The sequence below is a fragment of the Allorhizobium sonneratiae genome (assembly GCF_023700755.1).
GTDB classification, from domain to species: domain Bacteria; phylum Pseudomonadota; class Alphaproteobacteria; order Rhizobiales; family Rhizobiaceae; genus Allorhizobium; species Allorhizobium sonneratiae.
Map to the genome: position 1 here is coordinate 515,098 of NZ_JAMKOJ010000001.1, position 113,928 is coordinate 629,025.

106 protein-coding genes (1 of these 106 only partly in view) are annotated in these 113,928 nt (G+C 57.5%); 46 read left to right on the forward strand and 60 right to left on the reverse strand.

Annotated features, from left to right (window positions below):
* The first annotated feature begins 51 nt into the window (after positions 1-51).
* The gene (gene bglA, locus NAC44_RS02280) at positions 52-1,704 is read left to right on the forward strand and encodes a beta-galactosidase BglA (RefSeq protein WP_250937615.1); all 1,653 of its coding nucleotides are present in this window, start codon (positions 52-54) and stop codon (positions 1,702-1,704) included.
* A 192-nt stretch (positions 1,705-1,896) separates the two neighbouring features.
* Complete coding sequence (locus tag NAC44_RS02285; RefSeq protein ID WP_250937382.1) at positions 1,897-3,777, forward strand: M23 family metallopeptidase; 1,881 nt, start codon at positions 1,897-1,899, stop codon at positions 3,775-3,777.
* Here NAC44_RS02285 and ade read toward each other — a convergent pair.
* Both ade and NAC44_RS02295 read right to left on the reverse strand, forming a co-directional pair.
* Positions 3,756-5,450 (reverse strand): adenine deaminase, encoded by a 1,695-nt coding sequence (gene ade / locus NAC44_RS02290; protein WP_250937384.1) that lies wholly within the window; start codon positions 5,448-5,450, stop codon positions 3,756-3,758. The two genes, NAC44_RS02285 and ade, sit on opposite strands and share 22 nt — an antisense overlap.
* A 4-nt stretch (positions 5,451-5,454) precedes the next feature.
* Positions 5,455-6,321, reverse strand: coding sequence for an aldose 1-epimerase family protein (locus NAC44_RS02295; RefSeq protein WP_274706745.1), 867 nt, complete (start codon positions 6,319-6,321; stop codon positions 5,455-5,457).
* Positions 6,322-6,640: 319 nt separating this feature from the next.
* Between NAC44_RS02295 and NAC44_RS02300 the strand changes: the two genes are divergently transcribed.
* The 4 genes from NAC44_RS02300 (at position 6,641) to NAC44_RS02315 (ending at position 11,054) form a co-directional block, all read left to right on the forward strand.
* Positions 6,641-7,579 carry a choline ABC transporter substrate-binding protein gene (locus tag NAC44_RS02300; protein ID WP_250937624.1) on the forward strand — a complete coding sequence of 313 codons (939 nt, stop codon included), beginning with the start codon at positions 6,641-6,643 and terminating at the stop codon, positions 7,577-7,579.
* A 456-nt stretch (positions 7,580-8,035) separates the two neighbouring features.
* Positions 8,036-8,881: a choline ABC transporter permease subunit gene (gene choW, locus NAC44_RS02305; protein ID WP_250937386.1), complete on the forward strand. Its 846-nt coding sequence runs from the start codon at positions 8,036-8,038 to the stop codon at positions 8,879-8,881.
* The gene (gene choV / locus NAC44_RS02310) at positions 8,878-9,918 is read left to right on the forward strand and encodes a choline ABC transporter ATP-binding protein (protein WP_250937388.1); all 1,041 of its coding nucleotides are present in this window, start codon (positions 8,878-8,880) and stop codon (positions 9,916-9,918) included. Before choW ends, choV begins: the two co-directional genes overlap by 4 nt.
* Positions 9,919-10,736: 818 nt before the next feature.
* Complete coding sequence (locus NAC44_RS02315; RefSeq protein WP_250937389.1) at positions 10,737-11,054, forward strand: ArsR/SmtB family transcription factor; 318 nt, start codon at positions 10,737-10,739, stop codon at positions 11,052-11,054.
* Between the two features lie 491 nt (positions 11,055-11,545).
* Here NAC44_RS02315 and NAC44_RS02320 read toward each other — a convergent pair whose 3' ends face one another.
* The gene (locus NAC44_RS02320) at positions 11,546-12,262 is read right to left on the reverse strand and encodes a helix-turn-helix transcriptional regulator (RefSeq protein ID WP_250937390.1); all 717 of its coding nucleotides are present in this window, start codon (positions 12,260-12,262) and stop codon (positions 11,546-11,548) included.
* A 601-nt stretch (positions 12,263-12,863) separates the two neighbouring features.
* Between NAC44_RS02320 and NAC44_RS02325 the strand changes: the two genes are divergently transcribed.
* Entirely contained in the window at positions 12,864-14,534 is a 1,671-nt protein-coding gene (locus NAC44_RS02325; RefSeq protein WP_250937391.1) for a formate--tetrahydrofolate ligase, read from the forward strand.
* Here NAC44_RS02325 and NAC44_RS02330 read toward each other — a convergent pair.
* Positions 14,495-15,388 carry an extensin-like domain-containing protein gene (locus NAC44_RS02330; protein ID WP_250937392.1) on the reverse strand — a complete coding sequence of 298 codons (894 nt, stop codon included), beginning with the start codon at positions 15,386-15,388 and terminating at the stop codon, positions 14,495-14,497. The two genes, NAC44_RS02325 and NAC44_RS02330, sit on opposite strands and share 40 nt — an antisense overlap.
* A 276-nt stretch (positions 15,389-15,664) precedes the next feature.
* Here NAC44_RS02330 and NAC44_RS02335 point away from each other — a divergent pair, with 276 nt between their 5' ends.
* The 4 genes from NAC44_RS02335 to queF all read left to right on the forward strand — a co-directional run bounded on the left by NAC44_RS02335 (position 15,665) and on the right by queF (position 20,107).
* On the forward strand, positions 15,665-17,851 hold the full coding sequence (locus tag NAC44_RS02335; RefSeq protein WP_250937393.1) for an anthranilate synthase: 2,187 nt from the start codon (positions 15,665-15,667) through the stop codon (positions 17,849-17,851).
* A complete protein-coding gene (locus NAC44_RS02340) occupies positions 17,848-18,351 on the forward strand; it encodes a GNAT family N-acetyltransferase (protein WP_250937394.1) in 504 nt (167 codons plus the stop codon). The genes NAC44_RS02335 and NAC44_RS02340 overlap by 4 nt, the downstream gene beginning before the upstream one ends.
* A 380-nt stretch (positions 18,352-18,731) precedes the next feature.
* Positions 18,732-19,646, forward strand: coding sequence for a cation diffusion facilitator family transporter (locus NAC44_RS02345; RefSeq protein ID WP_250937395.1), 915 nt, complete (start codon positions 18,732-18,734; stop codon positions 19,644-19,646).
* Positions 19,643-20,107: a preQ(1) synthase gene (queF, locus tag NAC44_RS02350; RefSeq protein WP_250937397.1), complete on the forward strand. Its 465-nt coding sequence runs from the start codon at positions 19,643-19,645 to the stop codon at positions 20,105-20,107. Before NAC44_RS02345 ends, queF begins: the two co-directional genes overlap by 4 nt.
* On the opposite strand, the gene pdxR is transcribed toward queF, so the two are convergent.
* Positions 20,104-21,600, reverse strand: coding sequence for a MocR-like pyridoxine biosynthesis transcription factor PdxR (gene pdxR, locus NAC44_RS02355; protein ID WP_250937399.1), 1,497 nt, complete (start codon positions 21,598-21,600; stop codon positions 20,104-20,106). The genes queF and pdxR overlap by 4 nt on opposite strands.
* A gap of 127 nt (positions 21,601-21,727) precedes the next feature.
* Here pdxR and NAC44_RS02360 point away from each other — a divergent pair, with 127 nt between their 5' ends.
* Together NAC44_RS02360 and NAC44_RS02365 are read left to right on the forward strand one after the other, a co-directional pair.
* On the forward strand, positions 21,728-22,804 hold the full coding sequence (locus NAC44_RS02360; protein WP_250937401.1) for a D-alanine--D-alanine ligase family protein: 1,077 nt from the start codon (positions 21,728-21,730) through the stop codon (positions 22,802-22,804).
* Between the two features lie 4 nt (positions 22,805-22,808).
* Positions 22,809-23,675: a DMT family transporter gene (locus tag NAC44_RS02365; RefSeq protein ID WP_250937403.1), complete on the forward strand. Its 867-nt coding sequence runs from the start codon at positions 22,809-22,811 to the stop codon at positions 23,673-23,675.
* Between the two features lie 72 nt (positions 23,676-23,747).
* Here NAC44_RS02365 and NAC44_RS02370 read toward each other — a convergent pair whose 3' ends face one another.
* On the reverse strand, positions 23,748-24,542 hold the full coding sequence (locus NAC44_RS02370; protein WP_250937405.1) for a DUF2076 domain-containing protein: 795 nt from the start codon (positions 24,540-24,542) through the stop codon (positions 23,748-23,750).
* Positions 24,543-24,793: 251 nt separating this feature from the next.
* On the reverse strand, positions 24,794-25,366 hold the full coding sequence (locus NAC44_RS02375) for a HupE/UreJ family protein (RefSeq protein WP_250937407.1): 573 nt from the start codon (positions 25,364-25,366) through the stop codon (positions 24,794-24,796).
* A 196-nt stretch (positions 25,367-25,562) separates the two neighbouring features.
* Here NAC44_RS02375 and NAC44_RS02380 point away from each other — a divergent pair, with 196 nt between their 5' ends.
* Positions 25,563-27,017, forward strand: a complete 1,455-nt coding sequence (locus NAC44_RS02380; protein WP_250937409.1) for a protein adenylyltransferase SelO — start codon at positions 25,563-25,565, stop codon at positions 27,015-27,017.
* Positions 27,018-27,386: 369 nt separating this feature from the next.
* The gene (locus tag NAC44_RS02385; RefSeq protein WP_250937411.1) at positions 27,387-28,748 is read left to right on the forward strand and encodes a methyl-accepting chemotaxis protein; all 1,362 of its coding nucleotides are present in this window, start codon (positions 27,387-27,389) and stop codon (positions 28,746-28,748) included.
* Between the two features lie 203 nt (positions 28,749-28,951).
* Here the strand turns inward: NAC44_RS02385 and NAC44_RS02390 are convergent, their stop codons facing one another.
* From NAC44_RS02390 to NAC44_RS02425, 8 genes are all read right to left on the reverse strand, one after another.
* Positions 28,952-30,421, reverse strand: coding sequence for a GxGYxYP domain-containing protein (locus NAC44_RS02390; protein ID WP_250937413.1), 1,470 nt, complete (start codon positions 30,419-30,421; stop codon positions 28,952-28,954).
* Positions 30,422-30,819: 398 nt separating this feature from the next.
* Complete coding sequence (locus NAC44_RS02395; protein ID WP_250937415.1) at positions 30,820-31,296, reverse strand: hypothetical protein; 477 nt, start codon at positions 31,294-31,296, stop codon at positions 30,820-30,822.
* Positions 31,297-31,775: 479 nt separating this feature from the next.
* A complete protein-coding gene (leuA, locus tag NAC44_RS02400; RefSeq protein ID WP_250937417.1) occupies positions 31,776-33,488 on the reverse strand; it encodes a 2-isopropylmalate synthase in 1,713 nt (570 codons plus the stop codon).
* 324 nt (positions 33,489-33,812) lie between these two features.
* Positions 33,813-34,262, reverse strand: a complete 450-nt coding sequence (locus NAC44_RS02405) for a DoxX family protein (protein ID WP_250937419.1) — start codon at positions 34,260-34,262, stop codon at positions 33,813-33,815.
* 12 nt (positions 34,263-34,274) lie between these two features.
* Complete coding sequence (locus NAC44_RS02410; RefSeq protein ID WP_250937420.1) at positions 34,275-35,030, reverse strand: HvfC/BufC N-terminal domain-containing protein; 756 nt, start codon at positions 35,028-35,030, stop codon at positions 34,275-34,277.
* Positions 35,031-35,038: 8 nt separating this feature from the next.
* Positions 35,039-35,908, reverse strand: coding sequence for an MNIO family bufferin maturase (bufB, locus tag NAC44_RS02415; protein ID WP_250937422.1), 870 nt, complete (start codon positions 35,906-35,908; stop codon positions 35,039-35,041).
* 243 nt (positions 35,909-36,151) lie between these two features.
* Complete coding sequence (locus tag NAC44_RS02420) at positions 36,152-36,433, reverse strand: BufA1 family periplasmic bufferin-type metallophore (RefSeq protein ID WP_250937424.1); 282 nt, start codon at positions 36,431-36,433, stop codon at positions 36,152-36,154.
* Positions 36,434-36,453: 20 nt separating this feature from the next.
* Complete coding sequence (locus tag NAC44_RS02425; RefSeq protein WP_250937425.1) at positions 36,454-36,726, reverse strand: BufA1 family periplasmic bufferin-type metallophore; 273 nt, start codon at positions 36,724-36,726, stop codon at positions 36,454-36,456.
* A 189-nt stretch (positions 36,727-36,915) separates the two neighbouring features.
* Between NAC44_RS02425 and NAC44_RS02430 the strand changes: the two genes are divergently transcribed.
* Both NAC44_RS02430 and NAC44_RS02435 read left to right on the forward strand, forming a co-directional pair.
* Positions 36,916-37,482: a sigma-70 family RNA polymerase sigma factor gene (locus tag NAC44_RS02430; RefSeq protein ID WP_250937427.1), complete on the forward strand. Its 567-nt coding sequence runs from the start codon at positions 36,916-36,918 to the stop codon at positions 37,480-37,482.
* Positions 37,469-38,104, forward strand: coding sequence for an NrsF family protein (locus tag NAC44_RS02435; RefSeq protein ID WP_250937429.1), 636 nt, complete (start codon positions 37,469-37,471; stop codon positions 38,102-38,104). Before NAC44_RS02430 ends, NAC44_RS02435 begins: the two co-directional genes overlap by 14 nt.
* A gap of 57 nt (positions 38,105-38,161) precedes the next feature.
* Here NAC44_RS02435 and NAC44_RS02440 read toward each other — a convergent pair whose 3' ends face one another.
* Entirely contained in the window at positions 38,162-38,743 is a 582-nt protein-coding gene (locus tag NAC44_RS02440; protein WP_250937430.1) for an ATP-dependent Clp protease proteolytic subunit, read from the reverse strand.
* Positions 38,744-38,933: 190 nt separating this feature from the next.
* Between NAC44_RS02440 and NAC44_RS02445 the strand changes: the two genes are divergently transcribed.
* A complete protein-coding gene (locus tag NAC44_RS02445; RefSeq protein WP_250937432.1) occupies positions 38,934-40,280 on the forward strand; it encodes an HD-GYP domain-containing protein in 1,347 nt (448 codons plus the stop codon).
* Between the two features lies 1 nt (position 40,281).
* Here NAC44_RS02445 and NAC44_RS02450 read toward each other — a convergent pair whose 3' ends face one another.
* Positions 40,282-41,187 (reverse strand): metallophosphoesterase family protein, encoded by a 906-nt coding sequence (locus NAC44_RS02450; protein ID WP_250937434.1) that lies wholly within the window; start codon positions 41,185-41,187, stop codon positions 40,282-40,284.
* Between the two features lie 21 nt (positions 41,188-41,208).
* Here NAC44_RS02450 and NAC44_RS02455 point away from each other — a divergent pair, with 21 nt between their 5' ends.
* Complete coding sequence (locus tag NAC44_RS02455) at positions 41,209-41,733, forward strand: NUDIX domain-containing protein (RefSeq protein WP_420839839.1); 525 nt, start codon at positions 41,209-41,211, stop codon at positions 41,731-41,733.
* Here NAC44_RS02455 and NAC44_RS02460 read toward each other — a convergent pair.
* Positions 41,715-42,713, reverse strand: coding sequence for a glutathione S-transferase family protein (locus tag NAC44_RS02460; RefSeq protein ID WP_250937435.1), 999 nt, complete (start codon positions 42,711-42,713; stop codon positions 41,715-41,717). The two genes, NAC44_RS02455 and NAC44_RS02460, sit on opposite strands and share 19 nt — an antisense overlap.
* A 278-nt stretch (positions 42,714-42,991) precedes the next feature.
* Between NAC44_RS02460 and NAC44_RS02465 the strand changes: the two genes are divergently transcribed.
* The gene (locus NAC44_RS02465; protein ID WP_338022052.1) at positions 42,992-43,570 is read left to right on the forward strand and encodes a GNAT family N-acetyltransferase; all 579 of its coding nucleotides are present in this window, start codon (positions 42,992-42,994) and stop codon (positions 43,568-43,570) included.
* Here NAC44_RS02465 and NAC44_RS02470 read toward each other — a convergent pair.
* The 5 genes from NAC44_RS02470 to NAC44_RS02490 are packed head-to-tail and all read right to left on the reverse strand — an operon-like array spanning position 43,560 to position 51,342.
* Positions 43,560-44,426, reverse strand: a complete 867-nt coding sequence (locus tag NAC44_RS02470) for an MBL fold metallo-hydrolase (RefSeq protein WP_250937438.1) — start codon at positions 44,424-44,426, stop codon at positions 43,560-43,562. The genes NAC44_RS02465 and NAC44_RS02470 overlap by 11 nt on opposite strands.
* A gap of 60 nt (positions 44,427-44,486) precedes the next feature.
* Entirely contained in the window at positions 44,487-46,565 is a 2,079-nt protein-coding gene (locus NAC44_RS02475) for a hypothetical protein (RefSeq protein ID WP_250937440.1), read from the reverse strand.
* The gene (locus tag NAC44_RS02480; protein ID WP_250937441.1) at positions 46,566-49,382 is read right to left on the reverse strand and encodes a DUF4159 domain-containing protein; all 2,817 of its coding nucleotides are present in this window, start codon (positions 49,380-49,382) and stop codon (positions 46,566-46,568) included.
* Positions 49,382-50,311 (reverse strand): DUF58 domain-containing protein, encoded by a 930-nt coding sequence (locus NAC44_RS02485; RefSeq protein ID WP_250937443.1) that lies wholly within the window; start codon positions 50,309-50,311, stop codon positions 49,382-49,384. The genes NAC44_RS02480 and NAC44_RS02485 overlap by 1 nt, the downstream gene beginning before the upstream one ends.
* A gap of 17 nt (positions 50,312-50,328) precedes the next feature.
* On the reverse strand, positions 50,329-51,342 hold the full coding sequence (locus NAC44_RS02490; RefSeq protein WP_250937445.1) for an AAA family ATPase: 1,014 nt from the start codon (positions 51,340-51,342) through the stop codon (positions 50,329-50,331).
* A 160-nt stretch (positions 51,343-51,502) separates the two neighbouring features.
* On the opposite strand from NAC44_RS02490, the gene NAC44_RS02495 reads away from it, so the two are divergent.
* The 3 genes from NAC44_RS02495 to NAC44_RS02505 are packed head-to-tail and all read left to right on the forward strand — an operon-like array spanning position 51,503 to position 54,017.
* Positions 51,503-52,126, forward strand: coding sequence for a DUF1285 domain-containing protein (locus tag NAC44_RS02495; RefSeq protein WP_250937447.1), 624 nt, complete (start codon positions 51,503-51,505; stop codon positions 52,124-52,126).
* Positions 52,123-52,764 carry a CoA pyrophosphatase gene (locus NAC44_RS02500; RefSeq protein WP_250937449.1) on the forward strand — a complete coding sequence of 214 codons (642 nt, stop codon included), beginning with the start codon at positions 52,123-52,125 and terminating at the stop codon, positions 52,762-52,764. Before NAC44_RS02495 ends, NAC44_RS02500 begins: the two co-directional genes overlap by 4 nt.
* Positions 52,761-54,017 carry a CCA tRNA nucleotidyltransferase gene (locus NAC44_RS02505; RefSeq protein WP_250937451.1) on the forward strand — a complete coding sequence of 419 codons (1,257 nt, stop codon included), beginning with the start codon at positions 52,761-52,763 and terminating at the stop codon, positions 54,015-54,017. Before NAC44_RS02500 ends, NAC44_RS02505 begins: the two co-directional genes overlap by 4 nt.
* Positions 54,018-54,042: 25 nt before the next feature.
* On the opposite strand, the gene NAC44_RS02510 is transcribed toward NAC44_RS02505, so the two are convergent.
* The 3 genes from NAC44_RS02510 to hemF form a co-directional block, all read right to left on the reverse strand.
* Entirely contained in the window at positions 54,043-54,234 is a 192-nt protein-coding gene (locus NAC44_RS02510; protein ID WP_250937453.1) for a DUF1059 domain-containing protein, read from the reverse strand.
* A gap of 329 nt (positions 54,235-54,563) precedes the next feature.
* A complete protein-coding gene (locus tag NAC44_RS02515) occupies positions 54,564-54,836 on the reverse strand; it encodes a hypothetical protein (RefSeq protein ID WP_250937455.1) in 273 nt (90 codons plus the stop codon).
* Positions 54,837-55,060: 224 nt separating this feature from the next.
* A complete protein-coding gene (hemF, locus tag NAC44_RS02520; protein WP_250937456.1) occupies positions 55,061-55,975 on the reverse strand; it encodes an oxygen-dependent coproporphyrinogen oxidase in 915 nt (304 codons plus the stop codon).
* Positions 55,976-56,104: 129 nt separating this feature from the next.
* Here hemF and NAC44_RS02525 point away from each other — a divergent pair, with 129 nt between their 5' ends.
* Positions 56,105-56,365 (forward strand): hypothetical protein, encoded by a 261-nt coding sequence (locus NAC44_RS02525; protein WP_250937457.1) that lies wholly within the window; start codon positions 56,105-56,107, stop codon positions 56,363-56,365.
* Between the two features lie 261 nt (positions 56,366-56,626).
* Positions 56,627-57,589, forward strand: a complete 963-nt coding sequence (locus NAC44_RS02530; RefSeq protein WP_250937458.1) for a flagellin N-terminal helical domain-containing protein — start codon at positions 56,627-56,629, stop codon at positions 57,587-57,589.
* A gap of 120 nt (positions 57,590-57,709) precedes the next feature.
* On the opposite strand, the gene NAC44_RS02535 is transcribed toward NAC44_RS02530, so the two are convergent.
* Complete coding sequence (locus tag NAC44_RS02535) at positions 57,710-59,086, reverse strand: cell envelope biogenesis protein OmpA (protein ID WP_250937459.1); 1,377 nt, start codon at positions 59,084-59,086, stop codon at positions 57,710-57,712.
* Between the two features lie 204 nt (positions 59,087-59,290).
* Positions 59,291-59,752 carry a tRNA (cytidine(34)-2'-O)-methyltransferase gene (locus NAC44_RS02540; RefSeq protein WP_250937461.1) on the reverse strand — a complete coding sequence of 154 codons (462 nt, stop codon included), beginning with the start codon at positions 59,750-59,752 and terminating at the stop codon, positions 59,291-59,293.
* A gap of 404 nt (positions 59,753-60,156) precedes the next feature.
* Here NAC44_RS02540 and NAC44_RS02545 point away from each other — a divergent pair, with 404 nt between their 5' ends.
* The 6 genes from NAC44_RS02545 to NAC44_RS02570 all read left to right on the forward strand — a co-directional run bounded on the left by NAC44_RS02545 (position 60,157) and on the right by NAC44_RS02570 (position 68,204).
* Positions 60,157-62,013, forward strand: coding sequence for an ABC transporter ATP-binding protein (locus NAC44_RS02545; RefSeq protein ID WP_250937463.1), 1,857 nt, complete (start codon positions 60,157-60,159; stop codon positions 62,011-62,013).
* A 248-nt stretch (positions 62,014-62,261) separates the two neighbouring features.
* A complete protein-coding gene (locus tag NAC44_RS02550) occupies positions 62,262-64,139 on the forward strand; it encodes an ABC transporter ATP-binding protein (protein ID WP_250937465.1) in 1,878 nt (625 codons plus the stop codon).
* 532 nt (positions 64,140-64,671) lie between these two features.
* A complete protein-coding gene (gene petA / locus NAC44_RS02555; RefSeq protein WP_338022048.1) occupies positions 64,672-65,265 on the forward strand; it encodes a ubiquinol-cytochrome c reductase iron-sulfur subunit in 594 nt (197 codons plus the stop codon).
* Between the two features lie 11 nt (positions 65,266-65,276).
* Entirely contained in the window at positions 65,277-66,548 is a 1,272-nt protein-coding gene (locus tag NAC44_RS02560) for a cytochrome b (RefSeq protein ID WP_250937467.1), read from the forward strand.
* A 23-nt stretch (positions 66,549-66,571) separates the two neighbouring features.
* The gene (locus NAC44_RS02565) at positions 66,572-67,432 is read left to right on the forward strand and encodes a cytochrome c1 (RefSeq protein WP_250937469.1); all 861 of its coding nucleotides are present in this window, start codon (positions 66,572-66,574) and stop codon (positions 67,430-67,432) included.
* Between the two features lie 229 nt (positions 67,433-67,661).
* Positions 67,662-68,204, forward strand: a complete 543-nt coding sequence (locus NAC44_RS02570) for an adenine phosphoribosyltransferase (RefSeq protein ID WP_250937471.1) — start codon at positions 67,662-67,664, stop codon at positions 68,202-68,204.
* A 31-nt stretch (positions 68,205-68,235) separates the two neighbouring features.
* Here the strand turns inward: NAC44_RS02570 and NAC44_RS02575 are convergent, their stop codons facing one another.
* The 7 genes from NAC44_RS02575 to ychF form a co-directional block, all read right to left on the reverse strand.
* Positions 68,236-68,799: a LysE family translocator gene (locus NAC44_RS02575; RefSeq protein ID WP_250937472.1), complete on the reverse strand. Its 564-nt coding sequence runs from the start codon at positions 68,797-68,799 to the stop codon at positions 68,236-68,238.
* Positions 68,800-69,014: 215 nt separating this feature from the next.
* On the reverse strand, positions 69,015-71,885 hold the full coding sequence (locus tag NAC44_RS02580; protein WP_420839840.1) for a methyl-accepting chemotaxis protein: 2,871 nt from the start codon (positions 71,883-71,885) through the stop codon (positions 69,015-69,017).
* A gap of 376 nt (positions 71,886-72,261) precedes the next feature.
* Positions 72,262-73,080 (reverse strand): AraC family transcriptional regulator, encoded by an 819-nt coding sequence (locus tag NAC44_RS02590; RefSeq protein WP_250937474.1) that lies wholly within the window; start codon positions 73,078-73,080, stop codon positions 72,262-72,264.
* A 5-nt stretch (positions 73,081-73,085) separates the two neighbouring features.
* A complete protein-coding gene (locus tag NAC44_RS02595) occupies positions 73,086-73,565 on the reverse strand; it encodes a glutathione peroxidase (RefSeq protein WP_250937476.1) in 480 nt (159 codons plus the stop codon).
* Entirely contained in the window at positions 73,552-74,037 is a 486-nt protein-coding gene (locus NAC44_RS02600) for a MaoC family dehydratase (RefSeq protein ID WP_250937477.1), read from the reverse strand. The genes NAC44_RS02595 and NAC44_RS02600 overlap by 14 nt, the downstream gene beginning before the upstream one ends.
* A complete protein-coding gene (locus tag NAC44_RS02605; protein ID WP_250937479.1) occupies positions 74,034-74,501 on the reverse strand; it encodes a MaoC family dehydratase in 468 nt (155 codons plus the stop codon). The genes NAC44_RS02600 and NAC44_RS02605 overlap by 4 nt, the downstream gene beginning before the upstream one ends.
* A 115-nt stretch (positions 74,502-74,616) precedes the next feature.
* Entirely contained in the window at positions 74,617-75,720 is a 1,104-nt protein-coding gene (gene ychF / locus NAC44_RS02610) for a redox-regulated ATPase YchF (protein WP_250937481.1), read from the reverse strand.
* Between the two features lie 137 nt (positions 75,721-75,857).
* Between ychF and clpS the strand changes: the two genes are divergently transcribed.
* Positions 75,858-76,169, forward strand: a complete 312-nt coding sequence (gene clpS, locus NAC44_RS02615) for an ATP-dependent Clp protease adapter ClpS (protein ID WP_250937483.1) — start codon at positions 75,858-75,860, stop codon at positions 76,167-76,169.
* Positions 76,170-76,176: 7 nt separating this feature from the next.
* On the opposite strand, the gene NAC44_RS02620 is transcribed toward clpS, so the two are convergent.
* From NAC44_RS02620 to NAC44_RS02640, 5 genes are all read right to left on the reverse strand, one after another.
* Entirely contained in the window at positions 76,177-76,539 is a 363-nt protein-coding gene (locus tag NAC44_RS02620; RefSeq protein WP_338022050.1) for a GNAT family N-acetyltransferase, read from the reverse strand.
* A 210-nt stretch (positions 76,540-76,749) separates the two neighbouring features.
* A complete protein-coding gene (gene pth / locus NAC44_RS02625; RefSeq protein WP_250937484.1) occupies positions 76,750-77,463 on the reverse strand; it encodes an aminoacyl-tRNA hydrolase in 714 nt (237 codons plus the stop codon).
* Positions 77,464-77,609: 146 nt separating this feature from the next.
* Positions 77,610-78,398 (reverse strand): substrate-binding periplasmic protein, encoded by a 789-nt coding sequence (locus NAC44_RS02630; RefSeq protein WP_338022051.1) that lies wholly within the window; start codon positions 78,396-78,398, stop codon positions 77,610-77,612.
* A 36-nt stretch (positions 78,399-78,434) separates the two neighbouring features.
* A complete protein-coding gene (locus NAC44_RS02635) occupies positions 78,435-80,822 on the reverse strand; it encodes an EAL domain-containing protein (RefSeq protein WP_250937485.1) in 2,388 nt (795 codons plus the stop codon).
* A gap of 368 nt (positions 80,823-81,190) precedes the next feature.
* A complete protein-coding gene (locus tag NAC44_RS02640) occupies positions 81,191-81,790 on the reverse strand; it encodes a 50S ribosomal protein L25/general stress protein Ctc (protein ID WP_250937486.1) in 600 nt (199 codons plus the stop codon).
* 328 nt (positions 81,791-82,118) lie between these two features.
* Here NAC44_RS02640 and NAC44_RS02645 point away from each other — a divergent pair, with 328 nt between their 5' ends.
* The 3 genes from NAC44_RS02645 (at position 82,119) to NAC44_RS02655 (ending at position 85,442) form a co-directional block, all read left to right on the forward strand.
* Positions 82,119-83,072 (forward strand): helix-turn-helix domain-containing protein, encoded by a 954-nt coding sequence (locus NAC44_RS02645; protein WP_250937487.1) that lies wholly within the window; start codon positions 82,119-82,121, stop codon positions 83,070-83,072.
* Positions 83,073-83,227: 155 nt separating this feature from the next.
* Positions 83,228-84,742, forward strand: coding sequence for an aldehyde dehydrogenase (adh, locus tag NAC44_RS02650; protein WP_250937488.1), 1,515 nt, complete (start codon positions 83,228-83,230; stop codon positions 84,740-84,742).
* A 334-nt stretch (positions 84,743-85,076) separates the two neighbouring features.
* On the forward strand, positions 85,077-85,442 hold the full coding sequence (locus NAC44_RS02655) for a DUF779 domain-containing protein (RefSeq protein WP_250937632.1): 366 nt from the start codon (positions 85,077-85,079) through the stop codon (positions 85,440-85,442).
* Positions 85,443-85,457: 15 nt separating this feature from the next.
* On the opposite strand, the gene NAC44_RS02660 is transcribed toward NAC44_RS02655, so the two are convergent.
* Positions 85,458-86,390 (reverse strand): ribose-phosphate pyrophosphokinase, encoded by a 933-nt coding sequence (locus NAC44_RS02660; protein WP_250937489.1) that lies wholly within the window; start codon positions 86,388-86,390, stop codon positions 85,458-85,460.
* A 220-nt stretch (positions 86,391-86,610) separates the two neighbouring features.
* The gene (locus NAC44_RS02665; RefSeq protein ID WP_250937490.1) at positions 86,611-87,453 is read right to left on the reverse strand and encodes a hypothetical protein; all 843 of its coding nucleotides are present in this window, start codon (positions 87,451-87,453) and stop codon (positions 86,611-86,613) included.
* Between NAC44_RS02665 and NAC44_RS02670 the strand changes: the two genes are divergently transcribed.
* A complete protein-coding gene (locus tag NAC44_RS02670) occupies positions 87,440-87,709 on the forward strand; it encodes a hypothetical protein (RefSeq protein WP_250937491.1) in 270 nt (89 codons plus the stop codon). The genes NAC44_RS02665 and NAC44_RS02670 overlap by 14 nt on opposite strands.
* 12 nt (positions 87,710-87,721) lie before the next feature.
* Here the strand turns inward: NAC44_RS02670 and NAC44_RS02675 are convergent, their stop codons facing one another.
* The 4 genes from NAC44_RS02675 to lgt form a co-directional block, all read right to left on the reverse strand.
* Positions 87,722-88,876 carry a M24 family metallopeptidase gene (locus NAC44_RS02675; protein WP_250937633.1) on the reverse strand — a complete coding sequence of 385 codons (1,155 nt, stop codon included), beginning with the start codon at positions 88,874-88,876 and terminating at the stop codon, positions 87,722-87,724.
* 2 nt (positions 88,877-88,878) lie between these two features.
* Positions 88,879-89,688, reverse strand: a complete 810-nt coding sequence (gene pgeF, locus NAC44_RS02680; protein ID WP_420839841.1) for a peptidoglycan editing factor PgeF — start codon at positions 89,686-89,688, stop codon at positions 88,879-88,881.
* A gap of 76 nt (positions 89,689-89,764) precedes the next feature.
* Positions 89,765-90,862, reverse strand: a complete 1,098-nt coding sequence (locus NAC44_RS02685; protein WP_250937495.1) for a class I SAM-dependent methyltransferase — start codon at positions 90,860-90,862, stop codon at positions 89,765-89,767.
* Positions 90,863-90,878: 16 nt separating this feature from the next.
* The gene (gene lgt / locus NAC44_RS02690; RefSeq protein WP_420839854.1) at positions 90,879-91,748 is read right to left on the reverse strand and encodes a prolipoprotein diacylglyceryl transferase; all 870 of its coding nucleotides are present in this window, start codon (positions 91,746-91,748) and stop codon (positions 90,879-90,881) included.
* A 198-nt stretch (positions 91,749-91,946) separates the two neighbouring features.
* Between lgt and NAC44_RS02695 the strand changes: the two genes are divergently transcribed.
* From NAC44_RS02695 to NAC44_RS02710, 4 genes are all read left to right on the forward strand, one after another.
* The gene (locus tag NAC44_RS02695; RefSeq protein WP_250937499.1) at positions 91,947-92,207 is read left to right on the forward strand and encodes an accessory factor UbiK family protein; all 261 of its coding nucleotides are present in this window, start codon (positions 91,947-91,949) and stop codon (positions 92,205-92,207) included.
* A gap of 785 nt (positions 92,208-92,992) precedes the next feature.
* A complete protein-coding gene (locus NAC44_RS02700) occupies positions 92,993-93,493 on the forward strand; it encodes a type III secretion system chaperone family protein (protein ID WP_250937501.1) in 501 nt (166 codons plus the stop codon).
* A 2-nt stretch (positions 93,494-93,495) separates the two neighbouring features.
* Entirely contained in the window at positions 93,496-94,305 is an 810-nt protein-coding gene (proC, locus tag NAC44_RS02705; protein WP_250937503.1) for a pyrroline-5-carboxylate reductase, read from the forward strand.
* Complete coding sequence (locus tag NAC44_RS02710; protein WP_250937505.1) at positions 94,302-94,661, forward strand: tRNA-binding protein; 360 nt, start codon at positions 94,302-94,304, stop codon at positions 94,659-94,661. Before proC ends, NAC44_RS02710 begins: the two co-directional genes overlap by 4 nt.
* 8 nt (positions 94,662-94,669) lie before the next feature.
* On the opposite strand, the gene NAC44_RS02715 is transcribed toward NAC44_RS02710, so the two are convergent.
* From NAC44_RS02715 to NAC44_RS02725, 3 genes are all read right to left on the reverse strand, one after another.
* Entirely contained in the window at positions 94,670-96,055 is a 1,386-nt protein-coding gene (locus NAC44_RS02715; protein ID WP_250937507.1) for an ATP-binding protein, read from the reverse strand.
* Between the two features lie 121 nt (positions 96,056-96,176).
* On the reverse strand, positions 96,177-96,872 hold the full coding sequence (locus tag NAC44_RS02720; RefSeq protein WP_250937509.1) for a response regulator: 696 nt from the start codon (positions 96,870-96,872) through the stop codon (positions 96,177-96,179).
* Positions 96,869-97,303 carry a MarR family winged helix-turn-helix transcriptional regulator gene (locus NAC44_RS02725; protein ID WP_420839855.1) on the reverse strand — a complete coding sequence of 145 codons (435 nt, stop codon included), beginning with the start codon at positions 97,301-97,303 and terminating at the stop codon, positions 96,869-96,871. The genes NAC44_RS02720 and NAC44_RS02725 overlap by 4 nt, the downstream gene beginning before the upstream one ends.
* A gap of 523 nt (positions 97,304-97,826) precedes the next feature.
* Between NAC44_RS02725 and NAC44_RS02730 the strand changes: the two genes are divergently transcribed.
* Both NAC44_RS02730 and NAC44_RS02735 read left to right on the forward strand, forming a co-directional pair.
* Positions 97,827-98,018, forward strand: coding sequence for a hypothetical protein (locus tag NAC44_RS02730; protein ID WP_250937513.1), 192 nt, complete (start codon positions 97,827-97,829; stop codon positions 98,016-98,018).
* A gap of 115 nt (positions 98,019-98,133) precedes the next feature.
* Positions 98,134-98,781 carry an MBL fold metallo-hydrolase gene (locus NAC44_RS02735; protein WP_250937514.1) on the forward strand — a complete coding sequence of 216 codons (648 nt, stop codon included), beginning with the start codon at positions 98,134-98,136 and terminating at the stop codon, positions 98,779-98,781.
* 81 nt (positions 98,782-98,862) lie between these two features.
* Here the strand turns inward: NAC44_RS02735 and NAC44_RS02740 are convergent, their stop codons facing one another.
* From NAC44_RS02740 to NAC44_RS02750, 3 genes are all read right to left on the reverse strand, one after another.
* Positions 98,863-99,078: a cold-shock protein gene (locus NAC44_RS02740; protein ID WP_133314438.1), complete on the reverse strand. Its 216-nt coding sequence runs from the start codon at positions 99,076-99,078 to the stop codon at positions 98,863-98,865.
* A 448-nt stretch (positions 99,079-99,526) separates the two neighbouring features.
* Entirely contained in the window at positions 99,527-100,417 is an 891-nt protein-coding gene (locus NAC44_RS02745) for a DMT family transporter (RefSeq protein ID WP_250937516.1), read from the reverse strand.
* 231 nt (positions 100,418-100,648) lie between these two features.
* Positions 100,649-100,999 carry a hypothetical protein gene (locus NAC44_RS02750; protein WP_250937518.1) on the reverse strand — a complete coding sequence of 117 codons (351 nt, stop codon included), beginning with the start codon at positions 100,997-100,999 and terminating at the stop codon, positions 100,649-100,651.
* 428 nt (positions 101,000-101,427) lie between these two features.
* On the opposite strand from NAC44_RS02750, the gene NAC44_RS02755 reads away from it, so the two are divergent.
* On the forward strand, positions 101,428-102,630 hold the full coding sequence (locus tag NAC44_RS02755; protein WP_250937520.1) for a pyridoxal phosphate-dependent aminotransferase: 1,203 nt from the start codon (positions 101,428-101,430) through the stop codon (positions 102,628-102,630).
* A 165-nt stretch (positions 102,631-102,795) separates the two neighbouring features.
* Here NAC44_RS02755 and NAC44_RS02760 read toward each other — a convergent pair whose 3' ends face one another.
* Both NAC44_RS02760 and NAC44_RS02765 read right to left on the reverse strand, forming a co-directional pair.
* Positions 102,796-104,025 carry an OpgC family protein gene (locus NAC44_RS02760; protein WP_250937522.1) on the reverse strand — a complete coding sequence of 410 codons (1,230 nt, stop codon included), beginning with the start codon at positions 104,023-104,025 and terminating at the stop codon, positions 102,796-102,798.
* 325 nt (positions 104,026-104,350) lie between these two features.
* Complete coding sequence (locus tag NAC44_RS02765; RefSeq protein ID WP_250937524.1) at positions 104,351-105,439, reverse strand: calcium:cation antiporter; 1,089 nt, start codon at positions 105,437-105,439, stop codon at positions 104,351-104,353.
* A gap of 142 nt (positions 105,440-105,581) precedes the next feature.
* Here NAC44_RS02765 and NAC44_RS02770 point away from each other — a divergent pair, with 142 nt between their 5' ends.
* Positions 105,582-105,848 carry a DUF2188 domain-containing protein gene (locus NAC44_RS02770; protein WP_250937526.1) on the forward strand — a complete coding sequence of 89 codons (267 nt, stop codon included), beginning with the start codon at positions 105,582-105,584 and terminating at the stop codon, positions 105,846-105,848.
* 33 nt (positions 105,849-105,881) lie between these two features.
* Here the strand turns inward: NAC44_RS02770 and NAC44_RS02775 are convergent, their stop codons facing one another.
* Positions 105,882-106,802 carry a LysR family transcriptional regulator gene (locus tag NAC44_RS02775; protein ID WP_250937528.1) on the reverse strand — a complete coding sequence of 307 codons (921 nt, stop codon included), beginning with the start codon at positions 106,800-106,802 and terminating at the stop codon, positions 105,882-105,884.
* A 95-nt stretch (positions 106,803-106,897) separates the two neighbouring features.
* On the opposite strand from NAC44_RS02775, the gene NAC44_RS02780 reads away from it, so the two are divergent.
* Entirely contained in the window at positions 106,898-107,869 is a 972-nt protein-coding gene (locus NAC44_RS02780) for an NAD-dependent epimerase/dehydratase family protein (protein WP_250937530.1), read from the forward strand.
* A gap of 45 nt (positions 107,870-107,914) precedes the next feature.
* Here the strand turns inward: NAC44_RS02780 and NAC44_RS02785 are convergent, their stop codons facing one another.
* From NAC44_RS02785 to trxB, 5 genes are all read right to left on the reverse strand, one after another.
* Positions 107,915-109,027 (reverse strand): alkene reductase, encoded by a 1,113-nt coding sequence (locus NAC44_RS02785; protein ID WP_250937537.1) that lies wholly within the window; start codon positions 109,025-109,027, stop codon positions 107,915-107,917.
* 31 nt (positions 109,028-109,058) lie between these two features.
* A complete protein-coding gene (locus NAC44_RS02790) occupies positions 109,059-109,400 on the reverse strand; it encodes an ArsR/SmtB family transcription factor (protein ID WP_250937539.1) in 342 nt (113 codons plus the stop codon).
* 213 nt (positions 109,401-109,613) lie between these two features.
* On the reverse strand, positions 109,614-110,759 hold the full coding sequence (locus NAC44_RS02795; protein WP_250937540.1) for a 2OG-Fe(II) oxygenase family protein: 1,146 nt from the start codon (positions 110,757-110,759) through the stop codon (positions 109,614-109,616).
* Positions 110,760-111,553: 794 nt separating this feature from the next.
* The gene (locus NAC44_RS02800; protein WP_250937635.1) at positions 111,554-112,450 is read right to left on the reverse strand and encodes a LysR family transcriptional regulator VtlR; all 897 of its coding nucleotides are present in this window, start codon (positions 112,448-112,450) and stop codon (positions 111,554-111,556) included.
* A gap of 25 nt (positions 112,451-112,475) precedes the next feature.
* Complete coding sequence (gene trxB / locus NAC44_RS02805) at positions 112,476-113,450, reverse strand: thioredoxin-disulfide reductase (protein WP_250937542.1); 975 nt, start codon at positions 113,448-113,450, stop codon at positions 112,476-112,478.
* Positions 113,451-113,676: 226 nt separating this feature from the next.
* Between trxB and NAC44_RS02810 the strand changes: the two genes are divergently transcribed.
* Positions 113,677-113,928, forward strand: partial view of an Lrp/AsnC family transcriptional regulator gene (locus NAC44_RS02810; RefSeq protein WP_250937639.1) — the 5' portion only. It continues 216 nt past the right edge of the window; only the first 252 of its 468 coding nucleotides appear in the window; its start codon is at positions 113,677-113,679; its stop codon lies beyond the right edge, outside the window.

Sequence of the window (113,928 nt, forward strand, 5' to 3'; positions counted from 1 at the left end):
AGATTGCAAGTGAACACAGGCAGAAAGGACGTCACCATGGCGCAAACCGGAATGGGCAAAGGCAAAGGAAAGAACAGTGCCGCAGACTGGTGGCGTGGCGCGGTGATCTATCAGGTCTATCCGCGGTCGTTCCAGGACAGCAATGACGATGGCATCGGCGATCTGAAAGGCATTACCCGTCGTCTCGATTATATTGCCTCGCTCGGTGTCGATGCGATCTGGCTTTCACCCTTCTTCACCTCGCCCATGGCGGATATGGGCTATGATGTCTCCGATTACTGCGATGTCGATCCGATGTTCGGCACGCTTGCCGATTTCGACGCACTGGTGGAAAAAGCCCATGGGCTTGGATTGAAAGTCATCATCGATCAGGTGATTTCCCATACCTCCGACCGTCATCCCTGGTTTCGCGAAAGCCGCGCCAGCAAAGACAATCCCAAGGCGGACTGGTATGTCTGGGCCGATCCGAAGCCGGATGGCAGCGCGCCGACCAACTGGCTGTCGATCTTTGGTGGTCCGGCCTGGGAATGGGACGGTGTGAGACGGCAATATTACATGCATAATTTTCTGGCGAGCCAGCCGGATCTGAATTTTCACAATCCGGAGGTTCAGCAGGCGGTGCTGGAGGCGGCCCGCTTCTGGCTGGAGCGTGGTGTTGATGGTTTCCGCCTCGATACGGTGAATTATTACTTCCACGACAGGCAGTTGCGCGACAACCCGCCGCATACGGCCAATGATGGCGAGGGCGTTGGGCTGGATGCCTCCGATGTCAATCCTTACGGGATGCAGGATCATATCTACGACAAGACCCGGCCGGAAAATATCGGCTTCCTGCAAAAGCTGAGGCACCTGCTCGATGGCTATGGTGCGCGCACCACGGTGGGCGAGGTGGGTGACGGCGAACGGTCCCTGAAAACCGTGGCGGCCTATACCAGCGGCGGCGACAAGCTGCATATGTGCTATACATTCGATCTGTTGGGTCCGGAGTTTACGGCCTCCCATATCCGCGACTGCGTCACCTCGTTTCAGCAGGTGGTGCAGGATGGCTGGGTCTGCTGGGCCTTCTCCAATCACGATGTCATGCGCCATGTCAGCCGCTTCAGCCTGAGCGCCGAAGAGCAGCCTGCCGTGGCCAAGCTGGCCTTGACGGTTCTCTCCAGCCTCAAGGGGTCGATCTGCCTTTATCAGGGCGAGGAGCTTGGCCTGCCGGAGGCGGAGCTTGCTTTTGAAGACCTGCGCGATCCCTATGGAATCCGCTTCTGGCCAGCCTTCAAGGGGCGCGATGGATGCCGCACGCCGATGGTATGGAATGCGGCTGAGGACAATGCCGGCTTTTCCGGCGGCACGGCATGGCTTCCGGTGCCGCAGGCGCATACGGCACTCGCTGTCGATCAGCAGGAGAGCGATGCAGCTTCGGTGCTAAACCATTATCGGGCCACGCTACACTTGCGTAAATCCCATCCGGCGCTGGTCGATGGCGAGATTGAATTTCTGAGCCTGCCGGACAATCTTCTGGCCTTCATCCGCAAGGGCCATGGCGAAACACTGCTCTTTGTCTTCAATCTCGAAAGGGAGCGAAAAGAGGTGGAATTGCCCGCTTCGCTGAGGCTTGCCGAAGACCTTGCCTTACCGGGCATGCGGGCGAAGCGTGAAGGCCGGCTTCTGGTCTTGCAGGGGCTGGATGGCTTCTGCGCTCGCCTCTGAGTCGTTTTTTGTCGCAAAATCGGCCAATTTACAGCCTCCGCTTGCTTGCGGCGGCTTGGCCGTCTGTGGAAAAGTCGTAAAAAATTAATGTTTTATGCAGTGTCACAGGTAGACCACATTTCTGCCATGTGGCGGGATCATTTGAGCCGCAGCAAATGACGGCAATTGCAGATGGGGCATTTGGCAGCGCATATGGCAGAGATTGAAGTCAGAGATGCGTTCGGCTGTATTCATCCACGGCAAAGGGTTATCAGTTTTTCGCTGCGCAGCCATTGGCGGGCGATGACGGCAATTGTACTGCTGGCGATTTGCCCGGCCATGGTGTTCTGCATGTTTGCCGGGAGAAGCATTTCCAAGCTGCCTGTTCCTGTTGAAACGGCGACGTTAGCGAAAAAGCGCCGTCCGGTGACGACCCGCCGACAGGGGCGTGTGCCTATGCCGGCGCAAACGCTGACGCCGAAGCTGGCGCTGCTTGAACGACGCATGGATGGCTCGCTGGCGCGGAATGTCTATTTTCGCGCTTCCGTTGATCTGGCTCCCACGCCGGAGGCGCGCCCGGAAGAGCCCGCCCATGCTGCCGATGACCAGACAGTGGCCACCATGGCCGCCTATCAGGAAGGCGGCAATTCCGGCTTCAATCCTTTTTCGCTGATCATGCGCCCGGGTGGGCAGGCCCCGCCGGTGCTCAAGCCCGGTTCAAGGCTCAAACCGCTGCCGATCCGGGGCGAACCGATCAATGTCAGCGTGACCAAGGAAACCCCGCCGCCGCCGATGCGCCGCATCGTGGCCATGCCGGTCAAGAGCGAACCGATCCGCGCCATTGAGGGCGCGCTCGATATCGGCGAGGACGACTGGGCGGCTCTCAGCCATGCACTGGGCACGGCCAGTCTGCAGCCAGGCGAACGGCTGGAACTGATCATCGGCGATGTCACGCCGGGTACGAAAAGCCCGCACATTCTTCTGGCGCGCTTGACCCGTCCGCATGATCGTGACCGGGTCGTGGTGCGGATGGATGATGGAAAATTTGGCGATATGCCCAATCCGGCAGTTTACAAGCGCATGGTCGCCGAAGCCTTGGCCCATGGTGATGAACCGCGGGTTGGTCCGACTGTGTTGCGCCCATCGGAGAAAGAGGCGCTTGAAGCCGCGCGGCAGGATTTTCCCCGGCTGATGGCGCGATTGGCCGATAATGATGTGCCGCCGGAGGTTGGGCTGCAGGTGGTATCGCTGTTGCGCAAGAACGGCATTGAGCTGAATGACGATGGCGATCTGCCGCCGCATCTGGACATGGTGTTCCGGCGCACCTCGACCGGCCATGCCGATCTCGTCTTCCTCAACTGTCTTGTCGGCAATGAGGAAAAGCGGTTTTACCGCTATAAGCTGTCAGAAGATGGCGATGCCGAGTTTTTTGATGAACATGGCCGTTCGGTGTCGAAAATCCTGATGCACAATCCGGTGCCGGACAGCCGCCGCAATGATGGCTTCGGCTGGCGTATCCATCCCATTCTCAAGCGACCGGAATTCCATAACGGCGTCGATTTCGATGCGCCGATGGGCACGCCCATCCTTGCGGCGGGTGACGGGGTGGTGACGAAGATTTCCTGGGAATCCGGCTATGGAAAATATGTCCGGATCAAGCATGATTTCGGTTATACCACCACATACGCCCATATTTCGCGCGCCGCCAAGGATCTGAAGGTTGGCGATCGCGTGACCCAGGGCGAGGTGATCGCCTATATCGGCTCCACCGGGCTCTCTACCGGCCCGCATCTTTATTACGAATTGCGCGTCGGCGACAAATATGCCGATCCGACCAAGGCTCATATCGAAGCTGGAACCGTGCTGCACGGTCAGGAACTCGATGCCTTCCAGCAGCAGATCGACCATGTGCGCTCGATCACCAACACCATCACCAATTCGGTGCGCCTGGCGGCCAGTTCCGTCTATAATGCCGCCGACCAGTCGATCGATAATATCGAAGCCTTTGCCGGTCATCTGCGTCCCGATCTTCCGACCGGAGACGACAGGATGGCGCTGCCGCCCTCGGGACCTCAGTCGATGAGGGCAAACTGATCGACATCGACCATGCCACGGTCGGAAATTTTCAGATGCGGAATGACCGGCAGTGGCAGGAAGGCCACCTGCAGAAAGGGTTCCTGCAGCGTCGTTCCCAGTGCATAAGCCGCCTTGCGCAAATCTTTCAGTGTGTCGCGCACGCTTTCAAACGGCTCAAGGCTCATCAGCCCGGCAACGGGCAGGGCAATCTCGCCGGTAACCCTGCCACCTTCAACCACGACGAAACCGCCCTTGATCTCAGATAGCCGGTTGACGGCGACGGCCATGTCGTCGTCATCGACCCCGACCACGCAGATATTGTGGCTGTCATGGCCGACCGTTGAGGCGATCGCTCCCTTTTTCAGCCCGAAGCCCTGGACGAAGCCATTGGCGTGATTGCCGTTCTTGCCGTGACGCTCAATCACGGCAACCTTGATGATGTCGCGGTCGAGATCGACGCTGGTCTGGTTGCCGCTGGATGGCAGGCGGAAGCGACGATGTTCGGTGATGATCTTGCCGGGCAGCACGCCGATGACCGGTATCTGCTTTTCTGAAGCCGGAACGGCGAAATCTCCGGCTTTGACGGTTCTGGCCCGCACGCTGTCGAGCCCGACCGGGGCGACCGGCTGGCGTGCGGCAAACAATGCATCGCTGACGCGGCGACCGCCGGCAAGGACGATCTCCGCCTTGCAGTTTTCCAGGCTGTCGATGACCACGAGATCGGCTCGCCAGCCCGGGGCGACCAGTCCGCGATCCCTCAGGCCAAAAGCGCGCGCTGCCGAAATCGAGGCGGCGCGATACATGACCAGCGGCTCGACGCCATGGGCAATGGCGGTGCGGATCAGATAGTCGAGATGGCCTTCGTCGGCGATGTCGAGCGGATTGCGGTCGTCGGTGCAGAGCGCCAGATGTGGCGACAGCCGCTCGGTCAGGATCGGCAGCAGCGCATGCAGATCCTTGGAGACGGAGCCTTCGCGCACCAGAATATGCATGCCCTTGCGGATTTTTTCGAGCGCTTCCTCGGGGCTGGTGCATTCATGCTCGGTGCGGATTTGTGCGGCGAGATAGCCGTTCAGATCCTTGCCAGAGAGAAGCGGCGCATGGCCGTCGATATGGCCGCCCTGAAAGGCTTCGAGCTTGGCCATGGCCACCGGGTCCTTATGAATGACGCCGGGAAAATTCATGAATTCGGCAAGGCCGATCACTTTTTCATGGGTGCGGAACGGCAGAAGCCGTTCGATCGGAAGATCCGCGCCCGAGGTTTCCAGATGGGTGGCTGGCACACAGGAGGAGAGCTGCACACGAATATCCATCACGGTTTCGAGCGCAGAATCGAGAAAAAACTGGATGCCTTCGGTGCCCAGCACATTGGCAATTTCATGCGGATCGCAAATGGCGGTCGTCACGCCATGGGGGGCGACGCAGCGGTCGAATTCATGCGGGGTGACCAGCGAGGATTCAATATGCAGATGGGTGTCGATGAAGCCGGGCACGACGATTCGGCCGGTGATGTCGATGACCTCCAGCCCGTCATAGCTGTCGCCTGTGCCGACGATCATGTCGCCGCACAGCGCAATATCGCCCGCGACCAGTTCACCGGTGACGAGATCGAAAAACCGACCGCCGCGCAGCACGATATCGGCCGGTTCACGGCCCACCCCCTGATCGATGCGTCGTTCCAGTGTGCTCATGGCGTCATTCTCCCGCTTGGACATCGATGGTCAGACTAAAAGCATAATCTGTGGCAGCGCCAGCCGGAAGCTCTGAGGTATAGGGACGCGCAACAATATCCGCCCCTTTGCCCTGTTGTGCCGCCATGCCGTGCCAGGGCTCGATGCATAAAAAGGGCGCGCCGGGCTTTTGCCACAGGGCCAGATTGGGCAGGTTTTCAAAGCGGAAGGAAAGAGACGGCGCGCCGTCTGCAGCGTAGGTCAGGCTCTGTCCTGCACCATCGGGAAAGATCATCGCATCCTCCTCGAAAAGGGTGGGATCAATGGTCAGCGCGCCTTTCCTGAAGGGGGAGGGGCGCGGCGCGGTGCCGAGCAGGCCGCTCTCCAGCCGGTAAAGCGCCGGCTCTGCGCCAGTGTCCAGCGTGATCGTGTGGTCTTTTCCCTCGCCTCCAGGAAGCGGCAGGCGAAAGGCCGGATGAAAGCCGATGCCGTAGGGCATGGGGCGATCGCCGAGATTGCGCACGGTGGCTTTCACGGTCAGGCTGTTTTCAACCAGCCTGTGTTCGACGATGAGGGAAAAGTCGTAGGGGTAGACGGCCCTGGTTTCGGCATCGGCGCGCAGTTCATGGCGACAGGCATCACGTTTGTTTTCGAGACATGTGAAGATGCGGCGCCTTGCAAAACCATGCTGGGCCATGGGATAAGATCGACCGTCGATGGTAATATGGTCGTCAGGCGCTTTGCCGACGATGGGAAACAGGATGGGAGAACGGCCTGTCCACCAGGCGGGGTCGCCGTTCCATAACAGTGACTGGCCATTCGCAAGTGTCAGGCTTTGCATCTCGGCGCCCATGGCCGAGATCTCCAGGGTCATGTGATCGTTTTGGATCATGCTTGGGATATCTGACATTGTGCGAGCTCTCTGAAGGATTGCGGATCAAAATTGCGGTGTTTCAAAAGCGACAATATCGCCGTCTGTTGATCGCCGATACCGACGCATTTGGCTTTTCCCATAAAAAAGGGGTTTTCAAATGCGGCGCAACATGTTCTAAAAGCGACGTCGATTGAGACCCAACGTCGCAGAAAGGGCGGTTAAAGCGCGCAAATGCGCACTCACAGCCATGTTCTTATCCGCTATAGATGATGATGTTGGGAACTTAAAAAAACAGGGAGTACCTTATATGCGCCATGCCAGATTGAACGCCCTTGCCATGGGAACGGCCCTCGTTTCAAGTCTTTTTACCTCTTTTGTCGCTGTTACCCCGGCCCGGGCTGCCGATCCGGCCAGCTGTTCGCCGGTTCGCTTTTCCGATGTCGGTTGGACCGACATCACCTCCACAACGGCAACCGCGACCACGATCCTGAAGGCTCTGGGCTATGATACCACGACGACGGTTCTGTCGCTGCCGGTGACATACCAGTCGATGAAGAACAAGAACATTGATGTCTTTCTCGGCAACTGGATGCCCAGTCAGAAAAACGATGTCGAGCCCTTCATCAAGGACAAGTCCGTAGTTTCCATCGGCCCGAACTTGACGGGTGCGAAATATACGCTTGCCACCAATGGCAAGGGTGCTGAACTCGGCATCAAGGATTTTGCCGATATTGCCAAGCACAAGAAAGAGCTTGACGGCAAGATCTACGGGATTGAGCCGGGCAATGACGGCAATGCCCATGTTCTGCAGATGATCAAGACGGATGCCTTTGGCCTGAAAGGCTTTGAGCTGGTCGAATCCTCCGAGCAGGGCATGTTGGCCCAGGTGGCCCGCGCCAAGAAATCCGGCAAGCCGATCGTCTTCCTCGGTTGGGCACCGCATCCGATGAATGTCACCTACAACATGACCTATCTGACCGGTGGCGACAAGTTTTTCGGTCCCAATTTCGGCGGGGCTGAAGTCTTCACCAATCTGCGGGCCGGTTACACCACGGAATGCCCGAATGTCGGCAAGTTCATTACCAATCTGAAGTTTACGCTCGACATGGAAGACAAGATCATGGGCAAGATCCTTGACGATGGCAAGGATCCGTCCGTTGCCGCCAAGGAATGGCTGAAGGCCAATCCCAACGCGATCGAACCCTGGCTTGCCGGTGTGACGACCAAGGATGGTCAGCCGGGACTGCCGGCCGTGAAAAAGGCTCTGGGTCTTTAAGGCCAGATGAACAGGTCAGGGCGGAGGCGCGTGTCTCCGTCCGCCGGTTGTTGACGGGCGCATTTTGAAAAGGCGCCCGGTTTTGCCTGTTAAAGAGATGTGTGCCAGTATTCTCCACAATCGGGCAGGTTCTGATTTTTTGTCCGATTGTGGTATCAGGCCCATAGGGCGCGTTGCATCAGGTGCGCCGCGCAAGCTGGATCTTGCGCGGCAAAGGCCGGAAAGGCATTGTTAAAAGCTTTTTCAGTATGGGGTGTCGCAGCCTCTGGCAGCGGCATTCCGTTTGTTTCACTCGCGGCTTCTGGACGAACGGACTTGCAGCGGAAGCGTCAACTGGATGCGCAATATGCTGTAAACCGAGAGAGTTGCTGCATAATTTTCAACCATGCCGATGTGCGGTTTAAAATTATGCAGAAGCCCGTTTGCGAAGCTGCTCCATGAGCGGAAGACGAGAACGTGGATTGGCTGACGGATTACAGAATTCCCATTGGCTATTGGGCCAAAACTTTCGTGGACGGACTGACCGATCATGGTCAGTGGTTTTTTGACTATCTTTCCTTTTTGCTGTCGAAAGTGATCGACGCAATCCTGTTTGTCTTCGAGGCACCGCCACCGATCGTGGTGGTGCTGGCGATCACGGCGATTGCCTATCTGTTGCGGCGCTCGCTTCTGGTGGCATTCCTGACACTTGTGGGTCTGCTGGTGATCGTCAATCAGGGCTATTTCACCGAAACAGTCGAGACGCTGTCGCTGGTTCTGGCCTCCACTGCTGTGTGCATGGCCATTGGTGTGCCGTTCGGCATTGCGGCTGCGCGCCGTGCCTGGGTCTATACGATCATGCGGCCCATCCTCGATTTGATGCAGACGATTCCGACCTTCGTCTATCTCATTCCGGCGCTCATTCTGTTCGGTCTCGGCATGGTGCCGGGCCTGATCGCCACGGTGATCTTCTCCATTCCGGCACCCATCCGCCTGACCCGTCTTGGCATTATCTCGACGCCGCCCTCGCTGGTGGAGGCGGCAGAAGCCTTTGGCGCGACGCCGTCGCAGGTGCTGCTAAAAGTGGAGTTGCCCTTTGCTCTGCCGCAGATCATGGCTGGTTTGACCCAGACGATCATGCTGTCGCTTTCCATGGTGGTGATTGCCGCGCTGGTCGGGGCAAGCGGTCTGGGCGTGCCGGTTGTGCGGGCACTCAATACCGTCAATATCGCCAAGGGCTTCGAGGCGGGGCTTTGCATCGTCATTCTGGCGATCATTCTAGACCGGATGTTTCGTATTTCGGCCGCAGGAGAAGACAAATGAGCGATGCGGTTGTTTTCGATAAGGTCGACATCATTTTCGGTGATCGACCGCAAAAGGCGCTGGCGCTTGTGGATGCCGGCAGGACCCGTGATGAAATCAACAAGGAGACAGGCCATGTGCTGGGCGTGGCGGATGCCTCGCTGACCGTCAAGGAAGGCGAAATCCTGGTGCTGATGGGCTTGTCCGGTTCCGGCAAATCCACGCTCTTGCGCGCGGTGAACGGTCTGGCCCCGGTGGTACGTGGCAGCGTTTCTGTGAAAAGTGCCCATAACGGCATTGTCGATCCTTATCAGGCCAGCCCCAAGGTGCTTCGTCAGTTGCGGATGCAGAGTGTGTCGATGGTGTTCCAGCAGTTCGGCCTTTTGCCCTGGCGCACGGTGGCTGACAATGTCGGTTTCGGGCTGGAGCTTGCCGGTGTCTCCGAGCGCGAGCGTAAGGCCCGGGTGATGGAGCAACTGGAACTGGTCAATCTGAGCCAGTGGGCCGAGCGCAAGGTGGATGAACTATCCGGTGGGATGCAACAGCGTGTCGGTCTTGCGCGCGCCTTTGCAACCGGCGCACCGATCCTTCTGATGGATGAACCGTTTTCCGCTCTCGATCCGCTGATCCGCACGCGCTTGCAGGATGAGTTGCTGGAGTTCCAGCGGCGGCTGAAAAAGACGATCCTGTTCGTCAGCCATGATCTTGATGAAGCATTCAGGATCGGCAACCGGATTGCTATCATGGAAGGTGGACGGATTATCCAGTGCGGAACGCCGCAGGCGATTGTCGAGAACCCAGCCGATCAGTATGTCGCGGATTTCGTGCAGAACATGAATCCAATTTCCATGCTGTCGGCTCGTGATGTCATGAAAGATGGACCGGCTGCCGGTGAAATTTCCGCAACGGCCGGGCCGGACACACCGTTGTTAGACATTATGGAAGCTATGGCGCGTCAACCGGGTACGGTTGGTATTATTGACAAGGGCATCGTCATTGGCGCCATCACTGCGTCAGATGTGGTTGTCGCACTGACCCGACACCGTCAAAAGGTTTGAAACCACCGTTCAGCAAGTGCATTTGCAGTTGCTGGAATATCGGGACAGTACATCTCTGCCTGTTGCGGGAAATTTGTTCTTGTGTCGGGCAGAGATCATCGGTTGCGTGAGATATAAGCATCATTATTTTGAATGTGATTCTCATGTTTTCATTTCAGTTTCGTAAATTTGCGTATTGAAATTCATTTCTAAATTCTAATATCAAGTATATATTTCTGTTATTGGTTTGTATTTTTGGCTTATGTGTTTTTTATTTTTATTTTATCATAATATTTATTTGTGAAATATATATTTCCTGTCCAATCTTCGAAAGATATTTCGTTCATGTTTGTCATGTTGTAAATTTGCATTTTGATTGTTTTTTCATAATGCATTGTTGTTTATGGATTTGTTTGTTTTTTATTTTCTGATGCTCACGGGTGATGCGTGTATGGTCTTATGTTTTAATAGATTAGAATGATCACAAATTATTGATTGTAGCAGTCGGCATTACTAGATTTTGGGTATGGATACGGATTTCGCTAAAACTTCGCTTTTATTCAGTTTGCCTTCTATGAGAGCAAACTGAACATTTTTTCTCCTGATTCCCATGGATTTTTTGGGATTAATGGGTAAAATCCCAAAAAAGGGCGAAAAAATCACCAGAGCTCTCCAGCAAGGCAATCATCTTAGGCTGACGGCCAGCTGAAGGCGATACGTTAAATTTAGGCATATACAAATCTTCTCATATTGGTAGATTCAGATGGTAGGGTTCTTGTGGGATAATCAACAAAGGCCAGGTTGATGCATGGCCGATCGCAACAAAGAAAGAGTAGACAATGGTAGCCAACGATTTGTCCGAACACTCAAATGCCGCTGCAAGTCTTTTGACGGCCATGGCCAATCCAAAGCGCTTGATGATTTTGTGCAGTCTGGTTCAGGGTGAGGTTCCTGTCGGTGTTCTGGCAACTCAGGTTGGCTTGAGCCAGTCTGCTTTGTCTCAGCATCTGTCTAAGCTGAGAGCACAAAAGCTGGTTAAAACACGCCGTGATGCCCAGACGATCTATTATTCGAGCACCTCAGATGCTGTGCTCAAGATTCTGAATACGCTTGAAGGGATTTTCTGCGAGCGGGGAGTGAGCCTTAACGCTGCCTAATATGATAACGCTTTCATTGAAGCGGTTTCTAATTAACGGCGTGAGCTTGCTCGATTGATATGGACTTTGGTCTCGCTCAAAACGGACTTGCAACGAGGAATGTTGCAGAACGTCTTGATCGGATTAAAACGACATGCTCCCTAGAGTTTCAGTGTTTCTCGGAAATACTGAAACTCTCTAAATCTTTGTTTATACGCATTAACAGACGAAAAATCCTAGTACACTGCTTTCGCAGTAGACCCTTATCAATTTCAAGCCGCCAAAACTCGAAGAACTGAAAGCTTTGCACGAGGCTGATAATGTCATTCTCGCATAGGCCGAGGCTTTTGAAATCCTGAGATATTTTACAGCGCCGAACGTTTTATCAAGCGCAAAAGGACGCTGTAACCTTTTGAATATTATGCAGTGGCGATGCTTTGTTTGAAGCGCCACATAAGGCATAACCTTCCGAACCCAAGGCTTACTATTCATCGCTATGGCGGGTCTATTGGTTAAATCAATTTTAGTCGTATTGCCTGTGCTACCAATTGTGTTCGGTTTACACAATCGAGCTTTTTAATGGCGCTGGTCATGTAAGCATTGATTGTATGGTCGGACAGCGACAGAATCTGGGCTATTTCACTTGAGGTCTTTCCTTGGGCCGTCCAGCGGACGACTTCGAGTTCGCGGCTGGACAATATATCGGCATTGGCGGCTTCAAGACGCCGCAGACGGTCATATTGATCGAAGGTCTCGATCGCCATAACAGTCAGGAGATTGATTTCTTCCTGTTCAAGAGCGGGCCGATTACCGTCAAATCGCAGGATGAATCGTTGAGAATCGACAGAACTCACCAGAATTGCCAATCCTGTTTTGAGATTGAAGCGCAATAACAGGTCTTTCAGTCCTTCCGGCCAGTTCCATTCGATCCCGGCCACGCCCTCATTTCCGAGATGCCAGGTTTGCGGCAGGATAGATTGAGAAAAAGACGGCATGACAGGGCAATGGCGAATATACTGACAGCGATCGAACTCACGCCCGAATTCGAGCGGCAATGTCGTGTCCTGTACGAGAGGGAGAAGGCACAAATCGCCAACGCCTGGTTTGAGCATGATCGTGGCATGATTCATCTCGAAAAGCTTGGCAATTTCGCGCAGGATTGCAACACAACTCTCACGTGAGGTTGCGGCCAAAATTTCCTTTTTGAAATAAGCCTGTTTGTCGATCATTGTGTTGAGAAAAATTCTTCCATGCTCTTATAGTTTTTTTGTAACAGATAACATATGCCCTGAAAAGCATGGGGTTTGGGGCATCTAGACTTTTCCAGTCATTCATCCGACAATGATTTTAATGCTTCACTGCGCCCGTATATTGTATTTTATTAAGTGTAGTCTAAATTATAAATACAATTATAAGTATAATTTGTTCAGTGTCGAATTCGGTTTGGTATAGAGCAGCAGCACCAAGGCCTGAATTTTTGTTTTCCAACCAAAAAGAGATGATGCGGCGATAGGCTTAAAACATGGTGGGTCCTTGTCTCGAATGTATCCATAAGAGATAAACGAGAAAAGGAATGATAAGTCGCGCAGGATTTAAGGCGGACTTATTCAGAAAAATTATCCTGTTGTGGTGTGGTTCTTTTGTAAAACGCACCAATCTTCAGGGCGTATTTGCGGACGAAGAACCATTTTCCACTTTTTCAGAACGATGCTCTAAAATCTGCCAGAAAGGACGAAAGGTCTGGGGAAGGTGAGAAATTGCGCTTGCAGCCTGGCCTGATTCAGCAAACAGTCCCGGCATGACAATGGCCGCCAGTCAAGGGGTAGTAAAGTGACGTCAGATATCGAGATAGCGCGCAGGGCGGAAAAATTGCCGATTGCGGCGATTGGTGCAAAGCTCGGTCTTGGTGTCGACGATCTTGTGCCCTATGGCCATGATAAGGCCAAGGTCTCGGCTGACTGTCTTGATCGTCTGCAGACAGGCCAGGATGGCCGACTCATTCTGGTGACCGCAATCAACCCGACACCGGCAGGCGAGGGCAAGACCACCACGACGGTCGGGCTTGTCGACGGGCTTAACCGCATCGGCCGCAAGGCGGTGGTCTGTATCCGCGAGCCGTCGCTCGGCCCCTGTTTCGGTATCAAGGGTGGCGCTGCCGGCGGTGGCCATGCCCAAGTGGTGCCGATGGAAGACATCAACCTGCATTTTACCGGCGATTTCCATGCCATCACCTCGGCGCATAATCTGCTGTCGGCGATGATCGACAACCATATCTATTGGGGCAATGGCGAAAACATTGACACGCGGCGCATCACCTGGCGGCGGGTTGTCGATATGAACGACCGGGCGCTGCGCCAGATCGTCGCCCCGCTCGGCGGCCCACGCAACGGTTTTCCGCGCGAGACCGGTTTCGACATCACGGTTGCCTCGGAAGTCATGGCTATCCTGTGTCTGGCAAAGGATGTTGAGGATCTTCAGCAGCGTCTCGGTGCAATTGTTATCGGTTATCGTTATGACAAGAGCCCGGTCTTTGCCCGCGATATCAAGGCCGATGGGGCCATGGCCGTGCTGCTCAAGGATGCTTTACAGCCCAATCTGGTGCAGACGCTGGAAAACAATCCAGCCTTTGTTCATGGCGGTCCCTTTGCCAATATCGCCCATGGTTGCAATTCGGTGGTGGCGACAAAGGCGGCACTGAAGCTTGCTGATTATGTTGTGACCGAAGCCGGGTTCGGGGCCGATCTCGGGGCGGAAAAATTCTTTGACATCAAATGTCGCAAGGCGGGGCTGAAGCCGGCTGCTGCGGTGATCGTCGCCACCATTCGGGCGCTGAAGATGAATGGCGGCGTCGCCAAAGCTGATCTCGGTCTTGAGAATGTCGAGGCCCTGAAGAAAGGCGCCGTCAATCTCGGTCGACATATCGACAATGTCCGTTCTTTCGGCGTACCGGTGATCGTGGCGATCAACCATTTTACCACCGACAGTGATGCGGAAGTGGCGGCCATTCAGGAATATGCCGCAGGGCTTGGCGTCGAGGCGGTGCTGTGCCGCCATTGGGCCGAAGGCGGCAAGGGTATCGAGGAACTGGCGCAAAAGATTGCGGCTCTGGCCGACAGCGATCAGGCCGATTTTCAGCCACTCTATCCCGACGAGATGCCGTTGCTCGACAAGATCGAAACCGTGGCGAAACGCATTTACCGGGCGGGCGGGATTGCTGTGGAGCGTGCCGTGAAGGAGCAATTGGTGCAATTCGAAGCCATGGGCTATGGCCATCTGCCAGTCTGCATTGCCAAGACACAATATTCCTTCTCCACCGATCCGACGCTGCTTGGCGCGCCGGAAGGTCATATCGTGCCGGTGCGCGAGGTGCGGCTTTCTGCCGGTGCAGGCTTTGTCGTCGCGGTGACCGGCGATATCATGACGATGCCCGGCCTGCCGCGCGTGCCCGCGGCCGAACATATTCACCTCGATTCGGATGGGTTTGTCGAAGGGCTGTTCTGATCCGGCTGTGCAGGCTCTTCGACCGGAAAGCGGCAGAAGCGACCGTCATGCCTGCGCTTGATCAGGTCGAGATGCATATGGGTCTGGTGCGTCGGATCGCTGCCCGGTGACAGCACGGTGGTGAAATAGAGGCAGGCAGAAGCATTCAGCGTGCGCTGGAAAGCGGCTTCCATGCTGGTCGCCTTTTCCGGGGCGATCACCATATCCACCTTGCCCTTTTCAAATTCCAGCGCGGCAATATCAATGGCATTGCCGCGTGCATGTTCGGACATCTTGCCGGTGGCGGCGCTGTTTCTGTTGCGGCAGACATAGGAAGAGGCCTGCTCGACACCGATAAGCCTGCCCTTGTCCGGCATGGCCTCTTTTGTCGCCGGGATCACCATGGTTTTCAGCCATTGCGACAGTTCCAGTGCCGCCTCGCAGCGAAAGGTCGCTGCCGGTTTCAACGCGACACCGGGAAGAATGGCCGTGACCTTGACCGGTCTGTCGATGCCGCAGCCATGACCGTCGTCGATCCTTGGCAATTCTTCAAAGACGACACCCTGCTGTTTCAGTCCGCTCAGGCATTGGGCATATTCCGCCGGGTCTTCAGTGGCAATTGCAGGTTCTGGTTCGGCTGGTGTTTGCTCTGTGGCTTTGGGGTGGTCGGTCTTCTCCGGGGCCGGTTGCGGCTGATCTTGCCCATGGGCATCGGACGTTTGCGGGGCTTCAGGCTTTGCCTGCGGCAGAGGCGCGTCCTGTGCAGGCTCTTCCGTTTCCGATGCGGGTTTTTCCCTCGGCAGCGGACCTTTTTCAGGCAGGGTTGCGCCCAGCAGGATCAGCATCAGAAACGGGATCGGCCATGAATGTCGCATGTTTCGTCCTTTTTGCTGAAAAGGCAACGCGTGAGAGGGCAAATGGTTGCCGGATGACCTTTCGACCTTGAAAATGCCGCTTGCGCCGCTGGCGACCTCGGGGTAAGGATTTTGCCCATGAAAATCGTTTTGAACATGATGGCTTGGTGGTGGCTGCATTAAAGCGGCTCGACCAGTCATGTCCGGATGAATGATTGAAACAAGCCGCCCCGAAAGCTGAGGCGGCTTTTTTGTTATGGCCGCCCGGGGACTGGCCAGAACGAGGAGTGTTGACCCATGGTGACGATTGTGGATGGCGACGGCGAGACTTATGAAACCCGCGGCGGCGTCAAGGTCACGCGCAAGCGCCGCCCCACGCCCTATCAGGATGCCGTTTCGACCTATGTCGACAAGCTTGATGAGCGGCGTGGTGCCGTGTTTTCCTCCAATTACGAATATCCCGGGCGCTATACCCGCTGGGACACGGCGATTGTCGATCCGCCGCTTGGCATTTCGAGCTTCGGGCGTGCGCTGTGGATCGAGGCCTATAACGGGCGCGGCGAAGTGCTGCTCACCTTCATTGCCGAGGCTTTGAAGGATCTGACCGACGTGACCCTCGGCAAGCGCACGGCGAACCGTCTTGATCTGACCGTAAACCGTCCGGATCGCGCCTTTACCGAGGAGGAGCGCTCCAAGGTGCCGACCGTGTTCACGGTGCTGCGTGCCATCACCGATCTTTTCCATTCCGAGGCCGACAGCAGCATCGGGCTGTTCGGTGCCTTTGGCTACGATCTCGCCTTTCAGTTCGATGCCATCGATCTGAAGCTTCAGCGCCCGGATGACCAGCGCGACATGGTGCTGTTCCTGCCCGATGAAATTCTGGTGGTGGACCATTATTCCGCCAAGGCCTGGATCGACCGGTATGATTTTGCAAAAGGCGGCGTTACCACCGAGGGCAAGGCGGAAGAGATTGCCCCGGAACCGTTCCGGCCGACGGATGTCATCCCACCGCGCGGCGATCATCGTCCCGGCGAATATGCCGAACTGGTGGTGAAAGCCAAGGAAAGCTTCCGCAAGGGCGACCTGTTTGAGGTTGTGCCGGGGCAGAAATTCATGGAGCGCTGCGACAGCAGGCCATCGGCGATCTCCAAGCGGCTGAAGGAGATCAATCCGTCGCCCTATTCCTTCTTCATCAATCTTGGTGCTCAGGAATATCTGGTCGGGGCCTCGCCGGAAATGTTCGTGCGCGTCTCAGGCCGGCGCATCGAGACCTGCCCGATTTCCGGCACGATCAAGCGCGGCGACGATCCGATTGCCGACAGCGAACAGATTCTGAAGCTGTTGAATTCCAAGAAAGACGAATCCGAGCTGACCATGTGTTCGGATGTGGACCGCAATGACAAGAGCCGGGTCTGCGAGCCGGGCTCGGTCAAGGTCATCGGTCGCCGCCAGATCGAGATGTATTCGCGCCTCATTCATACAGTGGACCATATCGAAGGCCGCTTGCGCGATGGCATGGATGCCTTTGATGCTTTCCTTTCTCATGCCTGGGCAGTGACGGTGACCGGCGCGCCAAAGCTTTGGGCGATGCGCTTCATCGAGGCGCATGAGAAGAGCCCGCGCGCCTGGTATGGCGGGGCGGTTGGCATGGTCGGCTTCAATGGCGACATGAATACCGGACTGACGCTCAGAACCGTGCGGATCAAGGACGGTATTGCCGAGGTGCGGGCCGGGGCGACGCTGCTGAATGACAGCGACCCGCAGGAGGAAGAGGCCGAAACCGAGTTGAAGGCATCCGCCATGATTGCAGCCATTCTCGATGCCAAGACAGGCCACAATGCCAAGGCAAAGCGCGATGTCGCTGATGTTGGCAAGGGCGTAAATATCCTGCTGGTGGACCATGAGGACAGTTTCGTCCATACGCTCGCCAATTATTTCCGCCAGACCGGGGCGAATGTCAGCACGGTGCGCACACCGGTGGCAGAAGAGCTGTTCGACCGGCTGAAGCCCGATCTGGTGGTCTTGTCGCCCGGACCGGGTTCGCCGTCTGATTTCGATTGCACGGCGACGATTAGAAAAGCGCGGGCGCGCAATCTGCCGATCTTCGGTGTTTGCCTCGGGCTTCAGGCGTTGACGGAGGCCTATGGCGGCACGTTGCGCCAGTTGGACATTCCCATGCATGGCAAGCCCTCGCGCATCAAGGTGCTGGAGCCGGGCACGGTCTTTGCCGGGCTGGCGCAGGAGGTGACGGTCGGTCGCTATCACTCGATTTATGCCGATCCGGCAACATTGCCTGAGGATTTCATCGTCACGGCCAAGACCGATGACGGCGTGATCATGGGCATTGAGCATAAGCGCGAGCCGGTGGCGGCGGTGCAGTTCCACCCGGAATCGATCATGACGTTGGGTCAGGATGCCGGGATGCGGATGATCGAGAATGTGGTGGCAACGCTGTCGCGACGCTCGAAAGAACAGGCGGCATGAGCGAGATCGTCATCGAAGCGATGCAGCCTGCCTATATCGAGAGTTTCCGCGAGGCTCTTGACAGCGTGGCAAAGGAGCGGCGCTATCTTAGCCTTCTTGAGGCGCCGCCGCTGGAACGGGCGGAGGCTTTCGTGCGCGGACAGCTCGAAAAAGGCAATCCGCAATTCGTGGCGCTGGACAACGAACGGGTCGTCGGCTGGTGCGATATCCGTCGCCATGAGCGGGAGACACAGGCCCATCGTGGTCTTCTCGGCATGGGTATCATTGACGGCTATCGGGACAAGGGCATAGGCCGTGAGCTGCTGGGCAGGACCATGAATGCGGTGCGTCGTATGGGGCTGCATCGGATCGAACTGGAAGTCTATGCCGACAACCAGCGTGCCATCAGGCTTTATGAACGCTTTGGCTTTCTGCGCGAAGGGCTGATGCGCGATGCGGTTTTTCTCGACGGGCGCTTTGTTGATCTGGTGCTGATGGCACTGATTTTTCCCGTTGTGTAGAGATTGTCTTAATTAGAAATATCTACTGTTCAGCATCACGTTTTGGATGAAAGACATTCGGCCTTTGACAGACGGGCCGAATTCGACCATATCAGCCAGACGAGAAACCGTCCGACCCTTTGCGGGGCAGGGCGGTTTTGCCGTTTTAGCGGACCATTTTCTGCAAGTGGTTTGCAAAAGCAGGCTCGGGAACAAGCAGGCCCAGGAAAAGTGCGAAGCGGTTTTCCGCCCGGGGCCTGCGGAGAATAAAGCCAGGCCCAGGAAAAGTGCGAAGCGGTTTTCCGCCCGGGGCCTGCGGAGAATAAAGCCAGGCCCAGGAAAAGTGTGAAGCGGTTTTCCGCCCGGGCCTGCGGAGACAAACCATAGACAGGAGTTGAGCGATGTCGGATCAGGACCCGATTGTCAAAAAACTGGCCTTATGGGGCATTCCGCTTTCCATTGCGGTTCTGGGGCTGAAGCTTCTGGCCTGGTATGTCACCGGTTCGGTGGCGCTGCTGTCGGATGGGCTGGAATCCACCGTCAATGTCGTTGCTGCCATCATGGCCTTCGTGGTGATCGGCTATGCGCAAAAGCCTGCCGATCACGACCATCCCTATGGCCATCACAAGGCGGAATATATTTCGGCGGTGGTCGAGGGCGTGCTGATCGTGATTGCGGCACTGCTGATCATCAAGGAGGCGGTGGCCTCGCTGGAAGCGCCGAAAATGCTCGATGCGCCGGTCGAGGGGCTGGCGATCAATTTTACGGCCGCCGTCATCAATGCGGTCTGGGCGCAGGTGTTGATGCGGTCTGGGCGCAAGCATCGTTCTCCGGCGCTGACGGCGGATGGCCAGCATATTTTCTCCGATGTGGTGACGTCGGCTGGTGTGCTGGTCGGGCTTGTTCTGGTGGTGCTGACCGGCTATGCCATTCTCGATCCGGTTCTGGCCATTCTGGTGGGATGCAACATCATTTTTCAGGGATGGAAGGTGATTTCCCATTCCATTGACGGGCTGATGGACAAGGCGGTGGAACCTGCCGAAGAGGGGGCGATCAAGCAGGCGATTGCCGACAATGCCGCAGGCTCGATTGGCGTCCATTATCTGCGCACGCGGCGCGCTGGCGCTGCCACCTTTGTCGGTTTCGATCTGGTGGTTCCGGCCGGAATGTCGGTGGGCGAATCGCATGTGATCTGCGACCGGCTGGAGGCGGCGGTGAAGGCCGTGCAGCCCGGCGCGCGGGTGACGATCCATGTGGAGCCGGAAAGCGAAAAGGCCCATGGTGTGGGCATCGAGGTTGAAGGAGCAAAATCATGAGCAAGACGGATGTATCCGGCCTGACCCAGCTTGGCCAGCAGACGGAAGCCCCCACCAGCCCGGAAACGGCGGTGATGGAGCGGGTGCCGAACGGCAATGCCGGAACCGATTACGTGGTGCGCTTCACCGCGCCGGAATTTACCTCGCTCTGCCCGATGACCGGGCAGCCGGATTTTGCCCATATCGTCATCGATTATATTCCCGGCGAGTTTCTGGTGGAGTCGAAATCGCTGAAACTCTTCCTGTTTTCCTTCCGCAATCATGGCGCGTTCCATGAGGATTGCTCGGTCTATATCGCCAAGCGCCTCGTTGATCTCCTTCAGCCGAAATGGCTGAGGATCGGCGCCTACTGGTATCCGCGCGGCGGCATTCCCATCGATGTCTTCTGGCAGACCGGCGAAGCGCCCAAGGGGGTGTGGCTGCCGGATCAGGGTGTGCCGACCTATCGCGGGCGCGGCTAAGGATCGAACCTTTCCCGACGGAACATCTCGGCCAGCCGACGCGTGCCGAGATCGGCTTCCTGTTCTGTCAGGCCGGAAAAACCGAAGAGCAGGCGGGATGTGTCCGTGGATGAGACATTCATCCGCGACAGCGGCATGACGACCACGCCCTTTGTCAGCGCGGCGGCGGAGACGGCGACATCGCTGCTCCAGGTGCCGGTGCTGCGGGCTGTGAGATTGATGCCCTGATCCGGCACGATGATCTGGAGATGGTCGCAAAGCCTGTCCTGAAGCAGCGCCACCAGATGATCGCGGGAGGCGCGCAGCCGCTCACGCAGGCGGCGCAGATGGGCGGGAAAATAGCCCTCCTGAAGAAAATCGGCGATCACCCTTTGCTGAAAGCTCGGCGGGCAGCGGTCGAGCGCCGGACGCACCGCCCGGAAAACCGGCACGAGATCGGCCGGTACCACCAGATAGCCCAGCCTGAGACTGGGCAGCAGCGCCTTGCTGAACGTGCCGGTATAGAGCACCCGATGGGCCTGATCGAGCCCTTGCAGCGAGGCGATGGGGTGACCCTGATAGCGGAATTCACTGTCATAATCGTCTTCGATGATCCAGCAGCCATGATGTGCCGCATAGGCCAGCAGCGCCTGCCGCCGGGGCAGCGACAGCACCGAACCGACCGGATATTGATGCGAGGGCGTGACATAGATCAGGGCGGGCGGGGCAAGCGTGCCGGTGGAGAGATGCTCCGTCTCGATGCCATCCTGATCGACCGGCAGGCCGGTGATCTGCGCTCCGTTCAGTGTCAGACATTGCCGGGCGGGCGGATAGCAGGGATCTTCGACGATCACGCCGTCGCCCGGCGTCAACAGCACCCGGAAGGCGAGATCGAGTGCCTGCTGGGTTCCGGCGGTGATGAACACCTGCTCGGGCGATGAGCGCACGCCCCGGCTGACGGAAAGATGGGCGGTGATCGCCGCCCGTAGCGCATATTCCCCCTGAATATCGCCATAGCCTTCAAAGGCATAATTCATGTGGCGGCTGGCGATGCGGTTCAGAAGGCTGGAGGTGCGCTCGTCATGAGCGATACGGCCGGTGACGAAAGGCATCTGCTGCTGCGGCTCCAGGCTGGGGCCGGTGGTGAGAACCCGGTTCACGGCGGCGGACAGGTTTCGCCGGGTGACGTTTTCCGGCCTCGACGGTCGGTGATCGGTGCCGACAAGATCGGTCTGCGGGGCCTCGGCAATATAGGTGCCGGAGCCATGGCGGGCGCTGGCATAGCCTTCGGCGATCAGGATTTCATAGGCTTCGGTGATCGTCCCGCGTGACAGGTTCCATTCCGCCGCCGCCAGCCGGGTGGAGGGCAGGCGCTGGCCCGCCTTCAGTCGCCCGTCGGCAATCGCCTCGCGCAGCGCAACATAAAGCTGCCGCGCCAGCGTTGCCGATGCCGACGGGATTATAGCCGGCTGAAAGCTGGAGGAGGGCGTTTCCCGTTTTCGTGTGAGGGTCATGGCCTTCTGTTGTTTGAAGTGGCGCAAAGACTGGATGTAAAGTGGCTCTTTTCTTGTGTGCAATTGTGGTTATTTTCCAATCCACATGCAAGAGCCTTTTTGCAGGCCGCACAGGTCAGGAGTGTCAATGTCCGAGATGAATGTCAGAACCAGAATTGCCGTGCTGTTTGGTGGGCGCTCCGCCGAGCATGATGTGTCGGTGATGTCGGCCACCAATGTCATGGCCGCACTCGATCCGGCGAAATATGACGCGGTGCCGGTGTTCATCACCCGGGAAGGGCAGTGGCTGCTCAGCCGCTTCGACAATGGTGTGCTGGAGACGCCGCTGTTCGGCACGCAGATCATCTTCATTCCCGGCGGGCAGGGCCGGATTATGGCGCTGCCGGTGGAAGGTCCAGCCTGTGAGATGGAGAAAATCGATATTCTCTTTCCGGTGCTGCACGGTCTGCCGGGAGAAGACGGTGCGGTGCAGGGGCTGGCCGAGGTGGCGGGTGTTGCGCTTGCCGGCTGCGGCATTCTGGGGTCGGCGACGGCGCTGGACAAGGTCATTGCCAAGCGGTTGTTTCAGGCCGCCGGGCTGCCCGTTGCCCGTTCCATTACCTTAAACCGGGGTGAGACGCCGGATTTTGCCGCGCTGGTCGACCGGCTCGGCCTGCCTGTCTTCATCAAGCCGGCGCGGCAGGGGTCCTCGGTCGGGGTGAGCAAGGTGTCCGGCAGTCAGGCCTTTGGTCCGGCGCTTCTGGAAGGTTTTCGCCATGACAACGCGCTGCTGGCGGAGGAATTCGTCGAGGGCCGGGAGATCGAATTCAGCCTGCTGGAAGCGGTGGATGGCAGCCTGACCGTTTCCCGCCCCGGTGAAATCACGCCAGCCGAAAGCCATGGATTTTACAGCTACGACGCCAAATATATCGATGCGGAGGGGGCGGCGCTCAAAGTGCCCGCTGATCTTGCGCCTCAGATCGAGGCCGAGATGCGGATTGCGGCGGAAAATGCCTTTCGCGCGCTCGGTTGCGACGGCATGGCGCGGGTGGATTTTTTCCTTAAAGCCGATGGCCGTTTCGTCGTCAATGAGGTCAACACCATTCCGGGCTTCACCTCTATCAGCATGTATCCCAAGGCGCTGGAGGCGAGCGGCATCCGCTATGGCGAGATTATCGACAGGCTGGTGGCGCATGGTCTGATGCGTAAAGCAAGGATGGGCTGAGGCGATGGACAATCATTCTGTCGTCACAGGCTGGGTCAGCGGCTTTATCGGCATGTTGATCTTCAGCGGTTCGCTGCCCGCTACACGGGTTGCGGTTTTGCAGCTCGATCCGGTGTTCCTCACCTCGGCGCGTGCCGTGATTGCCGGTGCGGTTGGGCTCACCTTTCTGCTGCTGCTGCGGCAGAAGCGACCGGGCCGCAATGAACTTCTGTCGCTGGTCGTTGTGGCGCTGGGCGTGGTCGTTGGTTTTCCGTTGCTGACGGCGCTTGCCCTCCAGCATATCACCTCGGCCCATTCCGTGGTGTTTATCGGCCTCTTGCCCTTGTCCACGGCGATGTTTGGCGTGCTGCGCGGCGGTGAGAGGCCAAAGCCGGTGTTCTGGCTGTTTTCAGGTCTGGGCAGTGCGCTGGTGGCTGGATTTGCCCTGTCTTCCGGTGGGCAGGCATCGGTCGCTGGCGATCTCCTGATGCTGGCGGCAATCGTCATCTGCGGGCTGGGCTATGCTGAAGGGGCAAAGTTGTCACGGGTGCTTGGCGGCTGGCAGGTGATCTCCTGGGCGCTTACACTTGCCTTGCCAGTCATGCTGACCCTGTCATGTGCCAGTTTCCCGCACAGCCTGTCCGGAGTTGGCATATCGGCCTGGCTCGGCCTTGCCTATGTGTCGCTGTTCAGCATGATGATCGGCTTTGTCTTCTGGTATCGCGGCCTGGCGCTCGGCGGCATTGCCGCCGTCGGTCAATTGCAATTGCTGCAACCCTTTTTTGGTCTGGCGCTGGCTGGCCTGCTGCTCCATGAGACCGTCACCGTGTCCATGCTGGCCGTGACGCTGGCAGTGATTGCCTGTGTCTTCGGCGCAAAGCGCTTTGCCTGAGCTGCCATAAAAAGCGAAACCGGATATCCGGTTTCGCATCATAGTCTATGATCGTTTGAGGATCGGTAAGGATCACACATTCATATCGCCATCGTCAAAGCCGCCGCCGTCGTCGTAGCTGCTGTCATCATAGCTGTTGTCGCTATTGTCGTAATCGGCCTGCTGAAAACCATTGTCCTGATTGCCAGTGTCACGGTTGTCGTCAGCACCCTGATTATTGCCGTCGCCATAGTAATTGTTGATCACGGTTTCCTCGACGCGCGGCTCGCCCCCGCCCATGCCCCCCATGCCCAGCATGTTGCCAAAGCCGGGATTGTGGCTGGAAAACAGGTCACGCACCGCATCGGCCATCAGCATGCCGCCGGCAACACCGGCTGCCGTGGTCATGGCGCCGCGCAGAAAACCGCCGCCAGCGGGGGCTGCTGCGGCCTGCTGGCCCCAGGGACCTGCCTGCGGTTGCGGGGCATAGCGCGGCGCATCGTCATAGCGTTGTGCCTGGGGGGCATTGCCCCATGGACCGGTTGACGGAGCTGGCGCGCGCTGCGGTGCGGGCGCCTGATTGCCGCCGCCGAACATCGAGCTAAGCCCGCCGAGAAAGCTGCCGCCGCCCTGCTGTGGGGCTGGCGCCTGAGAGGCGCGGCTTTCCAGATCGGCAATCCGGCCTTCCAGCTCGCGGATGCGGGCGGTGGCGGCTTCAAGCCCCTTTTCCTGAATGATGACGGCCTGCGCCATGACATAGGGTGCATGGGGCTGGCGCCGCATCTCATCTGCGATCAGCTCTTCCGCTTCACGGTCGCGCGGTGCGTTCGAGGCCTGACCGAGGCGGTCGAACAACTGGGTCAAAAGCTGACGTTCTTCGGGTGACATGGCGCATTCTCCAACCAGATGATGCCTCTTATACCAAGGCTCGAAGATGTGAACCACATCCTCGCCTTGAAGACATTGCAAATATCCCAAATGCATTCCACTGGCTTGAGATATTTGCAAAACGAATACCAGGAGTTATTTTCAAGAACCCCTGGTATTATCTAGTGTAGAATTTTTGCGCTTTCGAGACGGGCAGGATTACATTTTCGTCATGCGGACAGGCAGCCTTTGCCGCCTGTCCTGTTGACGGCTTATCCCAGCATCAGGGCCGCACCGCCAAGGGCGGTGGCGACACCGAGAAGCCGGGTGACTTTCGGGCCGAAACGGTTAAGCCCCACGCCAAGGCCAAGACCGACGGCATGGAGAAAGGCGGTGGCGACGACAAAGCCGAGGCCGAATTCCAGCGCGGTTGCCCCATGCAGTTCCGTGCCATGGGCATAGCCATGGAACAGGGCAAACAGCGCCACGACCGCCGCTGCACCAGCGGCAGGAAGCCGTATGGCGGTGGCGACCAGCAGGCCAAGCCCCATGACCGAGGCCAGGATTGCCGGTTCGACGAAGGGCAGCGGGATGCCTGCAAGCGCCATGAGAAAACCGATGGCCATGGTGAGAACGAAGGCGCAGGGCACGGCATAAAGCGCCTTGCCGCCCTGCTGCGAGGCCCAGAGCCCCACGGCAACCATGGCCATGATGTGATCCGGCCCGGTTAGCGGATGGGTCAGCCCGGCCAGAACCGAGCCATGATCGGCAGGATTGAGATGGGCAAAGGCGGGGGCGGCAGCCAGCGCAAAGGCGGCTGTCGTCAGGAATAGACGTTTGAACATGAATGTCCCTCATTTGGTCAACATTGCGCCCGGATTCGGTCACGCAGCTTTCTTCTACCCCATATCTCGGAAGTAACATAGAGTGTCGGCGGCTTTCTCCGCTTGAGTTTGCCGGGCAAACCGCCATATCTGATGATATGATCCCCCGTGTTATTTGATCCCTCGTGTTATTTGATCCTATGTGCCGGAGAGGCCGATGTTTCCCTTCGATAACAGCTATGCCCGCCTGCCTGAGCGCTTTTTCGCTTCCGTGAAGCCGGGGGCGGTGCGCGCGCCGCATCTGATTCGGTTCAATGCAGCTCTGGCCGAAGAGCTGGGACTTCGCCTCGATGGTGAGGATGAGGCCGCTCTTGCGGCGCTTTTTTCCGGCAACAGCCTGCCCGAAGGGGCACAGCCGCTGGCCATGGCCTATGCCGGGCATCAGTTCGGCCAGTTCGTGCCGCAGCTCGGTGATGGTCGCGCCATTCTCCTGGGCGAGGTGGTGGATCGTCACGGCAGGCGGCGTGACATTCAGCTCAAGGGGGCGGGTGAGACGCCCTTTTCCCGCCGGGGCGATGGGAGGGCGGCACTTGGTCCAGTGTTACGCGAATATATTGTTTCGGAAGCCATGCATGGGCTCGGAATTCCGACCACGCGTGCGCTTGCCGCCGTTGTCAGCGGCGAACCGGTGATCCGCGAGACTGTGCTGCCCGGTGCAATTTTTACCCGCGTTGCGGCAAGCCATATCCGGGTCGGCACGTTTCAATTTTTCGCCGCCCGTGGCGATGAAGAGGGTTTGCGCCAGCTGACCGATTACGTCATTGCCCGCCACTATCCGGCGCTTCAGGGGGCGGAAAACAAGGCGCTGGCGCTGCTGGACGCCGTGGCTGAGCGGCAGGCGGCGCTGATTGCCCGCTGGATGGCGGTCGGTTTCATTCACGGCGTGATGAACACAGACAACATGACCATTTCCGGCGAAACCATCGATTTCGGACCCTGCGCTTTTCTTGATGAGTATCATCCCCGCAAGGTGTTTTCCTCCATCGACCGGCAGGGACGCTATGCCTATGCCAACCAACCCGGCATCGGCCAATGGAACATTGCCCGGCTGGCGGAATGCCTGTTACCGATGATGGAAGGCGGTGAGGACAAGGCGGTGGAAGATGCCAATGCCGTGCTCGTCCGTTTCGGAGACATGTTTCAACGTCACTGGCTGAAGAATTTTCGTACAAAACTTGGGTTGATCGGGGAGGATGCGGGTGATCTGGCGCTGATCAATGATTTTCTTGCTCTGCTTGCCCGGCACGAGGCGGATTTTACCTTAGGCTTTCGCGGGCTTTCTGCAGCCTTGACGGATGGAGCGGCCAGTGCGCCAGCACTGTTTGCGCAGGAAGATGCAGCTGTCTGGTATTCTCGCTGGCAGACCCGTCTTGGAAACGAGCGGCCCCTTTCCGTGATTGCGATTGCGATGGAGAATGCCAATCCATTTGTCATTGCGCGCAATCACCGTATTGAAGAGGCGATAACCGCAGCGCTTTCAGAGGATTACACAATCTTCCATCGTCTTGTGGATGCCGTTAATGCTCCTTATTCGTGCAATCAGCAATGGTCCGATCTTGCTGTGCCGCCAGAACCAGAACAGCGCGTGGCACGTACATTCTGCGGGACATAATCCTTAATCTTGACGATGGTTCTGCTGCTGTCATGCAGGTAAAATATTGTAAAACAGTCATATATTGTTGAAGCTCTGTTCCATTCCGAAAAATGCCTATTTTCATGATCGTGGCGTTTCCGTCTCAAGCGTGCGGACTATGGGCAATAATTACGCTGAGTGTTCTGTTTCGGGATGATTGGAATTGCAACTTATATTTACATTAGGTTCTATTTTTATACGTTCCGTTAACGCCCTTCATGATTGTATTCTTGCAGCGCAAGATCAACGATAGCGGTGGTTTCTATGTCTATCCTCGGTGGAATGTCATCTCGAAAATTGAAGGAACTGGAAAAACAGTTCGGTGATATCAAGGAAAGATCGGATCTTTTGGATGATGCCAGCGGAATCGGTCTCTGGGAGGCTGTGCTGCATAAGGGCGATGCGATGGACCCGAAAAGCCGCTGGACCTGGTCACCGGAATTTCGCCGTCTCGTCGGCTATCAGACGGTGGAGGACTATCCCAATGTCGTGCAATCCTGGTCTGACCGGCTGCATCCCGATGACGTCGGCCCCACCTTTGCCGCTTTCGGCAAACATCTGGAGGATAAGAGCGGCAAGACGCGTTACCGCGTCGAATATCGCCTCAAGGTCAAGGATGGCTCTTATCGCTGGTTCCGGGCAACGGGTGGCTGCAAGTATATGCCCGATGGGGTTACTGTGCGCGCCTGCGGCTCGTTGACCGATATTCACGACCAGAAAATGCTGCAGGAAAGCATCAGGCAAAAGGAAGAGGAAGAATATCGTTCTGTGCTTTCGGTCCTCTTCAGTGCCTTCGGCGGGCTTGCCGATGGCGATCTGACGCGTCAGATTCGCGAACAGATGCCGGAAAAATACGAACAGTTGAAAGCGAATTTCAACAAGGCGACGGCCAGCTTGCAGGAAATCGTTGCGGAAGTGGCGTCAACGGTTTCCACCTTCGGCGCCGATGCACGCAATATCAGCCAGGCGACCGACGATCTTGCCAAGCGCACCGAGCAGCAGGCAAGCTCTCTCGAAGAGACCGCCTCGGCTATGGAGGAAATCGGTGTTGCCGTGCAAAACACCGCCCAGCGTGCCCGCGAGCTCAGCAGCCTCGCCAGCAAGACAAAGTCGGCGGCGGAGGAATCCGGCAGCGTGGTCAACAGCGCCGTTCACGCCATGTCGGAGATTGAAAACTCCTCCGAACAGATCGGCCAGATCATCGGCGTCATTGACGAAATCGCCTTCCAGACCAATCTTCTCGCCTTGAATGCCGGTGTCGAGGCCGCGCGTGCCGGGGAAGCGGGCAAGGGCTTTGCCGTCGTCGCCCAGGAAGTGCGCGAACTGGCGCAACGTTCTGCCAAGGCGGCGAAAGAAATCAAGGCGCTGATCTCCACCTCATCGCATCAGGTCAGTGAAGGCGTAACGCTGGTCGGTCGCACGGGTGAGGCGCTTCAGGGCATCGTGACGGCAATTGGTGATATCACCCAATTGATCGCCGATATCGACAATTCCGCACGCGAACAGTCGAGCAGCGTCAAGGAAATCAATGGCGCGATTTCGCAGATGGACCGTATGACCCAGCAGAATGCCGGTATGGTGGAAGAAACCGCCGGTGCGAGCCGCCAGCTTTCCGATCAGGCCGACCGCCTGATGCGCCTGATCGCCCGCTTTAAGCTGCATGAGGGACATTCCTCGGCTAACACCATGCGGACATCACGGGCGGCGTAATCTTGGTGCATACTATCACACGGCGAGGATCATCAATCTTCCTCGCCGTATCACGTATATCAAGGGCTAGAGATATTGGAAACTGCAAGGCCGTCACTGTGCTCAAGGACGTATACGGCATAATTGATGAATGTCGCTGTCTCTTAAAAGAAAAGGGCCAGGTTCAGCATCCCGGCCCATGGATATCGTTTATACAATAAATTTTATTTTGTACTTTTAAATATATTAAACATTTTTGAGGGCTTCATGAAAACTATATCTTTCTGATCTTTTAGAGATTTATACACGGAATATACGGATGACATAGGGTCATTGGTGTTTCCCCAGGCATTGACGTAAATCATATAGAATTTTGAATTGCCTGTTTTTATTGTATTGATGATCTGATCAGGGTTGCCACTTAAGTCAAGGTTTTGAGGTATTATGTATTTCCCATCGTAATTGTAAATATTTTTATTCTGGGGCACAACCCACGGGCTGTAAGATGTATAGATAACGCCGTCGACATTTTTCAGCCCTGTATAGCCTTTGAGATAGGTTTCGCAGGGATATTGGTTTCCGAAAATTGCGACGGTATTAATATTTGCCTGACCCAAGAAAGCATCAGTCTTTTTCAGGAACTCGGAGAATTTTTTGGTTTTGGAGATATCTTCGAATACATAGCCAATGCCGGAGGCTCCGCATATGACTTCGTCGTTGTCGCTTAATGATTCAATGTAATAATTCCAGACGCTGGGTGCCAGGTCATAAAGTGAAGGTGAGAAAGTCCATCCAATAGGAACCAAGCCTCGATAGGGGCTGCCCCACCATCCTGTATAATTTCCTCTATTGAGGAGCCATTGAAGGTTGTCGCCGTCTGACATGACAAAGGCTACATATTTTTTATCATCTGTTTGAGCTTTATCGTTGCTTGCGCTGTCGTCTGTTGTGGAAATGTCCGGTGGGCAGGAGAGGGGGCGGACGTCCATTTGGCTTAAAGCTGTCAAGTTAAAGGCGCAGTCGGCCGCGACATAATAGTCGCCATATTGGCTTACATTGGTGATAAACTCTTTTTCACCATCCTGGGTCACTGGGCCCCAGCCGTAAACAGGTGAGGAAGTGCTCAGCTGGTTCAAAAGAAAATCGCGTTGTTCCTGGCCATAAATAACGGGTGTTTTGCTCGCGACAGCAAAGTCACGCGGCCCCCAGAATATTGTAGGACTTAATTCGACAACTTGATTGTGGTTGTACTCATGGACATAGTCTTTTAAAAAATCAATCATTCGAAAAGTACTGACGTCGATTAACTTTTTGTATTTCAATTTTATAAACAATTCTTCCAGCGACTTGTCAACGGGCAAAGCTCCTGTAATGCCGGAAAGCGTAGTTGCAATATTTGCAGAGTCTGGATTTTTTGTTGTGTCACAAAGTATATATTCGTTAATATTTTTGTATTTTTTTATGATTTCAATTGTGTCGTCAAAGTATACCTTTGGGATTTCAAAATCGCTCAACCATAGTTTTGCTGCAAGTGGTTCAAATTTAATGTCATTAAAATTGTTTGCTATGCAATAAATCAAGCTTTCCGTTTTGCTTGCCAATCCTTGTAACGCAGAAAACATAAGACATTCTGCCTTTGATAGCGAATTGTATTGTTTGTTGTTGATAATATTGAATTCTTTGTATTTTGTCATGCTTCTAAATCCGTAGGTGTTTTTTGTTTATACTGAATGATTGCTTAAATCAGAATCGATTTAAGGTGAAAATTATGCAGCAGTTTAAAAGTGTTGCCGCGACCTTTGTGCGCCATATTTGGCGCACGGCACTGTAGAAAATGGAAAGCTGGTTTCTTCGTGCAGGCAGATTTGAAATTAAAATATAATGAAATAAATTTAAAATTATAATATTTTTGGATATAAAAGATGATTAAGCAACGTGTTTAATTTGATTTTATGTGTGGTTTTATGAGATCGTCACCCCATTTTTTATCTGAAGTGTCATCTTGATTATTGTATTTTCGCGCTATCCGTATTTTTCTATACAATAAAACGCTCTGCAGGATTTTTAATCATGCAGAGCGTCTATAAAAAAATTATTTGGTCAAGGCGTCACCGACTCCACTGAATTCGGCGGGTACGGGAGATTGCTTGCAACCATATCCCGGTCCCCATTGTGCGACGCCACCCTTGCCGGTGATATAGGCAATATCCCACTGTCCCATTTTTTTCGACTTGCAAAACTGCATTGCAGCATCACTGGCTTCGAGCGTCACTGTGGCGCCCTCTGCATTGATTGCATTTCCGACCCCACTGAAATCGGCGGGTACGGGAGATTGCTTGCAGCCATATCCCGGTCCCCATTGTGCAATGCCACCCTTGCCGATGATATAGGAAATATCCCACTGCCCCATTTTGTTTTCTTTGCAAGCTTTTGCCGCAACATCCGGGCTTGCCAGCTTGACTTCACCCGCAAATGCTTGCGATGAGGCGAACAGTCCCATCAGAATGGTCACTGCCGATGCAAAAGTGGTATATTTTGCAGTGTAATGCTTTTTACCGTATTTATTCATGGTCTTGTCTTTCTATGTCGCCTGAATTTCTTGAATGAATTTGGCTTTGATGGTGTCAATGGTAATTTATTGTGCGATTCAGCATTATTTATATGGTTTATATTGCCATAATGAAGTTGTGGACCGCGTGTAAATACTACCTTGGATGCATATAATGTAAATAATGCAATCTGGGATTTTATTGAAAATACCAAATAAAGTCGTTCTAACAATACTATAAATTTTAAGGGAAAATCTGACGGTGTCTTTGCGACAAACGGTCTGGTTCAATCTGAACCTGTCAGGGCATCGCCGTTTGATTGAGACATTTGCTCTCGACCGTTCCGCAAATGGGATGCAAATGTCAGTATAAAACCACTACAGCGCCGTTCTGTGATGAGAAATGCGCGGCGCTGTCATGGTGCTTGTCCTCGCGCCAGAAGGGCGAATGGCGATGGTCAGGGTCGGCGACCCTGACCTTGAACCTGAACTTTGTCTTCTCACTGATGCGCTGATCTCGCCTCCAGCACCCGGTTTGCTGCCGAGACGATGGCTTCCAGCGAGGCCGTGACGATATTCTTGTTGATGCCAGCACCGAACAGCACGCCGTCGGGATGCTCCATCTCGACATAGGCGATGGCCGCGGCATTGGAGCCGTGCTGCAGCGAGTGTTCGGAATAATCGCGCACCGAAAGCGAAAAGCCGAGATAGGTGGAGAGTGCATCGACGAAACCGTCAATCGGGCCGGTGCCTTTGCCTTCGATGCGTTTGGTTTCACCTTGATCGGTGATTTCGGCAGCGACGATGCGCATGCCTTTGACAGCCGGATCAGGATAGGTGTGGTGATCGACGAATTTCAACCGTCCCTGCGGCTGATCGACATAGCGGTCGAGAAAGCGGTCATGGATGCGTTTCGATGGCAGTTCCACGCCTTCCTCGTCGGTGATGCGCTGGATCTCCTCGCGGAATTCCACCTGCATGCCGCGCGGCAGGTTGATGCCGTAATCCTGTTGCAGGATATAGGCGATGCCGCCCTTGCCGGATTGCGAATTGATGCGGATGATCGCCTCATAGGTGCGCCCGACATCCTGCGGATCGATTGGCAGATAGGGCACTTCCCACAAGCCGGTATTGGACTGTTTGATCGCCTTCATGCCCTTGTTGATCGCATCCTGATGCGAGCCGGAAAAGGCGGTATAGACCAGTTCGCCGACATAAGGATGGCGCTCGGGAATAACCATTTCGTTGGAATATTCGTAGACGGCCTTGATCCGCTCGATGTCGGTGCAGTCGAGTTCCGGATCGACGCCTTGCGTATACATGTTGAGCGCCAGCGTCACGACATCGACATTGCCGGTGCGCTCGCCATTGCCGAACAGCGTACCTTCCACCCGGTCGGCGCCCGCCATCAGGCCAAGCTCGGTGGCGGCAATGCCGGTGCCGCGGTCATTATGCGGATGCAGCGAGATGATGACGTTTTCGCGGTTGTCGATGTTGCGGCACATCCATTCGATCTGGTCGGCATAGATGTTGGGTGTGGCCATTTCCACGGTGGAGGGCAGGTTGAGGATCAGCTTGTTGTCGGCGGTCGGCCTGATTTCGGCAATCACGGCGTTGCAGATGTCGAGCGCCACCTCCAGCTCGGTGCCGGTAAAGCTTTCGGGCGAATATTCGAAGCGGTAACCACCACCGGCTTTCGCGGCCATATCGGTGATCATTTTCGCCGCATCCACGGCAATCTGCTTGATGCCTGCCACGTCCTTGCCGAACACCACGCGGCGCTGCAATTCGCTGGTGGAGTTGTAAAAATGGATGATCGGCTGGTTTGCACCTTCCAATGCTTCAAAGGTGCGGGTGATCAGTTCCGGGCGGCATTGCACCAGCACCTGAAGCGACACGTCTTCCGGCACATTACCGTTTTCGACGCACCAGCGGGCAAAGTCGAAATCGGTCTGCGAGGCAGAGGGAAAGCCGATCTCGATTTCCTTGAAGCCCATGTCGAGCAGGAGCTGGAACATGCGGGCCTTGCGGTCGTGGCCCATGGGGTTGACCAGCGACTGGTTACCGTCGCGCAGGTCCACCGAACACCAGATCGGCGCTTTTGTGATGGTTTTCGATGGCCAGGTCCGGTCAGCAATATCGATCTGCGGATAGGGGCGGTATTTCTGGGCGGCGTCTTTCATGCCCGACTTGATGGTTCTGGAATTTTGCATCGTCGCTCTCGTCTCTTGCCTGATCTGTCCGGCTTATAGCGATCCACAGGTTGCAAGCCCATGACAGATGGAATCAATCTACAGGTTATGGAGAAATTTTGAGGAGCAATCGCCAAACGGCTCAACCCGGCCGCCGGGCGCTCCTCAACGGACCCGGCAACCGCCAGTAAGGTCGAGGCTAAGAAGCGAGAGGCCACCATGATGTCTTGAAGGCTCGCCCATGGCGCTCCTTGCAAAAAATTCCGTCATGGTCATGGCTCTGTTCGTCATGCGGATTTTATAGAGAGGCGGGTCAGGCTTGACAAGCCTCGCTTGAGAGAAAAATTACGCGCTTTTGCCGAGGAGCAGATGGTCGAGCGAGACCCGTCCTGGACCTTTTGCCATGACGATCAGGAAACAGGCCGCCCAGGTACCATGGGTTGGCCAGGCATCGGGATAGACGAAAATTTCAATAACCAAAGTCATTCCCAGAAGCGCCAGCGCTGAAAGACGGCTCATCAGGCCAATGACCAGCAGGGCGGGGAAGAGATGTTCGGCAATTGCCGCCATATGGGCCGCCAGCCACGGATCGATCAGCGGCAGGCGGTATTCCGTCTGGAACAGATAGACGGCCGAATCGGTGACATGCCAGCCATTGACCTTGGTTTCGCCGGATCGCCAGAACACACCGGCAATCGACAGCCGGGCAATCAGCGCGATCAGATCATGGGGAATGCGGTTCATCATATCCGTGACACTGTTGGCAAAGCGTGTGAGAGGGGGATAGGTGGGCATAATGGCCTCTTTTCAGGAAAAATCGGTGAAAACGCCGCTTTGCAGCGCACCGGTGAGATTGGCGGTCAGATTGAAACCGGCATGATTGGCGAAGGCTGTTTCCACGGCCGCGCCCAGCGGGGCACCGTGCTGCAGGGTCTGGAGAAAGGTCGCGCCGCCAGGTGGCAGACGCATGACCTCAACCTGCATTTGTGGCCGGATGACAAGGGCCGATTCACCTGTCCAGTCTTCGAGAGAGGCATCACCATTCTCTTCGCTGTTCATCGCCCAGATGGTCACTATAGGGTAGGGCGATGACAGAAGGCGAGCAGAAGGATGTAAGGTGAAATGGAGTTCTGCCAGCGTTTCGGGATCCACGTCTGCCAGACGTGAGGGGTCGAGCGGTGCACGGTCTTCAGCGTGATAGGCTTCGATGCGCGCATTTTCCAGCCGCATGACATCGGCGAGATAGGGCACGGATTGCGCCGGTGGAAAGTGTTCGGCAAAGGCCGGAAAATCTGCGCCGTAATGCAGCAGCAATGGTGAGCGTGGCGGATGGCGCGTGATGAATTCATGGGCCATGGCGGCAAAAAAATCCTCGCCCACGAGTTTCTGTGCGACCGGAAAACGGCTGGCGACCGCCTTCTGTAAGCCAGCCGTGACATTGTTGCGGTAAACGGCAAATCGCCGGATGGGGGCTTGATCGTTCCAGGCGACAACACCTTCGGGCAACGGCGCTTCGCGATCGTTCAGGGCAGTGGCAAAATCTCTCTGACTTTTGCTGGACATGGCTTGCCTCACGCCACCTTGTGCCGGGAGAACTGTCCGGTGGCGGATTGGCGGAGCAAGGTTTCGGCGGCTTGTGCTTCTGCCAGAAGCACGGACCATGCCGGGACGTCATTGTCCCATTCGATCAGGGTTGCCAAAGGTCCGGTATGGGAAAGAACCGACCTATAGAGGGCCCAGACCGGGTCTTTGACCGGCGTGTCATGGCTGTCGATCAAAAGAGGGGCGCCGTGATCATCTACAGTTTCGGAATGGCCGCTCAGATGGATTTCCCGCACATGCTCCAGCGGAAAGCGGCTGAGATAGGCATGCGGGTCGAGCCGGTGATTGGTGGCGGCGACGAAGACATTGTTGATGTCGAGAAGCAGACCGCAGCCTGTGCGCTTCGTGAGTTCGGTAAGAAAATCCACCTCTTCCAGCGTGCTTTGGCGAAAGGTGACGTAGGTTGCCGGATTTTCCAGAAGCATCTGCCGCTTCAGACTGCTCTGCACCTCGTCGATATGGTCGCTCACATGGCGCAGCGTTTCTTCCGTATAGGGCAAAGGCAGGAGATCGTTGAGAAACACCGTGTCATGGGAAGACCAGGCGAGATGTTCGGAAAAGCTTTCCGGTTGATAGCGGTCGCATAGCGCCTTCAGCCTTGCAAGATGGTCCTGATCGAGCGGCTGCATCGAGCCGATGGACAGCCCGACACCATGAATGGACAGCGCATAATCGGCGCGCAATCTGCCGAGTTGAGCATGAGGTGGACCGCCTGCACCCATATAGTTTTCCGCGTGGATCTCAAAAAAACCGACCGGCTGTTTGTGCGAAATGATCTCGCGAAAATGCTCCGGTTTGAAACCGGTCCCGGCTTGAGCAGGAAGAGTTGAGGTTTTCATCACCGGTCTCCTTGGGTTTTGATAGCAGCGTGTGTCTCATCTTGCGTGGCCGAGGGCGTCTGTTGACGATGCGCCAGATGGTCTGGCATTTTCATCGGCCTTGTCGGACGCCATCGGCCAGTTTGCGGCAAAGGATGAGCGTTTCCGCAAACGGGCTGCGGATTGGCTTTGGCAGAGTTTTCGTGAAAACCGGCGGGGTTTTCAGTCACTCTGTCCGGTCTTTGCGGTGGTTTGAAATACGCCTCAGGCGGGGGCGGACCCTTGTGTCAGGGTACCGTGGCCGTTTGGCGTCTTGATGCTTTCGCAGCTTCCTTTGGGCACGAGCTTCCAGGCGTTTTGCTGATAGTCGATTTTCGAGGTGCCGGCACAGGTGGTGCCGGGGCCTGCGGCGCAATCGTTCTGGCCTTTTAACGCCACGCCATAGCATTTTTCCATGGCCTGATCGGCGGCCTGTGCTGTGGTCGCGGCACCTGCGGCAAGCGCTGCGCTCAGCGAAGCGGCAAGCAGGGCTGAGGTTCTGATCATGTTGGTCTCCGGGGATCGGGTTACATCGATGTCAACATGCCGTGGCCATGCGGCGTCTTGATCGACAGGCAGGTGCCCTTGGGCACGAGCTTGAAGGAAGCCGGATCGTAATCCTTGGTCGAATGACCAGCGCAGTCATGGCTGCCTGCGGCGCAGTCGTTCTGGCCCTTCAGGGCCACGCCGTAGCATTTTTCCTTGCCCGTCATATCGGCGGCGGAGGCGGGGGTGGCAACCGCTGCCAGAGCGGAGGCGAGAGAACCGGCAAGCGCAAGAGTGACGATGCTGCTTTTCATGGAATGATCTCCTCGAATGGTCGCCGTGATTGGCTGACATCCGAGGCTACGCAGCACTCGCCGCCTTTGTTACAGGGCGGCAAAGAAAAATTTGATTGAACCGTATAATCCTGTCATTCATGCCGGTGCTGCAAAAATATCGTTTCGCGCTGTAACAAATCCGTCCTGTGGATCGTAAGTCATTCTGACGTGACCTATTTAGAACGTGAACATGACTGGGCAGAGTGGATGCGGGCTGCCGTGAGGGGCGACCAGCAGGCCTATCAGCATTTTCTGGTGTCGGTCACGCCGCATCTGCGCGCCATGGCGCGGCGACGTTGCGATCAGTTCGGCGCATCAGCAAGTGAGGTGGAAGATGTGGTGCAGGATGTGCTGCTTGCCATTCATCTCAAACGCGGCACCTGGGACCCCGCGCGACCCATCGGCCCCTGGCTGACGGTGATTGTGCGCAACAAGCTGATCGACAGTCTGCGCCGGCGCGGGCGGCGGGTGGAAATCCCGATCGAGGATGTGGCAGCAACGCTGGCTGCGGAGGTTGACGCCGATGTAACCGGTTCGCTGGATGTGGAGCGGATGCTGGAGCACTTGAAGGAACCGCAGCGTGATATCGTCCGCTCGATTTCGCTGATGGGGGCAGGGGTGAAGGAAACGGCGGCGCGGCTGCATATGAGTGAAGGCGCGGTGCGCGTCGCCTTGCATCGGGCGCTCAAAGCGCTGGCGACGATCTATCGGAGTGATGTCAATGAAAACGGATGATTTGATCACGCTCCTGACGCAGGATACGCCCGTTCACATGCGGCTTGGACGGCGGCTGGCTCTGGCGCTTGTGCCCGCGATCCTGTTTTCGGCTTGTGTCATGTTGGTCACCATCGGTCTTCGTCCGCATTTGGAGGCGGCACTCGAGACCGTGCGCGTGCCGTTCAAGATCGTGGTGACGTTGCTTCTGGCAATGACGGCAAGCTGTGTGGTGTTTCGCATCGGTAAGCCGGGCGTTCCGTTGCGTGCTTTCGGCCTGTGTCTGCTTCTTCCGCTTTGCCTTCTCATTCTGGCCGTTGCCATGGAAATGGCCATGGTGCCGGAGGGACAATGGTTCAGCCATTGGCTTGGCCATAATGCCGCCTTCTGTGTGTTTTTCGTGCCGGTGCTGTCGCTGGCACCGCTTTTCGGCTTTCTCTTCGCCTTGAAACACGGTGCGCCGGAAAATCCGGGGCTGGCCGGGGCGGCGGCTGGGCTTGCGGCCGGCGGCATTGCCGCGGCCATCTATGCCTGGCATTGCCCGGATGACAGCCCGTTTTTCCTCGCCACCTGGTATGGCATTGCCATCACCCTCGTGACGCTCATTGGCTATGGTCTCGGGCGTAAACTTCTGCGTTGGTAGGAAAAAGGCCCCGACGGATACCGTCAGGGCCTTTCAGGTTTCCGTATGGCAGGCGGATCAGATTTCCGACTGGCTTTCGATGATGCGGCCAACCAGACCGTAATCCTTGGCTTCTTCGGCCGAGAGCCAGTAATCGCGATCGATGTCCTTGGCGATCTTTTCTTCGAGCTGGCCGGTGGCCTTGGCGAAGATCTTGATCAGGCGCTTGTTCATCTTGATGATTTCCTTGGCCTGGATTTCAATGTCGGAGGCCATGCCGCGCGTGCCGCCGGACGGTTGATGCAGCAGGAAGCGGGTATTGGGCAGGCAAAGCCGCTGTTCCTTCGGCGCTGCGGCGTATATCAGCGCGCCAGCGGAGGCGACCCAGCCGGTGCCAATGATAAAGACCTTCGGCTTGATGAACTTGATCATGTCATGGATCGAATCGCCCGATTCGACATGGCCGCCGGGGGAGTTGACATAAACACGGATGTCTTCGTCGCTTGCCGCGGCCAGCGCCACGAGCTGGGTGCAGACCTTCTGTGCCAGTTCCTGGGTGATCCCGCCATAGATGAAGATCGAACGCGACTTGAAAAGATTCGCTTCCGTTTCCTTGCCGAGCGGCAGTTCCTTGCTCTTGTCGTCGTCTTCTTCGTTCATGCGGCAATTCCTCACTTCAGTTTATCTTATCCGCACATAGTGCTTTCCAAGGCTTAAAACAATGCGCGAAAAACACAAGGAGGCTGGCGGCGAATGATTGTGGAGCCGGTGCCGGAATAGGGCGTTGTTTAGAAAAACGGAAAACGAGCTGTTAACCGGGCGCATTTATAAGTGGAAAAAAGAGGTCTCCATGCCGTCGCGCATCCGTCTTGCTGAAATCGTCGAAGCCTTGAGCCATGCCCTCGACATGACGGAGGGGCAGCCGCCGGGCCATTGTATCCGCTGCTGTTACATCGGCACGGCGGTGGGGCGTGCGATGGGGCTTGGTGAACAGGCGCTGCACGATCTCTATTACACGCTGTTGCTGAAGGATCTTGGCTGCTCCAGCAATGCGGCGCGCATCTGCGAATTGTATGTCAGCGACGACATTGCCTTCAAGCGCAATTACAAGGTTGTCGATGGCAGCTTTTCCCAGGTGATCCGCTTCATTCTGGCCAATGCCGGAACGCAAACCGGCATGGTGGAGCGGCTGCGCACCGTGATGTCGGTGATGAAAAACGGTGGTCAGGCCAGTCTCGAACTGATCCAGACCCGTTGTCAGCGCGGGGCGGACATCGCCCGGCAGATGCGCTTTTCGCAAGATGTGGCCTTTGGCATTCGCGATCTCGATGAGCATTATAATGGCGGCGGTCTGCCCAGCCGCAGCAAAGGCGATACCATTCATCTTTTTGCCCGTATCGCGCTTCTGGCCCAGGTGGCGGATGTGTTTTTCATGACCGGCGGGTCAGAGGCGGCGATTGGCGAAATCACCAGCCGGCGCGGCGGCTGGTTCGATCCCGCCGTGGTCGATGCTTTCCTGTCCGTCTCCGTCAGTCCGCTCTTCTGGCGGACATTGGCGTCAGAGGATCTGGAAAGCATTGTTCTGGGCGAAGAGCCAGGTCATCAGGCCATCCTTGCCGATGAGGATTACCTCGATGACATCGCTGCCGGTTTCGCCAGGGTCATCGATGCCAAAAGTCCTTTTACGTCCGGCCATAGCGACCGGGTGGCGTTGTTTACCGATATGATTGCCGAGCAAATGGGCATGGAGCCGCTGGCACGGCGGCGGCTGAAACGGGCAGCGCTGTTGCATGATATCGGCAAGCTCGGTGTGTCCAACACCGTTCTCGACAAGCCGGGCAAGCTTGATGAGAGCGAATGGGCGCTGATGCGCCGCCATGCCGAATTTTCCGAACAGATTCTTTCCCGCGTCAGTGCCTTTGCCGATCTTGCCCGGATCGGTGGGGCCCATCACGAGCGACTCGATGGCAAGGGCTATCCGCGCGGGCTGAAAGGCGATGAGATCTCCTTCGAGACACGCATCGTCTCCACCGCCGATGTCTTCGATGCACTGACGGCGGAGCGGCCTTATCGCGCTGCCATGCCGGTGAAAAAGGCGCTGGCCATTCTCTGGGAAGGGGCAGGCGCAAGCCATGATCCGCTCTGCATTCGCGCCCTTGAACAGGCGCTGGAAAAGGCCGATCTGATCGCGGCTTGAATTATAACAGCGTCTGGTGATGATCGAGCGTGACGCCGCTTGCATCCGCCGTGAGGCTATGCCGTTCCCATGTCAGCGACCATGCGCCGCTTTTGCCCGAAATCTCGAAGAGGTTGAAAGCCGCCGGTGGTTTCTTGCCGCCCGGTCCCTGGCTGGCCGAGGCAATGCCGATCACCGGTATGCGGCCACGGCGGGTGGTAAGCCAGTTCAGCGTATTGAGATGGGTGTGGCCATGCAGCACCAGCTCCGCTCCCCCGACGGAGAGGGCGGCGGCAAAGCGGCGAATGCCGATCATCCGCTTGTGCTGAGCCGTTGCGCCGCGGATTGGCGGGTGATGAATCATCACCACTCTAAACAACCCGTCCCTGCCTGCCTGTTTCAGCGCTTCGGCGGTTTCTCGCGCCTGTCGCGGGCCGAAATAGCCGCTGGCGGAAAAAGGGGGGGTGGCCACCGAGGTCGAGCAGCCGATCAGCGCCACCGGCCCGCGTCGCCGCTGCGTGGGCCACAGCCTGTGCGCTTTCACATAATGGGATGGATCGTCATCGCCACGGACATAATCATACCAGGCGCGCATTGTCTTTTCATGGGCACCCGGCACATAGGCGTCGTGATTGCCCGGCACGACGCTGGTGTCTTCCGGTGCGCCCAACGCCTCCAGCCAGCTGGCGGCGCGGCTGATTTCCAGACCCGTGGCCAGATTGACCAGATCGCCGGTCACAGCCAGATGGTCTGGATTGTGCTGGCGCATCGCCTCAACCAGTGTTTCCAGCGTGCCGCCCACCATGTGGCGACGGCGGTTGCTATGCCAGTTCAGATAGCCGGTGATGCGCTTGGACGCCAATTCGCGCCAGGTCAGCCGCGGCAGAGGACCAAGGTGAATATCGGATATATGCGCGAGCTTGAACATGCGCCCTGTCTATACCATAGGATGAGAGGGAGCAATGATGAGAGCGTGTCCCGCGCTCACAATGGTTTTAAGGGAGAATGCAGCGTGAATCCTGTCAAACGCGCCATCATCCGCTTGCTGCATGTCTATTTCCGTTTTTCACGCGGGATGACGCTTGGGGTTCGCGCGGCCTGTTTCGATGAAGAGGGCCGGATTTTTCTGGTGCGCCATACCTATCTTGCCGGATGGTATCTGCCGGGGGGCGGTGTCGAGGTTGGAGAAACAGCGTTTCAGGCCCTGGTAAAGGAGTTGCGTGAGGAGGGCAATCTGGAGGTGCTGGGTGCACCCGCCCTGTTGCAAAGCTTCCTCAATCTTTCGGCGACAAAGCGCGATCACGTTCTGCTCTATCGGGTCGATGTGCGTCAGACGGTGCCGCGCCCGCCGGATCATGAAATTGCCGAAAGTGGTTTCTTTGCTCTCGATCAATTGCCGGACGGGCTGACGGCGGCCACACGCCGCCGTCTGGATGAACTTGCCCGTGGCGGGCCCTATGCCGATGTCTGGTAGGTTTTGAGCGTGTCGCGGTGATGCGGGGCCATCAGATCCATAACCGGGCCAACTGGAATGACGCCGGTCGGGTTGATGGTCTTGTGGCTGCCGTAATAATGGCGCTTGATATGGGTGAAATTCACCGTCCCGGCCACACCCGGTACCTGATAGAGGTCACGCAGATAGGCAGAAAGCGCCGGATAATCGGCAATGCGGCGAATATTGCATTTGAAATGGCCGACATAGACCGGATCGAAGCGGACAAGGGTGGTAAAGAGCCGCCAGTCGGCTTCGCTCACGCGCTCGCCGCAGAGATAGCGTTGACGTGACAGCCGTTCTTCCAGCCAGTCCAGCGTGTCGAAAAGCGGTGTCACGGCCTCTTCATAGGCCGCTTGCGTGGTGGCAAAACCGGCCTTGTAGACGCCATTGTTCACCCGGTCATAGATGCGGCTGTTGAGCTGGTCGATTTCTTCGCGCAGGTCTTGCGGGTAAAAATCCAGCCTGTTGCCGGTCAGGTCGTTGAAGGCGCTGTTGAACATGCGGATGATCTCGGCGGATTCATTCGAAACGATGGTCTGGCGCTTTTTGTCCCACAGAACCGGCACGGTGACGCGGCCGCTATAGGTGGGATCGGCCTTCAGATAGATCTGCCAGAGATAATCCTGCCCATAAAGGCTGTCGCCGGTGGCGCCGTCTTCCTGCTGAAAAGTCCAGCCGTTTTCCAGCATCAGCGGATGCACGACAGAGACCGGGATCAGATCCGCAAGCTGTTTCAGCTGACGAAAGATCAGCGTGCGATGCGCCCAGGGACAGGCAAGCGAGACATAGAGATGATAGCGGCCAGCCTCGGCTTTGAACCCGTCCGTGCCGCTCGGTCCTGCCGCGCCATCCTCGGTGATAAAATTGCGAAAGGCGGCGTTGGAACGCTGAAACCGGCCTTTCGTCGATTTTGTATCGTACCACACATCCTGCCAGACGCCGTCGACAAGCATACCCATGACCATTCTCCTTTCGTTATCCTCACCATATATGAGTGGGAGCGAAAAAGGCGAGTGCTGCGCGGTGAACACTGTGTCCCGATGCCGTTTTGAAAACTTTCCAGCAGTGCAGATGCACTCTTTACGGCGGATTTTTTTGCTGATAAGCAATCACGATCTCGAAAAGGACATGTTGCCACCATGCTTATGCGGAACCTGCGACGACGCTGATGCTTCTTTCACCCGCCTGTCACGGCGGTGGATCATCATGGCTCATTCGCAATACGGTTCTGGCGCTCATGCACAAGCACGATCTGGTCTATCTCACTGAAGATGCGTCCCACGACGCGGTTATCGAACTCATCAACGAAGAGGCTTTCGGGCCGGGGCGGTTTACCCGGGCGGCGGCGCGCATTCGCGAACAGGGTCCGCATGACCGCACGCTCTCCTTCATCTGTGCCGATGACGGCGAAACCATTGCCTCTGTGCGGATGACGCCGGTGAAGGCTGGTGAAGTTATGGGGCATTTGCTGGGGCCGCTTGCGGTCCGGCCCTCGCACAAGAACCGGGGCATTGGCCGTGAACTGGTGCGCATTGCCATTGAGGCGGCGCGGCGCAAGGGCTCTGAGGCGGTGATCCTGATCGGCGATCCGCCCTATTATATGCCGCTCGGTTTCGAGAAGGTTGCCTATAAGGCGCTGGATTTCCCCGGCCCCGTCGATGCCAACCGGGTTCTGGTCGTGCCGCTTGCCGATGATGTGCATGCGCGGCTGAGGGGTGTGATCCAGTGGAGCGATCACAAGCGTTACACCGGCGAGAGCGAAGAGGCGGCGGATCAGGATTTTTATGAGCCGCCGCTGAAAGTCGTTAACGGTTGACCGGCTCGAAGCGGTAACCATCTCCTTCACGTGTCACCTTGCCCAGGCCGGGGAAGGGGATATGCACACCGGCAATGGTGAAGCCCTGATCGGCAGCTTCCGCAAAACAGATGGCGCGCGAGTGCGCGGCATTTTTCTGATCATAATCGAAATCGATGGTGACCGCCGGGTTTTTGAACTGCACCGTGTCGCCATGGACGATGTCGCCGACAAAGGCGATGGTGTCGTGACCTTCTTTATAAAAGATCGTCAAATGGCCGGGGGTGTGGCCGGCCCGAAGGCTGGCGCTGAAACCGGGGATGATCTCGCCTTCATCGGCAAAGAGCTTCACCTGACCAGCGTTTTGATAAGGGTCGATCATCGCATGGGCGCGGGCGATCTGGCCTTTCAGCCGCTCCGTTGCGTTTGGCGCGTCTGCCGCCCCCGGTGACAGCCAGAAATCGGCCTCGGTCCGGCCGAGATGCAGCGTGGCGTTGGGGAAAACCTGCTTGCCGTCGATCATCAGTCCACCACTATGATCGGCGTGGATATGGGTGAGAATGATGTCACCGATGGCTTCCGGCTGAATGGCGAGTGCGGCAAGGCCATCGCGCAGCTTGCCATGATCGGGGCCGAACAGAGCACCCGATCCGGTATCGATCAGCACCAGACGCCCGGCGCTTTTCACCAGAAAGACATTGACGGAGAGTTCTGTCGGGGCCTCGGGAAAGCGCTCCGGCGTCGGCTCCGAGCTTTCAAGGCGGTAAAGATTGCCGACTGGCGCAGACAGGGTGCCATCTGAAAAGGCAAAGATGTCTGTCTCGCCCATGATCAGGCGAAAAGGCGCTGGAGCGGCTGGCTGCAATGTTTGATCCATAAAGAGTTCCTCATAGTTGAGGGGCTGAACATTCGGCACCCCCATTTTGAAATGAAAATATCACCGTCCCTCGCGCCACCACATGGCCGACAGGGCAAAGAGCAGCAGCGCCAGCCCGCCAAAGCCGGCAAAGAGCGGCAGGGTGTCGATGCCTTTCAGAATGGTTTCGCTGGTCATGCGAATGGTCAGGCGCTCACCGTCACTTGTCCGCACCGGCCCGTTGACCGGCAGAATGTCCGGCAGGGTGACGCCGCCATGGCCGTCATCGAGCCGTTTGATCAGGCCATGACTGGCATCAGCCACCGGCTGCAACAGGGAAGGCGTTGAAATCATTGCCTTGAATTCCGGCGCATCCACCGCGCCGACATGGACGAGCGTCGAGAGCGTGCCGTTGGTGACGGTGAAAAGCCCGGTATCGTGCATTTTTTCCGCACCGCTATAGCGGCCCGGCTCGGTTTGCTGGAGGGGCAGCGTTTCCGTTTTGCCGGAGGGTGTGGTGATGGTGGCCGGGCCGGGATCGCCGCCGATTGTCTGGCGGGTGACGGTCAGAAGATGGCCGCTGGCCTTGGCGGTCAGCGCTTCTTCTTCCAGTTCCGGTTCCTTCATCAGCCAGTGGGCGATGCGGCGGTAAAGCGCCACATGCGGACCGCCGCCCTCGAAGCCGCGCGCCCAGAGCCAGCCCTGATCGGACAGCAGCATGGCGACCCGGCCTTTGCCGACCCGGTTGAGGATCAGAAGCGGCTTGCCGTCGCTGGCATTCATCACCGTTTCGCCCTGCGGCTTGTCGACATCGATGCTGCGGAACCAGCGGCCCCAATGCGGCGGCTCGAAACTGGCGCCGGGCAGGTCGCGCGTCACGGGATGTTTCTTGCCGATCTCCGACAGGCGCGGATAAAAGCCGCCTGTGCTGATGGTGCCGGTCGGCAGGGCCGGCAGAACGGAGGAGAGCGGCGTCATGGCGATGGAATCGTCGCTTGCCAGTTCCGGTCCTGCTGCCACCAGCAATGCACCGCCTTCACGCACATAATTGGCGATATTGTCGTAATAGAGCAACGGCAGTACGCCACGGTTCTGGTAGCGGTCGAGAATGATCAGGTCGAACTGGCGGATTTTTTCGACGAACAGTTCGCGTGTCGGAAAAGCGATCAGCGACAATTCATTGATCGGCGTGCCATCCTGTTTTTCCGGCGGGCGCAGAATGGTGAAATGCACCAGATCGACGGAGGGGTCGGATTTCAAGAGGTTGCGCCAGGCGCGCTCACCCGCATGCGGTTCGCCGGAGACGAGCAGAACCCTGAGATTTTGCCGGATGCCGTCGACCAGCGCCACGGTCTTGTTGTTGATGGCGCTGACTTCGCCGGGCAGGGCCGCAACGGAAAACTCGACGATATTGCTGCCCGCGCGCGGCACGGTGAAGGAATAGGGGGTCTCGACGCCCGGTGTTGCAAGGATCGTGCCCGCCGCATCACCATTGATGCGCACGGTCACGGTGACCGGTCCGGTCCCGTTTTGCTTCATGCCCTCGTCGATCACCTTGACCGTCACGGTCTGTGGCTGGCCGACAATGCCGAAGCGGGGCGCGCGCACCAGCGTGATCCGCCGGTCGAATTCATCGGCCTTGCCGGTCAAGAGCGTGTGGATCGGCGCATCGATGCCGAGGCTTTTGATGGAGGCCGGCACGTCATGCACTTCACCGTCGGTGATCAGGATGGCCGCTCCGACCCGGGCGGGCGGTACATCCGAGATGGCCGAGGTCAGCGCGGAAAACAGCCGTGTGGAGGGGGCATCGCTGTCTTCCGGGGTTTTGACCGTGACAATGCGCGGCTCGATGCCCGGGAAGCGGGCAAGGCGTTCTTTCAGCCCCTTCAGCGCCTCTTCCGTCATCTTTTCGCGGGCGGGGATATCGGTCTGGCTCTGGCTTTGATCGACAATCACCGGCACCACGGTGCTGAGCGGTGCGCGATCCTCGAATTGCAGTTGAGGATTGGCAAGTGCGGCAATCAGCGCCAGAAAGGCAAGAAAGCGGATGGTCGTGCCGCGCAGCGACCGGTAAAACCCGAAAGCGGCGATCAGGGCGGCGACAAGGCCAAGCGCAACGAGTGCCGGAAGCGGCAGGAAAGGGGCGAAGGAAAAGCTCATCTACTGCCCCAGCCGTTCGAGAAGAGCGGGCACATGCACTTGATCGGCCTTGTAGTTGCCGGTGAACATATACATCATGATGTTGACGCCGACGCGATAGGCCATTTCCCGCTGTCGGTCATCCGGTGGCACGGTCGGCATCAGCGGCATGCCCTGATCATTGACCGCCCAGGCACCCATCAGATCGTTGCCGGTGATGATGATCGGGCTGACGCCATCGCCGGAAGAGGCAAGTCCTGCTTTGGTGCCGTTTTTATCGGGCCGTGCCTCGACCCAGAGTGGGCTGCCGTCATAGCGCCCCGGAAAGGATTGCAGCAGAAAGAAGGTGCGGGTCAGAACATGGTTTTTCGGCACGGGTTCCAGAGGTGGAATGTCGATATTGGCGAGAATTTGCCGCAGCCTTGCCCCGTTGGCGGTGACGCCGCCATCCGTGCCCAGCGAGGTGAGCTGGTCGCGTGTGTCGAAGAGCACCGTGCCGCCGGCACGCATATAGGCATCGATCCGGCTGATCGCCGCCTCGCTCGGCATGGGGGCCGTGGCGGAAATCGGCCAGAACAGGATCGGGAAGATCGACAATTCATCCTTGGAGATATCGACACCCACCGGTGCGCCGGGTTCCAGCGCCGTGTGATAGGTCAGATATTGCGACAATCCCTCCAGCCCGCTTTTCGAGATCGCGTCGACCGCTGGTTCGCCGGTGATGACATAGGCGAGATGCGTGGTATCGAGCCGCTTCAAAAGCACATCGTCGCCGGGCTTTGCGTCATTGGCCAGCGCCTGAGACGCGGGCATGAGCGAAACGGCGGCAAGACCGGCAAGGGTGAGGAGCAGAACCGCTGCTGTCCGTTTCGGCAGGCGGGCAAAGGCGCCATGGATGACCAGCACCGCCAGACAATCGGCCAGGAACAGCAGGACGGCCAGCATCAGCAGCATGGGTTTCAGCGGCCTTGCCGTTTTTGCCGACAGAGAAATCCGGGTGAGAGGCAGGCTGGTCGCCTGATCGAGCGGTTTCAGCTCCGCACCTTTCGGCAGAAGATTGAGAGCGACAAAACCGTCCTGCGCGCCATAAAGGCCGGGCGGATGGTCGAAGCGTGCGGCGGTCAGCCGGTTCGGCCCCTGATCCAGCGGCCTTGCCATGCCGGTTTCGGCGGTCAACTGGCCCATGGCATTGAGCAGCCGGTAAGGCGGCAGGCTTGCGGCCTGTTCGCCCTCTTTCAGCGCCGGACCGGCATGGGACATCTGCACCACCCGGCGCAGCATGGCGACGAAATCGCCCGACAGCGGCAGGTTGGACCAGCTGGTTTCGGCGGTTACATGAAAGAGCACGATCCGGCCTGCGCCGACATCACGCGCCGTGACCAACGGCGTGCCATCGGCAAGGCTTGCCCATGTGTGCTCGCGCAGGTCCGGCGTCGGTTCGGCCAGAACCTGCCGCTTGACCCGTACATCCTTCGGCGTCGGCAGTCCGGCAAAGGGGCTTGAGGCCGGGAAGGGGGCGAGCGGCTGCGGCTCCGACCAGGAGAGCGCGCCGCCCAGTTCGCGCTCGCCCTGGCGCAGCGGCACCGGCAGAAGCGGGTCATCGGCCGGGCTTGCCGCCAGATGCGGCCCGGCAAAGCGGATCAGCATGCCGCCTTTTTTCACGAACCGGTCGATGGCCGCAACGGTTTCCTGCGGCAGGCGACCGACATCGGCCATGATCAGCACCGAAGGGTTTTGCTGCAACAGATCGGGAATGGCCTTGGCCATGTCATTGTCGCGCGAGCGGATCAGATCGGCATAGGGTTTCAGCGCCCGGTCAAGATAATAGAGCGGCGCCAGCAGCGGCTGGAATTCATTGCCGGCTTCCCCGGCAATCAGCGCCACCTTGCGGCGGCGGAAACTGTCATCCAGCAGATGCACCGCACCGGCTGTCTCGATACCGGTGAGGCTCAGCCGGGCAAAATCATTGCGCAGCTCGTAAGGCACGGTGAGCCTTGCCGTTGTGTTGGCGGACCCTGCGGCAAAATCGGCAGGCGCGCTGGCCAGAATGCGGCCCTGCCGGTCGAACGCATTGACCGTCACCTGGCGCGGTGTGGTGGCGGCAAGACGGGTGAGGCTGACCGTCATGCTTTCGGCGTCATTATCGGCGCCGGTGATGGCGATGGCGGCCTTGCCGTCATCCTCAATCAGGCGCAGATCGGCAGGTTTCAGCGCCGAGAGGCTGGCAAGGGCACTCTCCTTGTCCGTCCCGGCCGGCCCGGCGATGCCGTCGGTGATGAAGGCGACGGTTCCGGGCGTTCTGCCCTTCAGCGCTGCTGCCAAAGCTGTGATGGCGCGGGCACGTTCTGCGACAAGCGGGCGCGGTTCTGCTGCCTGCAGGCGTTCTCGAATGGTGGCGGCATCCTGCGGCGCAGCATCCTGATCCGGATTGGCGGTCAGCACGAGCGAGATCGGCTGGTTGGCCGCCTCTGCCTCATCGACAAGCGTACGGGCGGCGGTCATGCGCTGGTCCCAATCGGCAACGCTTGCCCAGCTGTTATCGATGACGAGCGCCAGCGGGCCGGTGGCGGCAATCCGGTTTTCCTGCGGGTTCAGCACCGGATCGGCCAGCGCCAGAATGATCAGCGTCGCCATGAGCATCCGCAGCGCCGTCAGCCACCACGGGCTTTGCGCCGGAGTTTCCTCGCGTTTGAGCACGCGGGCCAGAATTTTGAGCGGCGGAAAGATTTCCCGCTGCGGCCGGGGGGGCGTCAGCTTCAGCAGCCACCAGATGGCGGGCAGCACCACCAGCGCGCCCAGAAGCGCCGGGCTCATAAAGGCAAAGGGCAGCGATCCCATCACAGCCCTCCCATGGCGTGACGCTGAGGCGCGCCGGAGAGCGAAAGATGCACGGCCCCCAGTGCTTCCGAGGCCGGGCGGTCGGTCAGATGCGGGGTGTAGCTCCAGCCAAGACGGCGCAGACCTGACGCAAGCGTCTGTCTGCGGGCCAGATAGGCGGTGCGATAGGCTTCCGCCACGGTTTCGGCCCGGCCGGAGACCAGCCTGTCACCGGTTTCCGGATCGGTAAATTCGGTGCGCCCCGCATAGGGAAAAAGCTCTTCCGCCGGATCGGCCACTTCGATGGCGTGGCCCCTCAGCCCCCGTTTTGCCATGGGGGCAAGCCGGGCTAACATCGCATCGGCATCGTCGAGAAAATCGCCAATGAGCACAATGTCGCTCGGCTGGCGGATCATGCCGGTTTCCGGCAGGCCGTTCAGGTTCCTGTTGCTATTCAGCGCATGGGTCAGCGCCAGCGCCAGCCGTTCTGCGCCCTGTCTTGCGGCAATCGGTTCGAGAAGGCCCGGAACGCCGATGCGCTCGCCCGAGCGCGACAGGATCTCTGCGAGCGCCAGCATCAGCACCAGCGCCCGGTGCTCTTTGGACACCGGGGAAAAGCGCGATTTATAGAGCATGGAGGCGGAAAGATCGACCGAGAGCCAGACGGTGTGGGCTGCTTCCCATTCCCGGTCGCGGATATAAAGCTGATCGTCGCGGGCCGAGCGCCGCCAGTCGATGCGCGCCAGGCTTTCCCCCTCGGTATAGGGGCGGAACTGCCAGAAATTTTCGCCGATGCCGCGTTTTCTACGGCCATGCCAGCCGGCAATCACCGTATTGGCGATACGCTTTGCCTCGACGAGACAATCGGGGATCAGCCCCGCATGGTGGCGGGCGCGGACAAGCGCTTCGCGCGCCGGGATATGATCGAGGGTTTCACCAATGGCCGCCACGGGGCTTCAAGCCTTTCTTACGCCTTCAGGCTCTTGACGAGGCTGGAAATCACATCGGCCATGGTCATGCCCTCGGCGCGCGCGGCAAAGGTCAGCGCCATGCGGTGTTGCAGCACCGGTTCGGCCAATGCCGCGACATCGTCGATCGATGGGGCAAACCGGCCTTCGTATAGGGCACGCGCACGGGCCGTCAGCATCAGTGCCTGCCCGGCGCGCGGGCCCGGGCCCCAGGCAATATGCTTTGCGGCGTCCGATGTGCTTTCACCGGGACGGGCCGAGCGCACCAGTGTGAGGATGGCATTGACCACGCTGTCAGGCACCGGCATCTGGCGGATGAGATGCTGGATGTCTTTCAGCCGTTCAGCGTCAAGCACCGCTTCGGCGTGGCTTTCCGCCATGCCGGTCGTGTCGAGCAGAATGCGCTTTTCGGCGTCGAAATCGGGATAGGTCACATCGACCTGCATCAGAAAGCGGTCGAGCTGGGCCTCGGGCAGCGGATAGGTGCCTTCCTGCTCCAGCGGGTTCTGGGTGGCCAGCACATGAAAGGGGGCAGGCAGGTCGTAACGCTTGCCCGCCACCGTGATGTGGTATTCCTGCATGGCCTGCAACAGCGCCGATTGCGTGCGCGGGCTGGCGCGGTTGATTTCGTCGGCCATCAGCAATTGGGCAAAGACCGGGCCTTCGATAAAGCGGAAGGAGCGGCGGCCATGCTCGTCCTGATCCATGACCTCGGAGCCCAAAATGTCGGAGGGCATCAGGTCCGGGGTGAACTGGATGCGGTTTGCATGAAGCCCGAGTGCGGTTCCCAGCGTCGAGACCAGCTTGGTTTTCGCCAGACCCGGCACGCCGACCAGCAGCGCATGGCCGCCGGAGAGAATGGACAGAACGGTGTTTTCCACCACTTTTTCCTGGCCGAAAATCACCTTGCCCACTTCCTGACGCAGTGTGGCAAGTTCGGCCAGCGCCTGTTCGGCCTTGGCAATCATCGCCTTCTCATCGAGCATGGGGGCGGGGCTGTCGATCATGCCCATGATGTCTCCATTTCATCTGTGACGTCAGTTGCCGCAACAGGCGTCATCTGGCCGGTCATTCTTTTGTGTCTCATTTATTCGCCCGCAAACCGCTGACAAGCGCATTGCAAAAGACTATCTCAACTTGAACCCCTGTTACAGGAAAAACCGGGACACAAACATGGCAGGCTTTGAAGACACTCCAATCCGCGATGCTGCCGGTCTTGCTGGTGAGATCGCTCGCGCCACAGCCGAGGCGGGTGAGCACGCACGCACCATGCCACCGGTGGAACGGTGGAATCCGCCCTTTTGCGGGGATATCGACATGGAAATCCGCGCTGACGGCACCTGGTATTACATGGGAACGCCGATCACCCGCGCCCCCCTTGTGCGGCTTTTTTCCACCGTGCTGCGCAAGGATGAGGACGAGAAAACCTATCTGGTCACGCCTGTGGAAAAAGTCGGCATCCGCGTTCAGGATGCGCCTTTTGTCGCCGTTGAGATGACGCAGACGGTCGAGGATGGCAAAAGCGTGCTGTGCTTTCGCACCAATGTCGGCGATATCGTTGAAGCCGGGCCGGAGCATGGGCTGCGTTTTGTCATCGCAGGGGAGAAGCAGCAGTTGAAACCCTATCTGCATGTGCGCGGACGGCTGGAGGCGCTTTTGAGCCGCGCCGTCACCTATGATCTGATCGCCCTTGGCGAGACGATCGAGACGGCGGATGGCTCACTCTTTGCCATCCGCTCCGGCGATTGTGTCTTTCCGGTTATGCGGGCCGATGAACTGGAGCGGCTCTCGACATGACGGTGATCACCCATCCCATTTTTTCTGCCGAGGACTTTCGGGCGAGGGCGCAAAACCAGTCCGGTGCACCGCTTGAAACCGCATGGCGCGACCATGGCGATCACGCGCTGAACGGCGATCTTTTGCCGGGGCTGGAGGCTATGCGGCTGCGTGACGCCGCTGTCCTGGTGCCGGTGGTGGATGACGGCGAGGATGCGAAAATCATTCTCACCCAGCGTACCGCCACCTTGCGCAAGCATTCCGGCCAGATCGCCTTTCCCGGCGGCGGCGTGGATGAGGGCGATAGCGATATCGAGGCTGCAGCACTGCGGGAGGCTGAGGAGGAGATTGGGCTTGATCCGCGCTTTGTCGAACCCGTCGGGCGGTTGCCGCATTATCTGGCCGCCACCGGCTTTCGCATCACTCCGGTTCTTGCGGTGGTGCAGCCCGGTTTTACGCTGATGCCCAATCCCGATGAGGTGGCGGATGTCTTCGAGGTGCCGCTTTCTTTCCTGATGAACCCGGACAATCACCGCAAGGACAGCAAGCTGCTCATGGGATTTGTCCGGCATTTTTATGTCATGCCCTATGGCGAGCGCTATATTTGGGGCATTACTGCCGGAATTCTCCGGACCTTGTACGAAAGGCTTTATGCATGATCTCGGTTGCCGATCAGCCCTGGTTTCAGGACCCGGCGCTCAAGCGCATTTTCACGCTTCTGAATGATGAACACGGTGAGGTTCGCGTCGTAGGCGGTGCGGTGCGCAACAGCCTCATGGGTGTGCCGGTCAAGGATGTCGATCTCGCCACCACCCATCTGCCTGCCGAGGTCATGGCGCGGGCGCAGGCCGCGGGGATCAAGGCAGTACCGACCGGCATCGATCATGGCACGGTGACGCTGGTTGTCGATGGCGCCCCCTTCGAGGTGACGACATTGCGTCGCGACGTGGCAACCGATGGCCGCCATGCCGAAGTCTCTTTCGGCACTGACTGGCAGGCAGACGCCGAACGGCGCGATTTTACCGTCAATGCTCTTTATGCCGATCACAGCGGCGCAGTGATCGATCCCGTCGAAGGCTTGAAAGATATTGAAACCGGCACGATCCGCTTCATCGGCGAGGCGAAAACCCGCATTGCCGAGGATTATCTCAGAGTGCTGCGCTTTTTCCGTTTCTTTGCCTGGTATGGACGGGGGCGACCGGATGCGGAGGGTTTGCGTGCCTCGGCTGCTGCCCGCGACCGGCTGAACAGGCTCTCGCCGGAGCGGGTCTGGGCGGAAATCAAAAAGCTGCTCAGTGCTGAAAATCCGGCACGGGCCCTTTTGTGGATGCGCCAGTCAGGTGTGTTGACCGCCGTTCTGCCGGAAACGGAAAAATGGGGGATTGATGCCATTCACGGTCTGGTGGAGACCGAAGCAGCGCTTGGTCTGAAGCCCGATCCACTGTTGCGACTGGCGGCGATCGTGCCGGATGACGCCGTCCGGCTTGCCGCCATGGCGGAGCGATTGCGGCTCTCACGGGCGGAAGCCGGCTTTTTTCAGGCCTTTGCCGAGGCGCCGAAGATTGGGGCGGATCTGGGCGAGGCTGCGCTTGAAAGGTTGCTCTACCGCCATGGCAGGGCAGGGATCCTCGCACGGCTGAGGCTGGCACTGGCATCGGCACGGGCCGGGGCGGGCGACGAGATTGAGACGATGCAGGTCACCGGCAGCTTCAGCCGCTTGCTGAAAAAGGCAGAAACCTATTCAAAACCGGAGATGCCGGTGAGTGGTGCCGATATTCTCGCTGCAGGCTTCGAACCCGGACCGGAGGTCGGGCGGCTTTTGTCGCGGCTCGAAGAGGACTGGGTCGCCTCACGCTTTTCCATGAGCCGCGACGATCTGCTGATAAAATTGAAACAGGGCCTGTCATCCTGAGGGAAAAATCAGGCTGACGCAAAGATCAGGCCGCGTCTTCCTTTTTCGCTTCCCGTACACGGGCGCGAATATTCTGCACCATGTTTTCCCGGATAACCGTTTCGCCGTGCACGAGCCGCATGTGCTCCACAGCACGGCGGATGACTTCTGCCTCTTCATTGGCACGCGTGTGCCATTCGCACCCTGGCACCAGGGTGGCACATTCAAACTGTTTCATGATACTTCTCCCGTTTCATTTCACTGTTTCACGGAAACAGTGAAATGCTCTCTAACTCTTTGTTTTCCCATATTTCCGGACGGAGAACCGTTTCACACTTTTCCTGGAACGGTTCTGCTGCATCATTCCTTAAATCGGTTGAGATTTAAGGTGAAAATGATGCAGCAGATGCAAAGTTACAGCGAGTTTTGTGCGCCATATTTGGCGCACGAGGCTGTTAAGCATGTCGCGTTTCATTGTCCTCAATGAAACGATACCGTCTATGCGAAAAACAAAGCCTTCATCCCCCGAACCAGCAGGGGATGGGTTTGTTCCACGGTGTTTGCCTGTTATTCGGGCATGGCCCAGGCGTAGAACACCGAGGCGGAGCTTTTCAGCCCCTGCTTGCGCAACGGATGGGTTGCGTCATTGGCCGCAGACAGGCGGCCCTGCTGGCCGGCAAGCCTGAGCCTTGCCTGTTCAACGAAGTAGCAATGGGGTAAATCCGCGTCGCTCGAGGCCTTGAGATCGTTGGCTATCCGATCGATCAACTGATTGGTGTCGAGCGATCTTTCCGGTCGGGTCTTCGTGGCGGGGATGGGTTTCGTCTGCACATCAACCATGGCAATCCTCCTCCTGCAACTGTAGCAAAAGGATAACACATCCCGAAATTAAACCAATCTTAATTTCTGTTGATCGTCTAAATTGTTCATGTTCCCTTCATTCCGGCAGAAGGTTGGCAAAGGTTTGTTTGAGAATAACCAAACTGATTCAATCAATTGCCGGATAATCTGTTTCGTGATGGAACAAATGGGCCTGTCGGGCAATTGTCGCAATTATGTCTTTTCTATGGCCAGCGCACCAGAGGCGGCAGGGATGAGAGGATTGATTCGACATTGCCACCGGTTTTCAGCCCGAAAATCGTACCGCGGTCGTAAAGCAGGTTGAATTCGACATAGCGTCCCCGGCGCACGAGCTGTTCGTCTCGGTCGGCTTCGGTGAAGGGCGTGTTGACATTGCGCTCAACAAGCCTCGGATAGATATCGCGGAACTGTCGACCCACATCCTGCACGAAGGCAAAATTTGCCGCCCAGCGATCCTTGTTTTCGCCAGCATGCAACCAGTCAAAGAAAATGCCGCCGATGCCGCGGGCTTCGTTGCGATGGGGCAGGAAAAAATACTCATCGCACCATTGTTTATAGCGGGCATAGTCGGCCACATCGGGATGTGCGGTGCAGGCGGCCTGCATGGCGGCGTGAAAATCGCGGCTGTCAGGATCCTCTTGCATGCGGCGGCGATCCAGAACCGGCGTCAGATCGGCGCCGCCGCCGAACCACTGGCTGGTGGTGACGACCATGCGCGTGTTCATATGCACAGCAGGAACATGCGGGTTGCAGGGATGGGCGATCAGCGAAATGCCGGAGGCCCAGAAGCGCGGATCGTCTGCCGCTCCGGGCATCTGCTTGCGAAATTCGGGTGAAAATTCGCCATGAACAGTCGAGGTATGCACGCCGACCTTCTCGAACACCCGCCCATGCATCATCGACATGCGACCGCCGCCGCCTGCGCCTTCTTCGCGCAGCCAGTCCTTTGCCGTAAACCGGCCCGGCGCCCGATCACCCAAGGGGCCGGTCAATTCGTCTTCCAGCGCCTCGAAGGCGGCGCAGATCTCATCGCGCAGCCGCTCAAACCAGGCGCGTGCAGCTGCTTTCTTGGCTTCGATGTCCTCCGGCAGGCCGAGGGGCAGGGTCGGGCGTTCCATTGGCAGATCTCCGTTCGGGTTTGGACAGATCGGGTTTGGACAGACGATGCAGACCTGACATAGATTCCCGTTGTGCAAAGCGCAATCCTGTGCCTATCATACGCGTGTTAAGAGCCGGGGATTGTCACCTTGACAGAAAAATACCCTCGACCGCCCCTTGAGGGGCTGAAACGGCAGATTGACCGCTACCGTCAGGGCAAGAGCCCGGCAGGTTCCTCCATTTACGTGCGCGAACGCTTTTGTCTCAGCCGGGCCGAGGCCCGGGCCAAGGCGCAGGAATGGTTCGAAGCCTTTCCCAAGGCCGCCTATTGGACCGAGGTGGAAAGCTGGCGACAGCTTGAGGACGACCGGATTGAATTCACCATGCGCCGCCTTGCTTCGGCCGATTGAGGACCTGCCAGCTGAGATCGGTTTCCTGTTTTGATAGCGCAATCATAACGGGAAAGATCGAAGTTTAACCTTTTCATAAAGATGAATGCAGCAGTTTTGTCCTAGTCTGTCTTACGTGGAAAAGTCTTGTGGCCGCTCTGGGCCATGAGCGATTTTCTATAGGTTTTCAAAGGCTTGATTTATGCCGACAGTATCGTTTTGCGCCTTGTGAAGCGCGAAACTCTCTCCTTGCGGAAAACCTGTAGCTATGCGGAGGTGGATATGGCATCCGTTTCATTGAATTCGACATCGGCTTCGGCCTTGTCCGTGCTGACCGGTTCGACTGCGGCGCTGGAAAAGACGCAAAAGACCATTGCGACCGGCAAGAGCGTTGACAGCGCTGCGGACAATCCTGCGTACTGGTCGATTGCCACGACCATGAAGGCCGATAATCTGTCCATGTCCAGCATGGAGGATGCGACGGCGCTGTCGTCTGCTGTCACCGATACCGCAGCGTTTGGATTGCAGCAGGCGACCGATATCGTTTCGGATATTCAGGCGAAACTGATCTCGGCAAAGGCCGTGGGGGCGGACAAATCGGCGATCAACGGCGACATCAGCCAGTTGAAGGATCAGCTGACTTCGACGATCCAGTCCGCGAGCTTCAACGGGCAGAACCTCTTGCAGCTGGGCGCGGGTCAGTCGCCGAAAATCGTTTCCATGGTGTCTTCGGTGGGCACGGATGGCAATGGCAATCTCTCTGTCAATGTTACCAGCATCGATACGGCCAAAACCACGCTGATCAGTCAGAACAATGCCAATGACGGTATTCTGACCCGCTCCAATATCGGCATTTCCTCTGACGGCAACACCTATGATTATCAGCTGCTGAAGGTGGTGTCAGGCGGCTCGTCCTCTTCGCCGACGGCTGTGGAAATTGCGCTCTCCAACAGCACAAGCAATGCCGAGATCGATGGCATGGTGTCTGCGACCAATTCCATCCTCTCCAGCCTGACCGATGCCAGCGCCGCCATTGGCACGAGCCAGAACAGCATCAAATCGAACAGCAAACAGTTGCAAAATCTGCAGGATCTGAACTCCAGTGCGATTGCCAAGCTGACAGGGGCCAATATGGGCCATGCCTTCATGCAGCTGATGGCGCAAAAGGCGCAGCAGCAATTGCAGACTGAGGGGTTGAACATCGCCAACAGCGATCAGCGAAACGTGACGAAGCTCTTCATGTAAGCTTGTAATGCATCAGATGAAAAGCGTTACAGCGTCCTTTGTGCGCCATATTTGGCGCACGGCACTATAACTCTGCACAGATTTTCAAAGATTGACGCTGTGTATGTCCGGTGATGCCCTTCAGTGGCGTTTGCGTGGCCCGTTGCGGCGGCGCGGTCCCGGACGGGCGGCGGGCGCAGGGCGCGCAGCAGTTGAAGGCGGCGTTTCGGCAATCGCAGCTTCAGGCTCGGTCTTCGCCGCCTCATGATCCTCCGTGCTTGCTTTGGCGGGCGTCTCCTTCATCACGCTTTCAGGTGCGATGGTAAGGGCGTCCTGCTCCCGGTCGTCCTTTACGGGCGCGGGTTCTGTCTGGACATGTCCGGGGAGGGCAGCATTGTGTGCAGCTGGCAGGGATACGACATTGTCGTGGCGCGCATCGCCCGACGGGGACTGGTTATCGGTCATGCCATGTTCCGGGGTCGCGGAAGATGGCGCGTCTTCGGCCTTCGGGCTGGCCTCAGCTTCAGCCGCCTGAGGAGCGGGGTCTGACGGGCTGGCCTTCCTGGTTGTGCCCTGTTGTTGCAACAGGTTGCGCAAAAGCTCGGTCACTTTCAGCGCGCCGGGAATTTCCGTATTGGTGCCGTGACCGGAGCGGGCGATACGCTGCGTATGTTCACTTGCGCCGGTGGCGTTCATCTCGCCGAACCAGTCAAGCTCCCCAAGGATTGCATTCGGCGTCGAAACGACAGCGGGCAGGGTGACACAGGTGCCGAAGCTGACGAGGCGCAAGCGGTCTGCAATCTCTTCCAGCCGTTCAGGATCACTCCTGTCCAGGGCAAAAAGCGCTTCGGCAATCGTCATGCTGCCGCGTGAATGGCCAACCGCCAGAGTGAAGGACAGATCCTTGTCCCTCAGCAACGCCTCAACCGTATCGGTGTCGAGACCGGTGCTGCAGGCGGCGGGGCCGTCATGAGACAGGCGGCGGCTGTAATCGCCGAATTTCGGTCGTCCGATGACGTCGTCGATCATATCGAAATTTTGCCGCAGAAAACCGAGCGGGCCGAAGAAAAACCCGGCGCCCATGCTCTCGGCCAGAAGATCGCCAAGACCATAGCCGGAAACAACCGCTGCCACGGGCTCGCCCACGGCGTCGGCGACATTGCGGGCAAAGGCTGCCGCACCGCAGGCCGAACCGCCCATGCCCGCGACCGCCAGCGTATGCACGCGCTTGCCGCCGCGCAGGCGATATTCCTCAACTGTTTCGCACAGCGTCAACATGCCCTTGCCGGTGGGCGGCACGATCATGATCGCGCCTTCGGCGGCCAGGCAATCACTGATATAAAAGGTTTCATCCGTGGTCAGCGCCTTGATGTCGTAAAACAGCGCATCGAGCGTGGCATTGCGCAGCCGCCACGGCTCAAGTGCAGCATTGCGGAAGGGGCGGCTGTGGATACGCTCCGGTAGCGACAGGGAGCGGGCGAACTGGGTAAGGCTGAATGTGACTGCCGTATCGAACATGAATCTTCTCCCGCATAATTGCTGCAATGCAGCATAAGGACGGATGATCCGATTATCAATGGTTACTTTAACAGTTTTTCATTCACGAATAAGATGCATAAGCAATCGATAGGATACCAGTTTACACCGGAATGGTCCGATCTGCTTTGGCAAAATACAGTCAAAAGTGATTTTATTTGCTGCGTGAGAGGCGTGGGGTTTGTCTCAGGGCAAACGGGTCTGGCGCAGCGCTTCTCCGGCCACCATCGCCGCCGACATGGCGACATTGATGGAACGCTGGCCTTCGACCATGGGAATGAGGAGGCGGGCATCGGCTTTTTCATGCACACTGTCCGGCACGCCGGCGCTTTCTCGCCCGAAGAGCAGGATATCGTCGGCGCGGAAGGCGAAATCATAATAAATCCCGGCAGCTCTGGTCGAGGCGAGAATCAGACGCCTGCCGGTCGTTGCCCGCCATGCCTCGAAGGCGGCCCAGTCGAGATGGCGCGTCAGTGTCACGGTTTGCAGATAATCCATGCCGGCCCGTTTCAGGCTGCGGTCGGAAAGATCAAATCCCGCCGGTTCGATCACATCGACACAGAGACCAAGACAGGCGGCGAGTCTCAGGATCGTGCCGGTATTGCCGGGAATATCGGGCTGGTAAAGGGCGATGCGAAGCTCTGACATGGGGCGTTTTTAGGCAAAGCCGCCTCTTTTGTCTGTGCCTATTGTGCAACGATCTTCGACGAAGACCAGATTTTATGCAGATTCTGTCTTTTCAGCGTCACAGGGTTTCTGTAGATTTCCGTCAGTTCAACGCGAGACAAGGGAGGCCATCATGATTATGTTTGTTTGGATGCGCTTGCCTGGGGTTTCTTCTGCCCTTCTTTTGGCCCCACACCAGATTTAAATCGCGTTTCCATCCTTTCCTGAATTTTCGTCTTTCAATTCGTTAAACAATGGCTGGCCTTTTGGCGCATCCGGGTCGCGAAAAACCGCTGATCCCATTTCGCCCGATGCCCTTGCCTTTGTGGCCTTCGATGTCTTTCCTCGGAAATGGCATCAAGTGACTGAAAAATGGAGTATTTTCCATGTTCGCATGGTTTGAAAAGCGTCTCGATCCCTATCCGCAAGAGGAGCCGGTTCTGCCGCCTAGCGGTCTTTTCCGCTTTATCTGGCATTATTCGCGACCCGCACTCGGCTGGCTGTTGCTGATGGCGTTTCTGGCGGGGTTGATTGCCATTGGCGAGGTGCTGCTCTTCCAGTTTCTCGGCAATGTCATCCAGTGGCTGTCAACGGTAGACCGGGCAACCTTCCTGCAGACCGAAGGCTGGAAACTGGCCGCCATGGCTTTGATGCTGTTTGCCCTGCCTGCAGTGGCGACGCTGAATTCATTCATCATGCATCAGACATTGATCGGCAATTTTCCGATGATTGCCCGCTGGCAGATGCATCGGTTCCTGCTGCGCCATTCCATGGGCTTCTTCGCCAATGAGTTTGCCGGCCGCGTTTCCACCAAGGTGATGCAGACCTCGCTTGCCGTGCGCGAAACGGTGATGAAGACGCTGGATGTCTTTGTCTATGTCGCCACCTATTTCGTCTCGATGCTGATTGTCATCGGCAATGCCGATCTGCGTCTGCTGGTGCCGATCGTGCTGTGGCTGGCGATCTATATCGCCATCGTCGCCTATTATATTCCGCGTCTGCAGAAGATCTCGTCGCAACAGGCCGATGCCCGCTCGATGATGACCGGGCGGATTGTCGATAGCTACACCAATATCGCGACCGTCAAGCTGTTTTCACATACGGGGCGCGAGGAAAACTATGCCCGCGCCGCCATGGACGAGTTTCTCGGCACGGTGCATGCGCAGATGCGCAAGATCACCCTGTTTCAGGTTCTGGTCTATACCAATAACTGTATGGCGGTGTTGACGGTGGGCTCGCTGTCGATCTGGCTGTGGCTCCATAACAGCATCGAGGTCGGGGCGATCGCCATTGCCATCAGCCTGGCCATGCGCGTCAACGGCATGTCGCAATGGGTGATGTGGGAAGTATCGGCGCTGTTTGAAAATATCGGCACGGTCTATGACGGCATGGAGATGATGACCAAGCCGCATGACATCACCGATCAGGGCCACGCCACGCAACTGACAGCGCCAAAGGGTGAGATCGTCTATGACAAGGTGCGCTTCCACTATGGCAAGAAGGGCGGCGTGATCGAGAATTTCTCGCTCACCATTCAGGCTGGCGAAAAGGTGGGCCTCGTCGGTCGGTCCGGTGCGGGCAAGACGACGCTGATGAACCTGCTTCTGCGTTTCTATGACGTCGAACAGGGGCAGATCACCATTGACGGCCAGAACATTGCCGCCGTGACGCAGGAAAGTCTGCGCTCGCTGATCGGTGTTGTCACGCAGGACACTTCGCTTCTGCATCGTACCATTCGCGACAATATCGCCTATGGCCGGCCGGATGCCAGCGATGCCGAGGTGATCGAGGCGGCAAAGCGCGCCAATGCCTGGGATTTCATCGAGACGCTGACCGATCTTAAGGGACGAAGCGGTCTCGATGCCCATGTCGGCGAACGCGGGGTGAAGCTGTCCGGCGGCCAGCGCCAGCGGATTGCCATTGCCCGGGTTTTCCTGAAAAACGCGCCGATTCTGGTGCTGGACGAGGCAACCTCGGCACTTGACTCAGAGGTAGAGGCCGCCATTCAGGAAAGCCTCTTTGCCCTGATGGAAGGCAAGACGGTGATCGCTATTGCCCACAGGCTCTCGACGCTGACCGAAATGGACCGCATCGTCGTGCTCGACAAGGGAAGCATCATGGAGACCGGCAGCCATCGCGAACTGATCGGCCAGGGCGGCATCTATGCCGATCTTTGGAACCGCCAGTCCGGCGGCTTCCTCCCCGATGAGTCCGAAGACGAGAAAGAGGTGGCGGCGGAGTGATCCGCCGTTCCTCCCCTGATCGTCATCCGCAGGCTTGCGCCCCGAAGATCTGTCGTGGCTGAACAATTTTCTTCTTAATTCCTGTTCAATCCTGCCCAACTCAAGAGACTGCGCAGCTTGGTCCCATGGTACTTGTTGCGGGGAACACAGACGGTTGCCCCAGCAAAGATCGCACCTTACCAAAATATAATCAAAATAGATGACTTTGGCACCTTTTTCCCTTGCCGGAATCGACATAGTTTCCGGTTATGATCATTCGCGCTGTTACTCATCTGTTTGAATCCTGGCTTGATCCCTTTGCCGAGCGCAAGGATCTGCGCCCGCCGGGCGGGGCTTTGGGCTTCATCTGGTTTTATGTGTCGCAGGCCAAGGGTGCATTCATCGCCATGGCGCTGGCTGGCGGCGGTGTCGCGGCGATGGAAGCGGCGATGTTCTGGTTTGTCGGGCGGCTGGTCGATCTGATCGCCACGGTGCCGAGAAGCGCTGGCTGGCAGGGCCTGTTTGCCAATCACGGTGGCGAGGTGGCGGTGATTGCCCTTGCCGTCGTTGTCGTGCGGTTTTGCGTCATCACCTTCAGTGCACTGATCGAAGAACAGGTGGTGGTGCTGAATTTTCTCAATCTGGTGCGCTGGCAAAGCCATGTTCATGTCGCTCGCCAGTCGCTCGGCTTTTTCCATAATGATTTTGCCGGGCGCATCGTCACCAAGGTCTGGAGCGGCGGTCAGGCGATGGGCGATCTGCTGACCTCCGTATTGCAGGTTGGCTGGTTCATGGTGATCTATACGCTGGCGACAACGGCGCTACTGGCCGGACAGGACTGGCGGTTGGCGGTGGTGATTGCCGTCTGGGTGGCGATTTTTGCGGTTCTGGCGCGCTGGTTCGTGCCGCGCATCCGTTACCACGCCAGAGAAACGGCAGAGGCGGCATCGGCGCTGAACGGCCGTCTGGTCGACAGCTATGCCAATATCCAGACGCTGAAACTCTTTGCTCGGGAAAAGCAGAACGATCACTATATTCGTGCCGGGTTCGAGCGGTTCCAGACGGCAATCCGGCCCTTTACCCGGCTGATTACCGGCGTCCGCGCCTCTTTGGCAGCGCTGTCGGGCGTTATGATCCTGATCATTGCCGTCATCAGCGTCAATCGCTGGTTTGCTGGCGGGATGACGGCGGGTGGGGTTGCCTTCACGCTCGGTCTGGTGCTGAGACTGGCCATGCTGCTCAACCGCATGATGACCCAACTTAACGGTATGATGCGCAATCTTGGCACTGTGCAGAATGCCGCCGAAACCATTTCCGAACCGATTGGCCTCAAGGACCGGCCCGATGCCGGGACACTCACCCTGACCGGCCCCGAAATCCGCTTCGAGGATGTGCGTTTCCACTATGGCAAGGGCAAGGGCGCGCTGGAGGGTTTCAACCTGACCATCCGCCCCGGAGAGAAGGTCGGCATTGTCGGTCGTTCCGGCGCGGGCAAGACGACGCTGACCAATCTGCTGCTGCGCTTTTACGATGTCGAGGGCGGGTGCATCCTGATCGACGGAACCGATATTCGCGCCGTGACGCAGGAAAGCCTGCGGATGCATATCGGCATGGTGACCCAGGACACCGCGCTTTTGCACCGCTCGATCCGCGACAATATCCTCTTCGGTCGTGCCGATGCCAGCGAAGAGCAGTTGCGGCAGGCGGCGGAAGAGGCCGAAGCGCTGGATTTCATCGAGAAACTCGTTGATCAGCGCGGACGCACCGGCTTTGACGCCCATGTCGGCGAGCGCGGTGTAAAACTTTCCGGCGGCCAACGCCAGCGCATCGCCATTGCCCGTGTCATGCTGAAAAATGCGCCGATCCTGGTGCTGGACGAGGCGACATCGGCGCTCGATTCGGAAGTGGAGGCAGCAATCCAGTCTAATCTTGACCGGTTGATGGCCGGCAAGACGGTGCTGGCCATCGCCCACCGCCTCTCCACCATCGCCAGCCTCGACCGGCTGGTGGTGATCGACAAGGGCCGGATCATCGAGGAGGGCAGTCATGCTGATCTGCTGGCGACAGGCGGGCTCTATGCCGAACTTTGGGCGCGGCAATCGGGCGGCTTTCTTGGCAGTGAGGACCCTGATCAGGCAGCACAATGATCAAAGGTTTGAATACTCGGGCGGTTCACTGTCATCGCCCGACGTTCCGGTCCCGCAACGCAACCGATCATGTGTGCGATGCAATGCGTTCTTCCTCCTGTGACACGTCTTTCGCAGTCTGCGGTACATTCTCGTCCCTCGTGATCATTCGAATGGTCAACCGACTGCAATCAAAGGCAAATGCGTTTATGTGAATATCCGATAATTTCTGCGGCAACTTGCCACTTCTGCGATTGAACACTGGACAGTTTGCTTCTGCGCGCTTAAAAATCGTCAAGGAGGCGGAGAATCTGCTACGAGTATCAACTCGTTATGGTTGCCGTCGGGGAGCGTTGCCTGATAGCCTGATCCGGTCAGATGCCGGTTCGCAAGGGGGGATGTCCGGTGGCGATGGGGAGCATGCATTTGGGTATCCTGATTTTACCTGTGTCATGACCGGCCTTTGCCGTCGTTCATCTGGATATCGGACACTGGATATCGGAATGTGTGAACGGTTAATTCGCATTGCATTGGCGAAGAGGATGGTATGACCGTGAGCGACAAGACAAATGACAGCCAGACATTAGGGCCGGACGGTGTGGGCGAACCCACGCGACGGGATTTTCTCTATATCGCCACCGGCATGGCGGGGGCCGTTGGTGCCGTTGCTGCCGCCTGGCCATTTATCGACCAGATGCGGCCCGATGCCTCGACGCTGGCGCTGGCCTCGATTGAAGTGGATGTGTCGGCGCTGCAGCCGGGCATGTCACTGACGGTCAAATGGCGCGGCAAGCCGGTTTTCATTCGCAATCGTACCGAGAAAGAAATCGAGGACGCCAAGGGCGTGCCGATGGCCGAGTTGAAAGATCCGGTGGCGCGTAACGCCAATCTTTCTCCCGATGCCACGGCCAGCGATGTCGATCGTTCTGCTGGCAAGGGCAAGGAAAACTGGATCGTGATGATCGGCTCCTGCACCCATCTCGGTTGCGTGCCTTTGGGGCAGGCCGGTGAATATGGCGGCTGGTTCTGTCCCTGCCATGGCTCTGTCTACGATACGGCAGGCCGCATCCGCAAAGGTCCTGCGCCGGAAAACCTGCATATTCCGAATTATGCGTTCATTTCCGATAAGGTCATCCGCATCGGCTGAGGGGGAGAGTGATGAGCGAGCATTCCAGTTACCAGCCATCCACCGGCATTACGCGGTGGATCGATTCCCGCCTGCCGCTGCCGCGGCTCGTCTATGACAGTTTCATTGCCTATCCTGTGCCGCGCAATCTGAATTATGCCTATACATTCGGGGCCATGCTGGCCTTCATGCTGCTGGTGCAGATCCTGAGCGGTGTGGTGCTGGCCATGCATTATGTCGCTTCGACCACGCAGGCTTTCGATTCCGTCGAAAAGATCATGCGTGACGTCAATGACGGCTGGATGCTGCGCTATATCCATTCCAACGGCGCGTCCTTCTTCTTCATCGCCGTCTATCTGCATATGGCGCGCGGGCTTTATTACGGCTCCTACAAGGCGCCGCGTGAAATCCTATGGATGCTCGGCGTGGTGATCTTCCTTCTGATGATGGCCACGGCTTTCATGGGCTATGTGTTGCCCTGGGGGCAGATGTCGTTCTGGGGCGCGACGGTGATCACCGGCTTCTTCTCGGCCTTTCCTCTCGTCGGTGATTGGATTCAGACGTTTCTGCTGGGCGGTTTCGCTGTCGATCAGCCGACACTCAACCGCTTCTTCTCGCTGCATTATCTCTTGCCCTTCATGATTGCGGGCGTGGTGGTGCTGCATATATGGGCCCTGCATGTGACCGGCCAGACCAACCCGACCGGTGTCGAGATCAAATCGAAGACGGATACGGTGCCGTTTACACCCTATGCGACGTTGAAAGATGCTTTCGGCGTGTCGATCTTCCTGATCGTTTATGCCTGGTTCATCTTCTACATGCCGAATTTCCTCGGTCATCCCGACAATTACATCATGGCAGATCCGCTGAAGACGCCGGCCCATATCGTGCCGGAATGGTATTTCCTGCCGTTTTACGCCATGCTGAGAGCGATCACCTTCAATATCGGGCCGATCGATTCCAAGCTGGGCGGCGTGCTGATCATGTTTGGCTCGATCATCATCCTGTTTTTCCTGCCCTGGCTTGATACGTCGAGAGTGCGCTCTGCCGTCTATCGGCCCTGGTACAAGCTGTTTTTCTGGCTGTTTGTCGCTGATTGCGTGCTGCTCGGCTGGCTGGGATCGCGTCATCCGACCGATACCTACACCACCATGGCTCAGTTCGGCACGCTCTATTATTTCGGCTTCTTCCTGGTGATCATGCCATTGCTCGGCATATTTGAAACACCGCGACGGTTGCCCAATTCGATCACCGAGGCGGTTCTGGAAAAAGCCGGAAAATCCACGACCGGAACGACGGCCTGAGACGGGCGGGAGAGGATGAAATCATGAAAAGAATCCTATCGAGAAGTCTCCTGTCTCTGGCGTTTCTGGCTGGTCTCGGGGCAGTTTCCCTGGCGCTTGCACAGGATCACGGCGCCGCGGAGGAGCCGAGCTATCCGCTGAAAAAGCCGAGAGAGCAGCATTGGAGCTTTGCCGGCCCTTTCGGCACTTATGACAAGGGGCAATTACAGCGGGGTTTGAAAGTCTACAAGGAGGTCTGTTCGGCCTGTCATTCGCTAAACCTTGTCGCTTTCCGCTCATTGACAGAGCTTGGCTATTCGGAGGCGCAGGTCAAGGCTTTCGCCGCCCAGTATGAGGTGAAGGACGGCCCGAACGGCGACGGCGAGATGTATACCCGCAAGGCCATTCCGTCCGATTATTTTCCACCGCCTTTCCCGAACAAGGAAGCCGCTGCCGCCGCCAATAACGGGGCAGCCCCCCCGGATATGTCGCTTCTGGCCAAGGCGCGCGGTATCGAACGCGGGTTTCCCCAGTTCATTGAGGATATCTTCACGCAATATCAGGAGGGTGGGCCGGATTACATCTATTCGCTGCTGACCGGCTATCAAGACCCACCAGCAGGGGTGAAAATTCCGCCCGGCGCGCATTACAATCCCTATTTCGCCAATGCGGCGGTGCTGGCCATGCCGAAACCGCTGTCGGACGGCCAGGTGACCTATGATGACGGATCGCCGGAAACGGTGGATCAATATGCGCGTGATGTGTCAGCCTTCCTGATGTGGGCGGCAGAGCCGCATCTGGAAGAGCGCAAGCGCACCGGCTTCATGGTCATGGTGTTCCTGCTGATTTTCTCGACTCTGCTCTATCTGACGAAGAAGGCGGTCTATGCCGGCAAGGAGCATTGATCCTGCTGTCAAGTGAGAGCATCGTCCGAGAAGTGGGAACCGGTTTTCGGAAAACCCGATGCGGAAACAAAATCTGAGAGCATTGTGCCGATTCCGATTTTCGGCACGATGCTCTAGTCGAATGGCAGATACAAAAAGGCGGTGATGAGCCGCCTTTTTTCTTGGCGGGTTTATGACAATCCTGATAGGGTCGCCCGTAACCATGTCCTTGGCCCTTCGAGATATTTCCATGAACACAGCTTTTCAGGATCTTGCCGATTCGATCCGTTCGATTGTCGATTATCCTAAACCCGGTATTGTTTTCCGCGATATCACGACACTGCTTGGCAATCCGCGGGCGTTTCGCCGGGCCGTCGATGAACTGGTGCAGCCTTATGCCGGTACGAAGGTTGACAAGATCGCCGGAATGGAAGCCCGCGGCTTCATTCTTGGCGGCGCGGTGGCGCATCAGCTTTCTGCCGGTTTCGTGCCGATTCGCAAAAAGGGCAAGCTGCCGCATGAAACAGTGCGCATCGCCTATAGTCTCGAATATGGCGTCGATGAAATGGAAATGCATATCGATGCCGTCAAGCCCGGTGAAAAGGTCATTCTGGTCGATGACCTGATCGCCACAGGCGGCACGGCGGTCGGCGCCGTAAAGCTTCTGCGCCAGATCGGGGCGGATGTGATTTCCGCCTGTTTCGTTATCGATCTGCCCGAGCTTGGCGGGCGCAAGAAGCTCGAAGCCTTGGGCGTCGATGTCCGCACGCTGGTTGCTTTCGAAGGACATTGAATTTTGAAATTGCCGTACCACGCTCCCTGGATCAGGTCGTTGCCAGCCTGATCCCGAGAAACAGGAAACTCAGGGCAAAGGTTGTTTTGATTTTGATCATGAATTGGTTGTTGGTCATAATCTTTGTTCTGAGTTGAGCGGCAATAAGCCCGTAAAGCGTGAAGACAATGAAGGTCATCAGCATGAAGACCAGGCTGTTTTCCATCATTTTCACCATTGTGTCCGGATCGTTGGGCTGAATGGCCTGAGGCAACAGGGCCAAAAAGAAAATCGACAGTTTCGGGTTGAGAAGGTTGATCAGGACCGCATGAACGATTGTCTGTCGAGCTGTGCGTTCCGGTATGTCCGCCGACTGCATCTGGGTTCTGCCCTTCCACATCAGCATGGCCATGTAGACCAGATAGAGCGCGCCGATCAGTTTGAGCAGATGAAATAGAGCGGGGTTTGCCGCCAGTACGAAAGCGAGTCCGGCCATGGCGGCCAACATGTGGGGAACGATGCCCATGGTGCAGCCGAAGGCGGCCACCACAGCACCGGGTTTTCCCCGTGCCAGTCCTGTGGCAATCGTAAAAAGAGCACCTGTTCCAGGCGTCATGATCACAATTAACGATGTCAGCAGGAAGTCGATGTGCATGGCTCTACCTCATTGTGGTCGCCATGAGGTTAGGATGTGATATCCGGCATCGTCTTGAAAGAAATTGCAGGCTTGCTGAAATCGGATGAGATGTCAGCAAGCCTACCGGAGATGTGCGGCAACCCTCATGATCGGTCAAGGGCTGCGTTTATCTTATAAAACCTGTCCGGGCCGGATCATGCGCTCGCTTTGAAATCGGCATCGTCAGAATCCGGCCCGCCCATCGACAAATCCAACACATGCCCTTTCACTCGGGCTTGCTGTCTTGCGACGGTTTCTCTGCCATTGAGCGCGGATGTCTTCGCCTTGGATACCGGCTTGCCAGCAAGGTTGGTCGTGAACTGCGGCTTTGACGAAGGATGAGAGCGTGTCTGCGCTCTCCTGCCATCGGCGCTTTCAACTTTGAAGAAGGCGATGGAAGCCTGAAGCTCCTCGGCCTGTGAGGCGAGTTCTTCGGAGGTTGCCGATACTTCTTCGGAGGCTCCGGCGTTCTGCTGGGTTACCTTGTCGAGCTGCTGGATTGCTTCATTGATCTGGCTTGCGCCGATATCCTGTTCGCGGCAGGCGGCGGAGATTTCGGCAACCAGTTCCGCCGTCTTGCGAATGTCTGGCACGAGGCGGCCAAGCATTGCTCCGGCTTCCGTGGCAACACTCACGGTTTCACCTGAAAGGCCGCTGATTTCGGCTGCTGCCGTCTGGCTGCGTTCGGCAAGTTTGCGCACTTCGGAGGCAACGACGGCAAAACCTTTGCCGTGTTCTCCGGCACGGGCAGCTTCCACCGCTGCATTCAAGGCGAGAAGGTCCGTCTGGCGGGCAATCTCCTGGACGATGGAAATTTTTTCGCTGATCTTTTGCATTGCAGCCACCGCCCGATTGACGGCCTGACCCGAAGTTTCCGCATCCCTGGACGATTGACGCGCGATCTTTTCAGTCTGGGCGGCATTGTCAGCGTTTTGCTTGATATTGGCTGCCATTTCTTCCATCGAGGCTGCAGCTTCCTCAGTGGAGGCAGCCTGTTCGGCAGCCCCTTGCGAAAGCTGCTCGGACGCGGAGGATAGCTGCTGCGAACCCGTTGAGACATTATCGCTTGCGGCCAAGGCATCGGCAACGACCCCGCGAAGCCTCTCGACCATGGACTGGAGAGAAAATCCAAGAGTGTCCTTGTCGGAAAGCGGCTTCGGCTCGACAGTCAAGTCGCCATTGGCAATCTGGTCGGCAATGGTCGCCGTATTGCGCAGGTTGTCGACCAGGTTGTTGATCGCGTTCTTCATCCGCTCATGGTCGCCTTCGCATTCGATCTCCACACGCTCCGTCAAATCTCCCAGACTGACCTGACGCAGAACACGGTTGCCCTCCGAGATCGGAAGAATGATCGCGTCCAGCATGCCGTTGATTCCTGCGACCAGCTTGGAAAAATCACCGACGAAATGATCGGCAGCACCTCGCTCGGAGAGTTTGCCGGCTATGGACGCGGCAATCAGGCGCTGAAGCTCAGCGGTAATGGCACGGAGATTGCCGCGCAGCGTTTCGACTGTCTCATTGATGAAAGCCTTCTTGCCCGGGAACTGTTCGAGAGGCGCGTCGAAATTACCTTCGCCCAGCTCCTTGACGCAGGCCATGGCCTTTTTCTTCACGGAGATGTGGCCGGCAACCATGTCATTTATGCCCTTGGCCATCGTGGCAAAGTCACCCTTGAAATGGTCCACCGGCACGAAGACATCGATATCGCCCTTGTCGTGCTCGCTCGACATCTTGTTCATCTCATTGATCAAGGCACGGAGATTGCCGCGCAGCGTCTCGACCGTTTCATTGATGAACGCCTTCTTGCCGGGAAACTGTTCGAGAGGCGCGTTGAAATTGCCTTCGCCCAGTTCCTTGACGCAGGCCATGGCCTTTTTCTTCACGGAGATGTGGCCGGCAACCATGTCATTTATGCCCTTGGCCATCGTGGCAAAGTCACCCTTGAAATGGTCCACCGGCACGAAGACATCGATATCGCCCTTGTCGTGCTCGCTCGACATCTTGTTCATCTCATTGATCAAGGCACGGAGATTGCCGCGCAGCGTCTCGACCGTTTCATTGATGAACGCCTTCTTGCCGGGAAACTGTTCGAGAGGCGCGTTGAAATTGCCTTCGCCCAGTTCCTTGACGCAGGCCATGGCCTTTTTCTTCACGGAGATGTGGCCGGCAACCATGTCATTTATGCCCTTGGCCATCGTGGCAAAGTCACCCTTGAAATGGTCCACCGGCACGAAGACATCGATATCGCCCTTGTCGTGCTCGCTCGACATCTTGTTCATCTCATTGATCAAGGCACGGAGATTGCCGCGCAGCGTCTCGACCGTTTCATTGATGAACGCCTTCTTGCCGGGAAACTGTTCGAGAGGCGCGTTGAAATTGCCTTCGCCCAGTTCCTTGACGCAGGCCATGGCCTTTTTCTTCACGGAGATGTGGCCGGCAACCATGTCATTTATGCCCTTGGCCATCGTGGCAAAGTCACCCTTGAAATGGTCCACCGGCACGAAGACATCGATATCGCCCTTGTCGTGCTCGCTCGACATCTTGTTCATCTCATTGATCAGGCCACGCAGATTGCCGCGCAGCGTCTCGATCGTCTCATTGATGAACGCTTTCTTGCCCGGAAACTGTTCGAGAGGCGCGTTGAAATTGCCTTCGCCCAGTTCCTTGACGCAGGCCATGGCCTTTTTCTTCACCGCGATGTGGCCGGCAACCATCTCGTTTATGCCCCTGGCCATCGAGGTGAAGTCCCCGTTAAACGCCTCTGGCGACAACATAAAATCAATGTCGCCCTTGTCGTGGTTCTCAGACATCTGTGCCAGCGAGGTCTTAAGCTTTAGCATGGGCTGTGTGGCCGCTTCCAAAAGGGTGTTCACGGCGTTCAGCATCTCTCTGGCGTCGCCTGTCGCGATATCCGGATTTGCACGCTCCGACATGTTTCCGCTCGAAAGGCTGGCACAGATGCGATTGATCTCAGCCAGAGCCACCTGAGATTTTGAAGATTTCTTCATTTGCGTGTAGAAAGACATACTATTTCCCCCACTGGAAGCTGTTTTGGAATTTTCCTCTCTGGCAAATCGTAAACGCTTGCGGCATCCGCGCTCTGAACTATGGACTGGCCAGACGTGGGAAGAGATGCATACGCATCATCGTCCGACTTGATGTTTCTGCCAAATCCAGATGCCAAGCTCCTGCTTGTCACCCCTCACAAACCCGACGGCCGGTACAGGTTCGTCAGTTCCGAAAACATACGTTCCAGCTTTTCAGCGGCTCCAGCATTGGGAGCAATTTGTCAAATTTGCTCTTTTAGATTGACCCATGATCAAATCTGCGAAGGAAACATTCCAACCATGTGTTGTGCAACCTAAGCTATAAATATTAACAGTTAAATATGTCCTAAAGTTCTTATTCAACTTTGAGTATCTTGGTTGTCTGGAAGGCAGCAGGCCTCAGACCATAGCGCTTCTTGAATTCGCGGGTCATATGGCTTTGGTCGGCATAGCCGCAGGCTGCAGCACTCTCGGCAAGATGGACGCCAGCCATGATCATCCGCCGGGCAAGCTCGGCCCTCCGATTCAGAATGAAGGCGTGCGGTGTCAGTCCGGTCATGGCCTGAAATGCCCGCAAAATCTGGAACCGGCTCACATTGGCCACCCGGGCCATGTCCTCCAGAGACAGATTGGCGGTTGGATCGTCACAGATCATCTGGTGCACCTTCTGCAGGGATGCATCGGTGCTGCGCAAATGCCGTACGCCCCGCCTGGCGAGCACAGGCGCCAGCAGGCCGAGCATGGCTTCTTCCAGTGCCAGTGATCTCATCGGCTGATCCGTTGCCATCACAATGCGGAACGCGCGCTTGAAGCGCTGAGACAGGGATGGATCGGCGATCACAGGTTTTTCAAATTCGATCTCTCCGCTCGCCTGCCATCCTGTCTTGAGATCGCCGAGAAATTCAGGCGCCATGTAGATCATCATCCATTCCCGGCCATGATGACCAATCGGCGCACCATCATGCACTTCACCGGGATTGAGAGTGATGATATTGCCCGGCTCCGAAACGACCTGACCACGGCCTGAGGCGGATATCTGGCCTCCCTTGATGAGGAGGCCTATGCCAAACTCCTCATGCATATGCCGGGGGAATGTGTGATTGCTGGCGGCGCAAACGACGCGAAGCCGGGTATCGGCAGGCAGGAACAAGCGAAACTCCTGACGCTGCGCCATGTTCCTTAACCTTGGATCGCTGTTTCGATATCCTTTGCAATCTCGTCCGGCGTCGTCATCGGTGCGTAACGGGCGATGGGCTTTCCGCTGCGATCAATCAGGAATTTGGTGAAATTCCATTTGATCGCCTCGGTTCCGAGAATGCCTGGCAGGTCGTGGGTGAGATATTTGTAGAGCGGATGGGCGTTTTCGCCATTGACCTCGATCTTGGCGAACAGCGGAAAACTGACCTTATAGTTCAGGTCGCAGAAGCTGGCGATCTCGGCTTCCGTGCCCGGTTCCTGACCGCCGAACTGGTTGCAGGGAAAGCCGAGAATGACGAGATCATCGCCAAAGCGCTGATAAAGCGCCTCCAGTCCCTGATATTGTGGGGTGAGGCCGCATTTGCTGGCGGTGTTGACGATCAGGAGCAGCTTTCCGGCAAAGTCCGAAAGCCTGCACTCCTTGCCGGTGATGTCTGTGGCGGAAAAATCATGCACGTTCATGCGGCACCTCCTGCTCCAGAACCACACTGGTGAAGCGCAGAACCGGCTCGTTCTTCTGGTTGAACCCTTCGGCAATGCTGGTGTTGATGCGCCAACCGGGGCGCGAGGCAAGAGCGCGGCTGGTCTTGGCCGTCAGGCTGTAGGTAATATCATCGCCGACAAAAACCGGCTTCAGCCATTTCAGATCGCGAAATCCGGGGGAGGGGCCGAGGATCGGGGGCGTTTTGCCTTCGGCGCGCAGCGCCTCCGTCGTTGATTGCCAATAGTCGAAAAGACAGCGCATCCATCCCGCGCAGCTATGCCAGCCGGAAGCGCAGAGTGCGCCGAAGACAAAATTTTGTGCCGCCTCTTCATCGGTGTGGAAGGGTTGCGGGTCGAATGCGCGGGCAAAGGTGAGAATATCGTCGCGGCTGAAGTGGCGGGTGCCGAGGATGATTTTTTCATCGACAGGGAAAATATCGAGCATGTTCATGATCCGGCCTCCATGCTTTTCTGGCGCATCATCACGGCGTTGCGGCAGATCAGCACCGTTTCGCCAGTCTGATTGTCAAGCTCATGGCGAAAGGTGACCATGCCGAGGCCGGGGCGGGAGTTGAGAAGGCGGGCTTCCTCAACAATGGAGCGGCCTTCCAGCCGATCACCGGCCATGACCGGCTTTTTCCAGTCCATGAATTCGATGCCCGGTGCGCCCTGGCAGGAGGAGCGGCCGATATAGCTGTCGAACATCATGCGCATCAACAGCGCGGAGGAATGCCAGCCGGAGGCGGCGAGCCCGCCGAGCAGGCTTGCCTTGCCTGCTTCTTCTGACAAATGCATGGGCTGTGGGTCGAACTGACTGGCAAAGGCGATGATTTCCTCTGCCGTCATCTGTTTCGGTCCAAGCGCAAATTCTGCGCCGACCGGAAAATCCTCATAATAGAAATCAATTTGCTGCACGTGCTCTCTCCTCTTGCCAGACAGGTTTAACGCCGGGAGAGGGAGGCTGCAATGCCAATAAGCTCAGAGCATGACGTGCAAAGCGTCTGCCGATTTGCACGTCATGGCGTCAAGATCAGGTGTTGAAGCGGAAGTGGATGACGTCACCGTCATGCACGACATATTCCTTGCCTTCGTCGCGGGCCTTTCCGGCTTCCTTGGCGCCGGTTTCACCACCGAACTGAATGAAATCCTCGTAGGCGATGGTGTTGGCGCGAATGAAGCCACGCTCGAAATCGGAATGGATGACGCCTGCGGCCTGCGGTGCCTTGGTGCCGCGCTTGATCGTCCAGGCGCGGCATTCCTTCGGGCCGACGGTGAAATAGGTGATGAGATCGAGCAGCTTGTAACCGGCGCGAATCAGCCGGTCGAGGCCGGCTTCGTCAAGGCCGAGTTCGGAGAGGAATTCGACCGATTCCTCATCCGGCAATTGCGCCACTTCCGCTTCGATGGCCGCCGAGATGATTACGGTTTCGGCCCCTTGCGCTTTGGCCATCTCCGCCACGGCAGCGGTGTACGGGTTGCCGGTGGCAGCGTCGCCTTCTGCGACATTGCAGACATAGAGAACCGGATGGGCGGTCAGGAGGTTCAATCCCTGAAGAATGCGGATGTCATCGGCATCCAGCGTCGCAAGCAGGGTGCGGACCGGCTTGCCCTCCTGCAACAGCTTCAGCGAGGCTTCCATGATCGGCAATTGCGCCTGGGACTCCTTGTCCTTGCCGGTGGCGCGCTTGCGGGTCTGTTCGGTGCGGCGCTCGAGACTGTCGAGATCGGCCAGCATCAGTTCGGTTTCGATGGTTTCGGCATCGGCCACCGGATCGATCCGGCCTTCGACATGGGTGATATCGGTGTCTTCAAAGCAGCGCAGCACATGCACCACCGCGTCCACCTCGCGGATATTGGCGAGAAACTGGTTGCCCAGTCCTTCACCCTTGGAGGCGCCGCGCACCAGACCGGCAATGTCGACGAAGGAAATACGGGTCGGGATGATTTCCTTCGACTTGGCGATATCGGCCAGTTTCCTCATGCGCGGGTCCGGCACGGCCACTTCGCCCGTGTTTGGCTCGATGGTGCAGAAGGGATAATTGGCCGCCTGCGCCGCAGCCGTCTTGGTCAGCGCGTTGAAGAGGGTGGACTTGCCGACATTCGGCAGGCCCACGATGCCGCATTTGAAGCCCATGAGTATATTCCATATTGAAAGACAGCGTTCCTGCCTTGCCTATGGGGGAAGGGGCGCTTGCGGTCAAGAGATCACGGGCTTGAAGATGCAAAGACTTGGTCTTACCTTGGGGAGCAATTGAATGGCGGGAGGTTCCAATGCCTGACAAGGACATTGCCCTGAAGCCCAGGGTCAAGACGGAAAAGAAGCTGGATCGACCCAAGCTTTACAAGGTCATTCTCAACAATGACGATTTTACCCCGCGCGAATTCGTCACCATCGTGCTCAAAGCCATTTTCCGCATGAGCGAAGAGGCGGGCTACCGCGTGATGATGACCGCGCATAAATTCGGCTCCGCCGTCGTGGTCGTCTGCCAGAAGGATATTGCCGAAACCAAGGCCAAGGAGGCCAATGATCTCGGCAAGGAAGCTGGCTTTCCGCTGCTGTTCACGACAGAGCCGGAGGAGTGATGAAGTGTCAGGCGGAACGTCTGATCTGAAAACCGGTCTTGTTCTGAACGAAACCGCAGGCTTCGTAAAAACGGTGAACGGCGGGGCGGTTGCTGCCGGTGAGCAGCATGACCTTGTAGCATCCCGCCTGCCATGCAGCATCGATGGCGTAGGTGACCACAGCCTTGCCAAACCCACGACCACGATGCGTTTCAAGGCTGACGACATTTTCAATCAGGGCATAAGGCCGCATCGATCGGGTCAGATTCGGTATGACGATCAGTGTTGCCGTAGAAGCAGGCGAGCCGGTTTCGTCAAGACCGAGAAAGATGGTCATGCCGGGATGAGACAGCATTCGGGCATACAGCGCCGTGCGCCATATATGGCGCACAAAGGTCGCTGTAGCACTTTAAATTTGCTGCATAATTTTATCCTTAAATCGATTCCGATTTAAGGAATTATGCAGTAGGTCTCTGTGGCCGTTGTGACTGATAATGCCTGATTGTCACGGCTGAGATGGCAATAAAGATTGAGCAGGGATTGTAGATCGTCATTTCTTGCCGGACGGACAGGGCTTGCCGGACGGACAGGGATCATCACATCACTCCTTCTTCTCGCCGAACATTTTTTTCAGCATCTCCGCCATCGGTCCCGTTTCCGGTAGTTTTTTTGGCTGGGCGCTGTTGCGGGTCTGATGAATATGAGATTTGGCCGGTTTTGCCTGTTTGGGCTTTTCCTCTTCTGCCTTTGATCCGGTCGCAAGCGCCAGCTTGTTCATCAACTGGCTGTCTTCGCCACGCACCAGCATGTCGGCATTTTTCGCCAGCGCATCGAGAAGCGGGTCGAGCCAGTCACGGTCGGATTTGGCGAAATCGCCAAGAACATGGCCCTGCACCCGGGATTTGTCGCCCGGATGGCCGATGCCGAGTCTCAGGCGGCGGTAATTCAGCCCGCAATGGGCGTCCAGCGATTTGATGCCGTTATGACCGCCATGGCCGCCGCCGCTTTTGATGCGGGCTTTTCCGGGCGCCAGATCCAGCTCGTCATAGATCGCGACAATATCTTCCGGTGCAAGCTTGTAGAAGCGCATGGCTTCCCCCACAGCCTCGCCGGAGAGGTTCATATAGGTCTGCGGTTTGATCAGCAGGATTTTTTCACCCGCCAGCGTTCCGTCCGATATCTCTGCCTTGAATTTCTTCGACCAGGGGGAAAAACCATGAGCATCGTGAATGGCATCCACGGCCATGAAGCCGATATTGTGGCGATTTCCAGCATATTGGCCGCCCGGATTTCCGAGCCCGGCAATGATCATCATCGGCGCAGTCCTGCAAGTCTGTCTTTGCCTGTGCCGGACCATTCGACGCGACACAGCAAAACGGGTTTGAAACCTGTCCGGCTGTATCATGGGGTCAACGGGAGCGCCATAGGCCTTTAACGATCAGACCGCAGCCATGAGCGGGTTCAATTGGTGTTTTGCTGTTGCATCAGCCCATAGGTTTTGAAAATTTTGGCCTGGGTGCCATTGGCGATCAACCGATTGAGGTTTGCCTGCATTTTTTCGATCAGCCTGTCCGGGACGTCCTTGTTGCAGGCAATGGCGAATTTCTGCTCCGTCAGCACGAATTGCTGTTTGACCGGATGCCCTTCCTTGACCAGTTTCTGGTAGAATTTTTCCGAAATCGGCATGAGATCGATCCGGCCACTTTCCAGCTTGTGAATGGTCAGCTCCAGATTGGCTGCCAGGTCGATATCGGTAAAGCCGTTTCTCTCCAGAAAGTTTTGCGTAAAGTCGTTGCGCTGGGTGCCGATGCTGTACTGGCGTGCTTCCTTGATGGAGTGGATCTGATGCGGCCAGTCGGCACGGCTCATGACGATGTTGCGGTCGAAGGCGAGCGGCTCTATCCATTTGAACAGGGCATCGCGTTCGGGAATATGGGCGGTGGTGAAGACGCATGTCTGCGGATCGCTTTGCGCCAGCGCATAAGCCCGCGCCCATGGCATCATTTCGATGGTGTAATCGGCAGGAATGCCCTCCATCAGCAACTTCACCTGATCGTAGCCTGCCCCCTTAGGCGTTCCGGCATCCATGAAATTATAGGGTGGATAATCCTCCGTCGTGAACTGGATCCTGTCTTCAGCCCTGACAGTTTCATGCGCCAGAAGAGGAAGGTTCAGAAGGATAATCGATGCAAGAATGGGGATGCTGAACCTGTTCAGGAATTGTCCCGTTGCAGCATGCTTATGGGTCACTCGATTTTCTCCCCGTTCTGGTAGAGAGGCGGCGCATCAGCCAAAGGCTGGCGGTCTTATCTCGGTTTGACGCGCATACCGCGCCCTCAGTGTTTCGATCGCCAAGGGTTTGTCGAAGAGATAGCCCTGGCCATAATCGACGCCAAATGTCTTCAACCCCTCGCATTGCGCCTGGTCTTCAATCCCTTCGGCCACCACGCGGCATTTCATCTTGTGTGACATGGCGACAATGCTTTCGATCAGCATCAGGCTGCGTTCGCGTTCGTGGGTGGATTGCGCCGTCATCGAGCGGATGAAGGACTGGTCGATCTTGATGATGTCCACCGGAAAACGACCGAGATAACTGAGCGAGGAATATCCGGTGCCGAAATCGTCAAGCGCAATGCGACAGCCGAAGGCACTGAGTTTTTGCAGGATCGTCAGGATTTGCGGATTGTCCTGAAGAAAGCTCGCCTCTGTAATTTCCAGCACAATGCGGGCGGGATCGATATTGAACAAATGCACGGCGCTGACCAGCCAGACCGGAAGGCTGGGCTCGATCTGGATCGGCGAAAGGTTGAGAGTCAAATAGGATGTCCGGTCGCCGCTCATGTCCGACAGCTCGACGAAATGTTCAAAGGCTTTGCCGAACACCTGCTTGCCCACATCGTGGATCAGGCCGGTTTCTTCTGCGACCGAAATGATCTCCATTGGCGGCAACACGCCCTTTTCCGGATGACGCAACCGCATCAACGACTCGTAGCCAACTGTAGCGCCGGTTTGAAGATCGACAATCGGCTGGAGAAAGGCATCGAACCAATCATGGCGCAGTGCCTGATCGATGGTGCGTTCGGTTTCGGCCAGGCTGCGTGTTGAGCGGGCAATGCCATCATGGAAGACTTGCAGCCCGTTTTTGCCGGACCGCTTGCGGCTATACATGGCCATGTCAGATTTTTGCAGCAGTTCGGCGGCCGTCCTGGCATGATGCGGATAAAGCGCGATGCCGATGCTGGCGCTCAGCCGGGTGGCCATGCCCTTGATGATGAAAGGATTGTCGAAAATCGTCCCAATGGCGCGAGCGAGATCGTAAGCCTCTTGCTCTGCCCTGTCGGTGTCGTCACAGCTCAAGAGAATGGCAAATTCATCGCCGCCGATACGTGCTGCCACGGCCTTGTCCGGCAGATGGTGGTTCAGCATCGCCACCATCATGCGCAGGCTCTTGTCGCCAGCCTGATGACCGAGATTATCATTGATCCATTTGAACCGGTCGAGGTCGATGAACAGGCATGCAAGCGCACCGGCCTGACGGCTGGCGGCAACAATGCCCTCATCAAGAGCCGCCTCGAAACCCTGCCGGTTCATCAGACCGGTCAGATGGTCGGTAATGGCTTGCCTGCGGTTGCGCTCCTCCGACTGTTTGAGCGCGGTGATATCGGTCATTACACTCAATGACAGCAGGTCATTGCCGCCATCAACAGGACTGCGGGATTCGTGGATCAGCACATCCACGATCCGTCCGTCGGCGGCGATAAAGCGGGTGGTGTGCTCGCGCTGGCCGGGTGTGCCGTTCTGGGTTTCACGAAAGGCTTTGTAATCTTGGCGGGCGTCCTCATCGACCATATCGCCAAACCGGGTGCCGATCACGGATTGGCGGTCATAGCCTGTTGCCAGGGTCCAGTAATCGCTGACGCTGACGATGCGATCATCCGTATCGACAGAAAACAGCATGGCGGGCGTGGTGTTGTAGATCCTGGTTATCAGGCTGTGGGCGGTTTTCAGCTCGATCTCTTCCGCCTGCAGCTGCATCTGCATGGCATTGAAACTGTTTGCCAGTCGGCCCATCTCATCTTCGGAGCGCCAGTCGACAGAATGGCGCGAGCCCAGGCGCCGGGTTGCCTCTATGGCAGCGGTCAGCTTCAGAAGCGGACGCATGATCATCAACCGGTTGCCGATCACCGCCGCGGCGATGACGATCATCACAGCCAGAATGAAGATGGCGATAAAAATACCCTCTTTCTGTTTAAGATCGCTGAAAAGATTGATTTTACGGGTCCAGATTGTCAGAGAGCCAACTGTTTTCGGCCCTTCGGGATGATTATAGACAATCGCCTGAACGCGCGCGTTCATGTTGTGAGCGGCAAGCGGTATGTTTGCAGGCAGAACAATGTCGATATCGCCGGTCATATCCTTGACTTCGGCGCGGATGACATTGGCGTTGGAGACAAGGGCCTGGGTAATCTGGCGAGCGCTTTCCTTGTCGAAATCCCAGAGCGGTTTTGCCAAAGCCTGAGCATTGGCCGACAGAAGAATGGTTACGGCATTTGTCTGTTCGGAGGTGGAGCGGTCAGAGGATAACAGCAGAAAAAGACTGAAAAGCGGTACGATAAAAACGAAGACCGTTCCGGCCACCAGAGCAAGAAATCGTTTTTCGACCGAGCGGTTCATCCTGTCAGGGCCCTGCTATGACTGCTGCATCACCATTGTTGCGTGGCCTTAAGGCCAGTCATGGCATGAATGCAGGATCAGCGTGTGAATATGCTTTTTGTCAATCGCCTTTAGTGCTCGCGCAAAGGCAAATCCGGTTGTCCTTCAGGCGACAGCCGGGCCGCGTACCGTTAAAATCCGGCAGATCCCTGGAAAATCATTGGATGAACCCCTCATTGAACCAGTATGCTTTTGCTGAAGGTTTCCATGAAAAATCTTAACGTTGAATAAAGACACGCAAAAGTATGTCAATTTTATTCTATGCAATTTAAATAAAAAACCCGCCGTTTGACCGGCGGGTTGATGCTTTAGTATGCTGTAATGCCTGCTTATTCGCTTGCGGCTTCTTCAGCGTCCATGCCAGCCGCCGGAGCGACGATGGTGGCGATGGTGAAGTCGCGGTCGGTGATGACCGGGCTGGTGCCAGCCGGCAGCTTGACAGCGGAGATGTGGATGCTGTCGCCAACCTTGAGGCCCGCGAGGTCAACCGTCAGGGCTTCCGGAATGTTGTTGGCCGGAACATGCAGTTCCACGTCGTGGCGAACGATGTTCAGCACGGCGCCGGTCTTGATGGCGGACTTCTCTTCGTTGATGAAGTGAACCGGAACGGCAACCGTGACCTGGCTGTCGGCAGACACGCGCAGGAAATCGACATGCATGGTGAAATCGCGTACCGGATCAAGCTGGTAATCCTTCGGCAGAACGCGGATCTTTTCGCCATTGACGTCGATGGTGGCGACCGTGGTCATGAAACCGCCGCCATGAATGCGCTTTGTCACCTCATTGGTGTTGAGCGCGATGGAAATCGGGGCCTGCTTGTCACCATAGATGACAGCGGGAATGAGACCGTTGCGGCGAAGTTCACGGGAGGACCCCTTACCAACCCGTTCGCGCGTTTCGGCCTTGAGCTCGTAGGATGCGTGGCTCATGGCATTTCCTTTCAATGTTGTTTGGAGAGCCGCATGGTGCAGTGTCTGCGCCCATGAAGCTTGAAGCGATGATGACGTTACCGGGATCAGGGCTTCATCCGCGTTGCCTCCAAGGGTGTCTGCGCGGACGGGGGCGCTATAATATAATCGGGCCGCAAAGGCAAGGCCGTTTGCCCTGCTGAGAAAGGATTGGTCAAGGCTCTGCTGCCGCTCTTGCGGTTTTGCGCGCTCAGGTTCATCTTATCACGCGATGATGCCGTGGCTGACAGGATAGAAGAAAACCATGCCGAAACGGCCAAGGCATGAACAATTGCTTTGGGAGGAGCATATGAACATCGCCACGACCCACGCCGATAAAGTCTATTCCACTGCCATGGCTGCGTCCAAGGCGGCGTCATCGCCGCTTGCGGCATCGTGGCGGCGTTGCCTTGATCTTTACCGTCTCGATCCCGGGCAGCCCTCGCAGCCTGAAGGGGTGGATGCGCCCGCCTTCCGTGAAGCGCGCGAGCGTATGGGCCACCTGATCGCGATATCGGCAGAGGAAATGGACCGGCTGTTCCATGTGGCCGGGCGCTCCGGTTGCTGCCTGGTTCTGGCCGACCGCAACGGCATCGTGCTCGAAAGGCGGTCGATGGCCGGCGACGACAAGGATTTTCATGCCCATGGTCTTGGCCTGCAGCGGGTGTGGAGTGAGGCGAGCGTCGGCACCAACGGCATTGGCACGGCGCTGGCCGATGAACGACCGGTGGTGATCGAGCGTGACCAGCATTTCCTGAGCGCCAATGGGGCGCTGACCTGCGCCACCGCGCCAATCCGCGATCATCGTGGGCAGGTGATGGCGGCGCTGGATATTTCGACCTGCCGCCGCGACATTAACGACATGGCCGTCACCATGCTGGCGCAGGCCATCCGCGATGCGGCCCAGCGGGTGGAAATCGCCCTGTTTCGCGCTGCCTTTTCCGGTGCACGCATCGTCATGGCCGGTCCGTCTGCCTCGTCTGCCGCGCTTCTGGCCGTGGATGGTGACGATCTGGTGCTGGGTGCAACCCGGGCGGCGCGGCTGTCTCTCGGCATTGATGACAAGCGCATTGCTCTTGGCCTGCCGGCTGCTGATGCGCTGAAGGAGCAGGATGCAAGCGCCGAAGACCTGCGCGAAGCCGAGCGTTCCGCCCTTCGCAGGGCGCTGTCACGCACCGGTGGCAATGTTTCCCAGGCGGCCCAGCTTCTTGGCATCAGCCGTGCCACCATCCATCGTAAATTGAAACGCTTCGGTTTGCATTAGGGCGTGTTGAAACTGTGTCAACGCTGAGACACTGTGCATTGCGGTATGGCTTCGCCTGTCTGGTGTGATGTCCGTCTACCGCCCATCTTGGTGATCAGAATGCTTCTTGATCCGCAACGGCTCATGACGCATCCGCTTTTTGGGAGGAAGACATCATGAATATTCAGGTGCAGACCACCGGCTCGACTCCGTTCAAGCTGAAATACGGCAATTTCATCGGTGGCGAATGGCGCGATCCGGTTGGTGGCCGCTATTTCGACAACACCACCCCGGTGACAGGCGGCAAGCTCTGCGAAGTCGCCCGCTCAGACGAGCGCGACATCAATCTGGCGCTGGACGCAGCGCACGCAGCCAAGGACCAATGGGGCAAGACGCCGGTCACCGAGCGTTCCAACCTGCTGCTCAAGATTGCTGACCGGATGGAAAGCAATCTCGAACTGCTTGCCCGTGCCGAGACCTGGGACAATGGCAAGCCGCTGCGCGAAACCATGGCCGCCGATATTCCGCTGGCCATCGACCATTTCCGCTATTTCGCTGCCTGCGTGCGCGCTCAGGAAGGCTCAATCGGCGAGATCGATCATGACACGGTTGCCTATCATTTCCATGAGCCGCTCGGCGTTGTCGGTCAGATCATTCCGTGGAATTTCCCGATCCTGATGGCTGCCTGGAAACTTGCTCCCGCCCTTGCTGCCGGCAATTGCGTGGTGCTGAAGCCCGCCGAACAGACGCCGGCCTCGATCCTCGTCTGGGCCGAACTGATTGCCGATCTCCTGCCACCCGGCGTGCTCAACATCGTCAATGGTTTCGGCCTTGAAGCCGGCAAGCCGCTGGCGTCCAGCCCGCGCATTGCCAAGATCGCCTTTACCGGTGAAACCTCAACCGGGCGGCTGATCATGCAATATGCCAGCCAGAACCTCATTCCGGTCACGCTGGAACTCGGCGGCAAATCGCCGAACATCTTCTTCGAGGATGTTATGCGCGAGGATGACGATTATCTCGACAAGGCGCTCGAAGGTTTTGCCATGTTCGCCCTCAATCAGGGCGAGGTCTGCACCTGCCCCAGCCGTGCGCTGGTGCATGAAAAGATCTATGACCGCTTCATGGAAAAGGCCGTCAAGCGGGTCGAAGCCATCGTGCAGGGCCATCCGCTCGATATGAGCACGATGATCGGCGCGCAGGCCTCCAGCGAGCAGCTCGAAAAAATCCTCTCCTATCTCGACATCGGTCGTCAGGAAGGGGCCGAGGTTCTGACCGGCGGCGAGCGCAATACGCTCTCCGGTGAGCTTGCCGGCGGCTATTACGTCAAGCCGACCGTGTTCAAGGGCCATAACAAGATGCGCATCTTCCAGGAGGAAATCTTCGGCCCGGTCGTTTCCGTCGCCACCTTCAAGGATGAGGATGAGGCGCTCGCCATCGCCAACGACACGCTTTACGGCCTCGGCGCCGGTGTCTGGAGCCGTGACGCCAACACCTGCTATCGCTTCGGTCGCAACATCCATGCCGGTCGCGTCTGGACCAATTGCTACCATGCCTATCCGGCCCATGCCGCCTTCGGTGGCTATAAGCAGTCGGGTATCGGTCGCGAAACCCACAAGATGATGCTCGATCACTACCAGCAGACCAAGAATATGCTGGTCAGTTACAGCCCCAAAGCTCTTGGCTTCTTCTAAACCCGCCGATATTCGCGTCTGGAGGGGCTGCAAATGGCAATGCGCTGCGCTTCCGGTGCTCACGTACTTTAGTACGCTCCGCTCCGGTTCTCGCGCATCACCATTTTCGCCACCTCCAGCCGCGAATCTCGACGGGTTTAACTGTCGAGTGCGGGGCTTTAAAGAGCTTTCGGACGGCGGGAGGTTTGAGCCTCCTGCCTCTTCTCCCCAGTGGGGAGAAGGTGGCGCCCTTTTTTAGTATGGCGCCCTTTTTTAGTATAAAGATGGGCGGATGAGGGGGCGGTGCAGCCGAGTCCGATGTCCTTACGTTAGATGGGAAGTAGTCATGGACGCGATTTCGGAAGGCGAACCACGAGTCATTGCCACGGATGCGGCAGTGGCGTTGATCCGCGAGATCCGTCAGGATTATCCGCAGATCCTCTTCCACCAGTCCGGCGGCTGTTGTGATGGGTCGTCGCCCATGTGCTATCCCGCCGATGATTACATCGTCGGCGATACCGATGTGAAACTGGGCGAGATCGACGGTGTGCCCTTTTACATTCACCAGAGCCAGTATGATGTCTGGAAGCACACACAGTTGATCATTGATGTCGTGCCGGGCCGTGGCGGCATGTTTTCGCTCGACAATGGCCGCGAGCGGCGCTTTCTCACCCGCTCGAAGCTTTTCAACGGCGATATCTGCCCTTTGCCGGGACGATAAGTCTGACTGATCGTCTCAGTCGAACAGGCTCGAGACCGAGGCTTCCGAACTGGTGCGGTTGATCGCTTCACCGAGCAGACTAGCCGTGCTCAGCACCCGGATGTTATGCGCCGATTGCACCGCCGTGGTCGGCTGGATGGAATCGGTGATCACCAGTTCGCGCAGTTTGGAGGAGGTGACGCGGGTGACCGCACCGCCCGACAGCACGCCATGGGTAATATAGGCGGTGACGCTGGTTGCGCCGCGGTTCAGCAGCGCTTCGGCCGCATTGCAGAGTGTGCCGCCGGAATCGACGATATCGTCGATCAGGATGCAGTCCTTGCCCTCGACATCGCCGATAATGTTCATCACTTCGGACTCGCCCGGCCGGTCGCGGCGCTTGTCGACGATGGCGAGCAGACAGTCGAGCCGCTTGGCGAGTGCACGCGCACGAACGACGCCGCCGACATCCGGCGAGACGACCATGACATTTTCGAGATTGTAATGGTCCTTGACGTCACGGGCCAGAACCGGCGCGGCAAAGAGATTGTCGGTCGGAATATCGAAGAAGCCCTGGATCTGACCGGCGTGCAGGTCAAGCGTCAGAACGCGGTCTGCGCCGGCTTCGGTAATCAGATTGGCCACCAGCTTGGCCGAGATCGGCGTGCGGCCGGAGGCGCGGCGATCCTGACGGGCATAGCCGAAATAGGGCAGAACCGCCGTGATGCGCCGTGCCGAGGACCGGCGGAAGGCATCGATCATGATCAGCAGTTCCATCAGGTGGTCATTGGTCGGGAATGAGGTGGACTGGACGATGAATACGTCCTCGCCGCGCACGTTTTCCTGAATTTCTACGAAAATTTCCTGATCCGCAAAGCGGCGGACAGTGGCTTTTCCGAGGGGAAGATTGAGATATTTGCAGATGGATTCCGCGAGTTGCCGGTTTGAATTGCCTGCGAAGACCTTCATCTATGCCCGCCTGTAAAACGCTGGCGCAGGTGCCTTCGGGCCTGAACGTGCCGGAAGAAGGCATCATGCGGCAGATGTGAAACCGTGACCGCTATCCTGTGGCCATGGACTGGCCGGACTGTCATGCGCGCGTTTTAGCGTTCCTGCCCCTGAATGCAAGTGGTTTAACAGGGTGATCCTGCAATTTCACGGGTAAAACGCAAAGCGGTTAATGAGCGTCTCATCCGCTCTGGCCATTTCGCCAGCCAATATAGGCTGCAAGCGTGCGGTTGGCGATGTTGCGCATGGTTGCAGCCGGCACGGCTTGCCAGGGATCGGAGGCTTTTTCTGCCACCTCTTCCTCGCCCTGAATGCGATGCAGGCGGTTGCCCTGCGGATCGAGCACATCCCAAACATAGACGACATGAGTCCTGCCGCCGTCGGGATAGGCGGTGAAATAGCCTTTCAGCACATGCGGGGCGTTCTTGCCCTTTTCGGTGATGATCGTCAGACCCTTCTGACGGGCATCCCGGCCCAGTTCTTCGGCAAGCGGAGTCAGGGCGCTGGCCGGTGCGCCGATGATCGGCAGAAAGCTGATCGTTTCACCCTTTGGCGCGGTGGCGTCAAGAGAGGCAAGCCGGGTTTCCGATGTCTCAGGCTCGGCCCGGCCCTTGTCTGCCACGGGCTGCCTGTGCGGGTGTTCGTCCGGCTGTCCTGGAGAGGCGCGGGCTTCGAGCGGGGCGGAGGCTACCGGATTATAACCGTTCTGCAGGGCATCGGCCTGGGCTTCCAATGAGTTTTGCGGTTCTCTTTCCAGTTGTTCCGGTGCTTCGGTGCGGGACGCGGTCTGTGTTGGCGGCGCAGAATAAACCGTTTGCGGCTGCGAATAAGCGGTCGCGCCGGGAATGGCTTCCGGCGGCAGCGGAGCGCGATGGGCGATCGCCTCATTCTGGCGCATGGCTGTCTGCATGTCGGCATCGGTCAACGGCTTGCTGATCGATCCGCTGGTGCCCACATCGAGCGGCGGCGTCAGTCCGTCCGAGACTGAGCAGGCCTGCAAGGCTACAAGCGTGGCGAAGGCCACAAAGCATTTCCAGGAAAAGTGCGCAGCGGTTTTCCGTCCGGAAATGCGCAAGACCAAAAACCCCGGGCATTTCCAGGAAAAGTGCGTAGCGGTTTTCCGTCCGGAAATGCGCAAGACCGAAGAATGGGAGCGCCGATCTGATGAAATCAGATCAAAGAGCGCTCTCATCGTGCAGGCCGGGCTTTTCATCAGGCTCTCCCGCAGCAAAGGACATATTCAGCGGCAGGATCGCAAAATTGTGTTCAGGAAAAGTTAAATTGATTGCGCCTCAAACTTGAACGATCAAATCCAGTCCGTGACGGGAAAGTGGTCTTGGGTCTGCCTCTGTGGTCAGATAGGTCCGGCCCAGTGTCATGGCGACGCCGTTTTCGGAATCCATCACGATGATATGCGGAAAAAGCACCATGCCCGGGAGGATCGGCTCGTCATTTCCGGCATAAAACATCTGATGTTCCATCCAGGAGGGGGCAAAACGTGCCCCGAGTGCATAGCCGCAGGCATTCAGCCGGTGCCGCGTCAAGCCATGCGTCTCCAGCACCTGGGCGTGGCGCTGGAATACCTCGGCAAAGCTGTGGCCGGGGGTGAGCACAGCTTCCATTTCGGCAATGGCATCACGGCAGGCGGCGTATATCTCGCGATGGCGTTGTGACGCCGCGCCAATCAGCACCGTGCGCATCATTGCCGCGTGGTAATGGCCATAGACGCCAGCCCATTCCAGCGTCAGCTGGTCCTGCGCGTCAAGCCTGCGGCGACCGGATTTGTAGCGGCAGAGCAGGGCATCCGTTCCGGAGCCGATGATGAATTCATTGGCGGCGTAATCGCCGCCACCGGCCAGAACCGCGCTCTGCATGGCGGCGAGAATGGCTGCTTCATCCGCGCCGGGCGCAATCAGCGGCAGGACGGCGTCCAGCGCGTCATCGGCCAGTGCCGCGGCTTTTTCGGTGAGCGCGATTTCCGCCGGGCTTTTGATCAGCCTGAGTGTGCTGACCAGATAGGAAGCATCCACCAGCTTGCCGAAACTGGAAAGCTGGTTATCGATCAGCCGGGCGTTGCGCCCAGTCATGCCATGGGTGTCATATTCGATGCCGATGCGGCAGCCGAGAAGATCAAGATCGACCAGCAGATCCTTGAGATCCATGGTCGGGTCTGCCTGGGCGCGATCCACCCAGATGGCAATATTGTCGATGATCGAGGTTTGGCGGGCCTGTCTGAGATCGGGCGAGCGGGTCAGAAGCGTCATCCGGCCATCGGCGGTGACCACCAGCGTCTGAAAGAAGCAGAAGCCGAAACTGTCATAGCCAGTCAGCCAGTACATGCTTTCCTGGGCAAAGAGCAGCAGGGCGTCGAGCTTTTCCTCCGCCATGCGGGTGGTGAGCCGCGCCATGCGGTCTGCATATTCCTCACGGGTGAAGCGGGGCGTCATGCTCATGCCTCCCGGATGGTGATGGCGGAAATCTGGCGTCCGTAATCCGGCTCTCCGGCATGGGTGGTGCGGCGATAGGAATAGAAGCGGTCAGGTTCGCCATAGGTGCAGATGTTCAGCGCTTCGGCCTTGACGCCCGCCTGCAGCAGCCGGCTCACCGTCAGGCCGGGGAGGTCGAACATGGCATGGCCTGCCTTGGAAGAGGGCTGGAAAAACCGCTCATAAGCCGGATCATGGGCCAGAAACCGCTCGACGAATTCCGGCCCGACCTCATAGGCGCTCCGGCTGATCGAGGGGCCAAGGGCGGCATGGATGGTATCGCGATGGCTACCAAGGGCTTCCATGGCGGCGATGGTGTTTTCCAGAACCCCGGTCAGTGCGCCCTTCCATCCGGCATGGGCTGCGCCAATCACCCGGTTTTCAGGATCGGCAAACAGGATCGGCCCACAATCGGCGCTCAGGACACCGAGAACAAGGCCGGGTGTTGCTGTGACCATGGCGTCAACCTGTGGCCGGGTGTCGCCAAAAGCCTCCGTCACCGTTACCACATCGGGAGAATGGACCTGATGCACGCTCACCAGCCGCTCTTCGCCAAGCCCGAAATGACCGGCGACGCGGCTGCGATTTTCCATCACCGCCTCGCGTTGATCCTTCGACCCCAGCCCGACATTGAGCCCCCGGTATATGCCGTCCGAGACCCCGCCCTGGCGGGTGAAATAGCCATGGAGGATGCCATTTGCGGCAAGCCCCGACAGGAGGCTGCTCGTCAGCGGTTGTGGTGAGTCGGCGCTGAAAAAGGCGGTCATCTGCATGTCCTTCTGCTGACAACAGGTCTCAAGGATGTGTGCTGGCGGCTCAGAAAGGCAAGCCCGACGGTCTTTGGTTCACTCAGACATTGCGAAAAGGTGCCAGCGCCACGGCGGGGCTGGACACGGCCAGCACCTTGAACAATTCACCCATCCGGCCTTCGCCGGCGCCTGCCAGACGTTGCACCGCCTCGACGATCTCCTGCTGGGTCGCCTCGTCCTTGCTGCGGCCAAGCGCCTCGGCACGGTCTTTCAGCCCGAGGCCAAAGAGAAAATCGCCCTGACGCAGGCAGCCATTCACCGTCACACCCGCCGCAAGGGCGGTGCGGGCCAGATCCTCGAAATCCACATGGCTGGTCAGATCGGCAATGCCGGGACTGGCCAGTGGCGGGTCATAATCATGCGCCTTCAGCGCCTGCAAGGTGTCGCCGAAACCGGTGGCAATATGGCCGTAATCGATGATCAGCGCCGTGCCGCCTTCGATTTTCAGCCGTTCGCACATGGCGGTCATGACTGCACGGCGGGCAGGGGCAAACTCGAAGATGGCGCCATCGGGCTGTTGTGCCGCGCCTTCCGGCAATTGCGCCGGATCGAGCGTGGCCACCCCTGTGGTGAAGATCAGTTCGTCGTCGAGGCCGAGACTGACCATGCGTTCGAGAAAGCGCGAACCGGTCTTGACGAATTGCCGGATCGGGATGGCGTCGAACAGCTCATTGGCCACCACCAGCACGAAACCGGGCGGCACCTCGTCGAAACTGTCGTGCCAGGCGATTTTTTCCACATGGGCTTCCAGCGTCTGGCGCTGAATGCCGCGCAGCCTTTCGCTGGTTTCCACCAGATGCACGCTGCTGTCGCGGTAAAGATCGGGTGCAAGGCGCGCAATCACGCGCAGCATGTCGCTCATCATCGTACCGCGACCGGGGCCGACCTCGGCCAGCCGGACCGGTGCCGGCAGACCATGGCGCTGCCAGGCATGGACGATGAAGACGCCGATCATCTCGCCGAAGAGCTGGCTGATTTCCGGCGCGGTGATGAAATCGCCCGCTGTGCCGAAGGGTTCACGCGTGCGGTAATAGCCGAATTCCGGATCGGCCAGGCACAGCGCAAAGTAATCGGTCACGCTCAAGGGACCGTTCATACGGATCAGGCTTTTGATCTTTTCGCCAAGCGCGGTGGTCATGCACAGCTTTCCCGGTTCATTGTGTCTGGCTGGGTTGCTGGGTGGGGCTTTGGCGGGCAGCCCGCATGGCGCGCCAGGCGGCCCAGATGCCCAGCGCCAGCATGGGAGTGGACAGCACCATGCCCATGGTCAGCCAGCCGCCATAAAGATAGCCCAATTGGGGATCGGGCTCGCGGAAGAATTCCGAGGTGATCCGGGCTGTGCCATAAAAGAAGATGAAGATGCCGCTCAACAGGCCGGGCTTGCGGGTAACGCCGAAAAGCCGGGCCGAGACCTGCACGATGGTAAAAAGCACGATACCCTCAAGACCTGCCTCATAAAGCTGGCTCGGATGGCGTGGAAAAGGCCCGCCGGTGGGAAACACCATCGCCCAGGGAACATCGGTCGGGCGGCCCCACAATTCGCCATTGATGAAATTGGCGATACGGCCGAAAAACAGGCCGATCGGCGCAACGCTCGCCACCAGATCGAACAGCATCCAGGCAGGAAGGCCGTGACGGCGGCAGAACAGGATCATCGCCAGTGTCGCCCCTGCAAGTCCGCCGTGGAAGGACATGCCGCCATGCCAGACTTCGACGGCCAGGATCGGATCGGCCAGCACCGGATCGAGATTATAAAAGAGGATATAACCGATGCGCCCGCCAAAGACGATGCCGATGGCGGCCCAGACGAGAAAATCGTCGAGATGCTGGGCCGTGATCGGGGTATAATTGTTCGGCCAGAGCTTCGGCGTGGCAATCATGCGCCGCGCCAGAAACCAGCCCAGGAGAATGCCGGTGACATAGGCCAAGCCATACCAGCGTATGTCAATGGGCCCGATGGCGATCGCCACCGGATCGATCTGAGGATAGGGGAGAATGGCGAAAAGTCTGGCAGCGTCGATCAAGGGCATTCTTTCACTGGTTTGAGCGGAAAATGGAGGGATAGGGCCATGGGGTCAAGATGAATCTGACGTTCAAGCGGGTGCGGGATCAACTTGTCCGGGGAAATTTGTCTTGCAAGCCTGCCATGGAATGCCTACCTCAGACATGATCGAGTTTTGACCCTCCGGGTCTTGAAAGCCCTCACGCGCAGGAGCATGAAAATGAGCGCCGGAAACAATCGCTTCATGGATGATTTCGCCAAATTGATGACCGATGCCGCCGGCATGGCGCAGGGCTTCCGGCAGGAGGCCGAAACCGCCATGCAGGCCCAGGCGCAGCGCTGGCTGAATGGCCTTGATGTCGTGAGCCGCGAAGAGTTTGATGTGGTGCGCGAGATGGCGGTGAAGGCGCTCGACGAAAATGAAGCGCTGCGCGCCCGCATCGATGCGCTGGAAGCAAAACTCGCCGACACTGGAGCATAATCCGTCCGGAAATGCTCTCAGGGGTGAGGCCGGGTCGCGATTCACCCTTTGACTGCATCATTGCTGAAATCGGGTGAGATTGTAGGTGAAAATCATGCAGCAGATGAAACGTGTTCCAGCGGGTTTTGTGCGCCATATTGGGCGCACGGCGCTGTAATATGCCAGGGCTATTTAAGCTGTGGTCTCCGGACGTTTCAGTCCTGCATGAGAACAACTGAAACGTCCTTACTTTTCTGTTTTTGTGTGTTGGCGACGGAAAGCCCGTCTTCACGTTCTCAAGCCCATGTTGAAACGGCCGCGCAAGATGCGGCCGTTTCAACATGGGCTTTGCAAAGCGCGAAAGCATTGCCAGAACAGCGTGATTCTTATCGACGATACGGTCGCCCGCTACTCTTTTCGCGATGATTTTCACCTTATCCCACCCTGTCCACAGGGCCTGCGGTTATGCTTAACGTTTGGTTACAATTTTTTTTCCACATGGGGACAGTGGCAAAAAAGGCAGACGGCAGAGTCGCTTAAGCCCCGTTTCCGATAATCGGAACAAAGACCTGTCCACAGTGACGAAGCGCAAAAGTCAGGCTCGGGGGCTGGCGCAGGACTCCTCTCGTTATAGACTGATTTTAAATGATGATTCGACACGAACCCGGCAAGCTTCGGGCAGGGTGCCAAGCGCATCCTGGGGGGTATCGGGTGTCATGCAATGTTTGGTTTCCGGTTCTTGTAAGTCATGTGTTGCGTCGTGGTTATCCCGCCGCCACAGGCGGTTCCGGTTGAAAAGGTGCCGTATGAACCTATTGGATTTGCAGATTGAGCGTCAGTCGAACCCGGTTGATATGATCGAGTTCGTGGCGAGCAACAATGACTGGTCTTTCGAGCGGTCATGCGAGGATGAAATTGCCATGACCGTTGAGGGGCGTTGGGCCGCCTATCACGTGTCTTTTTCCTGGATGGAGGAACGGGAGGCCCTGCATATGGCCTGCGCCTTCGATCTGCGCGTGCCGGATAACCGCCTGAATGAAGTGGTGAAGCTGTTATCGCTGATCAACGGTCAGGTGTTGATGGGCCATTTCGATCTTTGGCGGCAGGAGGATGTGGCGATTTTCCGCCAGTCGCTGCTTCTGTCAGGCGGTGCTGAGCCGAACAACCAGCAGGTGGAAGTGCTGCTGGCCAATGCGGTTGAAGCCTGCGAGGCCTATTTCGAAGCCTTTCAATATGTGATCTGGTCGGGTCTCGACGCCCGCTCTGCGATCGATGCGGTTCTTTTTGAAACCGTTGGGGAAGCCTGAGAATGGATATGGGGTCGATCGTTCTGGTGGGGGCTGGCAATATGGGCGGCGCCATGCTGTCCAGATGGCTTTCAAGCGGGGTTGCTGGTGCGAATCTGCTGGTGATCGATCCAGGGCCGAAGCCGGCACTTCTTGCCGAGATCGAAGCGGCGGGCGCTCGCCATGCGACCACTGTTCCCGATGGTGTGACGGGCTCTATTGTATTTCTGGCGCTCAAGCCGCAGGTGATGGAAGCTGTTCTGCCATCGCTGACATCGTTGGTCGGTGCTGACACGGTTGTCGTTTCCGTTGCTGCAGGCAAGACGCTGGCCTTCATGGAAAGCCATTTGGGCAGGGCTGCCATGGTGCGCGCCATGCCCAACACGCCCGCCATGGTCGGGCGCGGCATCACCGGCGCCTTTGCCAACAGCCTGGTCAACGCGGAAAAGCGGCAGGCGGTCGAGACATTGCTCAAGGTCAGCGGTCCGGTCGAATGGGTGGCGGATGAGGCCGATATCGATGCAGTGACTGCGCTTTCCGGCAGCGGTCCTGCCTATGTTTTCTATCTCGTGGAGTGCATGGCGGAGGCGGGCCGCAAACTGGGCCTGCCGGCGGACCTCGCCATGCGCCTCGCGCGGGAAACCGTCGCGGGGGCTGGTGAATTGCTGCACCAGTCCCCCGATGACGCTACGACATTGCGTCGCAACGTGACCTCGCCCGGTGGCACCACGGCGGCCGCACTAGGCGTGCTGATGGCGGAAGGTGCCATGCAACCGTTGTTCGATCAGGCGCTTGCGGCTGCGCGCAAACGGGCGGAGGAACTGGCCTCTTGAGCGCGCCGGAAAACTCCTCAGGACAGATCACCTATGGTGATTTCGACAGGGTCGATATCCGCGTCGGCACGATCGTCGAGGCCGAGGTTTTTCCTGAAGCGCGCAAGCCGGCCTACAAGCTGCGGATCGATTTCGGCCCCGAGATCGGCATCAAACGATCATCGGCGCAGATCACCGTGCATTATACGCCGGAAACGCTTGTTGGACGGCAGGTGCTGGCGGTGGTGAATTTCCCGCCGCGTCAGATTGGGCCGGTGCGTTCCGAGGTGTTGACACTGGGTTTCGAGGACGAAAACGGCGCCATCGTGCTGGCCTCCGTTACCGGACCGGTGCCGAACGGCAGAAAAATGATGTGACGCCTGTTTTACACCGGAACACGAACTGTCGCTCGCAGGCCGCCAAGCGGGCTGTCTGACAGCGTGACATTGCCGCCATGGCTGCGGGCAATGTCACGGGCAATGGCAAGGCCAAGGCCGGTGCCGGTGGCGTCCAGATTGCGCGCTTCATCCAGACGGAAAAACGGCTTGAACACATCCTCACGTGATTGTGCGGGAATGCCGGGACCATCATCGTCGAATGTAACAGTCAGCCATTTGGCGCCGTGGCGGATATCCACTTCGACGTGATTGGCATAGCGGCGGCCATTGGCGGCAAGATTGCCGATCAACCGCCAGAAAGCATGAGGCCGCACGATGATCTCCGCATTGCCCTGAAGCTCATAACGGAAGCTTTTGCCGTGCAGAGCGTAGTCATCGGCGATGCGGTTCATCATATCGTTGAGATTGAGGGGGCCGAAATCCTCTTCTGCCTCGCCGCGGGCAAAGGCCATATAGCCTTCCAGCATAGACTGCATTGCATCGACATCCTCGTTCAAGGGTTCCAGATCGGGATTGTCGCCGGAAAGCGCCAGTTGCAACTTGAAACGGGTGAGAATGGTGCGCAGATCGTGGCTGACCCCGGTGAGCATGGCGGTGCGCTGCTCCATCTGCCGCTCGATCCTTTCGCGCATCAGCATGAAGGCGAGACCCGCGCGGCGGATTTCATCGGCACCGCGAGGGCTGAAATTTTCAGGGGCAGGCTGGCCCTTGCCGAAGCTTTCGGCTGCCGCCGCCAGCGCGAGGATCGGCCGGATCTGGCCGCGCAGAAACAGCGTGGCGATGATGATCAGCACCAGAGACGTGCCATACATCCACACGAGAAAGATATGGCTGTTCGAGGCATAAGCCTGGCTGCGGCGGGTGAAGATGCGCAGGATGTGGTCGCCGAGCTTGATGCGGATTTCGATCAGCGGCGAATCGCCCAATGTATCGATCCAGAAGGGACGCTTGATCTGATTGCGCAATTCATCGCTCAGAACCTGATCGAGGATGGAGAAGAAGGGTTTCGGGCGTGGTGCGGGCAGGTCGCCGCCCTTTTCCAAAGAGGCGATCAGCCCCATCCGGTCGCGCGCCATGGTCAAAATCCTGTCCTTGTCGTTCGGATAGGCTTCGAGCAGATCGATGATTGAGGCGATGTCATGGGTGACGGCGGCGGAAAGCCGTTGTGTGACGAGCTGCCAGTGACGCTCCATGAAGACGAAGAGCAGCACAGTCTGAAGGATCAGCATCGGCAGAATGATGATCAGCAGGGTGCGGGCGTAAAGCCCGGTCGGAAACTGCCGTCTGAGCCAGCGGCTAAACCAGCGCAGCTCCAGCCTCGGCAGGCGGCGCTGCGTGTCTTTAAACCGTCCGATGGCTTCGATCAGGGTCATGATGCATCCTGCCATATAAAGAGTGGTGGTCGCCCGTTCGGAGAGGGGCCACAGCTATGATGGCATTCATAATAACCAAAGATGGCGAATTACGGAAATCCGGCTGCAGCATCGGTGTTGTTCAGTCGCGGCTCAGCCTGTAGCCGATGCCGCGCACGGTTTGCAGCCAGACGGGATTGGCCGGGTCTTCTTCGATCTTGCGACGCAGCCGGTTGATCTGCACATCGATGGTGCGCTCGCCGACCTCGGCATCCTCGCCGACCAGTTCATGCCGGGGAATGGTATCGCCGGCGCGGCTGGCAAACAGCATCATGATATCCTGTTCGCGATCGGTGAGGTGAATGGTCTCTGCCCCTTTGCGCAATTCCTTGCGCACCAGCGAAAATGTATAAGGGCCGAAAATGACCTGATCGATTTTCGGGCCATTATTGCTGTTGCGCTTGAGGATATTGTTGATCCGCAGCACCAGTTCACGCGGGTCGAAAGGTTTTGCCAGATAGTCGTCGGCGCCGGCTTCCAGCCCGGCAATGCGGGAATCCGCCTCGGAGCGGGCGGTCAGCAAAATGACGGGCGTCAATTTCTGCTCGCTCAGCGACTGGGTAAGCGACAGGCCGTTTTCGCCGGGCATCATCACGTCGAGCACGATGAGATCGAAACGGATCCCTGACAGCTTTCGCCGGGCCTCCTGCGCATCGGCGGCAACCGAAATGCGAAAACCCTGTTCCGTCAGGAACCGGTGCAGCAGTTCGCGGATACGCTTGTCATCATCCACCACCAGAAGATGGGGAGCGTCGTCGGTCAGTTCGGGTTTCTTCATGCCGTATCGCTCTCCTTTTCCGGGGTGGCGGCGGTGTCCCTGCTGCGCATGGCGGCAAGAAAGCGGCGTACCGCCAGCTTCTGGTCGTCGCTTAATCCCTCCAGTGCCGCAGCGATGCGCTGCGATTGCGGGGCAGACAGTGCCAGTGACAATTCCCGTCCGGCAAGTGTGGGATAAAGCCGGCGCTGCCTGCGGTCGGCCGGGCCGGTCATCTGGCGTATGTAACCGGCATCGATCAGTTCCTTCAGCACACGCGCCAGGCTCTGCTTGGTGATTCTTAGAGTCGCCAGCAGATCGGCCACCGTCATGCCCGGCTGGCGGTTGACGAAATGCACGACACGATGATGGGCGCGGCCATAACCAATGGTTTCCAGAATATCGTCCGGGTCCGAGATAAAGTCGCGATAGGCGAAAAACAGAAGTTCGATCATTTCGAAATCGATGGATTTGTCGTCCACCTGCGGCAATTGCGGCAATTTTTTCCGGACTGCTGCCGCCGCCGATGATTTCTGCACGATAAGGTTTCCTTCAAGGGTTTGTCGCATCTTCACTCTTTGACCACGTCCGCCTTCTGGCCTCAAGCGGTTGTTTCTCTGCTCAAACGCAAAATTCTGGGTAAAATTAAGCCCTGTGATGGTATGAACAAGAAAAAACCGTCTTTTGCCCGCGTCTGGGGGTCAAACTGAAAAAATGCACGAATCGTCGTGGGTATGAAACCATTTGACGTTTCATGCATTTGTGCTGGAAACAGCGTAGTTTCACACCTGTGCCACGGTAGAACCGGATGTCCGTTATCGGGTCATGGTCGCAGATGGGAAACGAGCAGGCATTGTCGTGAGTAAGCGGCTTGAGCGCGTCTCAAGCCTCAGATATTAGCGCATGTCACGACCGTAAGCCGCTTCACAGCGTTGCGCGACATGCTTCAAGGGGCACAGGGCCCACCGGAGAGGGACAATGAGCGAGATCAGTCAGGCTACCGGACCATCTCTGGTGGAAGACAGTGTTGAAAACCGTCTCAAGCCGGTGATGATCGTGGTTTTCACGGTCAAATTGCTGGTGGCTGCGCTTTTGATCGGCAATCTTTTCGCGCCGTCCTTGACCTCAGCCGAGGCCGATATGCCGGTTTCGTCTGCCGCCCTTCACTGAGAAGGCGGCGCGCGCCTCTTGTCGCCGTACAGTCTGGTGCATGGGCCATCTTTTCCAAATGCGTCTCATGGTTTAAGTCCCTGTTGTGGGCGCAGGTCAAACAAGGGAAGAGCGCATGGGTGAGTTACAGGCCGCGATCATTCCGGTGACGCCGTTTCAGCAGAATTGCACGCTGTTTTTCGACAAGGACAGCCGGGAAGGCGTTGTGGTCGATCCCGGTGGTGATGTCGACAATATTCTGGAAGCCATCGCAAAACAGGGCGTGACCTTGAAGGAAATCTGGATCACTCATGGCCATCTCGACCATGCCGGTGGCGCGATGGATCTCAAAGACGCGCTGAATGTGCCGATCATCGGCCCTCATGAGGATGACAAGGTGTTGCTGGATGCGCTGGAAGGCCAAAGCGCCCGCTTCAACCTGCCGATGAAGCTTCGCAATGTCACACCGGACCGGTTCCTCAAGGACGGCGATACCGTCAGTTTTTCCGGCCATGTGTTCGAAGTCTATCACTGTCCGGGCCATGCGCCGGGGCATGTCATCTTTTTCAATCGCGCATTACGCTTTGCCCATCTCGGCGATGTGCTTTTCAACGGTTCGATTGGCCGCACCGATCTTCCCGGCGGCAATCATCAGCAATTGCTGACATCGATCCGAGACAAGGTTCTGCCGCTTGGCGACGATGTCGGCTTTATCTGCGGCCATGGACCGGGCAGCCGGATTGGCGATGAGCGGCGCAACAATCCGTTTCTCACCGGGCTTTGATCAGGGCAGACAGACGCAATAAAAAAACCCGGCAAAACTTGCCGGGCCGCTGGGCGAATTGAATATGCGCGAACGAGGCAATCAGCCTGCGATTTGCAGATTGACAGCCTTTGGTCCTTTGCCGCGGCGGTCCGGTTCCGTATCGAAGCTCACTTTCTGGTTTTCAGTCAGACCAGAAAGACCGGAAGCCTGTACGGCGGAGATGTGAACGAAGATGTCGGCACCGCCATTGTCCGGCTTGATAAAGCCGAAGCCCTTGTCGGTGTTGAAGAATTTTACAATGCCAGTTTCGGCCATGCGTCAGGTCCTTTTCTCTCTGTCCGGGATCGGCGGACAGCATTGCTCATGCCCCTCATAGGGTTGTTGGAGGCAGTATCGCATGTCAAGGAAAGGGTCCCTGCTACCGCACCCGGCCTGATCTGATGGTCTGCCCATCCATTTTCACCCGGTGCCCGGAACTTCTGCGTCTCCGGTGCCTATGACAAGAGTGGTCTTTCCGCGCAAGCGAGCTGCCCGAACGCGGCAAGAGTGCTTGGTTTATCGAAAATTGGCAAGCAAAAGTTTTCTTAACCTTTGCGGCATGATAAGTCCGGTTCTGGTTGGTCTTCATGCCTGAAAAGGACCGGTTAGCAGGGTTTTTGCTAAAAATATGAATTTTTCTATTGTAGGCGATGCAAATTTACCGCCGATCGGCTTTGCGCAGGATAAAGTTTGCGGAGGCGGTTTTTTCGCTTCCTCTTAAAATTTATGTCTCGACAGGTCTGTTTTTGTATAATTCCGGCACAAGTTCGACCGTCAGCATGGCCAGAAACAACAGTGCACAGCCAACATAGCCGATGACGGGCAGGGTTTCGTGCAGGATCAGGGCACCGAGAAGAGCGCCAAACAGCGCTTCGGAAGACATGAAGATCGCGGCCTGAGAGGCCGAAGTGTAGCGTTGTCCGATGATTTGCAGGCTGAAGGCGAAGCCGCTGGAAAACAGGCCGCCATAAAGCACCTGGGTAAGGCTTGCATGAATATCGGCAAGTGAGATCGGTTCAAGCGCGGCCCCGGCCATGGTTCCGAGAATAGCGCAGATGAGAAACTGGATGCCGGCGAGCGTCAGCGGGCGGGGCGTGGTGATCATCATCCGGCCGGTCATCAGGATCTGCACGGAAAACAGGGCGGCGCAAAGAATCGTCAGCAGATCGCCTTCGGCCATGCCGGACAGAGAACCGCCATTGAGCAGCAAAATCCCGAAAAGAGCCATGAGGGCCGAGGGCCAGACCACCCAATGGGGTCTGACATTCAGCACCAGCACCGACAGAACCGGAACGATCACCACATAAAGCCCGGTGAGAAAACTGGCATTGGTGACGGTCGTGGTTTTCAGACCGAACTGCTGGGCCGTCTGGGCAGCAAACAGGCTGAGGCCGATCAAGGCGAAGCCTATGATTTCCCGGCGTGTCATAGGCTTGTGGCTTTTGCGGCTTTCCATCAGGGCAAAAGGCAGGACGGAAGCAAAAGCCAGGCCAAAGCGTATAGCATTGAACCAGTTGGCACCCAGATGCGCCATGGCGGTGGACTGGGCAACAAAGCCGCCGCCCCAAATGGCAGCAGCCAGCAACAGCATCAGATTGGCCTGAAACCGGCTCATGACGGTGTTATCCTCGAAAACAGTTCCCGCAAGCCCATGGGCTTCTGCGATAGAGGCGGCGCAAGGGAAGAAAAAGACGAATCCTCAGCAGGAGGCCATAGACCAAAATCACCGGAGTGGCAAATCGTTTCCTACTGAAGGTTGCGTTGTCTGGTTGTCCAGGCCCTGACCTATGTTAAAAGAGAACGAGCAATCCCGGTTGCCGTCAAGGAGCGCACGCGCCTGTCTTCGTTATGACTGGTTGTCGTTGCGGTTGGGCGGTGTGCGGTTGATCCAGGCCACGCAAAAACCGATGACGCAGATTACCGCCAACAGCCGTCTGTCGCTCAATGCCGAAAGATAGGCAGGAACGCTGACCGGGGCGAGGCCGGAGGCGCTGTCATGAACCTCGTCGGCGCGCTTTTGCATCAACCGGTAATCGCCAGCGCTCTGGGCGATGCTGCCGGTTTCCATCGGGTCGATGGCATTCGAGGTTATTGCGGGTTCATCTGCCAGTGCCTGCGGCACGGTGAATGCATACACGCCGAGCGTGACCATCATCGCCATGGCGATGCCTGCTATCCTCAGCCGCTGCATTGTCATCATCCCTCTCATGACGTTTCCGCGGACGGGGTCAGCCGGTTTATGGCCTTGCCGATACGGTCACACAATTTCTGTAAGCGCATGTTCATGCGGGTGCTTTGACGACTGGAAGACGGTCTGAACCCATCGCTTGGGCCTTGCCCCTCTTGATCGCCTGAAGTTGATAAAAGCCGGTGGAAATGGTCTGTTGCGCGACAAAAATGTGGCACTGCACCGCAAAAAATATGGCAATCCTGTGGCGGGTTAACCTTTGGCGGCAAAGCGGGTTAACGGTGCCCTTCAAGCCGGCAAAAGTGTCACGGTAAGACGAAAAGCAAGGGCATATGCGCTTTGCGCTTGAAACCTTCGATATGAATTGTCATAGAGCTGTAACCTGAAGCCCTGTGGAAAAGGGTTTCCATATGTTCAACAGCTTCAGGACCAATCAAATGGCTTTTCTTGCCGATGCTCTTTCCCGTGTTAAGCCTTCAGCAACCATTGCAGTCTCGCAGAAAGCCCGCGAACTGAAAGCCAAAGGCCGCGACGTGATCGGTCTTGGTGCTGGCGAACCGGATTTCGATACGCCGGACAATATCAAGCAGGCGGCGATTGCCGCAATCAATCGCGGCGAGACGAAATATACGCCGATTTCCGGCATTCCCGAACTGCGCAAGGCGATTGCCGAGAAGTTCAAGCGTGAGAACGGCCTTGATTACAAGCCGGAACAGACGATTGTCGGCACCGGCGGCAAGCAGATCCTGTTCAACGCCTTCATGGCAACGCTCAATGCGGGCGATGAAGTGGTGATTCCCGCACCCTACTGGGTTTCCTATCCCGAGATGGTCTCCATCTGCGGCGGCACCCCGGTCTTCGTTGCGGCCAAGCAGGAAAACAATTTCAAGCTGACGGCAGAGGAACTGGAAAAGGCGATCACGCCAAAGACCAAGTGGTTCATCTTCAACTCGCCGTCCAACCCGTCGGGTGCTGCCTATAGCCATGACGAGCTCAAGGCGCTGACCGATGTGCTGATGCGCCACGAGCATGTCTGGGTTTTGACCGACGACATGTATGAGCATCTGACCTTCGGCGATTTCAAATTCGTCACCCCTGTGGAAGTCGAGCCGAAGCTTTACGATCGTACGCTGACGATGAACGGTGTTTCCAAGGCCTATGCCATGACCGGCTGGCGTATCGGCTATGCTGCGGGTCCGCTGCCGCTGATCAAGGCGATGGACATGATCCAGGGGCAGCAGACCTCCGGCGCCTGCTCGATTGCCCAGTGGGCGGCTGTTGAAGCGCTGAACGGCACGCAGGATTTCATTCCGCAAAACAAGAAGATCTTTGAAGCTCGCCGCGATCTGGTCGTGTCCATGCTCAATCAGGCCAAGGGGCTTTCCTGCCCGACGCCGGAAGGTGCATTCTACGTCTATCCTTCCTGCGCCGGGCTGATCGGCAAGACGGCGCCGTCGGGCAAGGTGATCGAGACCGACGAGGATTTCGTCACCGAACTTCTGGAAACGGAAGGCGTGGCCGTGGTGCACGGTTCGGCCTTTGGTCTCGGCCCGAATTTCCGCATCTCCTATGCCACGGCGGACGATCTGCTCGAAGAGGCCTGCAAGCGCATCCAGCGCTTCTGCAACGATTGCCGTTAACCTGCATCGTCTGTGCGTTTTATCAAACGCACCGACGATGTTGTAACACTTTAGAGCATTTCACCCTTTTCTCGGGACAATGCTCTCAATCGATTCCGATTTAAGGAATAACGAAAAAAGCGGGGTGATTTTCACCCCGCTTTTTTAATTGGTTTTAATTCTTGTTCAGGCCTTTGGTGCTGCCTGTTTTGCAACTGGTGCCGGAACAGGCGTTGGTTTGGGTCCAAACGCTGGCGCGAAATGGGTGTCACGCTCCCGGTAAAGCGCGGGCAGGGCCAGCAACGAGACGCAGAAGATGGCGATTGCCGTCTTGGTGAGTTCGTTGAACGGGCCGATGCGTCCGTCGATATAGCGCACGGCAAAGACGATCAGCACATGCCAGACATAGACATGCAATGAATGGCGGCCGATCAGTTGCAGAAAACTCAGACTGAAGACGCGGTTGACGACGGCGGAGGCCTTCTGCACGAAAACGCTGCCATAGGCGGGACCGGCAATCAGCAGCCAGGCGACCAGTGCGCCCAGAGCGGCGAAATTGATCAGATAGACCGGGCCGAGATCGCTGCGCACTTCCATGGTGGTGAATTTGTGCAGCACATAATCCGGCAAGATCCCATGCGCCGTCATGATGCGCAGCGGCATGAAGAAGAGCAGTATCGCCAGTGCCACTTTCGGCAGAAGCGTGTTTTCCGGGGTAAACACTTTCTTCCACTCGATGGTGCCGGTGGCGGCAAGGCTGCCAACAATCAGTCCGCCAAAGAAGACGATCTGCCAGCCCAGCAGGTTGAAGCTTGAGCGGATGCCTTCGGTTTCGTTGGCGTGCAGGAAATGATCGATCGGTGTCGTGACCAGCATGTGCAGGCCAAGCTGACCGGCCATCCACACCAGCAGCGAGCCGATGGCCACACCGAGCCAGCGTCCGGTGATGCAGAAATAGATCAGAATCGGGGCAAACAGCATGTAGACGATATATTGCGGCAGAATGTCCATGAAGGTCGGCTGGAACAGGAAGGTCGCAATCGAGCCCATGCGCAGCGGATCGTCGAGATGGGTTTCGCCCAGCCAGTCATGCCAGATCTGCGTTGAGCCGGGCAGGACGAAGCGGGCCGCCAGCACAATCAGGATGATGCCCATCGCATAGCGGTACAGTTCGAAGGCGCGCGCCCAGATCTTTTTACGCGCCGCCGCATAGCCGTTTTTCAGCATCTTCTTGCCATAGACAAGGCCAACCAACAGGCCCGACATGAAGACGAAGCCCTGTGCGTCCTCAACGAAGACGAGATTGCGCTGATTGACCTGCACCAGCAGGTAATCGCCGGTGAAGATCAGGTGATTGAGCATCATGAAAACGAGGAAATAGCCTCGCATTCCGTCAAGTACGTCGAGTCTCTTCACTGGGCGACTCCGTTTCGGTCTGGGGTCCTGAACGCAGGTTCAGATCTGCTTGATTTGCGATTCTGGCAAATGAACGGCGGACCCGTGGTTCAACCTTCACATGACATAAATGTAATTATTCAATATAAGGAATATCCATCGGCTCAAACGCCGACGTTGTACCATTCCTTTCCACGGAAACGCCCGTCACCCGTTCAGGTTCCCCGCACACTGGAGATGAATCGCGTTTCGCACTTGCAACATAATCCACTTTTTGAGGCAAGAGAATCGTCTTTGTGGTCTGGAATGTTATTTATCAAGACTAATTTCTCGCGCCGGATTGGCATCACAGGCCCAATGCCGAAAGCATGATAAAGGTCAAGAACAGTATGAAATGGGTCATGCCCTCGATGGCGTTGGTTTCGCCGTCATTGAGATTGATGGCAGCCGCAATCAGCGTGATCGTCACCATCACGGTCTGGGCAGGGCTCATCGCCATGATGAAGGGCTGGCCGGTGTAAAGGGCGATGGCCTCCATGACCGGTACGGTGAGGATGACAGTGGAGAGCGAGGCGCCCATGGCGATGTTAACCGTAGCCTGCATTCGGTTGTGAAGGGCAGCCTTGAGTGCCGTGATGATTTCCGGGGCGGCGGAAATGGCGGCAACGACAATCGCCATGATAGCGGGGGGCGCACCTGTGCCCTTAAGTCCGCCGGTCAGGAGCGCCGACATGAATTCGGCCAGGGCACCGATCAGCGCGACACCAAACAGGATCACGATGACCGAGATGACAATGGGTTCAGCTTGCGCCGGCTCGCTCTCCGGCTTGGGTGCATTGGTGCGCCGGGGATAGGCATAGCTGAAAAAATAGCTGTGCTGTCCCACCTGCATACGCAGAAAAACCCCGTAAAGCGCCAGCATGGCGGCAATGGTGAAGGCGGAATAGATGTGCCATTGCTGATCGGGAACGAATTCCGGAACGATCATCGATATGCCCATGGCTGTGAGGATCATCACTCCATAGGTCTTGCCGCTGTCGTCATTATAGGGCTGTTCTCCGTGGCGCAGGCCGCCGATCAGGGCGGCCAGACCTAAAATGCCGTTGATGTCCAGCATGACGGCGGCATAGATCGTATCGCGGGCAAGGGTGGGGGATGGCTCGTTCTCGATCATGATCGCCAGGATCAGCACTTCAACGGCGACTGCCGAAAGCGTCAGGATCATTGTGCCATAGGGATCGCCGACCTTATGCGCCAGCACCTCGGCGTGATGGGCAACCCGCATTGACGCCAGCAAAATCCCGCCAATCAGAATGGCAGCTCCCGCCAGTGCCGCAAGCCTTCCACCCTCAAGCAGGTCGTGTTCCGCGAAATAGGATGCGATTGCCAGAAGAAGCGGAAGGATGAGAGACTTTTCCCGGATCAGGTGAGACACCTAAACGTCCTTTCGATGGGTTTGATGCGTGGTGACGGGTTTGATGCAGTCTACCGTCACAACAGCGCGAAGCAATTTGCAGTTCCGTGCAATCGGTGCGATAGTCAAGGCCGAGGAGGATTTTATCAGAGGAGAGTAACGCATGACCAAGGTGACCTACGAAATCGTGCCCCATGATGAAGGCTGGGCCTACCGGCTGAATGGCGCCTATTCCGAGCGGTTTGACAGTCATGACGAGGCGCTGGAAGCGGCCCGCATCGTCATGCGCGAAATGGCGCTTCCCGAACAGGAAGCGGTGCGGATCATCTATCAGGATGAACGGGGAAAGTGGCTGGCGGAATCGGTTGATGGCAATGATCGTCCCGAAGTTGAAATCCTCGACCATTTTCAAGGACGTCAGGTGATGTAACGATCTATCCGGATCTCATGTTGTCGTTGACGGCTATGCGTTGCCTGAGAGAAAGGCTTTTCGCTGCAATGCTTTATAGGCGTCGAGACCTTTGACCAATGCATCAAAGGTAACCCGGCAGCGTTGGCTGGCCTTCAGATTTTCGTGCATGACCACGTGGGCGGCCAGAGTAAGGTCGAGCTTGCCGGGTAAAACCTCTTCCATCTGGTCGTCGGGATAGGCCACGCCGCACTGGCAGATGCCGATTCCCAGACCTGCGCGGATGGCGGCCAGCTGTGCCGCATTGCTGTCGGTGCGGAAGGAAAAGCGCAAATCCGCCAGATCGGGCCGTATTTGCAGAATGTCCCTTATATACGCGAACTGACGGTCAAAGCCGATCAGTCGGTGTTTTGCAAGATCGGCCAGGGTTTCCGGTTTTCCATGGCGGTTGAGATAGGCATGATGGGCAAAGAAGCCCAGTGCAAAGGGGCCAACAGAGCGGCTGACGAGGGCATTCTGGCTGGGTGCCACCATGCGCACGGCAATATCGGCCTGATGATGCAACAGATCTTCTACTGCATCCGAGAGTGAAAGTTCCAGTTGCAGCTCTGGATATGCATCCTGAAGGCCCGTCAGGATGGGCGGCAGAACTTCGATGGCAATGATCTCACTGGCACTGATCCGCACGGTTCCGCCGACAGTTTGGGCTGATCCGGTGGCCATACGCAGCAGTGATCGGCTGGCAGCCTCCATCGCCTCGGCCATCGGTCGCATGGCCAGTGCCGTTTCCGTGGGGATGAGACCCTGGGCGCTGCGAATGAAGAGATGGTTTCCAGCCATGACTTCCAGCGTTTCGATATGGCGACCAAGGGTGGGTTGCGTCAGCCCGAGACGGCGTGCGGCAGCCGACAGCGAGCCGGTCTGCAACACGGCCAGAAAGCTGCGATAATGGTCCCAGTTTGCGTCTATTTCCATAAAAAAATGTATAGCAGCTATAAGAAAATATACAATTTTTAATCTCGACCGTTGCCGTCATTGTTCTCTCCAGCGAAACCAAGGTGAGACGGCTCATGACGAAGGGAACAGGGAAATGCGCCAGAAGCGTTCTGGTGCTTGGAGCCACCGGCGGTATTGGCGGTGCGCTGGCAAGACGTTTCAAGGCTGGTGGCTATGAGGTCGTAGCCCTCCATCGGCGCGCGGAAGAGATGATGACGCGCTTGCCAGACTATCGCTGGGTTCACGGCGATGCCATGGACCGACATGCGGTGATTGCCGCGGCACAGGGTGTGTCAGCCATTGTTCACGGTGTCAATCCGCCCGGCTACCAGCGCTGGGGTGAGTTGGTCCTGCCGATGATCGATCATACGATTGCCGCTGCCAGAGCTGTGGGCGCAACCATTCTGATGCCGGGAACCCTATACAATTACGGGCCGGATGCCTTTCCTTTGCTGAAGGAAACCAGCCCGCAAAACCCGTGTAGCATCAAGGGCGCCATCCGGGTGGAATTGGAACAGCGCCTTGAGCAGGCGGCTAAGGAGGGTGTGCGGGTTATTCTGGTACGGGCGGGGGATTTTTTTGGGCCGGGGGCAGGCAATAACTGGTTCGCGCAAGGGTTGATCAAACCGGGCAAGCCTGTGCGGGCCGTTACCTTGCCGGGCAGGCCGGGGCTCGGACATAGTTGGGCCTATCTGCCGGATGTGGCAGAAACATGTGTCCGGCTGCTGGAAAAGGGTGAAGCTTTGCCACCTTTTGCCCGCTTCCATATGCGCGGTGTCTATGACGCCGATGGTTTGACCATGGCGCGGGCCATTGCCGAGGCTGCGGGTCAGAACAGGCTGAAGATACGGCGTTTTGCCTGGTGGCTGGTAACCGCGCTCGCACCCTTTGTCACCCTTTTCAGAGAAGTGAAGGAAATGCGTTATCTGTGGCAGGAGGATATCAGGCTCGACAACAGCCTGCTGGTCACAACGCTTGGGCAAGAGCCGAACACGCCCTTGCCGCAGGCAGTGCTGGCGACGCTGACAAGCCTCAAATGTTTATGAGGCAGACGACGCGACCTTTCGGCCGCGTCTTCGTTGTATGGCAAATCAGTCCAGCGTCGGATAATCGGTATAGCCCTTTTCGCCGCCACCATAGAAGGTGGACTGGTCACCGGCATTGAGAGGCGCATTTTCCTTCAGGCGGCGGACCAGATCGGGATTGGCGATGAAAGCCTTGCCAAAGGCGACGACGTCAGCCTTTCCGCTTTCCACGGCGTCCATGGCCATATCCCGGCTATAACCGTTGTTGACGATCCAGCCGCCCTTGCCGCCTGCATGACGATAGGCGGCCTTGAAAGCCTCCCAGTCGAAGGGCTTGTCGCCCATTGTCTGGTCGCGGGGGCCGCCGGTTGCGCCTTCGACCACGTGGATGAAGGCAAGGTCGTAAGCCGCCAGCTTTTCGACCAGCAAGGTATAGCTTTCCTGCGGATTGGTGTCGCTGTTGTTGTTGGCTGGCGTGACCGGCGACAGCCTGATGCCGGTGCGTCCGCCGCCGATTTCCTTCGTGATGGCATCAACCACTTCCAAAGTCAGGCGGATGCGGTTTTCGGCAGACCCACCATATTGGTCGGTGCGGGTGTTGCTGCCGGTGCTCATGAATTGCTGCAACAGATAGCCGTTGGCGGCGTGGATTTCCACGCCATCGAAGCCTGCCTCGATGGCAGCGCGGGCCGCCTTGCGATAATCCTCAATCAGGCCCGGAATTTCCGCAAGCTCAAGGGCGCGCGGCTCGGAGGTTTCAACGAAGGCGCCGCTGCCATCGGCATTAATCACATAGGTCTTGGACTTGGCGGCAATGCCGGATGGCGATACCGGCTGGCCGCCATTTGGCTGCAACGAGGTATGGGAGATGGCGCCGACATGCCAGAGCTGGGTCACAATCCTGCCGCCCTTGTCATGCACGGCCTTTGTCACCTTTTTCCAGGATTCGATCGATTCGGGCTTGTAGAGCCCCGGCACATCGGCATAGCCCTGCGCCTGGTGGGAAATCGCCGTGCCTTCGGAGATCAACAGGCCGGCAGTGGCGCGCTGGGCATAATAGGTGGCGGCCATTGCCTGAGGTATGGCGTTTGGTGAACGGTTGCGCGTCAACGGCGCCATGGCGATACGGTTGGCAAGCTCGATGTCGCCGAGCCGGATCGGATCGAAAAGCGTGGCCATAACTGGTCCTTTCTGATGGATGGAAGGTGATTTAGAGACTGATGGAGAGGGTCGCGAGGAAGGCGGCGATGGCCGCTTCGTTTCGCTTGTAGAAAATCCACTGCCCAACCTTGGAGGAGGTGAGAAGCCCGGCACGCTGCAACACGGCCAGATGGGCGGAAACGGTGGATTGCGACAGGCCGCAGCGCTCGAACTGACCGGCGCATATGCCCCAGTCCAGTGGATGGGCCTGATCAGAAAAATGTTTTTCCGGCTCTTTCAGCCAGCGCAGCATCTCAACTCGCAGCGGATGCGACAGGGCTTTCAACGCTTCCTCAAGATTCACGGATGTGCAGTCTTCGGAAGTCGGCAGAGATGGTTCTATATCGGTCATGACCGATATATGGATCGGTCATTTTCGATATTCAAGGGTAGAGCGACAAAGTTTCAGGGTGGATGCCTGCTCTCTTATTCACTATCGGGCGCTTTTATATGTGCAGTCGGCAGCGATATGGAGATCCATAATAGTATGTTTCACTAACAATAAAATAGAGCACCGATCAGAGTGGAACTGACCAGTGCTCCACCTATAGACAATCCGTATGTGTCAGGCGCTGGCTGCCAGTTTTGGCTGCTTGAAACGGGTTTCATAGGTTGCGCCATGCTGCTCGATATAGCCATCGAGGAAGGCGCGGCCTTTTTCCGTCATCAGGAAGGCGAGCAGGCAATAGCGATCGCCGGAGGTCACGGGGCTGACCTCATGCATCAGGGTCCCGGCATAGACGACGGCGTCGCCCGCAGCTGGTTTGAACTTTTCGCCGGGAAATTCCGGCAATTCCAGTTCGCCGCCGGAAAAATCCTCATTCAGATTGATGGTCACGGCAAATTCGCGACTGCGGTTGCGGGTGTCGAAATCGCGATGCTTGCGGAATTTTCCGCCTTCGGCAGCGGCGTAACGGGCCAGGGCAAAGCGTTCGACATCGACGATCTTGGCGTGATAAAAACGTTCGAGATGGACAAAAATCCGCCGCTCATAGCGGTCCCACATGGCGGCGTAGGCGGCCGTATTCTTCTCGATCAGCACATCCTTGCGGCTCTTGCGGTTATGATCCATCATCATGAAGGATTTGCCGTCGGCTTCCTTGAGCATATAGCCGGATTCGCGCGGGTTGCTGCTGTTCCAGTGATCGATAAAGGCCCGGCATTCCTGTTTTGTCAGCACGTTTTTCAGGATCATCACCGGTGCGCGGTTGACCGAGGGCAGGTAAAGCTGAGGATCGGCGGCGGCTGCACCGGACAGCGCCCCGATAAACTGGTCCTCATCACGGAAGGTGATGACATGGCGGACGATCAGGCGCTCGTCGCTGATGACGGCTATGATGCGGGCGGTCTGTCCGTCAAGAGCGCCACAGGCCCGGCTGAAGGCCCGGCTTGTGTCCACGGCGATCTGCATGGCCGGGCTCCAGCGTTTGGCCACGTCGAGTTCCATTTCGCGCATTTCCAGGATCACTGGCATAATGGCAAAGTTTTCCGCCGCGGGCGAGGCCGCGAGCCCCTGTTTGAGCTGGCCGATCCTTTCCAGAAGGCGGGTGCAGCGGGGATCGTCCAGTTTCGGCAGAAAGACGAAGCAGGTGCGCAGGCCACCGAACTGTTCGACATTGGCATCGCCAAATCCGGTGACGGTGATATCGATCCAGGGGAGGGGGTCAGCAGGGGCAATTGGGGCATTATGGACAATCGGGCAGGCGGTCATGGCGGCACCCTTTAAGTGTTCCGGACAATGGTGGCGTTTTGGCATAATTTGATCGGGATGATGCGGGGATCGAAAAACTACGCCTGAAAACAGTGGCTTAGAGCGCCAGCTTGAGTCTCGAAAATCAAATTGCGCTCTAATGCTGCTACCGTCGCCAAGATGGCTTGCCTGAAGCTTGCAATGCTTGCGTGGCAAGGCTTTGCGCTGTCTCGTTTTGCGCCTGTGTCAGGCCGGTGATGAAGGGCGCAAAAAAAAAGCACCCACGCGGATGCTTTAATGGGAAGGTTGGAAACCTCCAGAGGGGAACAGTTGATAAAAACCGCGACCGGAAGTAGCATTTTTTATCAACTAAATCATAAGATAGGTGAGTCCTGCGCGTTTTCAAGAGTGTGTGTCTCAGGATGCCACTTTTGTTGCGGACATGATGAATGGCTGTTGCAAGGTGAGCCAGAATTGTCTCAATATGGCAGCGCTCTGCCGGTCATGGATTTTGCAGGCAAAAAAAAGGGGCCACCGGATTGCTCCAGGGCCCTTAAGTGTGAAGGTTATTTAACCTCCAGAGGGGAACAGCTGATGCGGTGGAACTGGGAGGAAAGCCACCGTGTGCATCAACTGAGTGCGATATGGTGGTTTTTTGTGCAGTGAACAATGGTTTTTTGTGCATGGGAGGCATGCAATGTGCGCAAGTCTCTGTTTTGTGACAGAAATTTTGATTTTGCAATGCGGCGGCTTTGTTTCGTAACCCCTTGATTTCTGTGGAATAAACACAGAAGGCCTGTCGCTTTTCTGTGATTTCAAAAGTTCCAGTTGCGCGCTTTTGTGACAATGAAGTCGCGGAAAACTTTCAGCTTTGCCGCATTTTTCATCTCGTCCGGATAGCAGAAATAGGTGTCGAATGAGGGAACATCGGCATTGATCGGCAACTGAATCAGTCCCGGATCGCGCCCGACGATATAATCCGGCATGCAGGCGATGCCGATCCCCAGCAGGCAGGCCCGCTTGATCGAGGTCTGGCTGTTGATCTGCAGATGCGGAATACGGCGGTTATCGGAGGAGCGGCCTGCCACTTCCAGCCAGTTCACATCAAGCAGATAGTTCGGTGCAGGTTCGCCGAAGGTGATGATCCGGTGATTGTCGAGATCTTCCAGCGTCTGCGGCTCACCATAGCGGTTGATATAGGAGGGAGCTGCATAGACATGCATATGCACGGTGAAGAGCTTGCGCTGGATGAGATCCGACTGTTGCGGCTGGCGCAGTCTGATGGCGCAGTCGGCATGGCGCATGTTCACATCCAGCTCTTCATTGTCGAGAATGAGCTGGATCGACATGTCGGGATAAAGCTGAAGAAATTCCTGCACCTTGTCTGTCAGCCAGCCCTGGCCGAGACCGACGGTGGTGGTGACACGCAGCTTGCCGCTCGGCTTTTCCGTGGTCTCGGTGAGCTGCATTTTCACCGTTTCCAGTTTCAGCAGCACATCATGGGCAGTGCGATAGAGCAGTTCGCCCTGTTCGGTCAGGATCAGGCCGCGGGCGTGGCGGTGAAACAGTTTCACCCCCACATCCTGTTCCAGCGCACTGACCTGACGGCTGATGGCCGATTGCGACAGATGCAGCTTGTCGGCGGCATGGGTGAAAGAGCCCGCTTCGGCGGCTGCGTGAAAGATCCGCAGCTTGTCCCAGTCGAGCGGCATGCCGGCGGCGCTGCGCATCATATCGTTACTCCGCTGCTTGCGCCGGCGCGATTTGCGCCGCCAGATACCGTTCCGCCTCAAGCGCTGCCATGCAGCCCATGCCGGCTGCCGTGATCGCCTGACGATAGACATCGTCGGTCACGTCGCCCGCGGCAAAGACGCCGGGCACATCGGTGGCGGTGCTGTCGGGCGCGGTCCACAGATAGCCGTTCGGCTTCAGTTTCAGCTTGCCCTTGAACAGTTCGACTGCCGGGGCATGGCCGATGGCGACAAAGACGCCGTCGATCGGCATCTCGGTGATCTCGCCGGTTCCCAGATGTTTCAGCTTCACGCCGGAAACGGAAGGCGGCATGGGCGGTTTGGCCGGTGTTCCGGTCACTTCATCGACCACCGTGTTCCACAGTACCCTGACGTTCTCCTTGGCGAAGAGACGTTCCTGCAGGATTTTTTCCGAGCGGAAACTGTCGCGGCGATGCACCACGGTGACGCTTTTGGCGATATGCGACAGGTAAAGCGCTTCCTCCACGGCGGAATTGCCGCCGCCGACGACGATGACATCGCGGTTGCGATAGAAGAAACCGTCGCAGGTGGCGCAGGCCGACACACCAAAACCCTGAAAATGCTGTTCGCTTTCAATACCCAGCCATTTGGCCTTGGCGCCGGTGGCGATGATCAGGCTGTCGGCGGTCCATTCCGTGCCGGAATCGGTTCTGACATGGAAGGGGCGGCGCGACAGGTCGACCTCGGTGACGAGATCGTTGACGATTTCCGCGCCGACATGGGTGGCCTGTTTCAGCATTTCACCCATCAGCCATGGTCCCTGGATGGGATCGGCAAAACCGGGATAGTTTTCGACATCGGTGGTGATCATCAGCTGGCCACCCTGTTCCATGCCGGCAATCAGCACGGGTTTCAGCATGGCGCGCGCGGCATAGATGGCAGCGGTGTAGCCGGCAGGACCGGAGCCGATGATCAGCACGCTGGTGTGACGGTGAGACATGAATTTTCCTTTCGCGGCTGGTTCTGCCTCCATATGGGCGATCCGGCCAGTCAATGCATCCTGTCATTTATGAAGCTTATATGCATGAATGCAAGATCAGCCTTGCAAAAACAACGGGACAACGGCCATCCACCGCAATTTTCAGGAAGAGCGGCTACATATTCTTGCGCAAGACCGTGGCGGGCGTCATAACCGGATCAGAGCCAAGAAAAAAGGGTACCGCAGGGTGTTGCGCGCCGAACTGGATGCCATCGATTTCAAGATCCTGAAAGAATTGCAGCGCGACGGGCGGATGACCAATGTGGAACTGTCCGAGCGTGTCGGCATTTCCGCGCCGCCCTGCCTGAGGCGGGTGCGCAAACTGGAAGAAGGCGGCATCATTCTCGGCTATCACGCCGCGCTGAACGGGCCGAAGCTCGGTTTCGATCTCGTCGCCTTCTGCATGGTCGGTTTGAAGCATCAGGCAGAGGCCGATCTC

Bases quoted from the DNA above. Each gene is read 5' to 3' on its own strand.
- NAC44_RS02540 (WP_250937461.1), bottom strand. From the start codon at position 59,752: ATGTCAGAGCTTCGCATCGCCCTTTACCAGCCCGATATTCCCGGCAAT.
- NAC44_RS02510 (WP_250937453.1), bottom strand. From the start codon at position 54,234: ATGAAACAGTTTGAATGTGCCACCCTGGTGCCAGGGTGCGAATGGCAC.
- NAC44_RS02475 (WP_250937440.1), bottom strand. From the start codon at position 46,565: ATGAGCTTTTCCTTCGCCCCTTTCCTGCCGCTTCCGGCACTCGTTGCG.
- NAC44_RS02800 (WP_250937635.1), bottom strand. From the start codon at position 112,450: ATGCCGCTCGACTGGGACAAGCTGCGGATCTTTCACGCAGCCGCCGAA.
- NAC44_RS02390 (WP_250937413.1), bottom strand. From the start codon at position 30,421: ATGACAAAATACAAAGAATTCAATATTATCAACAACAAACAATACAAT.
- NAC44_RS02480 (WP_250937441.1), bottom strand. From the start codon at position 49,382: ATGGGATCGCTGCCCTTTGCCTTTATGAGCCCGGCGCTTCTGGGCGCG.
- bglA (WP_250937615.1), top strand. From the start codon at position 52: ATGGGCAAAGGCAAAGGAAAGAACAGTGCCGCAGACTGGTGGCGTGGC.
- queF (WP_250937397.1), top strand. From the start codon at position 19,643: ATGAGCAAGACGGATGTATCCGGCCTGACCCAGCTTGGCCAGCAGACG.
- NAC44_RS02380 (WP_250937409.1), top strand. From the start codon at position 25,563: ATGTTTCCCTTCGATAACAGCTATGCCCGCCTGCCTGAGCGCTTTTTC.
- NAC44_RS02495 (WP_250937447.1), top strand. From the start codon at position 51,503: ATGGCAGGCTTTGAAGACACTCCAATCCGCGATGCTGCCGGTCTTGCT.
- NAC44_RS02715 (WP_250937507.1), bottom strand. From the start codon at position 96,055: ATGACCCTGATCGAAGCCATCGGACGGTTTAAAGACACGCAGCGCCGC.
- NAC44_RS02595 (WP_250937476.1), bottom strand. From the start codon at position 73,565: ATGAACGTGCATGATTTTTCCGCCACAGACATCACCGGCAAGGAGTGC.
- trxB (WP_250937542.1), bottom strand. From the start codon at position 113,450: ATGTCTCACCGTCACACCAGCGTGCTGATCATCGGCTCCGGTCCTGCC.
- adh (WP_250937488.1), top strand. From the start codon at position 83,228: ATGAATATTCAGGTGCAGACCACCGGCTCGACTCCGTTCAAGCTGAAA.
- leuA (WP_250937417.1), bottom strand. From the start codon at position 33,488: ATGCAAAATTCCAGAACCATCAAGTCGGGCATGAAAGACGCCGCCCAG.
- NAC44_RS02295 (WP_274706745.1), bottom strand. From the start codon at position 6,321: ATGATCCAAAACGATCACATGACCCTGGAGATCTCGGCCATGGGCGCC.
- NAC44_RS02770 (WP_250937526.1), top strand. From the start codon at position 105,582: ATGACCAAGGTGACCTACGAAATCGTGCCCCATGATGAAGGCTGGGCC.
- NAC44_RS02590 (WP_250937474.1), bottom strand. From the start codon at position 73,080: ATGGCGCAGCGTCAGGAGTTTCGCTTGTTCCTGCCTGCCGATACCCGG.
- NAC44_RS02375 (WP_250937407.1), bottom strand. From the start codon at position 25,366: ATGTTCAAACGTCTATTCCTGACGACAGCCGCCTTTGCGCTGGCTGCC.
- NAC44_RS02320 (WP_250937390.1), bottom strand. From the start codon at position 12,262: ATGATCGACAAACAGGCTTATTTCAAAAAGGAAATTTTGGCCGCAACC.
- NAC44_RS02635 (WP_250937485.1), bottom strand. From the start codon at position 80,822: ATGAACCGCTCGGTCGAAAAACGATTTCTTGCTCTGGTGGCCGGAACG.
- NAC44_RS02600 (WP_250937477.1), bottom strand. From the start codon at position 74,037: ATGAACATGCTCGATATTTTCCCTGTCGATGAAAAAATCATCCTCGGC.
- ade (WP_250937384.1), bottom strand. From the start codon at position 5,450: ATGAGCACACTGGAACGACGCATCGATCAGGGGGTGGGCCGTGAACCG.
- NAC44_RS02330 (WP_250937392.1), bottom strand. From the start codon at position 15,388: ATGCGACATTCATGGCCGATCCCGTTTCTGATGCTGATCCTGCTGGGC.
- clpS (WP_250937483.1), top strand. From the start codon at position 75,858: ATGCCTGACAAGGACATTGCCCTGAAGCCCAGGGTCAAGACGGAAAAG.
- NAC44_RS02735 (WP_250937514.1), top strand. From the start codon at position 98,134: ATGGGTGAGTTACAGGCCGCGATCATTCCGGTGACGCCGTTTCAGCAG.
- ychF (WP_250937481.1), bottom strand. From the start codon at position 75,720: ATGGGCTTCAAATGCGGCATCGTGGGCCTGCCGAATGTCGGCAAGTCC.
- NAC44_RS02470 (WP_250937438.1), bottom strand. From the start codon at position 44,426: ATGGATCAAACATTGCAGCCAGCCGCTCCAGCGCCTTTTCGCCTGATC.
- NAC44_RS02720 (WP_250937509.1), bottom strand. From the start codon at position 96,872: ATGAAGAAACCCGAACTGACCGACGACGCTCCCCATCTTCTGGTGGTG.
- NAC44_RS02725 (WP_420839855.1), bottom strand. From the start codon at position 97,303: ATGATCGAACTTCTGTTTTTCGCCTATCGCGACTTTATCTCGGACCCG.
- NAC44_RS02345 (WP_250937395.1), top strand. From the start codon at position 18,732: ATGTCGGATCAGGACCCGATTGTCAAAAAACTGGCCTTATGGGGCATT.
- NAC44_RS02560 (WP_250937467.1), top strand. From the start codon at position 65,277: ATGAGCGAGCATTCCAGTTACCAGCCATCCACCGGCATTACGCGGTGG.
- hemF (WP_250937456.1), bottom strand. From the start codon at position 55,975: ATGGAACGCCCGACCCTGCCCCTCGGCCTGCCGGAGGACATCGAAGCC.
- NAC44_RS02750 (WP_250937518.1), bottom strand. From the start codon at position 100,999: ATGACAATGCAGCGGCTGAGGATAGCAGGCATCGCCATGGCGATGATG.
- NAC44_RS02755 (WP_250937520.1), top strand. From the start codon at position 101,428: ATGGCTTTTCTTGCCGATGCTCTTTCCCGTGTTAAGCCTTCAGCAACC.
- NAC44_RS02440 (WP_250937430.1), bottom strand. From the start codon at position 38,743: ATGAACGAAGAAGACGACGACAAGAGCAAGGAACTGCCGCTCGGCAAG.
- NAC44_RS02365 (WP_250937403.1), top strand. From the start codon at position 22,809: ATGGACAATCATTCTGTCGTCACAGGCTGGGTCAGCGGCTTTATCGGC.
- NAC44_RS02455 (WP_420839839.1), top strand. From the start codon at position 41,209: ATGAGAGGGAGCAATGATGAGAGCGTGTCCCGCGCTCACAATGGTTTT.
- NAC44_RS02465 (WP_338022052.1), top strand. From the start codon at position 42,992: ATGCACAAGCACGATCTGGTCTATCTCACTGAAGATGCGTCCCACGAC.
- NAC44_RS02335 (WP_250937393.1), top strand. From the start codon at position 15,665: ATGGTGACGATTGTGGATGGCGACGGCGAGACTTATGAAACCCGCGGC.
- NAC44_RS02530 (WP_250937458.1), top strand. From the start codon at position 56,627: ATGGCATCCGTTTCATTGAATTCGACATCGGCTTCGGCCTTGTCCGTG.
- NAC44_RS02515 (WP_250937455.1), bottom strand. From the start codon at position 54,836: ATGGTTGATGTGCAGACGAAACCCATCCCCGCCACGAAGACCCGACCG.
- NAC44_RS02790 (WP_250937539.1), bottom strand. From the start codon at position 109,400: ATGACCGATATAGAACCATCTCTGCCGACTTCCGAAGACTGCACATCC.
- NAC44_RS02640 (WP_250937486.1), bottom strand. From the start codon at position 81,790: ATGAGCCACGCATCCTACGAGCTCAAGGCCGAAACGCGCGAACGGGTT.
- NAC44_RS02410 (WP_250937420.1), bottom strand. From the start codon at position 35,030: ATGTCCAGCAAAAGTCAGAGAGATTTTGCCACTGCCCTGAACGATCGC.
- NAC44_RS02775 (WP_250937528.1), bottom strand. From the start codon at position 106,802: ATGGAAATAGACGCAAACTGGGACCATTATCGCAGCTTTCTGGCCGTG.
- NAC44_RS02550 (WP_250937465.1), top strand. From the start codon at position 62,262: ATGATCATTCGCGCTGTTACTCATCTGTTTGAATCCTGGCTTGATCCC.
- NAC44_RS02420 (WP_250937424.1), bottom strand. From the start codon at position 36,433: ATGATCAGAACCTCAGCCCTGCTTGCCGCTTCGCTGAGCGCAGCGCTT.
- NAC44_RS02450 (WP_250937434.1), bottom strand. From the start codon at position 41,187: ATGTTCAAGCTCGCGCATATATCCGATATTCACCTTGGTCCTCTGCCG.
- NAC44_RS02795 (WP_250937540.1), bottom strand. From the start codon at position 110,759: ATGACCGCCTGCCCGATTGTCCATAATGCCCCAATTGCCCCTGCTGAC.
- NAC44_RS02490 (WP_250937445.1), bottom strand. From the start codon at position 51,342: ATGGGCATGATCGACAGCCCCGCCCCCATGCTCGATGAGAAGGCGATG.
- NAC44_RS02740 (WP_133314438.1), bottom strand. From the start codon at position 99,078: ATGGCCGAAACTGGCATTGTAAAATTCTTCAACACCGACAAGGGCTTC.
- NAC44_RS02535 (WP_250937459.1), bottom strand. From the start codon at position 59,086: ATGTTCGATACGGCAGTCACATTCAGCCTTACCCAGTTCGCCCGCTCC.
- proC (WP_250937503.1), top strand. From the start codon at position 93,496: ATGGATATGGGGTCGATCGTTCTGGTGGGGGCTGGCAATATGGGCGGC.
- NAC44_RS02395 (WP_250937415.1), bottom strand. From the start codon at position 31,296: ATGAATAAATACGGTAAAAAGCATTACACTGCAAAATATACCACTTTT.
- NAC44_RS02675 (WP_250937633.1), bottom strand. From the start codon at position 88,876: ATGACGCCCCGCTTCACCCGTGAGGAATATGCAGACCGCATGGCGCGG.
- NAC44_RS02730 (WP_250937513.1), top strand. From the start codon at position 97,827: ATGAGCGAGATCAGTCAGGCTACCGGACCATCTCTGGTGGAAGACAGT.
- NAC44_RS02700 (WP_250937501.1), top strand. From the start codon at position 92,993: ATGAACCTATTGGATTTGCAGATTGAGCGTCAGTCGAACCCGGTTGAT.
- NAC44_RS02445 (WP_250937432.1), top strand. From the start codon at position 38,934: ATGCCGTCGCGCATCCGTCTTGCTGAAATCGTCGAAGCCTTGAGCCAT.
- pth (WP_250937484.1), bottom strand. From the start codon at position 77,463: ATGATGATCATTGCCGGGCTCGGAAATCCGGGCGGCCAATATGCTGGA.
- pgeF (WP_420839841.1), bottom strand. From the start codon at position 89,688: ATGCAGATGACCGCCTTTTTCAGCGCCGACTCACCACAACCGCTGACG.
- NAC44_RS02300 (WP_250937624.1), top strand. From the start codon at position 6,641: ATGGGAACGGCCCTCGTTTCAAGTCTTTTTACCTCTTTTGTCGCTGTT.
- NAC44_RS02460 (WP_250937435.1), bottom strand. From the start codon at position 42,713: ATGGGTATGCTTGTCGACGGCGTCTGGCAGGATGTGTGGTACGATACA.
- bufB (WP_250937422.1), bottom strand. From the start codon at position 35,908: ATGAAAACCTCAACTCTTCCTGCTCAAGCCGGGACCGGTTTCAAACCG.
- NAC44_RS02580 (WP_420839840.1), bottom strand. From the start codon at position 71,885: ATGTCTTTCTACACGCAAATGAAGAAATCTTCAAAATCTCAGGTGGCT.
- NAC44_RS02340 (WP_250937394.1), top strand. From the start codon at position 17,848: ATGAGCGAGATCGTCATCGAAGCGATGCAGCCTGCCTATATCGAGAGT.
- pdxR (WP_250937399.1), bottom strand. From the start codon at position 21,600: ATGACCCTCACACGAAAACGGGAAACGCCCTCCTCCAGCTTTCAGCCG.
- NAC44_RS02370 (WP_250937405.1), bottom strand. From the start codon at position 24,542: ATGTCACCCGAAGAACGTCAGCTTTTGACCCAGTTGTTCGACCGCCTC.
- NAC44_RS02315 (WP_250937389.1), top strand. From the start codon at position 10,737: ATGGTAGCCAACGATTTGTCCGAACACTCAAATGCCGCTGCAAGTCTT.
- NAC44_RS02565 (WP_250937469.1), top strand. From the start codon at position 66,572: ATGAAAAGAATCCTATCGAGAAGTCTCCTGTCTCTGGCGTTTCTGGCT.
- NAC44_RS02435 (WP_250937429.1), top strand. From the start codon at position 37,469: ATGAAAACGGATGATTTGATCACGCTCCTGACGCAGGATACGCCCGTT.
- NAC44_RS02685 (WP_250937495.1), bottom strand. From the start codon at position 90,862: ATGACCACCGCGCTTGGCGAAAAGATCAAAAGCCTGATCCGTATGAAC.
- NAC44_RS02575 (WP_250937472.1), bottom strand. From the start codon at position 68,799: ATGACGCCTGGAACAGGTGCTCTTTTTACGATTGCCACAGGACTGGCA.
- NAC44_RS02645 (WP_250937487.1), top strand. From the start codon at position 82,119: ATGAACATCGCCACGACCCACGCCGATAAAGTCTATTCCACTGCCATG.
- NAC44_RS02505 (WP_250937451.1), top strand. From the start codon at position 52,761: ATGATCTCGGTTGCCGATCAGCCCTGGTTTCAGGACCCGGCGCTCAAG.
- NAC44_RS02285 (WP_250937382.1), top strand. From the start codon at position 1,897: ATGGCAGAGATTGAAGTCAGAGATGCGTTCGGCTGTATTCATCCACGG.
- NAC44_RS02570 (WP_250937471.1), top strand. From the start codon at position 67,662: ATGAACACAGCTTTTCAGGATCTTGCCGATTCGATCCGTTCGATTGTC.
- NAC44_RS02695 (WP_250937499.1), top strand. From the start codon at position 91,947: ATGAGCGCCGGAAACAATCGCTTCATGGATGATTTCGCCAAATTGATG.
- NAC44_RS02500 (WP_250937449.1), top strand. From the start codon at position 52,123: ATGACGGTGATCACCCATCCCATTTTTTCTGCCGAGGACTTTCGGGCG.
- NAC44_RS02785 (WP_250937537.1), bottom strand. From the start codon at position 109,027: ATGGCCACGCTTTTCGATCCGATCCGGCTCGGCGACATCGAGCTTGCC.
- NAC44_RS02660 (WP_250937489.1), bottom strand. From the start codon at position 86,390: ATGAAGGTCTTCGCAGGCAATTCAAACCGGCAACTCGCGGAATCCATC.
- NAC44_RS02545 (WP_250937463.1), top strand. From the start codon at position 60,157: ATGTTCGCATGGTTTGAAAAGCGTCTCGATCCCTATCCGCAAGAGGAG.
- NAC44_RS02745 (WP_250937516.1), bottom strand. From the start codon at position 100,417: ATGAGCCGGTTTCAGGCCAATCTGATGCTGTTGCTGGCTGCTGCCATT.
- NAC44_RS02425 (WP_250937425.1), bottom strand. From the start codon at position 36,726: ATGAAAAGCAGCATCGTCACTCTTGCGCTTGCCGGTTCTCTCGCCTCC.
- choV (WP_250937388.1), top strand. From the start codon at position 8,878: ATGAGCGATGCGGTTGTTTTCGATAAGGTCGACATCATTTTCGGTGAT.
- NAC44_RS02780 (WP_250937530.1), top strand. From the start codon at position 106,898: ATGACGAAGGGAACAGGGAAATGCGCCAGAAGCGTTCTGGTGCTTGGA.
- NAC44_RS02360 (WP_250937401.1), top strand. From the start codon at position 21,728: ATGTCCGAGATGAATGTCAGAACCAGAATTGCCGTGCTGTTTGGTGGG.
- NAC44_RS02405 (WP_250937419.1), bottom strand. From the start codon at position 34,262: ATGCCCACCTATCCCCCTCTCACACGCTTTGCCAACAGTGTCACGGAT.